Here is a 115,343-nt window from a genome sequence, read left to right as displayed (position 1 = left end):
TCGAGTCTGGCGTCTTAGATTTCGCGATGGTCGACAAAAGAAATGGGATGCCTCTTTCTCCGTTGGCACTTGAGTCCGCTGACGGGAGGAAGCTCAGTCCAAGAGATTTCAAGACCGTGAGGTTAGAGCGCTGAACGTCTCTGTTTCTTGCATCCGAGCGAAATCACGCCAGTTCGAGCTTGTGATAGCAGACTTCCGACTGTATCATCTCTAGATACAGTCGGTATTGCGTACTACGAGCTAGGAGCAGAGCATGACCACTTCTCGTCAAGTCGTTTTAGCGAAAAGACCCGCCGGCCCGCCCACGGTCGACGACCTTCGCTTTGAAGATCGCGCGCTGAGGCAACCAGACGACGGAGATGTCGTGCTCCGGGTGATTTACCTCTCTCTTGACCCCTATATGCGCGGTCGCATGAGTGATGCGAAATCTTACGCCGATCCGGTTCCGATCGGCGGTGTGATGGAAGGCGAGACGATCTCCGAGGTGATCTCTTCACGTCACCCGAACTTCAAGCAAGGCGATTTGGTCCGGGGGCGTACTGGATGGCAGACGCACGACGTATTGAACGGCGAGGTTCTCAAACACGTGGACACACGTGGTGCTCCTTTGGAAACTGCTTTGGGTATCTTGGGAATGCCAGGTTTCACGGCTTATAGCGGGATGAAGCTGATTGGTCGGCCAAAGCCAGGCGAAACCGTTGTAGTCGCCGCAGCGTCCGGCCCAGTGGGTTCCTTGGTCGGGCAGTTGGCCAAAATGGCTGGCGCACGAGCAGTGGGCATTGCAGGGGGCTCTGAAAAGTGCGCATATGTCGAAGAGGAGCTCGGCTTCGATGCAGCGATCGACCATACGACCTCGGCTTTTCCTGACCAGCTTCGCGCAGCTTGCCCGAATGGCATCGATGTCTATTTTGAAAATGTTGGGGGCCATGTTTGGGACGCCGTCCTGCCGCTCCTAAACAGGTTCTCTCGCGTCCCCGTCTGCGGTCTCATCGCAAATTACAACGGCTCGCAACACAGCACCGGTGATAAATTGGCTGCGACGATGAATTCCGTGCTAAGACTGAGCGTCACCATGAGAGGCTTCATCAATTACGAGTTTGAACGGGAACATTACGCCTCGTTCCTTGATGAACTCGCTCCTCTTGTCGAGGCCAAAAAGCTAAGACATCGAGAAGATATCGTCGACGGCTTGGAAAATGCCCCAGGCGCATTTATCGGCATGTTGAAAGGCAAAAATTTCGGCAAACTGTTGGTGCGCGTTGGAGCAGATGTTTAGGCGTTTGCGCACCGATCTTATAGCGCAGGCCTCAGCGTCACTCTACGGCCTGTCACCCCTTCCTCTTATGATCCAACAGCAAAACTTGTGTCGCCTCCTTCGCAGATCTGAATGGCTCGGAATTGCCGTAAGCCTGTGAGAGCAGAAGCGCTCCCTGAAAAAGAACAGTGATCTGTTTTCCCAACGCTTCCGGTGCGGCTAGCCCTGCTTGCTCGCACATGTGGATGAATTGACGTTCTACATAACTTCCGAGCTCGCGGCATATGCCAGTGAGGCGTTCGTTTTGTCCGACGAACTCTTGCGAGCCACGTATCGCGAGACATCCGCGTTTGTCGGTGTCCAGCATTTCCTTGCGGACATCAAAGCACTTCAGGATTTTTTCTTGCGGAGGCAGACCCGATGATCGCACCGGTTCAAATAGTGTGGCGTTGACATAGCGGGCGTACTCGCCGAGAACGGCTTCGATCAGATCGTCCTTAGATGGAAAGTATTTATAGAGCGTGCGCTTCGATATGCCGCTCTCAGCCATCACCTTGTCGACGCCTGTCGCCGTAAAGCCGGTCTTGTAAAATCGCTCGTATGCGAGCTTCAGGATGTCTGCTTTCTTCGTCGTTACAGAGGCGGCCATGACATTTCCCTTCGAACACAATTACTCCTTTAGCAAATTAGGTTGACTCAGTAAACAGATCGGTTTAATCCAGTGCGCGTGTAAACTGATCGGTTTACACGATGATAATCTCTTCATTATCTCCAAAACAGATGGGACTTCTATGTCACTCAAGGATCAAGTCGTACTCGTTTCAGGCGCAAATCGAGGCATCGGTGCAGCTACCGTCCGCGAACTGCTTAAAGCCGGTGTCAAAAAAGTCTACGCGACCGCAAGAACGCTGGAATCGCTACCAGATTTCGATGATCAGCGGGTCGTCCCGCTGCAGCTGGACGTAACAAACCAAGGTTCGGTCGACAAGGCGGCCGCAACTGCATCAGATATCGATGTGTTGCTGAATAATGCTGGCAGCCTTGCTTTCAACGACTTCATCTCGTCGGACCTCGACGCGCTCGACGGCGACATGCAGACGAATTACTATGGGACGCTTCGCGTCATTCGAGCATTCGCGCCGGCTCTCATTGCAAAAGGTTCGTCAACTATTGCAAACGTCGTCAGTGTGGTCGGTCTTGTGGCCGCTCCTCCTCTCGGCGGTTATTCGGCCTCAAAGGCAGCATTGCATTCACTGACTCAAACCCTTCGGGGCACGCTGAAAGCATCCGGCGTCACAGTCATTGGCATCTATCCTGGGCCTATCGATACTGATCTCGCCAAGGATGTGCCTCTCGCCAAGGTCACGCCGGAACATGCAGCGCAAAATATTGTCCGCGGCCTTGAAAATGGCGACAGCTACATTTTCCCGGATCCCACCGCCCAACAAATTGAATACCTCTGGGCCAACGATGGTCGCAAACTAGAGGGCGCAATGGCGGGGTAAACCTGCGCTAGCATGTGGTGAACTTAACCGGACGGCCTAGCTACCGTCCGGTTTGCCTTTGATCGTAATTTTCCAAGGACAAAAGTGATGGACATTGGATTCATTGGCGGCGGCGCTCTTGCACAGGCTCTTGGCTCGCTATTGGTAAACGCAGGTCACACAGTTCAAATCGGAGTAAGGAACCCGAAGGGGTACGACGATGCTCGTCTCCAGGTCAGTGATATCAATACTGCGATCCGCGCGTCGAAGTTGGTGATAATTGCGGTACCGTTCAGCGCGATTGATGAAGTGCTGTCGATTCATCGAGAAGCGCTGTCCAGCAAAATCGTGATCGACGCGACAAACCCTGTCGATCACAATTGGCAGCCGATTGTCCATCCAGATGGACTGTCGGCCGGAGAACGCGTCGCTCAATTGCTTCCTGAGGCAAGGGTGGTTAAAGCCTTCAATCCGATTTTTGCGGATGTGATGACGCCGAGCACGATAAACCGAGGCGGCCGGAAGATTACATTGTTTATCGCTAGCGACGATGGTCCCGCGAAGGTTGCTGTGTCGGAACTTGGTGCAGATCTCGGTTTTGATCCAATAGATGCTGGTCCGTTGCTTTCCGCGCGTTATACCGAGGCTATGGCACATCTCAACATAGTGCTGGCGGTAGCACAGGGTGGCGGAACCAAAGCCGCGTACATCTATGACCGCGACTTGCGGGAGCGAAAATAGGCGTTTCGTCACAAATAGTTTAGACTTGAGAAAAAGGGAATGTCGGCTCGTGCTTCACGTGCTGGCATTCCCTTTTTTGTTGAGCGCTGCCGCTCAGGCGGCAATACAGGCTGGTGTTCTTACTGCCGAACGCGAAAATGGGGGCCTAGCAAACGAAGCGGGAGGTTATCCCACTCTACCGCTTAAGCGTCTCAACGGAGATATCCTTCACTTTCTCTCTGTTTTGTCGAGGGGTGGGGCAGTTTTGTTGTTGGTGAACAAGTCGTCGGATTGTTGCTGCATCAACCAACGCTCGTTCGTTTCGCTCGTCGCGATCATTTTGGTTTTTCGTTCCCTTGATGGATGGCCGCTTGGCGCCAATTCTAACCAGTTGAAATGTACCGAGGTACCCATGGAACATCTGAAACCGGAACAAATAGGCGAAGATCCATTGATTAGGGTCTGGTCCCTGAGCGACTTTTGCACGCGCCATCGTCTCGATGCGAAAGAACAACAACGTTTGATGCAGCTCTTTGGACCGTTTGCCACAGCTAATGAGCTTCACAACGCCCGGCGTGAACCCAAGTTTCGTTGACGGATTAAAGTGGGCGGAATGCAACGAACACCGGTGGTCGATGATTCCGGAGATTTCGGCCTGTCTCATTACCAGCTGGCAGACGGAGAAGACCTCGAGATGTTCATTGGCGGTGATCCGATAGTGTTGAAGGGGGGTATCCCATGCTGCATATCGAAACCGCGAAGGTTCCTGTGGAGATAAAGTTGATGCTAAGTGCCCCAAAAGCAAGCTATTCTCATGTGTCCATAAGACATGTTGAACTCCGATGTGGGCAGCCCGCTCGGAAGGTTCATGAGAAGCTTCTTGCCAGTATCCCGCGCCTGTCGCCACGTCTTGTGCAGATGCTTCGCTCCGGGGACTTGGCATCTGTAGAAAAAGAGCGACGCGACGGGCCGCCTCTGTGGCTCTTCGAAGTGCGTGATATGGGGTCGCTTCTCGCCATGGAAGGAGTTTCGCCCACCGTATATCAGTACGAGATCGGCAATCCACTGACCGCTGAAAGCATGATACGTTATCAGCTTTCGGCGGCGCTATATGCTCCGCTGCGGGTTATCCTATACGATGATGCGAAGGGTTGCGTTTTCGCGTTTGACCAACCATCCGACTTTCTCGGGCAGTTTGGCGACGACGAAGTCACAGATATCGGTCATTCGCTTGATGGGGCCTTGGAGCATGCGTTGCAAAGTGCTATGAGCGCGGCGGCTCTTAACGGATGATGCTGAGCTTTTTGACTGAGAATTGCCGCAACATATTAGGCAGGTTTTGCGTAAGCGCCTGACCCGGATGCCACAAAGGCCCGCTGCGGCTTAAGTCTGCCAAACTGCCAAATGGCTATGTTTGATATCTGTTGTTGCGCAAACACTTTACTGAATTTGCGCACACGCGCTGGCACCCGATCCCCTTAGGGCTTCACCTCATGGCGTTACAAGGAACGTCTCGCGGACTGCGCTAAGAACTTCTTCCGAGAGCGCCTCGTCAGCTTTTAAGACTGCACGCGCCACCGCTATCGCTCCGATTTGGGCGGCGACAGCTGCTACTGATAGCCGGCGTTTTTCCGCTGCAGTGGTGTGGCCGGTTAGAGGTGCGGCGATTGTCGCCGCCAGCTCCTCGAAGGCGTCTTTAAAGCGGAGACTTAAGTCCAGGCTTTGACGAGAAATCTCGCTTGCGGAAGCGGTCATTGGGCACCCGTCATCAATCTTATCACGCATCCGGCGCGACATTAGTACCTTAACGAAATCATCGAATGATGCACCGTGTTCGTTCGCCCAAGCTTGTGTGTCTTCCATGCTTTTAGCGAAGCCAAATGAAAATGCCTCGGCCGCAAGCGCTTCCTTGGATGGGAAATGCGCGTAAATTGCGCCATGTGTTAGTCCAGCTTCGTTGGCAATTTCAGCAACGCCGACGCCGTCAATCCCGTCTTTGCGGAATTTCCGACTTGCGGCTTCCAGCAAAGCCTGACGGTTCTCAGCCGCCTTTTCCTTTGAAACACGCATCAAATTCACTCCATCGTATCCGAAAATATTAATTGCGCTCGCAAGGAAAGTCAATTACAGCTGCCGCTCCATTAATAATTGCGCTTGCAATCTTTAAGAGAGGCGGAGCTGATGCGATACAAACTGTTTGGTGAGCACTCGGGTTTGAGAGTGTCGGAGTTGTTGTTGGGCACGGGCAATTTCGGGACACGTTGGGGTCACGGCGCGGACCTGGAGGAGTCAAGGCGGATACTCGACAGCTATGCGGAGGCCGGAGGCAATTTTCTTGACACCGCTAATGGCTATCAGTTTGGCGAGGCTGAAGAAATCCTGGGGTCGCTGCTCGAAGGGCGGCGCGACGATTTTGTCCTAGCCACCAAATTCACTATGCGCACCAATCCAGAGTCTGGAATTCTCGCGACAGGGAACAGCCGCAGAGCGATGGTGGTGTCAGTCGAGGAGAGCCTCAAGCGCCTTAAGACCGATCGGATCGATCTTCTCTGGGCGCACGCATCTGATGGGGTTACGCCTGTTGAAGAAGTTGTACGAGGTTTCGATGATCTGGTCCGAGCTGGCAAAATTCTTTATGGAGGGCTTTCGGATTTTCCTGCTTGGCGCGTCTCTCGCGCTGCTACGATCTCAGAGATCCGAGGAATGGTCCCGATAGTCGGGCTTCAGGTTGAGTACAGCTTGGTTGAGCGCACTACCGAGCAAGAGCTTCTTCCCGCCGGATTTGGGCTCGGGCTTGGCGTTGTTGCCTGGTCGCCTCTCGGCGGCGGCATGTTGACCGGGAAGTACAGAAATGGCGAAAGTGGTCGTAGAGAAGGCTTTCGAGGCAACGTATTTCAGGAAGAGAACACGCCCCAGCGTTCTGCAATCCTCGATGCTGTTGTGAAGATTGCGGGAGAGGCTAACGTAACGCCATCAGAAGTCGCAATTGCTTGGGTTGCGTCAAAGGGTGTCCTCCCGATAATCGGGCCGAGAACCGTGGCACAATTGAAAAACAACTTGGCTGCTGCAAAGCTCCGGCTCACTGGCGAGCAAATTTCTCGCTTGGACCAAGTCAGCGCCATTCCGTTGGTCTTTCCCTACACCGTTCTGAACAATCATGGCACGCGCGAGCTCTATACGGGCGGCAAGGCGGAATTGTTCGACAGGCCAGTAAGACCTGTTGCTTGAAGAATTTTTGGCCACGACCGCCGCGAGTGAATGGTTTGGTCGGTTCAGCGACCGCTAAGACAATCGGCGACGCAATGCCGGTGCTTGATAGCACGAGCTTCGTCAACGGCGCCGATTTCTCAACCCATGGTGACGCTGAGGAAATGGACCCTCCCATGGGGTGCCGATCACAGCGCCCCGTTTTCTGATCAGGCGCTCCAGTTTCCTTGAGCTGAGAGACGGAAAAATCATCGATGGCGCGAGCTCCTGTTTACGGCCGCCACTCCTGATCGTTTCGGCGGTCGAGTTCGCGATCGAGATAGTAGGCCGCGCTGATCAGCGCCAGATGTGTGAAGGCCTGCGGGAAATTGCCGAGCAGCTCCGAGCGGACATCGAATTCCTCGGCGTAGAGACCGAGGTCGTTGGCATAGTTGAGCACCGCTTCGAAGACCCGGCGGGCCTTCTTCAGGTCGCCTGCCCGTGCAAGGCATTCCGCATACCAGAAAGAGCAGGCCGAGAAAGCCCCCTCGCGGCCGCGCAAGCCATCCGCGCTCTTATAGCGATAGACGACGCCATCGTCGGCAAGGGTATTGCCGATGGCATCCAGGGTTGCCAGCCAGCGCGGATCGGTGGCGCTGACAAATCGCACCAGCGGCATCAGTAGCAGGGATGCGTCGAGACTGTCGCCACTCTTGGTCTGGACGAAATGGCCCTTTTCCTCGTTCCAGAAATTGGCCCAGATATCTTCGTAGATATCGTTGCGGACGTCTATCCATTTGGCGAAGGGCGCGGCAAGAGAGCGTTTGCTTGCAAGCCGGATGGCGCGATCGACGGCCACCCAGCACATCAGCCGCGAGTGTAGGAAGTGCTGCGGTTCGCGGCGCATTTCCCAGATACCCGCATCCGCATCCTGCCAATGCTCGCACACATAGTCGATGACGTCTCGCACGCCCTGCCAGCCGTCATGAGAGATGGCGTGACCGTATTTGTTGCTGAGATAGATCGCATCCATCAGCTCGCCGTAGATGTCGAGCTGGAACTGTTCGGATGCCTTGTTGCCGACACGCACGGGACGCGCGCCGCCATAGCCCCGCAGGTGATCGAGGCTGATCTCGTCGGGCACAGGCCCGCCGTCGACGGCATAAATGATATCGAGCTTTCCGCCGGTATCGCATTTCGTCGCGCGCTTGCCGATCCAGGCGTTGAATGCCTGAGCTTCTTGCTGGTATCCAAGCCGCATCAGGGCATAGACCGTGAAAGAGGCATCACGGATCCAGGTGGCGCGATAATCCCAGTTGCGTGTACCGCCGGGCGCTTCCGGCAATCCGAATGTCCCCGCCGCAACGATCGAGCCATGGCGCCGAGATGTCATCAGCTTCAGCGTCAGGGCCGATCGGTTGACCATCTCCCGCCAGCGGCCGCGATAGGTCGATTGCGATGCCCAATCCTGCCAGTAGGCGATCGTTGCTTCCTCGAAGGCGTCAATCCCGGATATCTCGATCTGGTCGTCATCGACGCCAGCGAGAATGAAATCAGCGGTCTCGCCTGCTTTCAGGCGTCCATCGGCGCTGACGTCGCTGCCGGCAGCCGTCAGCTTCACATTGGACGACAGCCTGAAGCCATCGGCCTGCGCTGGCCGCCAGAGCGCGACATTCTTTCTGACCTCGGGCGCTGCAGTCTCCCGCGCGTAGTCGAAACGCGGCGCGCAGCGCATGGTGAACCGGACCTCGCCGCGCGTTACCCGCAGCCGGCGCGCGACCGTTGTCGGCGTGTCCGTTTCGCCGTCCTTGACGGCCATGAAATCGGTCAGTTCGGCGCTTGCTTCCGTGCCCATCCATCGTGTGAGCAGCACGTTGGTATCCGGCAGATATTGCTGCGTAACCCGCGCATTGGCGATGTCAGGGAAAAGCTCGAAGGCCCCGCCGCGTTCGGGGTCGAGAAGAGCGGCAAAGATGGTCGGGCTGTCGAAATTCGGCCAGCACATGAAATCGATGGCCCCATCCTTGGCGATCAACGCCATGGTGGCGAGGTCGCCGACGACACCGTGATCCGAGATCGGCCGCGGCAAAGGGAGCGCCATTTCATTGCTGCGTTTCGGCAAGTCTGCCATCATTATGCCCTCCTGCACTCAAAGCCGCTAAGAAACGCGTCAGATCGCGATCCGTTCAAAAGTAATGCCGGAGGTTACGCCAGCTGTAGATACCCATTGAGTTGAGGCGGGCGATGCGACGGTTGTTATGGTTTGGACTGGCATACCTGGCGCTTTCCTAGAAAAGAGCGTATCGCTTCTGATAAGATTTGCTCCGGGCAGCTCTCTCCATGATGCGATCTTCATTGAACGAGATGAGGTTAATGACTTAGCATCTCCCGATGGTGCTTTTGACGCAGATCGAGAGTCTTGAAGTGACCATTGCCGCACGATGCTGCACGTGAGATGACGTGGATCCGATGATCGTGCGGATCAGCATGTGGGCCATCGCATGGTCAACGCGACCATATAGAGACGAACCGGGAAAGTGATACGACATTGAAGGCAACACAGCAGTTATGGGATTGGCGCCAGACAGTCGCCGGCCTTTATCACGACATTCGTTCTAGTGAGGACGCCAGTGCATCGTGGAGGTTATGGTGCGAAACACGGGCTAGGTTGTTTCGATTACACCCACAGTCACCTATCGAGGCTGATAGCAGAGAAAACTATCATGGCCCGTCAACCTATCCTTATAATCCTTCCCTTCGCTTTTTCGTCGAACTGACATCAGTGCCAGAAGAGCGTTTTGCAGTCGCGACGGGTGATGACGGTGAAACCGTGATGCATGCCTTCGCGCGGACTCGGGGGCTGGAACGCGAGCTCAGCGGAGAACTTACGCTCTATTGGATAGAGGGATACGGCGGAGGCGTTTTTCTGCCCTTCGCGGATGCAACGTCTGGAACCGAGACCTACGGTGGAGGTCGCTATCTACTCGACACCATCAAAGGTGCTGATCTTGGATCAGTGCGATCCGATGGTACATTGCTGCTCGACTTCAATTTCTCGTATTTTCCTTCGTGTGCTTATTCTTCCCGCTATGTCTGCCCATTGGCGCCGCGGGCGAACCGGTTGGCAGGCGCTGTAAGAGCGGGGGAACGGATGTGACGCCGTCCAAGCAGCTGGTACGTGATCCGGGAGTTATTGGCGAAAACGGTATTTTTGATGCTTTATGTGGCGAAACACTCGAAAGTTTCCGACGAGGAAGGAACTTCAGCGCGTCGAAAAGTGCGCAGTTCAAGGCACGGATCGATAGCCCCGAAAATGAAGGTCCCCCAAGTAACGTCGGACGTCCGGAGCTAAAGACGGAGAAAGCTTCATCCTCGCTCAAGAATGCCATGCTTCTTAGAGCGTGAAACTAGCGAACTAAGGGAACAGCTTGTCCTGAAGCTGGAGATTTAAGATGAGATTTTGCGCAGCTTTTGGGACAGGTAAAAAGGCGGTTCCGGGGCTTGCGTGATTTGGCTCAGAGCACTCCATCCGACACTTTTCCTCCTACATTCTACAGAAGGTCCATGACTGAAGATACCGCCGATGTCGCCCGCCGCCGAAGAGCAGCAATGGAGAAGGCCTTGGGAAGAGCTGAAGCTCTGGGCATCAAGGTCGACGCTGATCCTCGTTACTCAGAACTGTTGCAGTCATGGATCAATGGTGAGATCACCATGAAGGAAGCTCGCAACGCATATTTGCGACACGTTCGCGAGCGTGATCAGGGACGAGCTGACTGGCGGGCTCTTGGCATTTCATCTGCGATAGCTAAAGCCAAAGCAGCCTTGCTCAAGGCGAAGAGCCGGGAGTAGTTTTTGGGCAGCAATAAACGGAGATGGGGCTTCGGCGTGTGGCTGACACAGCAGTCGAGGATACCATACAGCTACTTAGGCAGGTAGTTCGCGTCGATAAAGCAGCCGCCGCGAGCCCTAGAGGCGGTTCCTTTTCGATTGCACGTAACTCGAACTCTTAAATCACCCCAGTGACGCTGCACTAGCTACTCAACCGCCTCTGTTCCCTCGGCGAGAGACTTTATCAAACTGATGATGGCTTTCCGGGTGCCCGGATCGGTGATTTTCATAAATGCTTTGTTGAGAGCAACGTTCTCGTTAGAACCGAGGTGCCGCTCGATCAGGGAAAGCTCCGGGACCTCGGAGGCGGAAGGGTCCTCGCCAAACAGAGCGGCAGGCGTCGTTCCCAAGATGATCGCGATGCTTTGCAGCCGGCTTGACCCTACTCTGTTGCTGCCCTTTTCGTATTTCTGAACTTGCTGGAATGTGATGCCCAGCCGTTCAGCGAGAGCCCCCTGAGATAGGCCAAGTAGCTTTCTGCGTGCTCGGATTCTGGCCCCGACATTGGCGTCAATTTCTGATTTAGCTATCGGTTGACGTGACATCATTCATCCATTTCTTCTTTTTCCACGAATAGAGAGAACCCTATCAGTTGTCGACCTAAATGGGGGATTTTCCCCAGCTGCCTCATCCTCGCGTTAACCGAATAGCTGCAACTTGCGCCTGTGGTCGCCCAATCAGCTCGCGACCGATGGGGCACGATGACTTCGATCATGACGAACAATGCGGCAGCGACAGCGTTGAAGACGCTGAGGCATGTCGCAAATGCACTCAATTCGTCGCAAGACCATATCGCGAGCGGGTTGCGTGTCCAAAAGGCGTCTGACAACGCCGCGTACTGGTCGATTGCCACAACGATGCGCTCCGATAAGAAGGCGATGTCCGCCGTCTCCGACAGCATCGGTTTCGCGAAGGCGGTCCTCGATACCACCTACCAGGGGATGGACAAGATACGCGATGAGCTGGTGACCATCCGCAACCTCGTCATTACCGCGCAGGGTCTTCCCTCGCCCGCTACGAACGGATACTCCAACTGGACAGACTATCAGCCAGACCCGATCTACGACAACTCGATGGTCGCCAAGGTCGATGCTGAAATCTACCAGCACTGGCAGCAAATCAATTCAGTCGTGGAGTCCTCCAGCTTCGGCGGCATTAATCTTCTGAAGAACGACAAAAGCGAACCGGACCTTCCCGGCGCAACAACTGAATTCACGACCGGTTACGTCAACGGTCAGGTGCTGACAGTTTCCATCGACACCAAAGCAACGACGATGATCAACTACGGCCGCACGGTCGACAATCTCTGGAACCAACCGGGCTCCGAGAACATGGGCTACCTCGACGGCGTCATCTGGAACGCCAACATCATCTATCCGATCACCTGGGTCGACTACGACGGCAATGTTGTCAAAAACGAAAACACATACACCCTGCGCAACTCGGAAGTCCGCATCAACCAGGACGGCCTGGATCGAAACGAATATTACAACGGAATGGTCAACCAGCTCGATGAACGTATCCAGGCTGTTGTTGCCGGGATGTCCGTGGTCGGCTCCACCCAGAAACGGGTCGATCTCCAGGATGAGTTCAACAAATCGATGATGGACAATGTCGACAAGGGCGTTGGTCGTCTGGTCGATGCCGATATGGAAGAGCAATCAGCCAAGCTCGCGGCGCTTCAGACCCAGCAGCAGTTGGCGATCCAGTCCCTGAACATTGCCAACCAGGCTCCTCAGGGGCTGCTCACGCTATTCAAATAGTATCCGCTGCGGTCGGGAGTGTCGCGAGACACCTTCGAATTGTCCGAGGGTGAACGTTGAACTCTGCCGCAACTGTACTGATTGGCAAACGCTCCACCTCGCACAGACGCCGCACACGCCTTTTCTGATCCTGATCGAGGGCAGGTTTTCGACCGAGGATGCTACCCCGAGCTCTTGCCGCAGCGAGGCCGGCATTAACCCGTTCCCGTATCAGCGCTCTTTCAAATTGGGCAATGGCCCCGAGCACGTACACAATCATCAAACCAATGTCCGTGGTGGTATCCACCGCCTCAGTGAGTGAGATAAAGCCCACGCTTCTCTTTTGGAGGCTGGTGATGAGAGCCGCGAGATGCGGCACTGACCGTGCCAACCTGTCGAACCGCCAAACAACCAGTGTGTCTCCCGGTTTCAGATGGCGAAGTGCTGCCTTTAGGCCGGGCCGGGATCGCGCGGCTCCGGACGCGTGATCATCGAAAATCCGGTCGCAACCAGCAGCGGAAAGAGCGCTAGTCTGTAGATCAAGGTTTTGCCCATCAGTGGAGACACGCGCATATCCAATTCGCATTTTCACACAAGTTTCCTTACCTCTGCACCGGATTGACAAAACGGACTGTTTTAGTCGAAGGCCAAATGGGTGAAGATGCACTTTCGGTCTTTCAAAGATTGCTAGCAGCTTTCGCAAGTGACAAGCCGTCTGCCATGCTCGTGACAAAAACAGTTGTTTTCGCGCTGCGGCGGGAGCTGAATGCCGTGATCTCACAGATTGGCGGTTTCAGAATACTTTTCGATGAAGTCTTCGCGTCCGATCCTACGGCAGGTCCGAATCCCTTGTTCGATAAGCTTCGCCCGTGGCTAACAGATCGGCACGCGCTATTTTACAGCAAAGATGGCAATGTGAGTTCCATACATCGCTATGCTCTACTTCCAACGGTGGCTCAGGATGTCAACGAGCTGCTTGTCGACTGGGTAACGAAAAGATCGTTTGACTTGTCCGACACTTCAGGCCTGTCGAGTACATCAATCATTTCAGAGCGAATGCGGGTCTTTGCTTCGATAGGCTTTCGCCGAGCGCATACTGGACGGCGGCTCATCGCACTTTTCGATGTCCGCTTCGTCGCCCCTGTGACGAGTGAAGCTGCTCAGGATGATGTTGATAGGGCGATACTTGGAAATTTAGCGTGGGGATACTCTCTTAATGAGATCGGCGGGATTGTCAGGCTTTCAGGGCGTACCGTGGAGCACCGCCTTGAGCGGATGAAGGCTAGAGTAGGATGCCAGACGACGGCCGAACTCCTTTCGGGGTTCATCGTCTCCCAAGTTTCGGATTAGGCCGCAGCGTTGAGAGAGCTGTCTGCTCGCGTTTCAGGCGATTGCGGTATCACCAAAACCATGTTTGAACATGTCTTATTTGGTTGTTGGTGCTCGGTGTCTACCGTAAAACGAAGGCGTGCTGCTTCCGTGATGGAATTGATGGCACGAGCCCAGGAGGGGCTTTATAATGTCCCCGAATGATGATCGAAACCGCGAAATCACCCCACTTGCGACGCTAACCCATTCTGTAGCACGCCTTGCCGGAGTTCGAAATTCGCAGAGCGTCGTGGAAATCATTCGATCTACAGCTCGAAAGATGGTTGGCTGCCAAGGCATTGCCGTCATCCGGAAAGAGGGGGATCTTTGCCACTACATTGACGAGGACGCAATCGGTTCGCTGTGGAAGGGGCAGACGTTTCCGGCTACGGCTTGTGTCAGCGGATGGGCTATGACAGAGCGCCGCACGCTCATAATCCCCGATATATCCGCGGAGCCGCGGATACCAACAGAGTTCTACGAGGGCACCTTCGTCAAGGCGATCGCTATGACGCCCATCGGGGTGGATGATCCCATTGGGGCTATCGGAGCCTATTGGGCTTCGCCATACAATCCCACGGAGGGGGAAATTGCCATTCTCGAGGCGCTCGCAAGGGCAGCAGCGACTGCAATCGAGAACGTCCGCTTGATCGAAGCGTTGTCAAATGCTTTGGATAACGCCGAACTCGCCAGAGATGAGCTTCGGCATCGGGTAAAGAATGCATACATGGGAGTGCAGGGCCTCGTAAAGCTGTCCGTGAAGGGGGACGCCGGGGAGGAGCTTGTGAACAGGATTGGGGCGCTGGCTCGCTCGAACAGTTTGCTAGACGAACGGCTGCCAGCGAAAACCAGCGTGGACCTGCGAGAGCTTATCGAGATCGAGATCGAGGCCTATCGCTCAACCGCAGCCGGCCGGTTTGTTCTAAATGGGCCAGTGACTGAGATCAGTGGCGCAAGGGCCGTACCATTGGGGTTGGCGATCAATGAACTGGCGACGAACGCGCTGAAGCACGGTGCACTGTCCGTTGAGGAGGGCAGGGTGGAAATCTCGTGGTCACGAGATGGCGGCCACCTTTACTTATCTTGGACAGAAAGCCACGGCCCGCGGGTAGCAATCGCAAAAACGGGCGAAGGGTCAGGTCTTCTATCGCGGCTGGTCGAGCGGCAGCTCCGGGGAACGCTTAGCCATGTCTTTGAACCGGAAGGCGTACGATGCTCGATACAGTTCGATGAGAAGTCCTTTAGGGTCGCCGGCAATAGATCGCTGACGGGAAGTCCCGCGCTCTGAAGGCGCAGGGAGTATTTGTCCCGAACTTGTCGCCATTCAGTCAGCAATAATGGCTGCGAAGCGCTCGAATGGTGGTCACCCGGGGAAGCAATTGTCTTTCCGGTGCGACCCACCGCCCGATGTTTCACCGCTCATAAAGTATGCGGATGTCGTGCGGCGACCTGGTGCGCCGCGTCGCCACGCACACTCCGCGGGCCACCTTACTCGCCAAGTTGGCTGTGCTGAATCGCTTGGGTAGTGACCCAATCCATGGCATTCTTGTCCGCAAGTAGTCCGCGAAGGAACGCCGCACGCCAGCTGTTCAGGCCGTTGGTCACCGCTTCAACATCGTGATCAAGCTTCACGTGGGCCTCGAAGTCGACGTTCTCATTTAGACCACCTTCCCGCATAGATAAGGTTTTGGGATAGTTGGCCCATAGAACCTCCATGCTCCGTTTAAACTGCTTCCCTAAAACGTTCTGTAGATGGAAACGCGTCACTTCAACTACCTCGTTCAAAAGGCCATGAAGTGGCGCGGGCGAAAATGTAGCCGCAGCAAAAGGCTCGTGGAAAACTACGCGCCAAATCTCGTTGGATGCCCACGTATCAAAGTAAGGGTGTATGAAGCGTTCGCTTCCGCTCCCTCGGTATGTCCGGCCCTTGCCGTCGCTGTTGCAGTACTTGCACGCGGGTACCAAATTCAGGCTCAAAATAGAGAATTCGGCGAATGTCTCACGAGGAAGGTAGTGATCAAGATCCCCGGTGCCGCCAGAGCCACATACCGGACATGAGCCATACGGCTCATCGCGGATCTTCTGTAATGCATCGGAACTTCGGCGAGTGTCGTAGAGCTTTTTTAGCCGCGCTTGCACGGTCTTGGGGAAGTTCGTCGGATCTACAAGCCAAGGATTGCCATTGTGCTGGCGGTAATTCTCGTACGCTTTCTGCCATTTCGTACGGTGCTTGGTCCAAATGGGCTTCGAGCAAATCCGAGCTTGGAGGGCGTCGTCGTGGGCAGGGTCATTAGGTGGTGGTAGATGTCGCATCTTAGTCGGCTTGTTTAATGACGTCAGCAATGAAGGAAAGGCTCTCCGGGTTTAGTGCACCGCCGAAGTCTCGAACAACGGCGTCAATGCCTATGTCACGGCCTGTTTTTAGCGCCCATTTCTCCAATGAATCTTGATATCGATGATCTACCTCAAGGTCGCCGAACACAAATTGGGAAATGGCGTCGATACTCGCTCCGAAAGTCTGCATCCGAGGCTTTCTGATCTCGATATGCTCATCCTCGAGGTCGAATATCCGAACTTTGTCTCTCGGCACTTCCCGCACGACGTATGCGGAGTGAGTTGCGATAATGGCTATTGACCGAGTGGCTTCAAGGACGGTCTGCAAAAGTACCATAGCCTGCGAAATGTAATTGGGGTGAAGGTGGGTCTCCGGCTCATCCAGTAAGAGAAGGGAGCCCGGCTGGACAGATGCGGAGATCTGCGCGGCTAATCTAATCATTGCAACCTCTCCGCTACTCAGCCGTCTGACCTTCTGCGAGGCCGTAAGAACAACCGGCGATCCCTTCCAAGCGAGACGGTGAAGGAGCTTGAGGCCGTTTTGTTCGTTCATCCGATGCCGCTTGATCGGAAAAAACGCGAGGCCGTCAACTTGCACAACGTGAGGGAGGTCCTCTTCTTCTCCTTCTGTCGGCTCCAGAGGAAGATGCAGGCCCTCCCAGAGGCCGATCTCCCCAAGAGCTTCCTTCACGAGACCTATCCTCCTTGTCGCGCGTTCGTCGTCGTCGGGAAATATAGAGCTGGTGTCAGAAATGCAGATTGCCAGCGAGGACAAAGCTCCATCAATTCGTAGAGGGTCGTGCGAACTGATTGGAAAGTGCTCGTAGTCTATTCCCCTCCAGGCGCCTATCTCTCGGGGAAAAAGATCGTCAGGGACGGACGAGAACATGAGCACGCGCGAAAAGGCGGGCTTTTCGTCGAAAGATGCGAGTAAAGGCTCTTCGGGAGCATTGCCTAGAGAGCTAATCAGCGCATTTATAAATTGACTTTTTCCGCTTCCGTTCTTCCCGATCAGAACGGATGCTCGGTCGCCAAAGATTGGATCAGGCAGGAAGTCAAATGATACCTTGTACTCGTTCTCCGCGTTGGGAAGTTTAGCGGCGAACGCGAATTCTTTTGCCGAATCGTCGGTGGCGGCAATGGGATCTGGACGCAAGTGCCTCGCGCCCCGTAAGAGTGCTTCATAAGCGCCCGATTGCCGAATTATTCCTAAATAGAAGTCTTCGCTGCGGATGAGCCGGAGTCGATCTGGGTTGGTCTGTTCAATGTTCTCGACGACCGCATCACCCAGTGCTCGTAATGCGCTGACAGCAGGGCCGAAACCAATCTCACTAACCAAAACGCGGTAGTCATCGACGTTGGGAATGAGGGACACAAACGCTACAGAGACCTCTGAAATAGGCCTTATGTCCCGCTCGCCGAGGAACTGTTTCAAGGCTCTTTCTGTCGAGGTCTGCCCCTCGAACATTAGTCGTATGAAGCCCTTCTCCGGTGGGCCTTCAACTGCGAGGGTGTACATTGTCGCGAAATACTGGCGCCCATAGTCATTCCATTTGTCCGGGTCTGGCACGATGGCAATCACCGGACGTGGCAGTTCGCTTTCCAACACGGCGTTTATTGAAGATGCAGCGACAACTTGCACTTCGCCGTCAGCAGGTATTTTGGTAGCCATGGTAAAATCAACGCTGAATATGATGAACGTTCAAAGGGTGATAGTTTTAGCGCGTGCTCCGTTCGCGAAACTAGTTTAGCGCACCTAACGAAGTCTTATCGAACGGCTTAAGTTCGCTCACCCGCCCGTCTCGGATTTTGAGTGGCCAGTCTGGATCGCTGAGCAGTGCTCGGCCTATAGCGATCAGGTCGAACTCTTCGTAGCGCATACGACGCAGCAAATCTTCGATATTACCAACAGGAGCGCCTTGCGAAGCGCCTCGCAGCTGGTCGAGAAAATCACCTCCGGCCAGGCCTACCGATCCGACGCTTACAACAGGAAGCCCAGTCAGTTTCTTCGCCCAGCCGGCGAGGTTCAGGTCCGATCCAGGGAACTCCGGCTCCCAGAAGCGTCGCGTTGAGGCGTGGAGCGCGGTAACGCCCGCCAGTACAATCGGAGAGAGGAGGCGATCAAGCTGATCTGGGGTTTCCGACAACTTTGCAGAGTAGTCCTGAAGCTTCCATTGCGAGAAGCGGAAGAATACTGGAAAATTCGGACCAACCGCAGCCCGAACGCCCTTCACGATCTCGACAGCGAACCTGGTGCGTTCAATTGCGTCTCCGCCGAAAATATCGGTCCTGGTGTTGGTGCCCTGCCACAAGAACTGATCGAGGAGGTAGCCGTGTGCTCCATGCAACTCAACCCCATCGAAGCCGATTGACTGCGCGGCCCGTGCCGCAGTGGAGAACGCTTCAATTGTATCGGCAATGTCATTATCGGTCATCGATCGGCTCGATCCACCTATGCCGGTCGGACCCTCTGAGGGGGTGCTCGGGAAAGGCCCCGTACCCGCGTCGCGGGCCAGACCTTGATGCCAGAGCTGAGGAGCTATTCGACCGCCGGCAGCATGGACCTCGGACACCACGTTGGCCCAGCCTGCGAGGCTGCGCGGTTCATGGAAATTTGGTATCGACGCGTCGTTGGACGCAGCAGGACGACCTATCGTGGTTCCCTCGGTAATGATTAGGCCCACGCCTCCTTCAGCTCGTCGTCGATAATACTTTGCAACGTCGGCATCCGGTATCCCGTTGCGACTGAGGCGACGCGTCATCGGCGCCATCACAACGCGATTGGCGACCGTGAGGTTGCCTATGCTGAGTGGTCTAAAAAGAACAGTCGCATCCATCTGCAAAAATCCATTCTATTTTCGCGACCGCGAGGCCGAAAGCGAGTCGACGAAAGGGTTCCAAGCCATCTATTCTGCTTTAAGGGCATATGCACGCAAATAATCGCGAGCCCGCCAAGTCGGGAACAGTTCTCGCTGGCGCGCGAGAGTAACTAGCTATTGAACGCTGCCAGACGGGAACACAAGAGGTCCTCAGTAGCAATTCATTGTGGCTCCTGCAGAGCTGCACGGAGCGGCGAGAGGCTCATTGCTATAATAAATAGGATCTAAAGCCGAGATCGTCGGTGCCGCTCGGCGATGCTTCCTGCTATTGTGCGAGCTTGCTTTTCGGGTCTTCCCGATTACTAAAGCTGCGTTGACGGTCGCCTGCGACTGAACCGGACGCTTTTGATATGCGCTCCAACATGCGAGCCTTTGCGCTACTCCATTTACAAAGGCCGGTACACTAAGCTTCGAAGACTCGGCACAGAGACAGCGTGCGTCATCCACTATCGAAATTTTGGATCGCGCCGAGCGTTGTGGAGAAGTTCGCTGGCGCTCGCAAATGGTCCGAAAAGCTGGATCAGCCTCTCCATTTCCGTGGAGTTTATCCGATGACGTGCGCAAAAGTCAGCGACCGCCCATACCTTCGTGAGTGGGTTGTCGCTGATCCGCTCAGGCTCGATGTGTTCCATGATTTCCTCGCTGTGTTGTCTCGCAAGGATTTGCCCCTGAACTTGAAATCATCAAGAGAAGAGAAAACCAAAATAATGGTCCTGGATGAAAACAATTAGCGTTGGTTGGCAGGCGGACCAACTAACGTTGGCCCCTCCGATCGCATGGCTGCCGATGGCCGCGTCGGTTGCGATGTCACTGGTTAAGGACTCGATCCCGTACCGGCCTCAGCGTCAGAAAACTTGATGACGTAAATTCCTTTCCTTACTGACGAAAAGACCTCAAATAGTCGAGCGGCTAACTTCCCAACACCTTGTCCGTATGGCAAATCCTTGTTGGGTTAAGATTCATTTTTGAGGGCTTCTATGAAGATTTACTACTTTGCGCTCGCTTCGCTACTGGCCGTTTCATCCTGTGCCAAGCGTCCAGACGCGATTGTCCCGGCGGACATTCCGATGGCTGCCTACACCGGCTCCTCATGTTCAGATCTGGCAAGGGAGCTTGTTAAAGAGCAGGAAAACTTGGCAGCCTTATCAAAGGCACAAAACCAAGCTGCGACCGGTGATGCAGTTGGCGTCTTTTTGATCGGAGTTCCCACTTCAAGTACGTTTGGCGGTGATAAGGAAGGGCAGGTGGCGGTTGCCAAGGGTAAGGTACAGGCGATTCAGAACGCGATGCGCAGCAAGCGTTGTTCAGCCGGCTAGCAATTTCTCATTGCCCTGCGTATTTCGATTGAGATTCAAGCCATGTTAAGACTGAGCGGCATCTTCGCGCTCAAAAACTGCAAAGTTTAAGTTCAAAGCGTGGTTGAAAAGGAAAAGCTCGTGAATTGGGACTATTTTATAAGTCATGCTAGCGAAGATAAGCTGGCCATAGCCCAGCCCCTGGCGAGCTACTTGTCCTTGGCGGGGTTCCGGGTTTGGTACGACGAATTTTCGTTGAAAGTCGGAGACTCGCTCCTCCAAAGCATAGACGCGGGCTTGGCTGGATCAGCATTTGGAGTGACGATCCTAAGTCGAAGTTTTTTCGCAAAAAAATGGCCGAAAAGCGAATTATCTGGACTGTTTTCGCTCGAAGGCGAAGCAAAAAAGATATTGCCTGTCTGGCATGATGTCGATGCGGCGACAGTCGCTTCTTATTCTCCAGTAATTGCTGACCGCGTTGCGGTGTCCTCGGCTAAGGGTCTTCAGGCCGTTGCCGCGGCGATTGTGGGATCATCTTTTCCCGAGCGAAGCAATTGTCTCCCCCTCAAAAACTATGCTGAGATCTATTTTGATGGAGGGTACGATAGCTCAAAGGACGAGTTTCGAAGCTTACTAAATGAGGGAGCCTCGGACGCCGACCTTCGAGCGTTCCTCTCAGTGAACCACAAACTTGTGGTGGGGGATATTGGCCGGCGAGATGCCGTAATACCGGGATACTTGCTGCCACTGTCGCTAGGCATCGATTTCGCTGTCGTCACATCGGCAGGTGTCACAGGTCCCATGTCGGTCGAATTGATCTTCCTCGCATCTCGGGATCGAAGAGAAACACTTAGCGCAATGGATAAGATATCCCAACATTTTCGTTCTCGTGTATTGCCGCGACAGCGACCCCGAAATTACCATGGCGGAGCGGTTTTGTGCGAGTTTCCGTCAGTCGAACCCATCGGAGAAAGCATAAGAGGAATGGTGAATACGGAGAACATTCATCTTCAGCATCCGGGCTCATGGCTTGTGTCGTTAAGGATTTACGGCGGGCGGCGAGTAATTGAGGGATCGCCCTCTCTGCCTCTTCCAGCCGAGTTGCAGGGAATACAGGTTGACGTCGCGTCTTACGATCGTATCGCCGACCAATCGAGTGTTCGTCGCCGCTTTTGAGGCAAGATGGTCTGCGCCGAACGATGAGCAGACGCGCAATTCGTCAAGGTGAAGGCGGCTTTTGGTCCGCGCGTAGCTCTGTTGAGTGTAAGGCGGGAGCTCATCTGCAGATGGGAAAGCCGATTTAGCGGTGCATCAATCTTCCGCCGACTTGACAGCTTCAAAAAGCTGGCACACGAATTGGTGGAGGCCTAACCCTCTAATTTGTGCCGGTGAATCCACGGCAACTCGCTATAACGTCTGTACACAACCGCGCGGGCCGGTCGATTGTCCGAACGTTTCGCCCCGGGAGAGTAAAGAGCGAGGGTTAGGCCTTGAACATCGATGTGAGCGCTTTTGACGACCCAATTGCGCGGCTTAGGATGGCGCACTCTTTTCAAGATATATCATCTGCTTTGGGGCTCGACCCATCGCGCTTCTTTTACGTTGTTAAAAACGCAGACAACGGCCTCTACTACAAAGAATTTCAGATCCCGAAGAAAAGTGGCGGTGTTCGGGATATCGCTAAGCCTGTGCGCGGCTTGGCTCTCGCTCAGGACCGGCTAGCCACTGTGCTGCAGACCAGGTTCGATCCCAAGCCCTTTGTGAAAGGATACGTCAAGGGCGAGTCATTTCTGACCAACGCGCAATATCACGAGAGGCGAAAGTGGGTACTCAATATCGACGTTAAAGAGTTCTTTCCTTCCATAGGGTTTGCACGCGTCCGTGGCCTCTTCATGTCTGAATTTTTTGGTTTCAATGAGCGTGTCGCCACCATCCTGGCCCGAATTACCACCTTTAGAGACGGCCTTCCTCAAGGCGCTTCGACCTCTCCGTTGATCGCGAACATTATTGCTCACAATCTCGATAAGAGGCTTATGGCAATCGCCGTAAAAAATCGTCTCCGCTACACGAGATTTGCCGACGATATAACGTTTTCATCTAGCCAGAAGACAATTCCGCCCTCGGTAATCCGTGGCTGGGAGCCCATGTATGGCTCTAGAACGGTTCATCTTGCCGCGGAAATACAGGACGCTTTCAAGTCCGCGCGGTTCGAGATTAACGACGCGAAGACGCGGATCCTCCTTTCCAGCGAGCGGCAGGAGGTCACTGGACTGATCGTCAATCGTAAAGCCAATGTGTGGCGACGAGACATCGCCAAGCTTCGGATGAAGCTGCATTCGGCGCGAGTGCATGGAGCGGGGAAAGCAGCGAAGTTGTGGCTCAAGGACACCGAAAACCCCGCTCACTTCTGGCAACACATCGAAGGGTGGCTCTCCTACATTTCCCAGGTGAGGGGGAAAGATGATCCTGTCACTGCGAAGCTCTGCAAAATGGCGGTCTTGAGTGGTCTGAAGGGCGCTCCTTGGATTGAAGCGTACGCGGACATGGTTCGCGAGTTCGACGTTTTCTTATCGCACGCAAGCGAAGACAAGCCAAAGGTTCGCATCCTGAAGCAGAAGCTTGAAGACCTTGGCGGCAAGGTTTTCTTCGACGAGGACAGCATCAAGTGGGGTGATACTCTAGCAGAGAAAATTAATCATGGTCTTCTGAAATCGAAATACTTCGTCCCCTTCCTCTCAAACACTTTTGCAGCCAAGGGATGGACGAACAAGGAACTGAATTCCGCCATAGCGATGAACGTTAACCGAAAGGGACGCATCCTCCCAATCTGCGATGGCGACTTCTCGATTGCGAACAATTATCCGCTGCTTAATGACACTCTTTATAAGCAATGGCCTTTAGATGCCGCGGAAGAAGAGGTGTTCGTTGCCACGGCAGCAGATGAAATCATGAAGCGAATTCAAGAGTCGAATGCCCAAGCAAACGACCTGAGTGGTTAGCGGTATGCCGACCTGCTGAAGGTTCTAACCTGAGAGGCGGTGCCGACCTGACAGCCAAATTCTCGATAAATTTCGTTTCCCGCGAAAATTAAGATTGCCGCTTATTCTGGCCGTAAAAAGTGTTAAGAACGGTGAGCTTGTCGATCATCCATATCTGAGGCCGTCATCATCTTGCGAAAACAACAGCGCCAATTCGTCGTCGAGGTTAAATCGTCCCGCCGTAGAACATCAGCCGCGATCCCATCGATCTGGGGCAACATTGATCTGAAGGCGGCCGCCCGCGATCTCGACAATGACCTAAGTGGAACTGTCGAAATTCCGACGACAACAGATGCCCCGGATGGGCGTGCTGCTCAGCGTATCGGGGATGCTTTGGAGACGTTGGATAAGAATGAATTGTTGACAGTAGAGAATCAACAAACGAAAACGTCGGTGTCAACAGGGGAGAGCATACCAATGGCCGACGAAATCAATCCGGACTCCGCGCCCGAAAGTGCGGTTGCTGAACAAGTATCACCACCTAAGAAGAAGCGTGCACCGCGTGCGAGGAAGGCAGACGCTATTGTGGCGCCGGCTTCTTCGGAGCCAACTAAGAAAAACCGCGGAGGACGTCCGAAGCGTGCGGAAGCCTCTGCGCTAAGCGCAACGGCTGCGGTTGCCCCAAAAGGCCGTGGCAAACGCGCGGCTTCAGCAAGCCCGGCAGCTGCGAAGCGCGGTCAATACCGAATCTCGAAGGGAGCTTCACAGATCTCTCCGCTGGCAGACGATCTTGCCGATCTCCTTCAGCTTGAGGAGGAGAACAAACGCCTCCGCCAGTCACTGGCGGAAAAACTTCGTGCGGAGAATGCCAATCTTCGAAATCGGCTGGGCTTGAAGTAGCAAAGCTAGGTGGCGGGCGCTTCGCCTGCCGTCCGCCACCGTTCACTAAGAAGAGCGGAGCGTTTAGAACACTAGCGGTGCTGATGGAGCTGCGTATTCCTGCTTAGCATCAAGCGGATGACAGCAACCTGATGTGGTTCAATCCGCCTTGGTTAGCGTGCATCACGAGCAACTCCCGGAGCGAGCATCGCGTCAACGGCACTCCTTCAATGTCCACCGCTCGGCCCGCACAGGCTGAGAAAACAAATGAGACGGAATACGTTCCGGACGTGTTCAATTTTGATGACGCTTCGCGGGTCAGCGATATTTAAGGTGTCCTGGGTGGGGCGGGCTTGAGAAAATCGGTGCAGTGGTTGGAGCCCGGCGTTTAGGTGGCCGCGCTTTACTGGCCGGTGCGATTGGTAGTTCAATCCGATTTGTCACAATCGGTTAACCCAGTGCGCAGAGATTGCTTTTTTGGTAACCGGGAAAAAGCAAGTGTTTGCTATGGTTCCGCCATTGAACCACCAGGATTGTTACCGTGACCCGCCGTTTCACCGAATTTAAATTGGTTGGCCCTGCGCTCATACTTGTTGCTATTGTAATTGCAGGGTTGGCGGCTGTCCCATACTACGGCGTCGCTCGCCTCGATGCCAAAATCCGTGAACGTCAGGAGACGCTCGTTAAGCGAAATATCTCCATATGGACGAATGATGTCGAGTTTGCCCTTACCGCGTGGACGATTTGGGATGAATCGATCGCTAAGATCGACAATCAGTTTGACTTTGAATGGGTTGATCGGAACATCGGCCGTTCGTTGATTGGCACATCGAGAACGCGATTCGCCGCGATTTTGAACGCCGACGACGCGATGATCTACTCACGGACTGCAGATGAGGTGCAGGCTCGCCCATTTTTTATTCGTGGCGCTGCTACCATTGGCCTGGACGCGGCAGGGCTCGTCTCATCCGTTCGGCAACGCGAGGCCATCGCCAACCCTCCCGGCATTCCCGATCCGGTCGCGGTGAGTAAAATCGAGGTCGTCGGCACGGATGCAGTGCTGCTTACGGCGAGCCTTTTCCAACCCGACTTCAAGACCGCCAAGCCCAAAGGCAAGCGAGCGCCTATTCTCGTTTCTGCGGTTCCCATAGCTGGAAGTCTGCAGGAGTTCTTGGGCAATCGCTTTCTTCTGGACGACCCGGCAATCGGCCCGCTGAGCGACGTATCGGAGGATCGCGCTCGTGCCGTGATTGCAACTGGATCGGACGGGCGAGCGGAGGTCCTATCGTGGCGTCCCTTGACGCCTGCGCGTGACCTTCTCATTCAAGCGCTTCCCCTTGCGGGCGCCGTCAGCGTTGTTCTAGTTTTCGGCGGGGTGTTCGTGGCACGGCTATCGCGCCGTGCTGCGTCTTCCTTGATGGACGCAGAAAAGCATATGCGGCATGTCGCCACGCACGACTTTCTAACCGGCCTCCTTAATCGGTCGGTGATCGACTTCGAGTTCGCGCGTCTTGTGCGGTCCTCGGAAAGCGTCACCGTCGCTTGCCTTGATCTCGACGGCTTCAAGAACGTCAATGACAGCTGGGGACATGCTTCAGGAGACGAGCTTTTAAAAGAGGTGGCGCGACGCCTGCGCACGAGTGTCAGCGGTGACGACGTAGTCTTTCGGCTCGGGGGCGACGAGTTTGCTGTTCTAATGCCGTCGGTATCGGAAATGGAGGCAGCCGAACGCTGCCGCCAGCTTTGCCTAGAAATCTCGAAACCATACGTTCTCGACACCTGCGAAGCGATAATCGGCGTTTCCATTGGACTTTGCGAAGCGTCTTCTGCCAAGGGCGCCTCATGTGACCAAGCGCTAAGAAACGCAGACAATGCACTTTACGAAGCGAAGGCCAGGGGGCGCGGGTGTGTGGCTATCGCTTCCAAGATTACCGCTTCCAAAGTGCCATCGCGGAACGTTGCGTGAATGCGATCAGGTGTTACGGTAGAACGATCGGTTCACGTTGCGTGAAGGTGCTCGCGGGTTCTTTTGTTGCGGCAGCAGTGGCGTTTGTTTCGTCAGCCGCGTTTACGAGGAAGGAGACCAGCCCGTATCCTGCCATCTTTGGTTGGCTCGACCTCTAAGTCGACGCGTCCTTTCCGTGTTTTAACTTGCTTTTCGGGCTTGCCGTCGTGCGCCTCTTTTAGAGCAAAAAAGCTTCGCTGAGCCGCGAGCCTATCCTCCTCGCTCACTAAACCAACTGCCGCGCCATCGAGATCGTGTCTCAAGGCGTCCGGCTGGGCGCTGGCAACGTAGTACCGCTTTGAGTGTACGTAAGACGCCGTCGCGCGACGCAGCTTAGAGATGGAATGCTCCGGCTTGCGTAGCAACTTGATCTGCTCGAACAGGCCGATCGCGAAGGGCCGGATGCTGTCACCTGGCTTTTGTGCCAGGATGCCGATCCGGCGAGTGAGAAGGTCCTGTATGGCTTCTGCTCGCTGAACTTCCAATTCTGTCGCTTCGATAGGGCCGCGTGAAGCGGTCCACGGCTCGTTCATAATGTTGTCCTCGGCTTTTACGCTGCAGGTGCCCTCTACAAAACTAGCATTTCGTTTCCGCTGAGTGAGCCAAAGGACTTTGCCCCAAAAAGAAACCAGGGCCACAGCGGAGCTGGGGCCCTTTCAGGGTCACAATGACTTAATGTTCTCTGCTGCGGCCTTTCCAGAACGACGATCCTGGACCACGTCCCAACTGACTTTCTGACCTTCGCGAAGCGTTGTCAGGCCCGACCGCTCTACAGCAGAAATGTGCACGAAGCTGTCGGGTGAACCGTCTGCAGGCTGGAGAAAACCAAACCCTTTGTCGCTGTTAAAAAATTTTACGATACCTGTGGGCAAATCATGTCCTCATCTTTTGTCCGTAACGTAGTTTATCTATGCGCGGGTTGCGACAATGCCAAGGGGGCAAACGCATCGCTCATGGTGATCGTCGTAAGTGAACAGATTGATCTCCAGCAGATTGCCCTGAACCGGTTCGACTTGAGCGCGAGCGTCTGAACTCGATGTAGATCAGCTTACGAGCCGGACGAATGCACGGCATCCAATACAACCGATTCAAAATTTACCCTCATAGAAAGAAGCCAAATGCGGTACTTGCGACCTGAGCCCCCGTGTGGCTTTCTCTTGCTATAGCTAGGGCTGGCCGCATGTCTCCACATTTTATATTCGCGACGTTACTCTCATTTGTCGGCATGGCCGCTCAAGTTGAGGCGAAATTGAGCTACGACGTCCATCAAACGGATGGCGGTCGCAAATTCGTGATTATTAGCGGTGATTTCGATTTTTCCGACGACCTGTCGCAGTTTCGGGATCTCGCGACACGCGAGCATCTTTTCGCTGTCGGCTTCGACAGTCCTGGAGGGAATGTAGCGAAGGCAATGGAACTCGGCCGCATAGTCCGCGGCCTTAATCTCTCAACGGTTCAGACCCGCAAGCTCGAATGCGCCTCGGCGTGCTCGCTGGCCTTCCTCGGGGGTATCAGCCGTTTCGCCGAGCCGGGTTCGATCGGTGTTCATAAATCTTCCTTCCGCGACGACTCGGGCGTTGAGGTCGATGACGCGGTCTCCGCCGTACAGCAGACGACCGCCGAGATAATTGGCTACATGTCTGAGATGGGCGTTGATCCGGCGCTGCTGCAGCTTTCACTTTCGTATAACAGTGACGACATTCGCTATTTGTCGGGTAGCGAAATGGCTAAATACAAGGTCACGACGCCGAACGCCGCACCGCTGCCTTCCTCCGACGACGTACGCGAAGCGCCCGCGGCTGTCGCAGTTACACCCTCCGGTGTGCAGGCAAAAGAACCTTCGCTTGAGGTTCCGGTTGCCCGTAACGGAGTAGTACGACATCCTAAGGGGAGGGCCCCGATCAAGATAAGGGGTGACGGGGACGCGGAGACGATCGGGGAGGCTCGCAACGGCGCTCCTCTGCGGATCCTCGAAGTCCAAGGCGACTGGTATCGAGTGTCCGTGGGAGGCAATGTTGGTTTTATGCACTATTCCTGGGTGCACGTGACGCAGTTCGAGGAAGACGCGGGGGAACGCAGATACATCCAGGTGAAAAGTTTCAGCTCGCTTCCGGAGGCAGAAGTATTCGTCCGGAAGTCTCCTGTACCGCTTTCTGCCCATCTTGCGGCGAACGGCTGGTTTGCCGTAACACTGAAGGACGTCTACGCAGAAGATGAGGCCAAGGATATCTCGAACGCCCTAAAGGGTCACGGCCTGATCGCCAAGGATTCGATGGTGACCGTCGGCAACACTTACGTTCGGAAGGTCTGCTGTGAGTGAGCGCCGCCTGCCACGAATTGGCCACTCGCACCTTCGCCGTACAACATGTCTGCTGCTCGCAGCCCTCTTTGGCTTCCTAGTCGCGAGCGGAGCCTCAGCGGCAATAGCCTATGAAAGACTGGTGCTGAGAGAGGGCGCTCGGCTGCTCGTCATCAAAGGCGAGTTCGAACCTGCCGACGATCCGATGAAAATGGTGGCCGAGTACACGGAGTTTCAGCCCGGCTTTATTACGTTTGACTCGAATGGTGGAAGCGTTGTCGCGGCCATAAAATTCGGTCGGGCCATCCGCGCCCTGAACGCAAACACCCTCCAGATCCGGTCCACGCAATGCGTATCAGCCTGCGCACTGGCTTTCCTTGGCGGGGTGAAGCGCTCTGCCGAACCGGGCGCAATAGGGGTCCATCAAGCATTTTTCTCCGACAATGCGGGATTGGACAACAAGGCCGCTGTTACCACGATACAGATGCTGACTGGGGAAGTTATCGGCTATCTATCTGACATGGGGGTTAGCGCAAAACTTCTTCAACTCAGCCTCTCGATCGAGAGCTCGGATATGAGGTATTTAACCACGGCGGAAATGCGGGAATGGAACATCATCACGGAGGATCGCGGACCCGGAACGCAGGCTGGTTCCGAGACTACGATCGCAACACCGGCTTCGCCAACATCTGCTCCTCAGTTCAAGACTGAAGCCGCCAAGCCTTCGCCGCCAAGCGCCCCCGATCGGGCAATCGCATTTGTCAGGAGATATCACGCGGCATGGTCTGCGCCAAACTCTGTGGCGATGGCATTCATGCAGAACGCCTACGGCGACGAGGTTATGTTCTATGGTAAGACAGTCAGCCAAGATGCTGTTATGAAAGACAAGTCCACGTTTGCCCAACGCTGGCCAGAGCGGATCTACAGTGTCAGGCCCGGATCGGAGACGGCTCTCTGTGGCGACAAATGCAATGTTACGGGCATCGTCGAGTGGTTCGCTCGCAGCCGGGAGCGCGGAAAGACCTCCTCCGGCATGGCCGAGTTCTCGCTCGTCTGGGACCCTACCACTGAAAAGATCGAGACGGAGAGCAGCAATGTCCTCGCGACTGATAAGGGAGCCAGGGCGCCGGACCGTGTGATCGGCCAGTGGCAGACAGAGAACGGGAAATGTCGCGGCAGCACGGATGTGGCGACGATTGAACGGTCTTGTGCCTGGCGAGAGGAGATCGGATTGCTGCTGGACCGCTTCGGCTGGTGCTACGGTCATCAAAACGAATACGGATACCAGATGGCATGGCATCTTTGTGATGCGACTTCCAATCGGCCGCGATAGGACGAGTGGGAAAGCCATGTCAAAGAGATCGGTTCTGGGTATTGACGCCGCTTGGACGGCCACCCAGCCAAGCGGCGTTGCCTTGATTTCCGATGATGGGAACGGCTGGGGACTGGTGGATGTCCACTCTTCCTACGACGCCTTCCTGAATGAGGACTATGTCGGTCCGGTCTTTCGACACCGCGGATCGCTGCCGAACGCTGGTCTTCTTTTGGAAAGCGCGCGAAGAAAAGCGAAGCATGAAGTCGATCTTGTTGCGGTCGACATGCCGTTATCCTTGCAGCCAATTGTCGGTCGCAGAGCCTCGGATAACCTGATTTCCGCAGCATATGGTGCCCGCCACGCTAGCACCCACTCCCCAAGCCAAGAGCGTCCGGGAAGATTAAGCGACGATCTGCGAGCTGCATTCGCGGTCGCCGGATACCCGCTTGCCGTTACCAGCGCGACCGGACCAGCACTGATCGAGGTCTATCCACATCCGGCGCTCATCGAGCTTGCAAGCGCCGACCGGAGACTGCCTTACAAGCAAGCGAAGGCCCGGAAGTATTGGCCAGGTGACGGACCTGATGGTCGGCGAGCAAATTTACTTCGGACGTGGCGAGAAATCATCGACCTGATCGACGTCAAGGTCGCCGGAGTTGGCGACGGACTGATGCTGCCGTCAGCAGATGCCCCGGTGTATGCATTAAAGGCCTTCGAGGACGCGCTTGATGCGGTAGTTTGCGCTTGGGTCGGCGCCTGTGTCCTTGATGGTCGGGCGAGGCCCTACGGCGATGAAACATCCGCAATTTGGGTTCCTGATCTGGCCGCTTCGTAATGCGCACGATCCGGAACCATCGATGCCGAGCGGACCTCAGATTGACTAGCGGCCGTCCGCTGAAAAGGTGTCGAATGTTCTGCGAGTTCAGCTTCCATAAAATAATCGCGTGAGTTGCTTCGATGCTACTGGACCGCCGCTTAACGTTATGCATCACTGCACTTTCGGGAATGGAGCGCATTCATGCTGGACGACGAGACCCCTTCTGCAGAGACTTCCGAACAGTCGATCTTTCAAAGCAACCTCTCGGTTGAGGCAAAGATCGAACGGGCTCGTACCGAGTTGCTAGATCTCTCGGCAAGAAATCGTCTCCTGAACGTCCCACGCTTCTCAAAGAGCGCGAAGACCATCGACATCGTCGATGAGAAGTCTTCCGAGGTGTTCCGCCTCCTCGTCACCGAAGGAAAGTCGATGACATTCCTCGCTGGAGCCAAAGGCCGTGAGCCTGTAGAGGGGGAGGGCACAGAGGAACTAGTCGAGCTCGCTCTGCCAGACGACGACGAGAGAGATGAGAGTGGACGCCTCGCTCGGCACGGGGATACCAAGCTCCAGACGAAGATGACACCGAACGCGCTACAGAAGCGTCTGATGGACCTCTATTTCGATGCCCGGACCCTTGAGGAGGAGCAGGGCGTTAACATCCTCTTCCTCGGCCTCGGTACCCTCAGGTGGATTGATCCTCAGAACCCAGAGAACATCCGGTATGCACCGCTTTTGCTCATCCCTGTATCACTAACGCGAGCAAGCGCCGCGGAACGGTTCAAACTGAAAGCGCGACCCGAAGAGTTCGCATCCAATCTTTCCCTCGAAGCGTTTCTAGATCGCATTCATAAGATTCGGATGCCGGACTTCGAAGCCTCGGAAGATTTCTCGTTCGACAGCTATGTGGAAAAAGCCGCGGAAGCCATTTCGGTCAAACCGGATTGGTCAGTACAGCCTGACGACATCGTGCTGGGCTTCTTCTCGTTCGCCAAGTTCCTGATGTACAGGGATCTGGATGCTACGCTGTGGCCAGAAGGTGCGAAGTTCACCGAGCGACCGCTCGTCAAGGGGCTTGTTTCGGACGGCTTCGACCGCGGCGCGGAGCTTCTAGCTGAGAATGCGAAGATCGACGAGCACATCTTGCCTCAGCAGATGACGCACATCGTGGATGCCGACAGTTCCCAAGCAGTCGCCGTTCATGAAGCTCGACAAGGGCGCGACCTCGTCATACAGGGCCCACCCGGCACAGGGAAATCGCAGACTATCGCGAACATCATTGCCGCCGCGGTCGCCGACGGAAAGACTGTTCTTTTTGTCGCGGAGAAAATGGCTGCTCTGGAGGTGGTCAAACGGCGCCTCGATCAGGCGGGTGTCGGCGACGCGTGTCTTGAGCTTCATTCCAACAAGGCGAACAAACGTGCGCTTTTGGCAGAGCTGCAACACGTCTGGGAACTCGGTGCTCCCAAGGGTGAAAGCGGTGAGGCACTTGATCGACGGTTGCTAGAGACGCGAGATAGTCTCAACGCCCATCCGGAACGGATGCATCGGGTCTATCAGCCATACGGCCTCTCAGCCTATCAGGTCCTGGGACATCTCACACGTCTCCGAAAAATCGGCATGCCGCCGTCGGAGATCCAGCTTCCCGAGGCCGCCAACTGGGCGCCCGACGTGAAGGAGCGGATCGTTGCCGTTCTCGCAGAACTTGGTCAACGCATAGAAGACATCGGTCTGCCTTCGCAGCATCCATGGTGGGGCGTCGGCCTCACTGGCATCACGCCGCTTGATCTCGAGAGACTGACCAAGCGTCTCACGGACGCATTCGGCGACCTTACTCGTTTAGTGGCCTCGATGAGCGAAGTAACGGGTGCCCTGTATCGCGCACCTGTGGACACGATCTCGGATTTTGAGGCCGAGCGGATCATTGCCGAGCGGCTGGCTACTTGTCCCATCGCCATCTCGCCTGCGGCGTTGACTAACGCAGTATGGGAAAGCTCGGCTCAGCAAATCGCCCAGTTGATTCGGGCGGGGGCGGAGTACTTGCGTCTTTCTGCGCAAGTCCGGGATGACATGAACGAAACTGCTTGGGGCGTCGATCCGATGCCTCTGATCACCACGCTACGACGTTTGCCCGCTTCCTTTCCGCTATCTGGTTACGCATCAATTGCGCAGCTGGACGCTATCTTGCCACGCTTCCTCACTGCCGCCGCGTCCTTGAAGCAGATGCTGGGGGTCACTACTTCAGCGACTTTGGGATCGATTGGCAGACTTGTGACCATTGGCGAGCGCGTCGCCGATGCGCCCGACGCAAGCCCGGACGCGTTCGTTGCTGCAATATGGGAGCGTGGTCTCGATCAGGCGAGCGACCTCGCGGAGGCGGTGTCGACATTCCACCAAGTTAGCTCGGAGTTGTCGGGAAAGATCGCAGATCAGGCCTGGGATATGGATCTGATGGCCGCTCGGACAGCGGTGGCGATGCACGGGCGCCGCACATTCAAGTTCCTGAGCGGCGACTGGCGCAAGGCGAGGGCGCTTGTCCGAACAATTACAACTGAAACCAATCCGGACGAAATTGTTCGCCTGCTCGATCTACTTCAGAAGGGCAAAGTCGCAAGATCTACTATCAAAGACGGCGATGGTCTTGGCCGAGGTGCGTTCGGCGCTGATTGGCGTGGTGACAAATCTGATCCGAGGCCGCTGGAAAGCTTGGTTCTCTGGATGCGCAGCCTCAGAGGGGTTAGCGCCGAGGCAAGGCAAATCGCAGGGCGCTTAACCGACAAAGCATCGGTCGCAGCTCGCTGTGAGCAGGTTAGGGGTTTGCTCGATGAAACCCGCAAGCTCATGCTTGCTCTCTGGAGCGAACTTGGAGAGGGAGCAGGCGGCCTTTTCCCAGACGTCATCGGTGCAGATGAGGTCGTCCTTACGCAGGCTGCGAGCGTGTTGAAAGAGGTCGCTGCTGCGGACAAGTCAAGCTCTGTTCTTCTGAAAGCAGTGCCCGAAGACAATGGCACCCGTATCGCACGCTTGGAGGTCCTGGCGACCGCTCAGGAACGCCGCCGCTCGCTCGACATCGCCGAAGAAACTGGAAAAGCGGCGTTCGATACTCTGTGGAAAGGACCAAGCTCCGATTGGATGCAACTAGCGGCGGCCTACGACTGGATAACGCATAACAGCGACATCCGTATCCTTGCTTCCCGCGTGGAAAACAAAATCGAAATTGCAGAAAAAGCTCGCTCCATCGGTGTCGACGGGGAACGGTTTTCTCTCGAATTCAATGACATATTGAAGTTCCTTCAGGCGGACACAGAGGCTCTTCTCAAAACGGACGAACTTGCGACGGCATCGCTTGCCCAGATTGGGGAAAAGCTAAGAAGGTGGATAGCGAGTGAAGAGCAGCTCTCAAAATATGCTGCTTACAACGGCCGCGCGGCCGATGCCGGAAGTCTCGGTGTTGATCAGGTGGTCGACCATCTAGCCGATGGCAGGATCCCGCCAAGTGAGGTCATCCCGCATTTCGAGATGGCATACTATGAAGCGCTCCTTCGCCATCAGCACTCGCAGGACCCAAACCTCGCACGGTTCGACGGTGAGGTCCACACGAGGCTCGTGAACGAGTTCGCCAATTTGGACAGAAACCGCATGCGTCTGTCGCGGCTGGAGGTCGTCAAGGCTCACCATCGAAAGATCCCGGCGGTCAGTGGTCTTGGTCCCGTCGGCATCCTTCGCGGGGAGATGGCACGGCGCCGCAATCATATGCCGATCCGACAACTCATGCAGAAGGCATCGCCGGCTATCCAAGCATTGAAGCCTGTCTTCATGATGAGCCCCCTGTCCATCGCCCAGTTCCTGCCGCCGGGAGTACTGGAATTCGACTTGCTCGTGATGGATGAGGCCAGTCAGATCCAGCCTGTCGATGCATTGGGAGCAGTGGCGCGAGCCAAACAGGTCGTTGTGGTCGGCGACGAGCGACAGCTTCCGCCTACAAAGTTCTTCTCGAAGATGACCTCTGGATCGTCCGACGATGATGATGATGGTGGCGCTCAAGTCTCCGACATCGAGAGTATTCTCGGCCTCTTCTCGGCGCGCGGTCTGCCCGAGCGGATGCTGAGGTGGCATTATCGCAGCCGCCACCAGTCCTTGATCGCAGTATCGAATTCCCAGTTCTACGACAGCAAGCTCTTCATCGTCCCGAGTCCTTACACGGCAGAGGCGGGCATGGGGCTTCGCTTCAATCATGTCCCAGGCGGAACTTTTGAAGATGGCGTAAACAAGATCGAAGCCAAGGTCGTCGCGGAAGCGGTCATCCGGCACGCGTTGAACACGCCCGATCAATCGCTGGGAGTCGCCGCTTTCTCGATTAAGCAGCGCCGTGAAATTCAGGATCAGGTAGAACTGCTCCGACGACTGAACCCGCAGACGGAAGAGTTCTTCCATTCGCATCCCCACGAGCCTTTCTTCATAAAGAACCTGGAAAACGTCCAGGGTGATGAGCGCGACACGATCCTGATCTCGGTCGCCTATGCTCGCAGCCCGAGCGGAGCGCCGTTGAGTATGCGCTTTGGGCCTCTTGGTGCCGAAGGGGGAGAACGTCGCCTGAACGTGCTGATATCGCGAGCGAAGCGGCGCTGCGAAGTCTATGCGTCGATTACCGACGAGGACATCGATCTGGAGCGGGCAAAGGGCAAAGGCGTTTTCGCTTTCAAGCTGTTCCTGCATTTCGCCAGGACCGGTCGTCTATCCATGAACCAGCGAACCGAACGCCAAATGGACAGCGTCTTTGAAGAGCAGGTCATGGCAGCTCTCCAGGAGCGGGGATATCAAGTCCATCCACAGGTTGGCATCGCCGGGTTCTTCATCGATCTGGCCGTTGCGGATGAAGGCGTTGCGGGCCGATACCTGCTGGGCATCGAGTGCGATGGAGCGGCGTATCACGAGTCCCGCTCAGCAAGAGATCGGGACAGGCTCCGGCAGGCTGTCCTGGAAGATCACGGCTGGAACATTCATCGCATCTGGAGCGCGGACTGGTTCCAGCGCCCGAAAGCGGAACTGGAACGCGTCATCGCCGCCATAGAGCAGGCAAAGGCGGTTGCCCTCTCCGGCGGAGCTGCAGACAGCTCGTCCGCTACCAGAGCGGTTCCGGTCGAAGTCGTTACCATCGATCGGGCGGATGTCACTGAGATTGGATTGCAGCCCCCGTCCTTTGATAGTTCGACGCCCTTGTACGAGGAGGTCTCCCTATCGCCAAACACGATGACCGAACTTCACGAGGCGCCGATTGGCACTCTCGTCACCTTGATCAAGCGAACTGTCGAAGTTGAGGGCCCTGTCCACAGGGACGAGGTTATTACGCGCATTCGTACGGCGTGGGGCTTGCAGCGAGCGGGAAACCGGATTGACGGCCATGTTGGCAATGCAATCGCAGCGGCCGTTAGCGCGGGACACGTATATCGTTCGGGAGATTTCCTGCTTTGGCCGGATTCCGAGACCAGGCTACGCGATCGCAGCGCTGTATCTTCACAGAGCCTCCGAAGGATTGAGCTGATCCCGCCAATGGAAATAGATCAAGGGCTGGCATCTCTCGTTGGAGCCAGCCTGGGTGCCACGGAGAGCGAGGCAGTTAACGCTGTCGCGCGGGGCTTGGGCTTCAAGGCGACCAGCAGTCAGCTGCGTGACGTGATCATTGGGCGGATCGAGGCGCTCAAGGCCAACGGAGAGCTATCAGTCCGCGACGGCATGCTGATCTCGGGGAATAATGGAGTATCAGCCCGGTGATCGGCTCGCTTGTTCAAGAATGGTCTCCCGGACGAGACTCGGCCAGGCGCTGGGTTAGTTCCGCGGCTATGGCGCTAGCGATCATTTTGGTCTCAATAATGGCAGCTAAGGCTACGAACACCCCGTGCAGCGGCGCGAAGGGTGGGATCTCCGGCTGCCAAGGCGAGACATTCATCTGCAACGACGGATCGGTTTCAGCGAGCAAGAAGTCATGCTCCGCGTACATGGAAGGCGCCGTCGGGCTTCTTGGTTCTCCTGCACCTGAAATGACGCCGACTGTGAGCGGCGACTGCTCCTGCCGCTCTGGGGCTTACTGCACTGGGCCGCGCGGTGGGCGCTACTGCATCTCCGATAACGGGAAGAAAAGCTACCTGCGGAAATGGTAGCGTTGTGTTCGTTGGTCCGTTGCTGGCGTGATGCCCCATCATCATCTTGACAGAGCTGCTTGTTCTGTCCAAAGAGAAACTTCTGCCGCGGAAATAATGTGCCCTTGTAGCTCAGTTGGTAGAGCACCTGATTTGTAATCAGGGGGTCGTGGGTTCGAACCCTGCCGGGGGCACCATCCTGCGATTACTTAGCAGAATTCGTTTATGCGACTTCTTACCTGCAACCTGGCTCTGGGTAACGCTGGGATAACGATTTTCTTAGCAATTTGGTTACATTTGTCCCGGGTCGTCCACGGGCTTTAACGCTTCTGCACACTGAAAGGCCGCCATCCCCTTGTGGACCGGAGACGGCGGTTTCAAGTTGGCTCCGGTTGGATGAGCGGAGCACCAATTGGGTACAAGAAGAACATTCCCTACGCTTTCAAGAATTTGATGTTTTTTCAAATTTTTGATGTGTTCTTTGACGAAAAGCCGGCTGGTTTATTCAACCTGCTCCAAGCATGGCGATGTTGCTTGGCAGCGTGCTGTCGGCACACTGTGGGATTGGATCGGGCGGGAAGGCAACTTTCCCGCGGCGTCATCTATGCTCTTGAGTCGACGCGACGGCGCTGCGGCCGCATCTCGTGCTGTGAGTGGTGATGTCCTACTGCTTCACTCGAAATAACGCGCCGGAAAGGTATGCCGGATCAGCCGCGATCGCTTATTGTCTGGTATATCCACGAGTGAGATTGACGGCGCTGAACCAGGCTGACCACGCAAGTGAAGTGCTGGTAGTCCAGACTGCCGCCGACAGCCCCACCATAGTTCCAAGATCGTTCCAAGCCATTTCCGAGTACGAACGCCCAATCGGATCACCCGACTTGCCGGTGACATCCGTCTCGTCTCGTTCCCGTTCGGGCATTGATGAGTGATCCTCGGTCTTTTCGCCTGGCGATACATCATTCCTCACAACGACAAGGGGAGGAGTTCTCTTTCGCATCTCTGTTTCCTGCCTATCGCTTACCATCAATGCTTGCTGCGGCGACCGCTCTAGCGAAAGCTGCGTGTCAATGAGCCGTCACGTCAGGCAAAGACAGCTCGAGCGCTAGCGTGGCGACAGCCATTTCTTCAATGTCTCTAAGCCTGTCATGGACGTTTTCAGGGCCGGCGATCATCGACGCGATGGCCGTCGCTTTTTCGCGATCACCGTAACTGGCGACGTATCCCTCCAACAGAACTCTTCTGCCGATTACGCTAACCGAGATGGACGAGCTTTTGAGATCGTGCTCAGCGGACATTGCCGCCTGCACGCTTTCAAGTTGATCTCGGGCGAGGTTTTCTGGCTGGAAAGTCATTTAACGCCTCCTTTCGATGCGAGGGAAACATTAAAGCGACGATTTCGTTCAGCTCCCGGGACTTAGGTCCTAATGGGGCGGGAGCGTAATCTCCCTCACTTCATCGTCCGACAGTCGTTCGACGCTGACCATGATGCGCGGGTTTACATCAATCCTGTACTAAACCATGGACCTTAGTCCGACACGTGGAACAGAAGCGATCGCGGCGTGCTTATTACGCATTCACCCGTGGCTTTTCCAAAAGGAGTGGCGTCATGAAATTCGGTTTAGACAGTTTCAGTCACGAAGACTGCTGTTCGCAAGGTCACAGCTCCGCCTCGACGATTGCCACCATCAAGGCCGCGCTCGCGGGAGACCCGACTTTCGATAGCAGTGCGATCACGATCAACATGCTCGGGCCCGTCGCTGTTCTTGAAGGGTACATTTCAAATACGGTGGACCGCGAAAAGGCGATATCGATTGCCGCCATAATTGTAGGCTTCGAGAACGTACACGATCGGATGTTGAGCCGCGCGATGCCCCATTAAGTTAGGCGGGCTCCACTAAGGTGTGGCTTGCGACATAGCCTACGTCCGCTTGGGAAACTGACCATCGATCAGTTTGATCGCGCGCTCCAGGCAGACATCAGGACCTTCGACGATCGTTGACAGTGCCTGGGCGTCGCCGAACTCGATCACCCGATTGTCGCCCGGCGGCGTTATGACAGCCAGGTGGCCACTCGGGCTGTAGATCGCGATGCGGTAGCCGCGATGATGGTGAAGCTGGCTGGGCAGCTTGCGCCTTCTTAGTGTGCGTGACTTAGCCGTTGGGAGGGTGCCGCCGTACAGCGGTCTGGGGATGATCGGGCCGCTAGTACATCTGCTTTCTGTACCCTGACCTTGCCATCTTCGTCATCGCCCCGGCTGATCGCTGCTGAGGCGAGGTCCCTGTAGAACTCCGCGTAGCGAACGAGTTGTCTATGGGACGGTTCCGTCGAGCCGGACGTTGCAGTCATGGCATCGTGCTCGACGATGACCATCCAGACATTGTTGCCGTCCGTTATCGCCACATGCCCATTATCCGAAAACAGGAATGCCGCTGGCTCGCAAAGTTCGAAATCGCGGAAGTCATCCATCAGCTTGCCTTTTTCCCTTTGAGTTCCGACGCCAATGACTTCTTCAAAACGTCCATGATATTCACGACATTAGACGGCGGGGCCGAGCCCGGCTTGTCCTTGGCGGCTTTCTTGGGCTTCAAAAGCTTCTTCTTCTCGGCGATGAGTTTCAAGAGGCTGGCTTGGATGGGATCGCTCGCCATGTCGGGTGACCAGTGCGCCGTCTTCGACTTTATCAGCTGCTGAACCAGAGGAATAAGGTCTGGGTCTGCCGCATCGTCGATGTTCTCAAAGTAGTTATCTTCCGGTCGGACCTCGTCGCCGAATCGGAGCGACCACAGGATTATCCCTTCGTCGCGCGGCTCAAGGATGACGGCTCGCTCGCGGCGGCCCATGACAAGTTTGGATACGCCGACGACCTTGTCGGCTTTCATGGCGTCCCGGATGACTGCGAAAGCCTCATTGCCGACAGCGTCGTCAGGCGTCAGATAGTGCGGCTTTTCGAGATAAATCCAGTCGATACTGTCGGCCGGTACAAACTTCTCGATGTCGATTGTTTTCACCGTATCGAGAGCCACATGATCGAGATCATCGTCTGTCAGGATGACATAATCATTCTCGCCGCGAGCATAGCCCCTGGCTTCGTGTTCATCTTTGACGGGCTTCCCGGTGACAGAATCAACATATTGGGAAACAACCCGGTTGCCTGTATCGCGGTTCAAGGTATGGAAGCGAACTTTCTCGCTTTCGCTCGTGGCCGGGGTCATGGCGACGGGGCAGGTGACCAGTGAGAGTTTGAGGTAGCCCTTCCAGTAGTATCGCGGTGCCATTGCTTAGCTCCCTCAGCTTGCCTTGCGACGCGGAGCAGCTCCGGAGGAGGCGGCCTTCGATGCCACCGCGCGTGCGGCGCTCTGTCTGCCTGTGCCTTTGTTGGCATTGGCAGCAGTGCGCTTCGGTTTGTTCTTCGCAGCCCGCATCATGCCGGCGCTTTCGCGTAGCGCGGCCAGGAGATCATTCGGCTTCGAGACTTCCACTTTCTTGGTCTTAGGCAAGGATTTGCCCTCGATCTTTGCCTTCACCAGGTCGGCGAGTGCAGCCTCGTAGCGGTCTTCAAAGGTGGCCGGGTCGAAGGACCCCTTTTTTGTCCCGATGATGTGCTTGGCGAGATCGAGCATTTCTCCTTCGATTTTGAGTTTAGGGATTTCCTCGAAAGCCTTCTTCGAAGACCGGACTTCGTAATCGTAGCTCAGTGTGGTGGCGATCAGGCCCTTGCCGTGCGGGCGCACGAGAACGGTGCGCATCCGGCGAAAAAGGACAGCTCGGGCGACCGCGGCGACCTTAGACTTCTTCATGCCGTCCCGCAGAGCAACGAAAGCGTCCGCTCCCATCTTGTCGGGCGTCAGGTAGTAGGGTTTGTCGAAATAAACGTCGTCGATCTCGGTGCAGGGGATGAAAGCGTTGATCTCGAGCGTCTTGTTGCTTTCGGGGATCGTAGCGGCAACTTCTTCGGGATCGATCATGATGTACTGTCCGTTTTCGATCTCGAAGCCCTTGGTCTGCTGATCCTTCGGGACCAGGTCCTCGGTCTCGCTGTCCACGAACACTCGGTTGACGCGGTTCCCCGTCGATGTGTTGATTGTGTTGAAGGTGATGCGCTCCGACGTGCTGGCCGCCGTGTAGAGCGCGACGCCGCAGCTCACTTCACCAAATTTGAGGAAGCCCTTCCATTGGGCCCGCTGTCCCGATGCCATACGCTTTACTCCGAATCAGTGGTTGTGATTCAAAGACGTACGAAGGTGATTCGTTCCGACACGAAACGAATCATTTTTCAAAGGCTTAGGGAATCTTCCTGCGAAATTGATTCAGCAACTGGTTTTCAACCCGGTTGGGTCGTCGTGGATTGCCGGGCAGGAGTCATTGGGCTGAGGTACTCGCCGTCGTTACCGGGTCGACGAGATGGCGGCCAAACGGGTTGATCGCTACCAACAAACCCATCACAACCACGGCTACGGAAATCGAAAGTAGACCCCTGCGCACAACAGCCCCCCGAGAAAACACCACCCGAATACTCACTTTGTAGGTTTTCTAGCGTCAAGCGGTCAATATTCAGTGAAAGACCGGCGAGCCTCCGTGCCGCGCTCCGTTTCCCCCGTTCATCCGCTTCTGCGCTTGCGGATGAGGGTCGATAGGGTAGTTTTGGACATCCGAGGAGCCCAGATTCTTGATGCAGAAGTTACCCTTATTGTTGTTCGCGGCCGTGACCCTGTTTCAAGTTGGGATCGCCGGGCGGAGCGTTGCAAACGATGTCGATCACGAGAGCCGAGACAGGCCAAAACTCCTTGACCGTACATGCGAAAGCCTGAACCACGCATACAAGCGGATGCGGGAGCAATCTCTTTATCGGGAGACGGTTTCCGAACTTATGGCTGATGGGAGCCTTCGCGAGTATATGACCCTCATTGTGCACGGCGACTACGTCTACTCCAAGACATCGGACTCCCAGACTTGGGACAGGCAAAATAACGATGCCGCATACTGGCAGAGGTTTACATCCTGCACGGTGAAAAACGTTCGGGGCGCTGCCCTTTACTACGCCACCTATCACTACAATGGCCGCGTCCTTGGTGTGGAAGTCTGGACAACAACGGATGGCGGGACGTTGATCAAGATTGTTCGGCGCTACCCAACGGGCGAATGGTTTTTTCCATTCGCGACGGTGGTGTCAGTGATCGACTACAGACAAAAGTCGATCACGGTGCCCTCAGCCTACACCTGTGGCGGGAACCCTTGTAGCCTCTGACGGACGCCGTTTGTTCGTCACTTCGTGAAGCCATTGGCTGCCGGCGGGCCAACTGCTAGGGCAAATAGGCTTCGCCAACCGAGTGGTGAGATCCATAATAACAGATGAAACTTAGAACGACGTCTCCACTCGACGGCGGGCCGTGATTGCGAAGGCATTGGACCGAGCGTAGTCGCTCGGCATTCAGGTCGACACGGATGCTTGATTTGCAAAGTTGCTGGAAGATTGGGCGAAAGGCTTGATGACGATGAAGCAGGCTCGCGACGCTGACCTTCATGACATTCGAAACCGGGACCAAGACCGCGCGGACTGGCGTTCTCTCGGTATGGCGTCCACTACCGCCAAAGCCAAGGGGGCTCTAGCAAGAAAACAAGAAGAAGGGTAGTTGTGGCCGAGACAATCGTTGGTCGCGCGAGCGCGGCAATCGGCTGCTGATGACGTCTTGCCATTGCTCAATGAAGCCTAGTGGGAACGTCCTCGAACGCGCCCATACCTTCCTGCTCAACAGTAGCTAAAAACTCTGACCATGCCGCGTCCTCGGTCTCGAACGGGTTGTCCCACACCGTCGATGTGTTGCGTTCGTTAATCACCTCAAGGTGCCAGGTATCTTCAGTCTCGATCCTAAAAATGCGGACTTCCACAACAACACCATCCTTCGAAAAGCTGGTGCAAAACTTAGAGAAGACAATTTTTGGATCTTGTTCCATTAGCGTACTCCATGAAAGCTGTCGGGGACAGTCGAGCCGCTGTCGCGTTCCTTTGTAAAGCCATGGTCGCACTTATCAACAGCTGCTGACCTATTAGAGGCTGATACGTTTGCCCGAATAACTCCCTACACCATTGACACTGGCCATCATATGGAACATACCAAGAACAAAGGAAAGAGGTCAGCGATGATACGATACGCGAGGCAAACCGAAGCAACCCCGACAGTGGAGGTTTCCAAGGCTCGAGTAGGCGCCGCCAACGTCACTGCAGCTGCCGGCAAAAGTGTTACGGAGGCGCCACCCACGGAGCCAGAACCGGATTGCACCCACATCAGCACCTTGGTGCTGAGAGCGGATGTCCCGCCACCTAAAAAGAGGGCTGGCAGACCAAAGGTTGTTAGATCCGATAAAGTCGAAAAACAAGCGTCCGCGAAGGGTGAAACCGGTGACCTGCTCAGCGAGTTGGCGGCAGGGACTTAAATCGTCTCTCCACAGCACTGGTGTACCGATGCAGAGGCCTCGTTCGCGCGAGCGGTCGTCGCCCTGAAAGCCGACCGCTGAACGCGGTGGCGGCCAGTATTCGGCGAAGGCGGCGATGGATCTGACAACTGTTTCTTAGCTGACTGCGCTCGTCGCAGGTGAACCAGTCCCGAACCGGCCATATACCTTCCGGGGACGTTCCCTCTCTGGCGGATGAGGCCAGAAGTATGCATCATTCTGCTGCTCAGCAGCAGGCCGGACGGGACTCGCCATTATCCCTAAACAGGAGCAGAGCAGGTCGGAGATCTTGGCCGCTTATCAAAGAACACCCGATCTATAGGCGGCACCTAACCAAAAACTTGGCTACAGAACTGCGATTTGTCTTATGCATGTAAGAAGCGCAGCCGCTTCTGCTGACCGCGAAAAGTAATAGAACGTCTGTCTCCCGCGCCGCGTTTCCGCGATACCCGCTTCTTTCAGCACGCGCAGATGCTGCATCGCGGCACCTTCATTAATGCCAATGATCTCCTGAAAGTCGACAGCCGTCCGCTCGCAGTCGAGCATTAGCTGAGTCATTCGGTACCGGATCGGATGGGCAAGCGTTCGCAACAGGCGATCCGCCTGTTGTAAATCGAACGGCGCGGAAACGTCGGATACGTCGTTCATCGTCTCTTCCATTGACTGCATCTGCAAATTCCGAGGTAATCCGCCCCCTGATTCCGAAATGATGTCGCCCCCTGATTCCGAGAAATAGTCGCCCCCTCGTTCCGAGATGATGCCGCCCCCTTTTGAGGCATCTTTCAAGGGTGGTCTGCAGGTGTGAAGTTTCTTCCCTTGAGGTCGAGGAGGAAGGAACGCAATGCCTGCGGAGAGAGGTGGAGATGCGGCGTGTCCGCGAGATACTGAGATATCGGTTTGAGCAAGGACTTGGGCACAAGTCGATTGCGGTGCGGGTTGGGACTGCGCCGTCGACGGTGCGCGAGACGCTACGGCGTGCAGCGGTTGCTGGCCTGTCGTGGCCCCTTGGTGACGACGTCAGCGATGCAGTCCTGGAGGCGGCGCTCTACAGGGGGGCCGGGACGAAGATAGGACACCGCCGCGCGCCGGAACCAGATTGGGCGCAGGTCCACCGCGAGCTGAAGCGCAAGCATGTGACGCTGCAGATCCTATGGGACGAATACATCGGTCTTCATCCGGATGGTTATCGCTATAGTCGATACTGCGACCTTTATCGCGGCTGGGCGTTGAAGCTACCGGTCACGATGCGGCAGGATCATGCAGCCGGCGACAAGCTGTTCGTCGATTATGCCGGCGACACCGTTAGCGTCGTAGTCGACCGATTGTCTGGCATGACACGACAGGCCCACCTGTTCGTTGCGGTCATGGGTGCATCGAGCCTCTCCTACGCCCAGGCGCGCTGGAGCGAAACGCTTCCCGACTGGATTGAATGCCATATCCAGGCGCTGGGGTTCTTCGGCGGCGCGCCGGCGTTGCTTGTTCCGGACAATGCCAAGGTGGCGATCATCAAGGCGTGCCACTTCGATCCTCAGGTCAACCGGACGTATAGCGCGATGGCGACGCATTATGGTAGCGCCGTCCTGCCGACGCGGCCGAGACGCCCTCGTGACAAGGCGAAAGTCGAGGCCGCGGTTCGTATCGTCGAACGCTGGCTGTTGGGCCGCCTTCGCCATCGCACCTTCTACAATCTCGCCGAGGTCAACGCCGCGATCGCCGACTTGCTGCATGATCTCAACGACAGGCGGGCCCTCCGTCGGGTCGGCGTCACGCGCCGCCAATTATTCGAAGAGCTTGACCGGCCTGCTCTAAGGCCATTGCCTGTGGAACGCTATGTCTTTGCGGAATGGCGTATCCGGCGTGCCGGATTGGATTACCACGTCGAGATCGAGCGGCATTATTACTCCGTCCCTTATCGCTTCGCTCGCGAGCAAGTCGAGGCGCGCATCACCGCCAATACGATCGAGATTTTCCACAAAGGCGAACGGATAGCCGCTCATCGCCGCTCCAGCGGCAACGGCAAGCACACGACGACCCCCGATCACATGCCCTCGGCCCACCGCCGTTTTGCCGACTGGACGATCGAACGCATTCAACGCGAGGCCACGTCCATCGGGCCGGAGGTTGCGTTGCTATGCGAAAAGATCCTCTCCGACCGGCCGCACCCGGAGCAGGGCTTTCGAGCCTGCATGGGAATTATCCGTCTGAACAAGGGCTTTGGGCGCGACAGAGTGAATGCTGCTTGCAGCCGTGCGCTGGAGATCGGAGCCCGGACCTACGGTTCGGTGCGCTCCATCCTCGACAATCATCTCGATCGAGCCGCCACCACCAATGGACCAGCCTCGCATGAGCCTATCCACCACGAAAACATCCGCGGACCTCGCTACTACCACTAAGGAGAAAGAAGAATGCTTGCTCATCCAACACTCGACAAACTCAACGCCATGGGCTTGGCCGGCATGGCAAAGGCCTTTGGGGAGCTCATCTCCAACGGTGAAGCCGAACAGCTCTCGCACGCTGAGTGGCTGGGATTGCTGCTCGAACGGGAATGGAGTTCCCGCTACGATCGCAAGCTTGCTGCCCGGCTCAGGTTCGCCAAGCTGCGCCACCAGGCGACCCCCGAAGATGTCGACTATCGCAGTGCACGCGGCCTCGATCGAGCACTCTTCATGAAGCTTCTCGGGGGCGACTGGATTAATGCTCACGACAATCTGGCAATCTGCGGCCCCTCAGGTGTCGGAAAAAGCTGGCTAGCTTGCGCACTCGGTCACAAGGCGTGCCGTGACGATCGCTCTGTTCTTTATCAGCGTGTCCCAAGGCTGTTTGCCCAGCTCGCGCTTGCTCGCGGCGACGGCAGGTATGTCCGGCTGCAACGGACACTGGGTCATGTCCAGGTCTTGATCCTGGATGATTGGGGTCTCGAACCGCTCAACGAACAGGCGCGACACGATCTGTTGGAAATACTCGAGGACCGCTATGGCCGCCGCTCAACGATCATCACGAGCCAGCTCCCCGTATCCGCCTGGCATGGCGTCATTGGAGACCCGACCTATGCCGATGCCATCCTGGATCGCCTCGTCCACAATGCCCACCGAGTGGAATTAAGCGGCGATAGTATGCGCCGAAACCTGCCGCGCAGCGCTTGACACCAAGCCTGAACGAACTGACAACAATAACTGCCTGCGGACCTCCTCAGAAGGGGGCGAGATCATCCCGGAATCACGGGGCGCAATCATCTCGGAACAAAGGGGCGGCTTCATCGGAATCGGCACTGCATCCTCCCAGGCACAAGGCCAAACGAGTTTTAATCATCACGAAGTCTAAGAAGTGGAAGGTTTTCATTCTGCTAGAAATTTCTTTGGTCTGGGGAAGGTGCCTGAGGTTTTTACATTCGGCCTCAAGACCATTTTAAAATACCAGAAATAGTCCGGCGGCACCGTCCTAAAAATGAGCATTAAATCGGGGTTTAATCAACTACTAATACGCGAATAGCACGCGTTGGTTGTGCTCGGGGCCTTCGCCGTATGTTGCTAATCATAAATCGTTAGCGGCTACCTTACAGCCTATTGCAAATTTTGAATTTGCGGCGCTTATTTACTGCAACCACTGCGGTTGGGAACCGCACTGGTAATGCTGCCAAACCAAACGTAATGCAGCCTCTGGGGGAAAATTCGCTCGATGGATGGCGTTGTGACGCAACACGCGGACTCTGGTCTGCGTGCGCTGTGCGGTATTGCCGCATTTTTCCGGATTGCATCTGATCCGGCACAGTTGAACCACGATCTCGCGCTAAAAAGCCGGGAGGCTAGCGCGACGGACATTCAACGCGCAGCGAAGATGATCGGTCTCAAGGCGAGGCTGGTTGTGGGATTCGACGAAGCGCGTCTTCGGCGCATGCCCGTACCATCGATCGTTCAGGTGAAGAACGGTGCCTATCAAATTCTCGGTGGACTAAACCCGAGCGGCAAGTATCGGCTGGTTGATCCAATAACGCGTGCAGACCGGGAAGTTGCGCCAGCAGAAATATTGGATGAGATCTCCAGGTCAGTTATCCTTGTCGGCCGTCGCATCGGGGGGCAAGGATCTGATCCACGCGAGTTCGGGTTCAAGTGGTTTGTTCCGTCGATATGGCGGTACAGAAAGGCGCTCGGCCATGTGCTCCTCGCATCTCTGTTCGTCCAGATCTTTGCTCTAGTTACGCCACTGTTTTTCCAGGTAGTCGTCGACAAGGTCCTGACGCACAAGGGCTATTCAACGCTATTTGTCCTTGTCGCGGGCATCGCTTTGATCGGCCTTTTCGATGTCGTCTTGCAATATCTCAGAACCTACGCGTTGGCGCACACGGCCAATCGTATCGACGTCGAACTTGGGCAACGGCTGTTTCACCATCTTCTTCGCCTCCCCCTTGGATATTTCGAGACTCGATCAGCTGGCCAGACAGTGGCACGGGTGCGCGAGCTTGAAACCATCCGAAGTTTTATCACGGGGCAGGGATTGTTTTCGGCCCTGGACGTCCTCTTTACGTTCGTCTTCATCGCGGTTCTTTTCGCCTATTCCTGGAGTTTGACGCTAATCGTCATTGCCGCAATACCGGTCTATATCCTGATCGGCATTGTCGTGCGTCCACCACTCAGAGACTTCGTCAAGGAAAAATTCAATCGCGGCGCGGCAAGCCAGCAATTCCTGGTGGAGGCGATAGTCGGCGTTCATACCGTCAAGGCGGCCGCCGTAGAACCTGTGATGCAGTCTCAGTGGGAGGAGAAGCTCGCCGCATACGTAAGGACAGCATTCGACACGACCATGCTGAGCGCTGGCGGACAAAATGCGATTCAGTATGTGAGCAAGCTTTCTACCGCCGCCCTGCTTCTCTTCGGCGCTAAGGCCGTTATCGACGGCCAGTTATCAGTAGGGTCACTCGTGGCGTTCAACATGATCGCCGGCCAGGTTACTCAGCCAGTTCTGAGGTTGTCTCAGCTCTGGCAGGACTTTCAGCAGGTGCAGATCTCGGTAGATCGACTGGGCGACATCCTCAACACCCCCGTCGAGAGGCCGCCTGCTGCTCGTCTCGCGCTGCCGCCGCCGAAGGGCAACATTGAGTTCAAAAACGTCACCTTCCGCTATCGGCCAGGGGCACCCGAAGTGCTCAAAGGGGTTTCATTGAGTATCCGAGGTGGCGAGGTCATCGGAATTGTCGGTGCTTCCGGCTCGGGAAAGTCGACCCTGACGAAACTTGTTCAGAGGCTTTACATTCCGGAAGAGGGGCAAGTGTTGCTAGACGGCGCTGATCTTTCACAAATGGATCCAGCTTGGCTTCGGAGCCACATCGGCGTGGTTCTACAAGAGAACCTGCTCTTCAACCGGACGATCCATGACAACATCGCGTTTGCGAACCCGGCCATGCACCGTAGTCAAGTCGCATCGGTGGCTCGGCTCGCTGGTGCTGATGAGTTCATCGCCAAGCTGCCACAGGGCTATGATACGATGATCGAGGAGCGGGGCGCAAACCTTTCTGGCGGCCAGCGTCAGCGGATCGCGATTGCGCGAGCACTTGCCACCAACCCGCCCATCTTAATTTTCGACGAAGCGACGAGTGCGTTGGATTACGAAAGCGAACGCGTGGTACAAACAAACATGCGCCAGATTGCGGCCGGCCGAACGGTCGTCATCATCGCGCACCGTTTGGCCGCGGTGCGTCTCTGCAATCGTATTGTCGGAATGACTGATGGCCGCATTGTCGAGATCGGTAGCCAGGACGAGCTTTTGCAGAGATCAGACGGCTTGTTTGCCCGGCTGTGGGCGCTGCAGAATGACAGAGGTGCTGCATGAACGCGCCGTTGAAAGTTTCCCGCTATTCCGTAATGCCGCTTCGCCCAGCGACGCGATCTGACCACGAATTCTTGGCACCTGCGTTGGAAGTCTTGGAAACACCGCCGTCGCCGATCAAAATGGCACTGATCACGGTTATCTGTGCATTCACCGCCACGGCGCTCATCTGGTCTTATCTCGGCAAGATCGACATAATCGCCACCGGACAAGGCAAGATTCAACCAACGGGTCGCGTAAAGGTCGTCCAGCCTCTTCTGACAGGTAAAGTGACGTCGCTGCCTCCTCAGAACGGCACCTTGGTTCACGCTGGGGAGGTCCTTCTCAAGATCGATCCAACCGACGCGCTGGCTGACGAACGGGAAGCATCGAAGAGCCTCGCGTCTCTTGAAGGGGAGATACAGCGCCGGCACACAGTTATAAGCTATGTAAGAGCCCACGCCACGCTCGATCACCTTCCGTCGATCGCTTGGGCCGCGGACGCAGACCACGAGGTTGAACAGCGTGAAGATGCGGCTCTGCAAGGCGACCTAGATCAGCATTACGCAACGATGGCCTCTCTCCTTGCCCAGATGCATCAGAAAGAGGTGGAGCGCGACCGGTTAAGGATTACCTTGGACGCACAGCAGTCTCTGGTCGATACGCTAAAATCGCGTGTGGAGATGCGTTCCTCTTTGGTATCGAAGAGGGCTGGCACTTTGGCCAGCGTCATGGATGCGACCGAAGCGCTCAAGGAACAGGCAACCCAGTTCGCGGTTCAGCAAGGTCAACTTGCCGAAGCTGAAGCGGCAATAGACGTACTAGCCCGCGAGCGAGATCGAACGCATAGCGCTTTCATCAATGACCAATTGTCCCAAGTTTCAGATGCCGAGAGAAAGGCTGACGAAGTCGAGCAGAGGCTCGCGAAAGCCAAGAACATTCTCGATCAAATGACGCTCCGAAGCCCAGTCGACGGGATTGCTCAAATGTCGACTGTCACCAGCCTTGGCCAGGTCGTCACTGGAGGTCAGGAGGTCTTGCGGATCGTTCCTGAGGACGGTGATCTGGAGCTGGAAGTCTATATGCCTAACAAGGACATCGGATTCATCAAGGTCGGCCAGGAAGCCGTAGTTAAGCTGGAGGCATTTCCCTTCACCCGCTACGGAACACTATCCGCCCAAGTCATGAAAGTTGCGCGTGACGCGATACCGGAACCGGACGCAGCGCGTCGCGAAGGTGACGGCGGAGTGAGCCGTTCGTCGGAAGCTGTTTTCGGCGGTGCTGAGAGAATCCAGAACCTAGTGTTTCCCGTCACCCTCCGGCTAGCGGATAAGCAGGTCCACGCAGATGGGGCGTCGGTTGATCTTTCGCCTGGTATGGCGGCCACCGCAGAAGTTCGCACTGGGCAGCGACGCATTCTGGAATACGTGTTCTCGCCGCTTGTAGAGGTGGCGGAGGAGGCAATGCATGAGCGTTAAAAGGTGCTTCGTCTACTCGCGCAAAGCGGGGCCGGGAGGAGAACGGTGATAACAAACTCGATCTATATATTACCTATCGCGCTCGTGCTTTCGATGCCCTTTATCATAAGCACAGTCCGACGGCGCATGTACCGTGGTTGGCTGCCTGAACAAGCGCGAGTCCGGAGAAGCTATGTCAAACCTATCGTAGACGTCGATAGTCTATTCGTCGATGTGGAATATGAGTATGGCGGCCGACAGTATGTTGGGTTCGAACTGAGCACCATGCAGCTAGCAACAATCGGATACAGCGAGGAACACTCTGTAAAGCTGCTATTTGGCACTCTGTTCGGTTGGGCAATTTTTGAGAATATGCGCGAGCTAAAAGCTCGTTTCGATCACCGTCACGAATCAGGGGAGACAAGATGACGGACATTGCTTTTTGCTTGCTTCGCCATCGGTCGCCTAACAAAGACCGCGAAAGCTGGCGCGATAGCTTTTCTCCGGTGTGGGCAAAGCATCAGGAAGTATTGGGGGCCTAATGAGCGAAATATCCTTGATGAACCTGAGTTGGTCCAATCTTTACCATGCTATTGGCTTTCTCCCGGTAATAGGAGGAATAATTTCAGTCGGCTTTCTCATTCGTGCGACAGCGCTCCGTACAGGCGTGACGCCAGGTAATTATCCTGCGATATTCGTCACCGCGATCTCAGTGGGATCGTTGCTAATCTCTTGGCTTGTACAAACAAAGTCCGTTGGAATTCTTTGGCTCTCAGAGCTAGTTTCGGCAACTTGTTGCGTACTGTTGATGATAGGGCTGAACCTCGCAGCTCGATCCACAAAAAGAGGTCACAAGCCCGCAAACACGGTCGGGCGCTTTGCTATGACAGCCGCCGTATTTCTCGGGTTTTCGTTTCTATTCAATTTTTTATTCGGCAATTTCGTTCCGCTGTCGGCTTGCCAACGTGACATCTGCGAAGAGTACGACACGATATTTGGTAATTCCGGCTTCCTGTTCGCTCACCTATACATCGCAAACATCCTTACCGCATCGTGTCTGATTTTCCCGATCATTTCTGCGTGGAACCTGCTCTCTAATCGAAGATAAATTCTCAACCGGAGAATATTCCAATGGCTGATACGAGAAACAAGTATGGAATGCCCTCTTCTAGTTTGGTCTCTGACGGGGCCAACTACGCCGGCCACTTCCTTGAAGCTGCCCAGGCCTTCGAAGGATACAGGGTCACCTACGTTTGGGTTGGGCCTACGATGAATTTGCCACAGCTTGCGGCACGGTTCCCGACAGTGGATGACTACATTAGAAAAGGGGACTTTCGCGCCTTGGCAATGTCCGTCACTGACGAATCCCTAACATACAGATATGCAAATTCCGCCGCGAAATTGGGTCTATTGGGTACTGGTCTTGCGATCGGTGAGGGCATCTACGATGTGGTAACCTACGATGGACCGAGTAAGTATACGAGGGCAGGGGGGGTACTAGCAGATGACGCTGCGGGTCTCGCCGCCACAGGTGTCGCCACGTGGGCCATTACTGCAGGCTATACTGCGGCTGTTGGAACTCCGCTCGGGGTGGTGGTCCTTGGGTTCGCGCTCGGCGCGGGGCTAGCCTACACCTATGCCTCTAAGAAGCTAGAAAACGATTACGGATTTAATCTGCGTAATTACGTGACTTCGGGTCTCGACAATGCCCTAGCCCGCATTAACAGTTGGAACGTTTCACCCTTGACGCCGTCGACGGATCTCAACCCGTATCAAAAGTGGGACTCGGATTACGGCTGGGTGTCGAGCGGTTACACTGGAGCGAATACTGGCTTCGATACCCCTTCGGAAACCAGGTTAACACGTGGTCAGAATTGGACCGCCGGCGGCGCGGACCCCGCAAATCCCTACTATAAAGGCGGCGAGACCAGTGGGTACACCGGCAAAAACACAGGCTACGATTCGCCGGTCGAGACACGCAATACAAGGAACACGCAGAGTTGGAGCGCGACTGGCAAAGATTTGGCAAATCCATACACAAAGGGCGGAAGCTCAAGCGGATACACTGGTGTAGGCAAGGGTTACGATACGCCGAAGGAAACCAACGCCAAGAGCCGAACATCCACATCAAACTTCACTAACCCCTCGAGTTACGGTTACTCGAAACCAGCGCCAACCAGCACAGGAAATCCGAAATACTCACATTCGAGCGGTATTCTCGCCGGATCCCGAACCGGCGGTGGCAGCAGTGGGAGTGGAAGCAGCGGGAGCGGGAAAAGTGGCTCGAGCAGCATTGGCTCTAGCTACAATTCCAGCGGTACCAAATCCGCTATTGATCACTCCTCCCCCAAAAACTCGTCCAGTTTCTCTGGCAGCAGTTCTGGGAAATCGGGTTCCGGCAAATCAACCAGCTCTGGAAAAACGTCGACAAGTTCAGGGAAATCTTCAAACGGCAGCTATCACAGCGACGGACTCTCCTCAAAGACCTCGAGCGGCTCAATGTTTGCTCCGGTGGTGCTTGATCTCAATGATGACGGCTTCTCCCTTTCGGAGAAGGATTCCGGAAACACCTATTTCGACATGGCCGGGGACGGCAAGCAACATCTGACGGCATGGGCCGGCGCAGGTGACGGCGTCCTTGTTTGCGACGTTGACAACGATGGCATCATCGACCGTCAAAATGAAGTTGTCTTCACTGAATGGGATCCTACGGCGCAGACGGATATGCAGGCGATCCGCGCGGTCTTCGATAGCAACCACAATGGGAAGCTCGACGCGGGAGACGCCAACTTCAGCAAGTTCAAGGTTCTCGTGACAAAGGATGATGGCACGAAGGAGCTAAAGACACTTACGGAGCTTGGGATCACATCCATCAACCTGATATCGAATAATCAGACGATAGTGCAGGCAGACGGATCGAAGATCTCGGGATCAACGACGTTCACTCGCACTGACGGAACGACTGGCAAAGCAGGTGACGCCGAGTTCGCCTTCGATGACGATGGATACCTCGTCCAGACGGTCGTTACGACGAATCCAGATGGCTCTACTCAGATTGCGACGAAATCACTAAATACTGATGGCTCGGTGGAGAGCGAACGGAAGCTGACGACCAGTGCCGACGGGTTTACGCGTAGCCTGTGGCTCGATCTGGACGGGGATGGTGTCGGAGATCGCATCCAAAGCGACGTGACCGTTGTCAACGCCGACAGTTCAACGACGCGAACAGTTTCGAACTTCGATGGTGGAGGCATCCTGAAGGATCGCACGATCACAGTGACGTCTGCTGATCGTAAGACCGTCACTATCTCTCGCGACCTTTCAGGCGGCGGAATTACAGAGCAAGAAGAAATCAGAACTACAGGGACGGATGGCAGCCTTACCGTGACGGTTAGGGAGGTAAACACCAATGGCAGTACGAACGAACGCACTGTGACTGTGACAGGTTCCGACGGTCTTTCGAAGTCTGAGCAACACGATCTTACGGGGACGGGAACTATCAATTCGACAACGGTCACGTCGATTGTCGTCGGCGGCGATGGCAGCCGTGATGAAACCGTCACGAACTACTCCGGCGCGGCCACTTCCTCTGAGAGCAAGGTTGACTCGACTGAAACGGTCACAAGCGCTGACGGCCGGTCGAAGAGCGTCTCTATAGATGAAGATGGCGACGGTGTAGTTGACACCATTTGGAGCAGACAGATCGTCGTTGCTGCGGATAGCTCATCGGTCACAACAGAGGTCGAAACCAATCATGACGGAAGCCTGAGATCCAAAATCATCACGGACCTCAGCGGCGACGCCCTTTCACGTACCGAGAAGCAGGATGAGGATGGCGACGGCGACTTTGACACCATCACCAGCGACGTGACGACGCTCGGTGCGCTAGGTGCTAGAACTCAGACAGTGAGGATTACGAACGGCGATCTTTCATTGCGCAGCCAGACGACGACATCCTGGAGCGCCGACGGTCGCACTCGGACAATCACGACCGACAGCAACGGTGACGCCGGGGCGGATGTCGTAGAAACCATTTCCGTCAATAGCAGTGGGGTGACCACGGACACGGTGTCTGCCTATAGTCCGAACGGGTTGACGCTCATCGGGAAAACCACCAGCACCATCAGCGCGGACGGCTTGTCCCGGCTGAACGTGGAAGACTTCAACGGAGACGGGGTCGCCGAGGCACGTACACAATCGACCGTAAGTAAAAATGCTGACGGTTCGTCGACATCGACAAATACCAGCTACAATGGCGCAGGAACCGTCGTTACTCAGAAGACGACCGTGGATGTCAGCGCGAACGGGCTTACGACCACGACCAGGAAGTTTTTCGGTTCGGACAATGTTGCGGACTCAACTGTCATCGATGCAACGCTTCTAAATGGTGACGGTTCGACCACGCGGACCATCACCTCACTCGTGGGCATCACAGAAATCCTGCGGACGGTCGTCGTGACAAGTGCGGACCGCAATACCGAAACGTCCAGCACTTACCTGAATGGAAGCGCGTCGGCATCCCAGATCACGACGAATGTCATCAACGCTGACGGAAGCCGTTCGCAGTCCCTCGCGACTTTCACGCCTGATGGCTCTCGGTTGGTCTCGCGTGCTGACACAATGGTTAGCGCGGATGGCCTGATAACAACTGGTACCGTAGATCGGGATGGCGATGGTCTGATCGATATCCGTAATGTAGACGCGATCTCGCTTAATGTAGACGGTACGAAGACTGAGGTGGAAACGGGATATCGAGGTAGCGGGATTTCCGCGGACAATCAGATTTCCCAGGTCGTCACCACCACTAGCGCTAACGGGCAAAACGTTGTCACCACCACGGATCGGGACGGCGATGGCGACCTCGATCGGCAAATGGTCGATCAGACGACGATTGGTCCCGACGGGGCCACGACCAGGACAGTCGCCCAGTTCAATGGAGTCGGCAATGTTCTGATCGACCGAACCACACGTACGACGAGCGGCAACGGACTCTCGACCATAACACAGACCGATCTTGATGGAGATGGGATTGTCGATGTGACAGTGAACGATCAGACCTTGCTCCAGTCGAACGGCACAGTTGTGCATACCGTCGCCATGCTCGGGGCATCCGGCGCCTTGAAAGCCAAAACCGTTACCACAACTCTTCCCGACGGCAGGAGCGGCTCAGTCCAGACCGATCTGAATGGAGATGGCGGGTTCGATATTGTTGATTCCGTCTCGATAGCGGCAAACGGTGATCGGGTCGAAACCGTTTCGCAGTATGGGCCTGACGGTACTCAGCTTGTGTCACGCACAGTTACGACCGTGGCGGCGAACGGACTTGAGACACGTGTCGCCAAAGACCTAGACGGTGATGGTGATTTCGACGAAATGACGAAAACCACCACCATCATCAATGCCGACGGCTCAAAGACTGTTACGACCGCGAAATACAACGGGGACGGCACAATTCGGATTGCCAAGTCAGTGGTGACGACCAGCGCCGACGGGCTTACATCAACGCGCACGGATTTCATCGATGGCGACGAGAACCCTGAGTACACCACTGTCACCGGACACGTGATCAACGCCGACGGCACGTCGAGAGACGTCACCGACATCTTCGGTGGGGCCAATGGCAACAAGCTCAGGCATACGAGCACCGACTCGAGCGCCGACGGAAGAAGTTGGGATCAAACTAATTTCGAGGTTTTCCCCCTTTACCCCGCGATTGATTCATCTCACGTGATAACGGCAGATGGCTCTGAGGTGACCACGCAACGGTTGGACGACGACTCATCTGCAATCTTCGAATACGAAACCAAAATCACCACGATAAGCGCTGACAAACTTACGAAAACCGTTCTGAATGATTATACGGACGATGACGACTCGTTCTTCATGGAGACGATTTCCTCCGTCACAAAGCTGAATTCGGACGGATCGATGGTTGTCACAGAGAAGGACGTCGTGCAGACGACCGTAGGTGTGGACACGTTAATCGATCAGTCTGTGAAGACGATTTCCGCGGACGGGCTTGTGAGCCAGCAGGTCTGGACCGGGGCGCTAGTCGGGGCGGCAACGTCGCAGACTGTGTTGAACAATGATGGCACCAAGAATACGACGACGGTATTCGGTACCGGGCTGTCGAACAACGCAGTGACCGGGGCAATCGACTCCGTCACAACGACGGAGACCGCGAACGGCCTTGATGAGAGCGTCACGGTCACGCTCGGCACGAAAGTCGTTCGTACAGATATATCAAGCAAGCATACTGACGGAAGTACCGTCGATGCGACGTCCTTGTTCAATTCAACGAGCGGAGCTCTCGCCTATAAGGAAACGGTCACCGGCTCCGCTGATGGATTGACAGACACGTTGGAAAGGGACTCCGACGGCATTGCCGGCACGGATCATCGTGAAGTCATCTCTGTCGCCGCCGATGGCACCAAGACGACCGTCGTCGCTAACTATAACAATGATGGAACGCTGAAAGACAAGGTGACGACGACCGTAAGCGCCAACGGATTTTCGATCACTCAGGCGTTTGACTTCAATGGCGATGGCGTGAACGACCGGTCATCTTCGGAAATAACTGTTCTCAACGCCGACGGTAGCCGTACCGAAACAGTGTCCCAGTTCGACGGCGATAGTTCGGCGCTGCTAAGCCGAACGATCACCAACACGAGCGCAGATGGATTGCTGGAGACCATCTACACGCAGCTGAGCGGAAGCGGGGTCACCGACGAGATCCAAGTGAACTCGATATCGGTTGATACCAATGGCGAGAAGCTCGAACGAAGCAATACTTATTATAGTGACGGCACGAAGCGAAGCGGCTACGTCCAGACCACCCGCATCAAGGGCAGGGTCGTGACAGAGTTCGACCACGACGGTGATGGTGCCGTCGACGAGTATCAGGGGAGCTTCATCGACAAACTCGGGAATGCACGGGATTATTACGAATCTCCGCTGGGCAAATCTTGGAGAACGGGTGCTGCCGACGACTCGGCCAACACCATCTATATCGACGTAACCGACGATGGAAACTCGATCTATATCGACCGCTACAAGCCGGTCGACCCGGCAAATCCCACCGCATCTCCGGCATATGTAGGCAGCGAGAGCATTGACAAATCCTTCATAAACGAAGGCTCCTACCGCTGGCGCTCCTACGACGCAACCGATACCCTTGTCTCCAGCTCGATCCATTCGGTCGACGTCAACGATGTCGATACGATCACCTGGACAGGCATTCGGGGGACCTCTGGAACCACCCGCATCGAAGTCTCGCATGAGAACATCATGTTCGAACGGATGCAGCGTGTATATGACGTCGTGTTCGATCGGGACATGCAAAACGACGAGAAGGAGCAACTAGCTTCCTACATTGTGAACGGCGACTTGAACGTCAAGCAGCTCGCGACTGATCTCATGGCCAGGAGCACATTCAGCTCCTACTATGGAACCCTTTCAAACGTCGCCTTCATCGGCGTCCTGTATCAAAACGCCTATGATCGGGCCCCGTCAATTGCTGAAACGCAGACTTGGCTTGGAAAGTTGAACGCAGGTACGATCACAAAGCCGGATCTCGTGCTCGCTATCGCCGAAAGCGCGGAACATCAGGTTCTTGGCAATGAGCATATCACCACGAATGTTACCGCGGGCGGCGTGCTGCATTCGACAGACAAAGCCGTAGCGGGTTGCACGGTGGACCGCCTTTACGAGGTGATGCTCAACAGAAACCCGTCAGATGCCGAGCGAGCGCCCCGCGTCTTGTCCATCGTAGGCGGCACCAAGACGCAGTTCCAGGTCGCATCCGAGGTGCTGGCGTCGACTACTTTCACCGCATTGTACGGGAGCCCGGCCAATGGAGACTTCGTAGCATTGATGTTCCAGAACGCTCTTGGCCGCGCACCGACGGCGTCCGAGGCGCAGTTTTGGACCGCCGCGCTTGGGGCGGGCACCACTCGCGCGGATCTGGTCGTCGCGCTCTCCACCAACCAGGGTTACCTTGTCACCAATCCGTCTGCAGGGCTGACTACGCTCGGGACTACAGGCGTCGACACGATGATAGGGAGCTACGGAAACGATACTCTCGACGGTGCTGGCGGGGATGACCGACTATTTGGATCGGCAGGGAACGACCTACTTATCGGCAGTGCTGGCAATGATCTTCTTGCGGGTGGGCTCGGTGACGACACCTTCGATGTAGACGTTGCTACAGACATGGTCGTGGAGAACGCAGGGGACGGCACGGACACGATCCGAACCGCACTCGCGAGCTTCACGCTTGGGCAAAATGTCGAGAACCTCACCTACGCCGGCTCAGGAGCATTCGTCGGATCAGGCAATGCGGCAGCCAATGTCATAGGCGGTGGTATCGGAAACGATACGCTAGACGGTAAGCTGGGAGCCGACACACTGATCGGTGGCGCAGGCAACGACGTCTACGTTGTCGACACGCAAGGCGACGTGCTTGTTGAGCTGGCGAACGGTGGGACCGACGTCGTGCAAACAGCGCTCAACACCTACTCGATGGCCGCGGCGGCCAACGTCGAAAATCTCACATTCACTGGAACCGGCGGATTTACAGCCGTCGGTAACGGCTCAAACAACGTGATCACGGGAGGATCTGGGGCCGACAATCTCTCCGGCGACGCCGGCGACGATACGCTCATTGGAGGATCTGGCGCGGACACACTTTCGGGTGGCGCTGGAAATGACGTCTTCGTCGTCGATAACGCTGGTGATATGGTTATTGAAGCCGCCGCAGAGGGTAACGACACCGTCCAAACTAACTTGGCGACGTACACGCTTGGAAGCGACGTGGAAAACCTGACCTACACGGGGACAGCTGCCTTCACAGGCAACGGCAACTCCTTGAATAACGTGTTAACGGGAGGAGCCGGCGTCGACACCTTGAAGGGCTTCGCGGGCGACGACACCTACGTTATCAGCACCGGAGACATTGTCGTCGAGAACGCTGGCGAAGGCATCGACACCGTCCAGACAAACTTGGCGACCTACACCCTTGGGTCAAATATTGAGAACCTGACCTACACCGGCACTGCCGCATTCACCGGGACCGGCACTTCAGCGGATAACATCTTGAAAGGTAGCACGGCCGCAGACAAACTCACGGGTGGGGCCGGAAATGACACTCTGGACGGCGGCGTGGGTGCCGACACCTTGATCGGTGGCCTCGGCGACGACCTCTATTTCGTGGATAACGCAAGCGAGGTTGTTACGGAAGCCGCAGGTGAGGGCACTGATACGGTTAAAACGGCGCTCGCCGCCCTCACGCTGGCGGCCAACGTCGAGAACCTCACCTATATTGGTTCAGCGAATTTCGCCGGCACAGGCAATGCGCTGGCCAACACGATCACCGGCGGGAACGGCAACGACACCTTAAACGGTGGATCTGGTTCGGATACGCTCATTGGCGGTCTGGGAGATGATATCTACGTTGTCGACGTCTCTTCCGACATCGTTATCGAGGCTGCCGGCGAGGGTGTCGATACCGTTCAGACTAACTTGACGAGTTTCACGCTTGGAGCAAACCTCGAAAATCTGACGTCAACCGGGACCATCGCGTTCAGCGGGGTCGGAAACGCCCTCAACAATGTTCTGACGGGCGGAAGTGCGGTAGACACCTTGTCGGGAGGGTCGGGAGATGACACGCTCGACGGCAAGGCTGGCGCCGACACCATGGTCGGTGGCTTGGGTGATGACACCTACATCGTCGACAACGCTGCGGATGTAACCACTGAGGCGGGTGACGAAGGCACTGATACGGTAAAGACAGCGCTCACAACTTATACTCTGGCAGCGAACATTGAAAACCTGACTTCTACGGGCACGGCAGCCTTTACCGGCAACGGCAATGCTCTCGCAAACACGCTACGCGGCGGGATCGGTGCGGACACGCTGGATGGTAAGGCAGGCGCTGATACGCTGATCGGTGGGGCAGGCAACGATATCTACATCGTTGACAGCTTGAGTGACACGATCGTCGAGTCTGCTGGTGAAGGTACGGACACAGTCAAGACTGCTCTCAGTGCGTACTCCCTCGCGGGCTCGGCGAACGTTGAAAGCCTGACTTTCATTGGTACTGGAGACTTTGTCGGCTCCGGGAATGATCTGGCGAATACGATCAATGGGAGCACTGGCAACGACATACTCGATGGCGGCCTGGGAATCGATATTCTGGTCGGCGGCACTGGCAACGATGTCTATATCGTCGATAACGCTTCTGAGGTGATCACAGAGGGGGCCAGCGCCGGGACTGATGAAATCAGAACCGCGCTCGCGACCTACTCAATGGCAACGATCACGAACGTGGAGAACCTTAGCTACATCGGGTCGGCGAATTTCACAGGCAGCGGCAACAGTCTCGCCAATCGTATCGTTGGCGGTGCCGGGAACGATGTTCTCGATGGTGGCGCAGGTATTGATACGCTTCTTGGCGGCACCGGAAATGACACCTATGTCGTAGATGTCGTCAGCGACGTCGTCACTGAGTTGACGAATGAGGGCATAGATACAATCAAGACTGTGCTCGCGAGTTTTTCGATCGCCGCGATCGCCAACCTAGAAAATCTAACATACACAGGTTCGGCTTCGTTCACGGGTACCGGAAACGCCCTCGACAACGTCATCACCGGCGGTGCTGTTGCTGACAATCTCAGTGGCGGAGGAGGTAACGATACGCTGATTGGCGGTGGCGGCGTTGACACGATGGCGGGTGGCCTGGGTGACGACACCTACGTTGTGGACGTGGCGACGGATGTAGTTAATGAAGCCGTCGGAGAGGGAACAGACACCGTTCAGACCGCGCTCGCAACATACACCTTAGGCACCAACGTCGAAAACCTAACCTACACGGGTACGGCAAACTTTACGGGTAACGGGAACGCATCCGCCAATGTGATCACTGGCGGGATTGGCAATGACATCCTCGATGGAAGAGCCGGTGCGGACACGCTGGTCGGCGGGTCTGGCAACGACACCTACATCGTCGATAACGTGGCAGATGTCCTCGTGGAGGCTGCCGGGAGTGGGACGGACACCGCGCAGACCGCGCTCGCCGTTTATTCGCTTGCGTCCTCGGCAAATGTCGAAAACCTGACCTTCACCGGCACCGGAAATTTCGCGGGGACAGGAAACTCTTCAAATAACGTGATTACTGGTGGAAGCGGCAGCGATACGCTCTCGGGCGGAGCTGGTGACGATACGCTGATCGGCGGAATAGGTGCGGATTCGCTCTCAGGCGGTCTCGGAGATGACCTCTACATCGTTGAGAATGGTGGCGACGTTGTGATTGAGTATTCCGGTGAGGGCGTGGACACCGTCCAGACCAACCTCGCTGCCTACACTCTCAGCGCAAATGTCGAGAACTTGGTCAACACTGGGAGTGCAGCCTTCACAGGCAACGGCAATGCTTTGAATAACACAATGACAGGCGGCAGCGGCGTCGACACCTTCAGCGGCGGTGCCGGCGATGATACCTATGTCATTGGTACAGGCGACGTTGTCATCGAGAGCGCTTCAGAGGGCGTCGACACGGTTCGCACGAACATGGCAACTTATACGCTGACAGCGAACGTCGAAAACCTCGTTTCAACAGGCACGGCTGCTTTCACTGGCACCGGAAACGAGCTTGATAACGTCATCAAGGGCGGCGCGGCTGTCGACAAGCTGACCGGAGGCGCAGGCAACGACACGCTGGATGGCGGTGTGGGAGCCGATACACTTATAGGAGGAAGCGGCAACGACCTCTATATCGTCGACAACGCTGGCGAGATCATCACCGAACTCACTGGAGAAGGCAACGACACGGTCAAAACGGCTATAAGCAGCTTCACGCTTGCCGCCAATGTCGAAAACCTGACCTACACCGGCACTGGAATGTTCACCGGGATCGGGAATGCCCTTGCGAACACGATCACTGGTGGGGTCGATGACGACTGGCTGAACGGTGGCGTGGGAGCAGATTTGCTTATCGGCTATACGGGCGACGACGTCTATGTCGTCGATAACGGCAACGACGTCATCGTAGAAAAGGCGGGTGAGGGCGTCGACGCCGTCCGTACCACACTCACCTACTATACGCTCGGAGCTTACCTCGAAAACGTTTACTTCGTCGGGTCCGGCAACTTCACGGGCATCGGCAACGGGCTCAACAACTGGATGGAAGGCGATGCTGGTACCGATCAACTCTACGGCGGCGACGGGGACGACACCCTCGATGGATATGGTGGAGCCGACCTGCTAGTCGGCGGTAAAGGCAATGACATCTACTACGTGGACGATCTCGGCGACGTCGTGACCGAGGAGGCGGACGAGGGTGCGGATACAATCAGCACGTCCCTTGCCATCTACTCGATCGCTGGCATCGCCAACATTGAAACGCTCTCTTACTATGGGACTGTGGCATTCACGGGAACGGGCAACGCTCTCAACAACATAATACTTGGCGCTGACGACGCTGCGAACGTCCTTGACGGCGGGCTTGGAGCAGACACGATGTGGGGAGGAAGCAAGAACGACGTCTACATCGTCGACGACATCAATGACAACGTGATGGAGGAGGCCGCCTACGGCACCGACCTGATCAAGACAACGCTCAACACTTACTCCCTCGAGCGTTTCACCAATGTGGAAAATCTGACCTTTATCGGTTCAGGCAACTTTGTTGGGAAGGGCAATGGACTGGCGAATACCGTTACAGGTAGCTCCGGCGACGATGTCCTGGACGGCGCGACCGGCGCTGACACGCTCATCGGCGGACTTGGTAATGATGTCTATATGGTCGACAACACCGGCGATGTAGTCACGGAAGCGGTGGGCGCAGGCATCGATGAGATCAGGACGACGCTAACTACCTATGCAATTGCGACCCTGACCAATGTCGAGAACCTCGCGTATAGCGGTTCCTCTTCGTTCAACGGAACTGGTAACGCGGGATCGAATACAATCACCGGCGGCGTCGGCAACGATGTCCTCAACGGCGGAGCTGGGACGGACGTCCTGATCGGCGGCCTTGGCAATGATACTTATATCGTCGATGTTGCCGGAGACATCGTAACCGAAGGATCGAGCGAAGGTGTCGACACGGTCCAGACGGCACTGACAAACTACTCGCTTGGGTCTAACGTGGAGAACCTGGTCTTTACCGGGACCGGAGCGTTCGCTGGCACCGGCAACAATCTCGACAATCTCATCGTTGGAGGAGCCGGTGCGAACACTCTCAATGGTGGGACCGGGAACGATATTCTAATCGGAGGCGCGGCCGCGGACATTTTCGTATACGCGGCCAACTCGGGCCATGACTCCATCGTAAATTTCGTGGCTGCCGGCACCACGCATGACTTCATCAGGGTAGATCACACGATCTTTGCCGACTGGGCATCCGTGCTGGCTGCATCGAGCCAATCCGGCAATGACACTGTCATCACCGCGGACAGCAACAATACTATCACTCTGAAGAACGTGGCAGTCTCAAGTCTCCAGGCGGCAGATTTCCAGTTCGCGTGATCGCATTTGGAATAAGGAGGTGCGGGCCGTGAGGTCCGCGCTTGGGGACACCGGACAGCGTTGCCAAGACTGGCTCCTACCGCGTCCGCTCAATAACGGAGGGTTAGAATGAACTTTTACTTGAAGACTATCTGTGTCGCAGGCGCGATGGCGATTTTATCGTTCGCATCTGCCATTGCGGCTCCAATGCCCGAGTTCTGGAAGAAATCGATGACTGACGATCCTGCCACGAACTACTATGTTTCTCAGGCCATGAAGCCGCTGCCGACACAAGATGCGCAGACGTTACGCGTCGTATATCTCGCTGATCTACTGGGCCACGCATGCCGTGGGGCGAACGTCAACAAAAAGGCTCTCAACACGTTCGAGAAATCGTCAGGCTATTCGGCCATCACTGGCAAGGCCTACAACGACGCGGCGTTTCTAGTGGACGATAGTGTGAAGTATGTCGACTATCGAGCTCTCGCACACCTATGCGCCGGAACGGGTTACCTTTTTGGTCCTCAAGGTCATTTAGCCGCTGGACTCGTAAAGCCGGGAGTTGGACGTCCAGTCATGTCGTATGATCCGAATAATCCCTACATTCGCCTGAAATCGGTCCGAAAGAAGGGCTGATAGGTCAAGGAATGTTGACGACAAGGGCAGTATTCCTCCACTTCCTCAGCGTTTGTGAATGAACCGGGAACATAAAGGATGAAGCTCTGAAGCGAACCCTTCAGGCTGAAAGGGCCGGTCTCATCAGGTGTTTGCCGGAAACGCACTTCAGGGAACAGCAATTGACCTTGCGCGGAAACGCTCCGTCCGCTAATAGCCGGCCTTTCGCCAGCCTGCTGAGCGCGCTTCTTTTTCTGTGCAAAACCAACGTTCGCCATACTCGGGGCGTATGACTGTATCGGAGTAATAGTGCTGACCCGGCAAATGATAAATTCGCTCACCGGATCCAATACTGATGTTCCCCTTGATCACGCAAGATTTGCCACTTGTCGCGCTTGCCATGACGGTGGGAAACAGCGTGTAACCACCGGCCCCGGCAGCAAAAGCTGCGGCAGAACTCAGTACGACGATCGTTATGAACTTCATGGTGCCCCCTGATGCTCCGCAAATGTATCAGACATTTCGTTCTATGCCGGTTGATCCGAAGGATAGAATTTTAGCGTTCGCGGCGCTCATTGTCGGCAAACACCGCTGCGGCGGTACTTGCAGCGCCGTAGTGTTTGACGCACAACAGCAACGAAGCAGCTTTAGAGAGGGTTCGTTCTGAAACGTTTCGCAGCCGTCCAAGCAATTCTGATTGTGTTGCTATCGACTGGCTATGCCCGAGATGACACCTCTCCTTACCCTCCAAAGTTGACCGAGGATAGGCGGTCGTATGAGCTCAACGAGCCACTCGCAGAGGAGGACCGATCCTGCAGCGCCGTCAATCGACCGTTACAACGCGGCTACAACAGCAGTCGTTACACGGTGCAAGAATGGGAGGTCTGGCCGGACGGGCACACAACCCTCGCATTTGAACAAAGATCGAATGGCCGGTACATGTATATTTTCGATACGGTGATGGGCTGGTCGATTCGTCAACGTTGGGAGCTCTACACGGTGGAGGATGGACGGCCGGTGTTCACGAGTTGCAAGCCGGCAATTGTGTCTACCTATCGAGGTGTGCCAGCGATGTACATCGAAGCAGACTGGCGGCGCGGAAATCTTCATGCTCTTGCGACCGTCATCCTATCCTCCGGCGCTAGCCAGATTCTCAGGGTTGATCGCCATTTCATCGGACATTCGCCGTTTCGGACGGACGAGACGTTTGGAATTTGGGAAAACCGCCGCGATTGGGTAGAAAAACCTAATGCAAAGCCAGACCTTCCTTGGTGAGATGTCTATGAAAGCGGGGCCAGCGACTTTGTGGCAGTTCAGCATTCTCCTCGCGGCCTTCGGGACGCTGTCGTTTGCTATCGGTCGTGCACAAGCCACGGAAGGGGGCAGATTGGATTCGACTTGCGATGCCCTGAACCGAGCCTACGTAAACTCTCGTACTACGCCATATTACTCCAGCGATGCCTATCGCATAGAGCCGAACGGAACTCGAAGGCGTGCATTTGAGGTCAGAGTTGCATCGGCATCCTCCTACCAGATAGAGCCGCCCAAAACGGTATGGTTTGGGGTCAACCGGCCACCTTCGTCTCTTCTAACAGCATCCGGTGGTCCAAAGTTCACGTCGTGCAGGCCTTTAGAGGATCAAGTACTGTCCGTGGGCGACACCACTCACTATTCGTTCGACTGGCATGGGCCAGGAACCTCCGCATCCGGAGAGGTCTGGATCGAAAAATCGACGGATCGCATAACCTATCTGCTACGGCACTTCGCACCTCAGTCAGACGGCAGGGCAGCAAACATGCTAGAGGTTTTTGACTACGATCCAACCCGCGCCATCACGGTCTCACCAGTGGAGGGGTCGGCCGCCCCAAGTTCGCCGCCTCTGTCCAAATCACCGACTACGGATCCAGCCTGTCTTGAGGTCGATAAAGCGTATCTGATGACCAGGAGCGCCCCGAGCTATACGGAAACTTGGTACCGCGTGGAGACGAACGGTCGCTCGAAGCTGCACAGCGAGTTTAGGGCAAACTACATGGGGGGCGTCTACAAGCTAGCGGTCGCCGACAAATGGATCGATAGTGATCGGCCACCGCCGACCCTCTTGGATCGCTATGCGCCGATTTTTGAGCGATGCAAACCGCTTTCTCGGAAGTCTGAGGACGGCGTCAACTATCGGCGCTATTCAGCAAAATGGCACGAATTTCCCTACGAAGCGACGGTCGAAGTTTTCATCCGGCCCGACGGCAAGGTATCCAAGGTTTCTTATAAGTATTTGGATGGGCGCTGGGAGTTGCCGACCGAGAGAGCTCAAGCTGTTTTCACTTACCCGGAGCCCTGATCTGAATGAGAAACGCGATGCGCAAAATGTTGATCTAGACGGCCGGTCGCCTGGTTTCGTTGCGGTGCCGATACCTGCTGTCCGTGAGCGATGGGATCGACTCAGCATTTTTGATCCCACATGTATCGAACTCAATGCGGCTTACGGGGCGTTGAATGCGCGAGGGCGATATCGACATACCGTCTTCGAGGTGAAGGCGGAGAGCCTTAGCACAGGACTGCAGAGACGCCTATTCGCGACGCCCTCCTGAGTGCCAACTTCGAGCTGATATGCAGCATTTTATTCGCCGCGGCGGTCGCACTACCGGGCGGTGGCAAAGGACGGGGTTTGTTCGCGGCTGGCCTTCCGGCAGCAATAGAATCAGCCGTAAACAACTGCTGCGTGCTCCCTTCACTAAATGTTATCTCCAGAACATGTATGAGTGAACCGCTTGGTAGGGGATACTCATGTTTCGCCGTTTTTTATCAGCACGTCAGGGCAACGTGCCAATCATGACTGCCGCGCTGTTCGTGCCTATGGCATTGATGGCCGGCGGAGCAATCGACTTGGTGGAGCAGGAGCGTCTGCGTGTCGCGCTTCAAAACGCTCTTGATCGTGGTGTCCTTGCGGCGGCCTCGCTCAATCAAACGCAAGATCCAACTCCGCTGGTGAAAAGCTTTTTGGCTGAAGCTCCATATGCCTCGGCTGCGACAGTCACCGTGACCGAGGAGAAGAAAACCAACTACCGCAAGGTCACTGCTAGTGCTTCGTTCAATTACAACACCGTGTTCATGCGCCTGGCCAACATCAACGCGCTCCCAGTGAAGGCGACAGCGACGGCACAAGAGTCTCGCCAGAACATCGAGCTCTCTATGGTTCTCGACATCTCGGGTTCAATGCTGGACAACGGCGGCATGGCGCAGTTGAAACCAGCTGCGAAGAACTTCCTTGCTACGGTCCTCAGGGACGATTCCAAAGACTTTACGTCGGTGAACTTCATCCCGTTCGCTGGGGGAGTTAACATCGGTGATAAGGTCTTCGATTACCTTGGCGGGGCTTCCTACCAGCGGCGTCATACGAAGTCTTCCTGTTTCGAAATGCTCTCGACGGACTTTGTCTCAGGGACTCCTGTCTGGGCTTCCCGGGATCAGTTTCCGCATTTCACGTACTATAACTACAATGTCTCCGGAAAGCAGCCGTGGTGGTGCCCTACTGCGAGCGCCTCCGTCGCCTACATGTCGAACAACCTCAAGGATCTGCAAGCCCGCGTTGACGCGTTGCTGCCATTCGATGGCACTGGCACCGCATATGGCATGAAATGGGCCGAGCTTCTGCTGAACCCGTCTATGAAGACTACCTTCAAAGCCATCGCGGACAAAGGGCTGGCTAATGCGATCCCAAGCACTTTTTCAGACCGCCCTGCGGCCTTCACGGACGGTGCGACTCTCAAGTTCATCGTCTTGATGACAGACGGTCAGATCGGCTTTCAGCCACGACCGCTCGACCCGGCGACCAATGAAGTAACCAACAAAAACATCCAAAAGGAATCTCGGACGCTGTTTGAAGCGAACGTTGCAAGTGGATTTTACGACAAGGTGTGCGCCTACGCGAAAGCTGAAGGCATCACCATTTTCACCATTGCATTCAAGGTCGACACCCCGACTGCCAATAATATCGCCAAATGTGCGACCGACGCGTCTTACGCCTACAAAGTCGACGGATTGGACATGGGTCAGGCTTTTCAGTCGGTCGCGACAACGCTCCAGAAGATCCGGATAACCCAATGATCCTGAACCGCTTTAAATCTACCGTCCGAGATCGATCCGGAGCGACCGCGGTGGAGTTCGCTCTCATCGCTCCGCTGTTTTTCGCCATCATATTCTCGACGTTTGAGGCCGGCTGGATGGTCATCGAAGCGACGATGCTCGATCGCGCAGTCGACCTGGCAATACGTGACATTCGTGTCGGCGCTACCGCTGCGGCCAAAACCCAGGACCAGATCAAGGCAGCAGTCTGCAATCAGGCGATCATGCTTCCCGGCTGCGCATCGTCTATTGTCGTTGAGATGACAGACATATCATCGGGCGCACTCCCATCAAGCAATACGCCCTGCGTTGATCGCGGCAGCAACGTTTCACCCGTTGTGGCTTTCTCTCCGGGACAACGCGGCTCGATTATGTACGTGAGAGCGTGTTTCACCACCGACCCAATCACTCCGCTGCTTGGATTGGCGTTGAGCATGCCAAAGGACGGGAAGGGCGGGTATTTCCTCTCGTCTTCCTCAGCCTTTGTGAATGAGCCTGGTGCATGACGATGAAGCTGCTGAAGCGATTCCTGAGGGCTGATGATGGTGTGGCAGCAATCGAGTTCGCGCTCGTCGCGCCGCTTATCCTGACCCTTTTTCTCGGCAGCGTCATCCTGGCCCTGCTCTTTCGCGATGCCAAGACCGCAGAACGTGCCACCTCTGTCATCTCGGATGTGATCTCTCGGAAAACAACGGTGGACAGCACCTACCTGAACCAATGCTACACTCTGTTTCAGAGCATGGTGAACCGACCTGCGAGTGCGATTAGATTCCGGATAAGCAGCGTCAAGAAAAGTGCTTCGGGCTTGAAGGTCGATTGGTCCTATGCAGTCACGTGGCAACAGTTGACCGACGGGGACGTCACAAAGCGTACATTTCCGATGATCTCCGACAACGATTCCTTTGTCGTGGTTGAGAGCTCCGTTCAGCCGTCCCCTTTGTCCGGATTTCTCAGTCTTCCGATCGGAAACTACGAGAACGCGGTTACGGAGCGTCCCCGGTTCACTGCGGCGATTACTAAAACAAACTGAACCCTCGCACCGCACTTCAAAAGGTGCCCCGGCGGAACGACCTGAGGTCAATCAAACCCACCGCCTACGGTGCCGATCTCCCTTCCCGAGAGGATCATTTGCTAACTCTCAAGTTGGACAGCGAGTCGCCAATCGCCTTGAACGCTGCCTGAAGGTCCGCTGTCGTTGGGGAGTTAAAATAAAAGGCGTTCTGGGAGGCACATCCGCGAAGCAGGTTCTTGCGCGACGCACTGGCTGGTGTAGAGCCCGCCCGGTCGCCCGCTTCCGAGATTGTCAGCGGTCTTCGGGAGTCTAACGCTTAATTTTACCGCAATATCTGCAACCAAAAGATGCTTTAGCGAATGCTAACGAGGCTGTCGTCAAGCGGTTGACTTTCGTCATCCACATATTCCATGTGTTTATGCACAGGTTTGCCTTCACGATGGTTTTTAATCACGATTTAAGCGCTTCGGCGTGTCGAAAGTGCCACGCCTTACTCACCAGCGTTGGTGAACTACCAAAAAAGTAAAATAGTTACACATACGCAAGTGAGGATGCATGTCGTCAAGCATCCGTGACGCCCCGTTGCGAGGAGGGCGTTTTGGCCTTGCTTAAGGGCCTCGTCAGACGGGAAAACTTGAGGTAAGCGTGACAATAATCATGCATGTGGAGCCGGTCGGAAAGATGACGTCAGAGCAGCTATTCAACACCTGGGCGTATTGCGCCATTCCGATTGCTGCCGTCATGCTTCTGCTGCAGGTGAGCGCAACGCGGGCTTTACGTCGGCGCGGCTGGACCATCAAGTCTCGGCGCTGACTATGAAGAACCAGAGGAACCTCTCCAACAAGAGCAAGGTGCTCGGCGCGGCGATCTTCGTCGGCACATGCGCCATATTGATGGTAGTTTTCTTTGGCGATCCGTTCGTGCTTAACGATAGGCATGGCGGCATGTGGCTCAGGAATGTGCTTTACGACTTCCAGACGCTATTTGCGGGCATCGCGGCAGTCGTGGCCGCTTGGTGGACAGTCAACACCATGGAGGAAACGGATGACGCGGCTGAAGGGAGACACCGAGAGCAGCTTGCCTTAGGGAACCAACAGCTAGAAGTGGCTATGCGCGGCGATAAGATTGCGGTCGAGCGCGCCATCCATCCACAGCTCGAAGGCCTGAAGGGTAGGCTACTCCATGCAGAGAAACTGCATAAGGATATGCTAGAGGTGCCGACCATTCAGGAGCAGATCGAGTTCATGGTCGACAACGCGTATATGCTGCGCCATCTAGCCTCGCACACTCTGGCTCTCTTGGAGCGCCCTCAGCTTGTCGAGGGAAGCCGCTTGTTCGACGGATTGCTCGCCTACAAGCTTCTTTACCTTCGCGATGCCGCGCAAAGCCTTCTGGAAGGCCTTAGCGATATCCCGGACGAGGTCGGCTCCAGTCGCCCCCATACCTTCCTCAAGAAGACAGCAGCGCGCATAAAAGTTCAGATGTCACACTCTGCCCTGTTCCAAATGATCACGGTGATCCCCGAAATAGTCGGTCTGATGGAGGAGACTGCTGACATCTATCAGGTGCGTGAAGCGACCACGACGCCAGCGTGAAGCCAGCGTAAGTAAGCGGCAGGCACGCAGTTCTTATTTCGCGAAGGCAAAGCACTGCAGCGTTTTCTATTGTCTCAAGCTTTCGAAAAAGGCCGTGTCGGGACAACCAGGGGGAGCAACGTGTATCATTCGCGTACGCTGCTTCTATCTCAGAAGCAGCAGCGATACGACTTCCTGGATATGGTGCTTCACCTGAACTCACACGACGCAAGGTGAGCGAACCGGTCTCAGAGTCATAAAAATTTGCAGGAACCTAGTATCTATGCTCCGGGATACTCGCTGCACCTTTTTCTTCACTGCAGGCACTTATCGTTTCAAGGGAGCGGCTCATAGTCCAACAACGTCGTTCGTCCCTGGATCAACCTGACATACACACGAAACGACTTGCCTGCGCTGTCCTCTAATATCAACGATTGATCTAGTTTGAATTCAGTAGGCTGACGTTTGCCGCCATTGATTGCGATGTTATCAGCATAGAGGTACGTACGATCTAGAGTGTCGAGTATCGGATTGAGCCTGCCCTGCAATCCGGGAATAAAGCCGATCGACTGAACAATCACGGACCCCGTGTGCTTGAACCGCCGCAGCCTCACTCGCTGGGTGCGTCCCAACTCGAAATCGGCAATAATCGTTGAGAGAAAATCGGGATGAGCTATCAGGAACTGATATGATCTTCCCGGCGCCAATTTCAATTGAGCGCGGCTGGCGTGGTCGGTTCTTGTTTCGACCGTAGTGCCATTGTCTGCCAACGCGCAAATTTGGGCATCTTCGACAGGCGTGTCGCCATCCGAACTCACCGAAAAATATAGAAGATCTGTGTCGGCCGGCTTACCGCTGTCTATCCTTATGCGCCGCAATACCTCCTCGGCCAGGGCCTCCGGCTGATCGAAATCTCTATACAAGAATTGTCGGACCAATGGTGGAATTTCCGACGGCGGAACGTCTACTGAAACGAAAGGAAGGAAAATTCTCTCCTTCTCGTCAATAGCTGCTTGCCTTAAAAAGGTTCTTGCATCCTCAGACACCGAGCGTGTGTGCGGGCCGGTTCGTCCCACTATCATAACAAAGTGGGTTGCTCGACTAATTGATTCTCGCAGGGCGTCCTGCAGGCTAACGCCCATAGGTGCACTGTCAGGTGTCAAGACTGCGATACCATTCGATAGCAGCCGTTTCTCGACCACACGAGCAGTATGCTCACTTCCCTTTGTATAACTGATGAATACTGCGGGTCCTTCAAAGCCAACTAGCCGACGTGCAGAACCAACATACTCGTCTCTGGAATCAATAAGCAGCCTTGTTTGCCCCAGTTTGTGAGCGATTAGCGCAGCGATGTTCTCCAGATTGTAGTTGATGCTGGAGGTATCGTAGTTACTGTCCTCGATCGCAGATATGCGCTCACCGAAGCTCCAGTAGGGAACATATGGGATTGTGCTGGCCAGCACCAACTTTTCTGTGGAGATGTCCCTGCTCGCCCAGCCATCATAAAATTCTGGTAGTGCGGCAGCGAATTTCGTCCGCCATTTTGACGAAATATCGTGTTCGACTTGGTTTTCAAAACGAGCGGGGATTGGCAGCGTAAGTAGGCGAGAGCGATCAGTAGCAATATCGTTTCGAATTGCCGCTGCTCGTCGCGCTACCGAAGTCGCACCCTCAAGGCTTTGCTCGTTGGCTGTGAACAGAAAGGCAAGAATGTCGGGGAGCTGAGCCGTCACGATTCCCGAAAAATCTGTGACACCTGTCCGAGCGTCAATGAGGATGAAATCATACTCCATCCTCATTTCATCAAACATCGTCTCGAGGGCTTCTCCGAGGCCTTTTTTGTAAAGGGCGCTCCAATTTAAGCTCTGCACCCGCCGCATGTAGTCTGGAGTGGCCCTGCCTGCCTTGATGAGGTCCACACCGCGAATGCCTTGTCCGGCGAGCGTGAGAAGGTATGGACGCCACTCGAGGGGCACTTGGCGCGTCCTAGCGAATCTCGCAAGCAACTCGACCAGGCCGGGCGCTTGCTTATTTTCGTTTGCATCGAGATACGGTCTGAAAAAATCCTCCAGGCCAGGAGCCTCGATGTCCCAATCGACACATAGCACGCGAAATCCCCAGCGGCCGAGCAAAGTTGCAACGTTCGCCAGGGCAAATGATCTGCCCACCCCGCCCTTGTAGGAATAAAACGTTACAACGGTGCCCATGATCTATAATCTCGGCAGCTTCATGGGCGCATCCTGTAATACCACCGTATCAGGATTGGCAATCGGGAAGTCCGGATGCCAGTCCGGGGAGTTATCAAGCCGCGCCTCAATGTCTTCCGCGATGCTTCGCACCCGATCATCAAGATCAAGGTACTTTCCATTCTCGCGAAAGGCATCATAAGGGTAGGTGAGACTGCTCAGATTTATTGCTTGTGTGTTCTTGGCCCGTGGATCAAAGTTTTTCCCATCAGAAAATACAATGGGCAAGACCAAGCCCTGGGCTTGCACGATACCGTGGTTGGCTAGGAAAACCTGCCGCTGCAACATGCTTTCCCACTCCGCCATACACCAGCGAGAGGAAAAGTAAGGCGGGGTCCAGACAGCAATCATTACGCGGCTGCGGGCAAGCGCGTTACGAATGTTGCGGCATTATGGAGCAAGTGCCACAAGATTCCGATGAAGGCGGATGCTATCTCCTGAGGGTGCCTTGGGAGTGTTGAGTATGGTAGAAATTGTCGACGGATTGAAAGCGAAGCTGGTCGAAATCGACACTCAGATCGAGCTGCTGCGGCGGCAGATCGGTAATCTCGAAGATCAGAGCGCCGCCTTCGTGAAAGTCATCAGGGCCTATGATCCAGATTTCATGACGACTGGCGCTGCGTTAAAGAGATCACGCTCAACACCACGGGAAACGGCCAGTAGCCGTGTCACCGGACTTCTGAAGGGCAAGAACAACCGCCACGTCGTTCTCGATATTCTGAGACGCTCGGATCGACCGACCTCCAGCTCCGAGATCGCGAGACAGTTCTCTACAGATGTCGATCTGGGTGAGGAAGCGGAACGACTGGAAACAGCGTTGGCGAGCAGGTTCTCGGCAACGCTCCATGGCCTGCAGAAGCAGGGGCTGGTCAGGCATGCTGGTACTGTCGATGGCCGTCGCCATCTGTGGGAGATCAGCCGCTAGTCCGGTGGCTCACCTTGGAGCCAGACTTGGTCGTTGATGTTCTGGGCAGCACCTTGCCAGTAGCCGCAGAGATTTCGCGACGTTGGCCGAGCAGTGATCGTCTTCAGGAGATCGGCAAACTGCCACCGCAGCCCCATGTAGCGGGTGTCCTCCTTCCACGAAAGCATCGCCATGTACCAATCAAGGTACTTCGTTGAGAAGCGGTGGTTGACGCCTTGGTAGGCCTTCTCGACGCGGCTAAAGAAGCTCTCGATCACGTTTGAGTTCGTGCCGTCATCCTCCTGATACTGAAGGCTGTGATTCACGCGGTGAATGGAAACAAGGCCGACAAGATCGTCATAGGCTTTATGCTCGTCGGCGATCAGAAGCGCCTTCGGATCGACATGCTTTGCGACGGCTGCCCAAGCGTCTCTGCCGTTCTCATCCATGATGACCCGCGTCAGCGTCCTGTTCGGGGCGTGCTTGTTAGCCTCCCTCAGTGCCAAGACGCACATGCGCTTGCCGTTCTGGTTTTCCTTCTTGCGGCCGTCCTTGCGCTCTTCCTTCTTGTTCGCCTTGCGGAGAACGCCACCGACGTATTTCCCGTCGATCTGGACCAGTCCCTGAAGCGTGATGGCACTGCGGCGCAGGCCAACAGCTTCACGCAGCTTCTGCAGCAGGACGTAGGCCGTCTTGTACTGGACATTGAGCTTTCGGCTGAGATGGAGCGCCGCCATACCCTTGGCGGCAGTGATTTCCTCCCAGATCGCCATGATGATCTTTTTGAAAGACAGCTTTCGGTTGGCGAACACCGTTCCGGATGTCACCGAGAACTCGGCACGGCATTCAGGCTCGGAGCATCGGAAGCGCCGACGGCGGACGCTGTAAGGCTCCAAGCACCCGCAGCGCGGGCAGTATGGTTTGCCACCGTTGTCTGCCCAGCGGAAGTCAACAAACAGGCCGTAGGCGTTGTCCTCGGAGAGCGACCAGACCTTTTCGGGATCGAGATTGCGGCCATCTGGGCGCAATAGCGGATGCTGTCCGAAGCCTTCTTTCGGGTCAGGCCAGGCGCAACGGTCGTATTTCGAACCTCCGGTCTCCAGCGGAGAAGGGGTCGTAGGAATTCGGCCTCAGGATGGGAATTCGCTTCTTGAGCATGTTCAGATTTCCGTTCAATACGCGGGACATAGGCGGACGGCTCCGTCGGAAGGACGAAAGCAGAGGTCAGCGTTCTATTCGTATCGATCTAAACATGAAGGACCCATACCAGGCCCTCAAACGAGAGTCGAATGTTTTGCGTCAACAGGACTTGCCCATCTCGGAAATCCGAAACATGCTAAAACGCATAGATGGTGTTCGCGGCAGTTACGTGTCGCGTTGTAAAAGGAACGAACATGACGAAATCTTTCTCATCACCTGTGAACAAAGCCACGAGTTATCTTTTAGCGGCCGCAGCGACCTTATTCGTGCCTTTCCTTATTGCCCACGCTCTATTCGCGGTTCCCGCGCTCGTTTCGTTCGTAATGAAGTTCAACGCGTTGGTTCTCGCATTCGTGTTAGTTCTTGTTTCCTGCTACGAGACCTTCGTCGCAACAACCGAAATCGAAGTGCGCACGATGGTTATGTCTGCACTATTCACACTCGGTGCTGCAGCGGCCGCAGTAACTTACGCTGCCTTGTGCTTAAATGGCTTCGTGTTCTGATAGATGTTTGAAAAATGATCCTGAACAGGCGGCTTTAAGGCTTGAACTACCTCATTGGCCTTTCTCTTTAGCGCTATCTGATCATTTTGTGGCACTTGCTCCATAATGCCGGAATGTTGTCAGGCCACTGAACGCCAGTTGGCTGCTTCGTATCAACGAAAATCTTTGGCTCGTGTGCAAGCAGACCCTCAAGGTGCCTTTGCAGCATGGGTAGGAAGTGCATCTCAATCCAAGCCTGCACCCCTTCCTTACGGGGATAGCTCAAAAATACGTCCCACTCGTACGACAATCAAATATCTCGCCAACCGTCATGCAACTTAAGATCCATCCTTTCGTGACAAAAACCTGGTCGGAGCGCAATCGGAAAATGCGTCGCGCGGTTCTTGTCGGGACATCCGCTGCATTGTTTCCAGCGGGGAGGGCACGGTAATTATAAGGGCGTGAACAAAGTGGGGAGAGTAGCGATCTGAATAATCTGTCGCAAATCGCCCGGAATTCGATTTCTTATGCTCGGAAACGGGCGGGGAAACGCCTTCGGTAGCATTTACGAAGCCAACCTTCCCAGCAGCAGGTCAAACGAAGTCCTGTTTGGATCGCCTGAAGCGCCGAGCCTCACTTCAGATGTGCAGCTCCTGCTTCAGGATGGTTAGATCTTCCAGAAGCTGGTCGCCCATTTCCATTGTGTAAATTTTTGTGATTTTTCCTTGGTTCTGCCTGTGAATAATTTTCTTGAGGTCAGAAAGTCTTGCTTTCCAGGTCAACCCATCTGTGATGAACAAAAATGGACAGTCGTGGCGTTTGGCATCAATAATAGCGTCGAGGTCACCGATGATGTCCGTCATCTTCGAGCCTGTCGCGCCATATCCCTTGGATTCAATAACGATCCGTGGGGTGGCTCGATCAGGAATTGCAACGTCGCATTTTGCGATCTTTCCATCTACCCCAGAAAAACTACAGCGAGTTTCGTAAGCCGCCGCGCCAAAAACCTGCTGAACAATCTTCTCAGCGAAATCTTCCAAACCCCGGCCACGCTTCTGTCCTTGAATGGCCGATCCGCGTCCAGATCGGAGACGCTCGGCAAGGATGTCACTCCAAACAGGCTTATAATTGATCGTGTTAGCCATTGCGTCCAAAACGCCAAGAGACAGCAGGGCCCTTACGAAAACGTCTGGCTCCTTGGCATATCGCTTAGCACCGATTCCATCATTGCCGAGAATCGACCGCAGACGCTCAGTCATGCTGTCTTTTGATAAGGCAAGAAAAAGGCGTACGCACAGAATTCCTTGTTCAAAATCCTCGTTGAGTAGCGTTTCGAGATCGGTGGCATCATAGGACGATTTCGCGGGGATCGCCTTCAGTCGCGCGATTGCAGAGGCGGCCACGTCATCCATCCAATCGACGTCCAGTGGGCTCAGAGTGGCGACCAGATCATCTAAATTTTGTTGAACTACCTGCATCACTGACCTACGACGAGATATTCGAGCACCGACGCCCTCTCGACATTCTTATGTGTCCCGAAGTGGTATCGGTGCGGCTTCTCAAATACCCGGACGTCTCGCTTGTACTTTCGCATTAGTCGCTCAAGCTCCGCGAGATCAGGGAAGCCATTGGAGCTGTAGGAGAGCACAATAATGCTCTTCTGGAATTTCGAGAACATTCGATCGAATGCATCAACAGCCGTCTTCCGATAGCTGAATGGGGTGTATTTCTTCGCGATCTTTTTGACTTTGGTCGACTCATCTATCGGCATGCCCTCCCAGTAGGCCGAAAGCCCCTCCAAGAAATGGTAGCGCTTCACATAGCAATTATCATCCGATCGGGGGACGTACGGCGGATCGAGGTACACGAGGTCGATCTTTCGATCGCTCGCATCGAATACATCGCCCTGCGAGGCAGCGTTGCGGCGACCGTTGTCAAATACGGCGTTGTTATAAACTTCTATCTGCTCAAGAAAATGTTCTTCGAGGGATAGTCGCAGATCGCGCCTACCGTCGTCATAGTGGTCGAGATTCCCGGAAATGGTGAAGACGCCTCTGGGCTGCCTTTTTAGACACGATCGGAACAGAGCCGCGTATGCCAACGCTTTCTCGTGGCGGCCTTCGAGCCGTCTGATGTTTCCCGAAATTCTGTCCAAAAACTGGAGATCGTCCCTAGTATAGAAGACGTCAGCGAACGTGGTCTCAATAAAGCTGGCGTCTGGCGGCGTTGGGTCAATCAGCCGCTTTATGGCCTTCCCGTCGAGCCGGACATTGTTGTTTTCGATGGTTGCAGTGGCAACCAAGCTGGTGAAGTTGAGGAAGTCAGACGCGACGACCCGCTTTCCCATTGATTTCAACAAATATCCTACGCTGCCCGTCCCGGAAAACGGGTCCATCGCGCTGTCAAAATCGAGAGTATTGAATATCTCAAAAATCCACGGCAACAAACGCTTCTTCGATCCCATGTACCGTAGTTCCGGATAAAGCCCTGCCTGCGCCGGCAACCCCGCTCCCTTGACGGGAACGAGGGGTACAACGTTGTCGAAATCAGAAGTAGCTGGTACGGCAGATTCTCTCATAGGGATATGGTAGCTTCGCGGCGGAGCAAGTGTAAAGACCTCGTAATCTCGCGTCTCTGAGATGCCCAATTCGCACCGCCCAAGTTTGTCACATAGTCTAAGCACAACTACCAACGATACGATCGGGGCGTCTGCAATTGACGACAGGCATATCGGCCTTAGCCGCGTGGACAGCGATCTCGCGATACCGAGGCCTCTCCTGCGGCGATCGCAAGCTCAGGTTGGGAATTCCGTTGCGCAGTTCGTAATCAACCAGGCTCATCTCAGGAAAGTGAGGTTACTGGTACGGCAAGATGCAGTTTTGACAAATGAACAAAAAGGGAACATAGTTGTGTCGGGCGTGCTATGAGCTGACGGTACCTCGTGCTGGCGCACAATTTCTTGTTTATCGTGCCCCGGTAACGTGTCGGAATGTGCGTGGCTTATGATAGCGTCTGGCGCGGAACTGGGTTGAAGAAGATTCGTTCATCTTCATTCGTGAAACCGTTAGGGCGATCGCGAAACGGGCGATATAGGGTGCATTGGATGATGAAAGCGGGGCTATAGAATGCAGATTGTTAGTGCAGAGCAATTTGTGAGAGGCTTGTTGGCAGCGCTCAGCCTAGAAGGTAAGACGACCATCCACCTGGATGACCCTCGGTTAGACGAGCAGTTTGCGAAGGCATATGACGAGTTACTGGACAATGCCGAAGCGCTTGGAGTTGTCCCAGACTTCGTGATCGCGCCCGATCCCCATCACGGTGACAGCACAGCACTGCGCGATGCTCTTTTGGCGGTCAGGGATTTGAAGGACATCGAACTGCACAATCCGAAATTCGTTCGTGCAACCATTCCTGATGATAAGGCAAGAGCTCTCAGGACTTTGAAGGAAAGCCGCATCCCCGACGATGCACTCACCCGGATGGCTCGGAAATATCTTTCTGAGGTGGCGCATTAATACATGAGCGCCTTGGAGGAGGTCGCCAGAGCGGTCGCGGCGAAATATCTCGGGCCGTACATATCCAGGGTGGCAGAGAGTGCGAAGCACAACATCTCCCCCAAGCAAATTCACGACCGCGTGTGGGGCACTATTGTCCTCACCCCGTTAGAGATCTCTCTGGTGGATAGTCCACTCATTCAGCGACTGCGGTATCTGAGGCAGTTGGGAGTTGCTCAATGGGTATATCCCTCCGCAGGTCATACGAGATTCGAGCACTCTCTTGGGGTGCTTCACCAGACGCATCAGCTGATTACAGCGATTAATCAGGCCTCCGTCACCAAGCATAACAGGGCGATCATCTCCAACGAACTTACCGTGGTTTTGCGCACGGCTGCGCTGATGCATGACGTGGGTCATCCAGTGCTGTCTCACGTTTCTGAGTATGCCTTGGAGGTAAATCCTCAGGCTTATCTTGAGCTCACCCGGCAGCGGAAAACCTTTGGAGCGGGCGCAAAGCTGAGCGAAATTGTCGCTGCGCTAGTCGTGCGATCGCCGGAGTTCACAGAGGTTCTAACAAGGATTTTCGACGCTCACTCTGCAGCGTCGTTACCAACACATCCGTGGCGGGGCAAGGTTGATGAGTTTGTCGACAAGGTCGCAAAATGCATACTAGGTCAGTCGATCTCGAATGAGATACCGCTACTCCATGAACTTATCTCCGGGCCATTCGACGCCGATAAGCTAGACTATATGGTCAGAGATGCGTCGATGGCGGGAATTCCAGGGATTATTGATATTTCTCGTCTGGTTCAAAAGGTGACGGTACGACGGGTTCAGCCAGTTGAACTTCCCAATAGGCTGGCTAAGACGATCGCTGCTGGCGTCCACGAGGTATTTTTGATCGGCTTTCCTTGGAGCGGACTGTCGGTTGTCGACGAGCTCCTGCTTACAAAGATGATTTTGTTTTCGAAACTCTATCAGCATCCCAAAGTGGTAGCGATCGAGGCGATGATTTGGGCGATTGTAAACAGCCTCTCAAAGGTTATCGGTCACGAAAAGCTAATCTCGTTCGTTTACGACATTTTAGATGACGAGCTGGTGCTGTCGAACGACGACGCCCTCCGCCAACGCCTGTCTTTGCCAGCAAGGGGTGAAAATCATGCGGCAGATGTGGCTGTCTCACAGTCCATTGACATTCTTTCCCGTCTAAGGGAGCGAAACCTATTTGTGAGGTCGTTCGCGTTCTCGCCGCATAATCCGTCGGGAATTGCTGACGTCAATTCACCCGCAATGGACGCGATGGTCGATCTTGTCAAACGCCTTAACGACCGTGATGCGTCAGCACATATGCACGGCCGCGTGGTTGAAGAGACGATCGCGGTGTGCCGGTATCTCGGGGTGAACGTATCGGACGATTACGTCCGATCAATGATCGTAATACGCAAGAAGATGGTGCCGTCACAGGAAGAGCTTCGCCGCGCCTATATTTTCCCGTCACAAGGAGCCCCAAAGACCTTTGGTGAAACGGGGATCCATAAGGATGCGTGGAGCAGCTCGTTCGAGTCTGCAGCGCCCAAGGGTTATATTTTTTCACCAAGGGAGATATCGCCGTACGTGTTCGTGGCAACCGAGGCTGTCATTGCGGAAGAGTTCGGAATTGCGGTTCCCGAGTGGCTCATGGAAGAGGCGAAGCAGTCAATTGGAGGAATCCGCGAGGTCAAATTGAAACTCCGCGAACTTGGCTATTATAAAGGAAGGCCTAGCGCCATCCGCCCAGTGCAGGAGCGGGTGCGGCGGGCGGACGTGGAAAAGGTCGTCGGTGAATTTGCTGATCGTTTCTCGAGCATCCAAGCAAAAATGGAGAAGCTCACCGGGGAGATTGAATCGCATGGCGGTTCAGCCGTAATGCGACGACGGGCCCAGGCTTGGCTTGATCAGTTTGCGCCGGAGTATATTGAGCCGGCACTGGACCTGCTGTCGCGGGCACGACTGCTAGGTCGCGATGACGTGGCAGCGGCATTGCGAGATTTTCTCGATAATTACCCAGCGTTCAAAAGTGCTTCAGTTGTTGGCTTGAGCCAAGGCAATGAAAGCTCGCAAATCGTTCAATACTATGCGGCCGATGTGTCGACAGATCTTCAATTTTTCCCTTCCTTGCAAGACGCCGCGCGTGCTAATCGAGATCAGCCAATCCTGTTTTTAGACGATTTTTGCGCTTCGGGAGGACAGATAAGTAATCTCCTTGGAGCGTGGTTTGATAACGCTAAGCTTAAGAAGTCATCGATTAAGGAGCAGCGACGATTGGCGCTGGAACCCGAGCGAGATTATCTCCGGAAGCACGAAGTTGGGTTTTGCTTCGTGGCGGCGTGGCGTGATGGTTTGGAAAGCGTGCAGTTCGCTCTCAAGGAAATCGGCCTGCAAGGGATCGTCTACTCCCACCTCCACGACGAGGACATACCAGTCGCCTTCGACGACCGTTACATCGAGCCAGAGGTTCTAGGACCGTTTCGCGAATATTGTCAGAAAGTCGGCCTTCAGCTTCTAAAGAATGAGCCCGATTGGGACGACAAGAAGCGGAAGGACAGGGCGTGCGGTTACGGAAACCGGGGGCTTTTACTGTTTTTCCCTTATAATTCGCCAGCGCAAAGCTTGACCTGTATATGGAGTTCTGGCGAGGTTGAGGGGGAGACGTGGCAGGCACTGATTCCGCGCCGAAAAAAGGTCACGTCTTGAGTTTTGGTGACCACTATGGCGGCATTTGCAATGCCGCCACCTTCGCACAGAGTTTTGGCCTCCTACCGAGGGATTACGTGCAGCATCCCTTCATGAGGGAAATGTCACTTATTAGATCACGGCATCTGTAGCCACTATCGTTCCCCCAGTCACGGATGCGAACTTACCGTTTGCGGAGATGACAAAGCGTAAGGCCCACACTCGATCCAACGGCAGTTGACTGAGCAGCGAAGGTCCAGCCTCCTCGTCAGGCCGGACCCTCCTGATGCCGCCTTGCAACAGAAGCGCGGCGGCAAGCTGTTAGAGAAATGCGCGGGCGTGGTCAACTCACTCGGTTTCATTTCCATGTGAGCAAAGGAGGCGGTAGCTGCATGAGCTATTGCATGAAGCTCAGGTCCAGAAACTGCCTTGTAATGTTCGTGAGCACCGACACCAATCCCCAAGAGAGAAAGGTTGCGGAAATGGCGGCGACATATGAAAACACAGTATGGTTTCGCAGGATCTCAAACTTTTCATTTGTCGCATTTATCACATAGCGCCCGAAGAAAAGCAGGTACCAAAATAACGCGATCCAGGCCGCACAATAAATGACCCAAAGCGCTAAGCTGCCGGTCTTTTCGGCCACCTTCTCAAGTGCCGCTAGAATAACCACTCCCTCGACGGTGGAGAAAACAACTTCGCGAAATCGCGCCGCGTTCTCGAACCCTTCTTTGAAGTGCTCAGCGGTCTCATGTGGTGCTTGCTTATAAAGACGACGGAAAACCTGTAGTACGCCCATCTGGTCCTCCACGGCCATAATATCGAAACCTGGCGCGAAAGCGTTGCGGTCACTAGCGACAGATTTAGCGTGCAAGATCCTCGGTGAAGGCTCTGCGCCCACTAAGGCTCTTCTTCTTATTGGAAACGGGCGCTCAACCCTAAGGGAGCGCCCGTTTGTTGCGGCTCGCGGCAAAAGCCAAATCATGACAGGCCGCTTGCTTGAAGCCGCAGCTAAAGTACGCTGACCGAGTCGGCAACTAATGTTTCGTCATTGCAGCTATGCAAAAAGCGGGACCGATACTGCAATGCGTGGGCGCTCCTTTTCGACATCTTACGACACGGTCGCATGACGCGCGGAGGCAGCAATTTTGTCGCTGTTAACGCCCGCCTGGTAAAGGATCGGCCGCGTATTTGAAAGCGGACTCTGCTCATGACGACACGGTATACGATTGCGATCGGTGACATTCACGGAATGTGCGGTCTAATGAACTCCCTGCTGTCAGAACTAACAAGACGCTTCTCAGCTACCAAAGCGCGTTTCATTTTCCTGGGAGACCTAGTCGATCGAGGCATGGCAGGCAGCAAAACAATGGACGCTCTCGTAGAATTTTTCGAATATCGGCCGGCATCAGCGCTCATTTTAGGAAACCATGACGAATATCTACTCAAATGTTTCCAAGGCACGCTCGACGTTAACGAGGGCCGCAAGTGGCTTTGGAATGGTGGTGACACAACCCTCGCATCGTACGGCTTTCATGATCGGTTCACGATTACAGAACTGAAAAGCACCTTGAACAAGAGCGATCCAAGTCATCGGCTGTTGTTGGAAAGGGCTGTGCCAATGGTACTCACTGACCGGTACTGCTTCGTCCACGCAGGTATCGATCCGAATGTCCCACTTGACCAGCAGGATGGACGCACAACCCGATGGATACGGGATGGGTTTCTCGATTATCCCGATCTGTTTGAAAAAGTGGTGGTCCATGGTCATTCGATTACCCAGACGGGTCTACCCGAAGTGCGGCCTAATCGGATAGCGATCGACACTGGATCATATCAGACCGGCAGAATAAGCGCCGCAGTATTTGAAGAAGACGACCTTGCTGGTTTCATCTGTGCCGAACAGATCGGGACCGAGATTCGATTGCGTTCCTTCAATGCATCTGTGCGCGAAGCAGAGCTTGAGCTTTGAAATGCAGGCTCGTGCGTCGGGAGCCCTACGGAACTAGGAACAGCAACGTAACTTTCTGGCACGTTGCCCGCACTGATGCAGTGACGAAAGCGCAAGGAATCAGAACTGAGCCATCCGTATAAGCTGCCGGATGAATGGAATTGTTCAGATTGCCGGACTGGCAAGCATTCATTTTGGCTTTATGCGTCTGCGGGGTAGCGCTCCCTCCGGCATCTCTTCTTAGAGTGGGGTGTCCCCGCTCTCTTCTGAAATAGCGATACTCTCGACCAATTCGACAACCGCTATGCGGACTCTCGGATCCCTTATCCTGACGAATGCTCGGTTGAGCGCAATACCGTCGCTCATGCCCATGAGGTGCTGTATTCCTTCGATCACGCCAATCACGCCTGGCTCAATTGTTTCCTCGCCGAAGAAGGTGGCAGGCGTTGTTCCCAGGATTTTGGCTATGCCTTGTAAACGAGCTGGTCCGACGCGGTTGCTCCCGTTCTCGTACTTTTGGACCTGCTGAAAGGAAATCCCGAGACCGTCTGCGAGCGCCGATAAGGTCACCCCCAGAACTGTCCGACGAGCACGTATCCTCGCGCCGACAGCGATGTCTAGTGGTGATGGAATCCGCTGTCTTGGCGTCATTGCAGAGTCTTTCGGTGGCGGCAAACGACACACTCAAGCACGCAACGACACCGACGGCGATCCGCTTCAATTAGGGGATTTAAAAAGCATAATTTTTGTTGGCGTCATATGTTGTTTGGTTCCGGAGTCGATCCGATGCTTACGAATCTCAATGATGAAGCCGATCTCGGAGGCGCTGTGTGCGCTGCTAAGAATCGAGGGTCCTTGGAAGACACTCAAATGTCGTCCGGCGATCGTAAGGCATTTTTTGGTAGGTTTGCTGCATGGTTCACTTGTGACATCGAGTAAGTTGCCCGGTGGTCTGATACCCGCCATTATCGATCTTGGTGCGCGGATGGGTGTGAGCACTGGAATTGCGTGGATGTTGTCGTCGTGAGGATGTATCTCATTGCCATTTCAACGCCCACAGTCTGCGCAGGCCAGTCGTCGCTTCTCGGAGGGTGCGTGATGCGAGCAAGCGTGCCACCTTCGCCGTGAATTCTTTGCTGGCAAGCGCGGGAGGATAGAGCGGCGGCCTTGTGAGGTTCTTGACTTCCAAGACTTACGGAACTGAAGCACTGTTTGTATCGGAGGGCGATATGAGATTTACAATTGCTATTGGGGACATTCACGGGATGTGGCGTATTGCCAAGGGTCTTCTGGCCGATTTGACGGCCCGCTATCCCGAGAACGACAGTCGCTTTATTTTTCTCGGTGATCTCGTTGATCGTGGGGGTGCGAATGCGCGTGCCATCACTGATTTGTGCGAGTTCTTCAAAGCCAGGCCGGAGTCTGTGTTGATCCTTGGCAATCACGACGAATACCTATTGAAATGCCTTCAGGGGACTCTAACCTACGTCGAGCTTAAGCAATGGATCTCGAATGGCGGTTACGACACATTGGCATCGTACGGGTATCATGGCGAGTACGATCTCAAGGGAATGCAAAGAGATATCAACCGCGCCGTTCCGGACCATAAGCCGTTTCTTGAGCGAGCTGTCTCGATGTTCCATACCGAGCGCCACTGCTTTGTGCACGCGGGCGTCGATCCCGGCCAGCCTCTAAATCAACAGGACGACCGCTCCTTAAGGTGGATCCGAGAAAGGTTTTTGGATTATCCGGGACCTTTTGAGAAGGTGATCGTCCACGGCCATTCGATCACGAAGTCCGGATGGCCAGAAGTTCACCCCCACCGCGTTGCTATTGATACGGGCTCGTATCGTACGGGGCGTATCAGCGCGGCCGTTTTCGATAACGACGTATTGGCAGACTTTGTGTGTGCTGAACAGGTGGCATCTCAGGTCGTGTGCAGGTACTTCGATGCCGCGATGGTCGAAATTGCGCCAATGGATAATACAGAGAGGCCTACCATCGAAAGCCTTTCCACAAGCGCTGGGTAGAGAACTGAGCCGCCGTCGAAAGCGCCGCATTAAATGCTCGCCCCTGCCTAAAAACAGGGTCGCACGCAAACTTCTCGACGACTTTCTCGGCCGAAATCTCTTCTTGGAGCGGTATGACGCCGATGCTTATCCGAGCGCCAACCTTCACCGCTTCGCCGAAATAGCACTTGTTCATATCGGCCCAACCCTGCTCGTCGCACACGAAGGTAAGCTCGATGGATGGCTTGCCGTCCGAGGCGATCTCTCGCATGTACACACCTTCGATACGTCCGCCGCGAACATCATCGAGTTGCAAGATTGGATCTCGATCGAAAAAGATGTAGGAAACTGATGGCGGCACGTCTTCGAACCCCAGGGTCGCGTTGCCACGGCTATCAAAGTTGACGTGAGTCGAGTAGGTCGTCTCGCCGTCGATGCGCCAGTCCGCTATCAAGCGTTCCAAGTGGCGCAAGCGCTGGTTCTGCGTCGCGAAGTCAGCTGGGGCGGCGCCCTGCAACTCCCGTTCAAGAAAATCGTTGCTGGCGTTAGCGTTGACCGCGCGGTCAGTTATTCCTGGGACCAGGTTCTCCAGTCGGTCGAACTGGCGGCGAAATGCGATTGGGTATCGGTAGGGGTGGGCGATTGTCACGGCTGTTACTCCTGATGGCTGCTAGGAGTCTCGACGGCGGCGTTGCAAGGAAGAAGAGGGCGTGGCGGCTTAGAGCACGGTGACTGCGATGATGTGTCAAATCTTCTGGACGACGGAAGTTCCGGGTATCAAAAGTTTTTCGTGTAGATCCCGACGTAGTGTTCCAATCGTTGGACTTCGCGCCGACAGTGGTGGAGATGAGCCTGCGGCTCTGGGGTCGGTATCAGTCCGATCTTGCCTAAGACGCAAATTTGCGCACGCTGCATCGTGATCGAGACCAGTCATCTTTTATGAAAATGGCCGCCCATTGGTGTGGGCGGCCATAGGAGTCTCGATGGCGCGTCTTGTAAAGCCCAGCCGTCCACCATAGTCCGCACCCGTCAAACTTGGCTTGATGGCTTCCGAGGATTAGCCCTCATTTGACGGGGGCGCGTAACGACGAAGGGGCCGCCGCAGCAGCGGCCCCTTCGTCGGATTACTGGATGACCTGCACGACCTTACGGGTCTGCGGCTCGACGATTACGCGCTGCTGACCCATCACGACGTAACCGTAGCGCGGATTTTCCGGGACCGGCGTCACGACCACGTCCGCAGGCAAGGCCGCTCCTACCGCGACCGGTTGCTGGACAACGACCGTCTGCTGTGGGATCGGTGCCTGCTGAACGTAGGTAACAACCTCACGCGGCGGGGGATCAATAACCGCGCCGGTGATCGCACCAGCGACACCGCCGACGGCCGCGCCTACCGGGCCGCCGACGATCGCACCCGTGGCGGCGCCGCCGACCAATCCGGTGACCGCGCCGTCGGCATATGCGGAAGCCGCGAACGAACAGGCGATAGCGGCGGTTGCAATTATGATCTTCTTTATGTCTGTCTCCTCATTTTGATGGACAGGAGAAATCGCCGGTGCGAATTTTGTTCCACTCAGATGTCGGCGCCCGAGCCGACATCCAGGAAGCGTACACCGATCTATCGCGGGGTTTCACGGCGTCGGAACGGTCGTATCGGTCGGCCACTTCGATGCAGAACGAGTACATCGGAATTGAGAAGCTCGACGAGCAGCACCTTCACGAGCCGATTGCGTCGAGCAGATCCCTTCGCTAGGGCAGACATTGAGCGCCTTGCCGGATTTGCTCAAAGAAGAGCATCGAGGCATTGGCAGGCATTTGAAAATCGGTCTCTTGGTCGAGACAGGCCACCTCCACCGCATCGCGAATGCGCCAAGAATTAGGCTCCGTAGCGACGACTGTCGCGGATAGGCTTTGGCATAGTCAGCCAAGCCAACCAGCCGGAGATCGTGGCTCGTTCGATCCCTTCGCTCCGCTTTACACATTCTCGGGGAGGCTTTGTCATGTCTAGCAATGTCGCGGGAATTATTTTCTACAGCTCCGCGCGGCAAACGACACCCCTTAGATGCGCCATCGACACTGCCGCGCTAACCTTCGGACATTCCCGCAAACAAAAGAGGCACCTCGCTCGAAGGTGCTTTTCTTAGTCAGTTCGCCATAGGAATGATTCCGTTCAGCCATCCGAGTCAAGTTCGCTGGCCGACTTGCTTTTGTCGTTCAGTCCGTCGAAGCGATGATCGAACTCATCCTCGGCGTTCAGCGTCTTTCCCTTGAAGCTACCGGCCGCCTGCAGAATATCGATCGTCTCCTGCTGACGCGGAATGATGTCGCCTTTCCATGCAGGAATATACGATCTCTTTTCCGACTTGGTTACCGCCTCGGCGTCTTCGGGGCTCAGCCTCTGGTCCTTGATGAGATATTGAGACTTCCAGACGTCCTTATGATCGTTCTTCCAAAGCGAGGCGCGGTACCAGTGAACCACAAAGTCCCTGATGGCAGCCGCCTGCGCCGGATCGTCGAGCGCGACCTTACTGGCGTAGATGATCTTCAGGTTCTTGTTGGCATCCCCGCCATTGTCGAGTTCCTTCGCACCCGACCCGGCTACTGACTTCAGGTAGCGGGCGCGGTCCGGCTGCTTGAGGACCGCGGCGTCGATCTGCCCTGCACGCAGCGCGTCCGCGAATTCGGCGAGGCCGAGGTTGACCGGCGTGATGTCCTCCGGCTTCAGGCCGGCAGCCTTCAGATCGCGGAAGACGATCGCCTGCTGGGCGGTGCCCGGATTGATACCGACCTTCTTTCCCTTGAGGTCCTTGAGCTCGCCAATGCCGGAGTCCGGTGCGGTGGCGACGATGGTGGTTGGCCCCTCGGTTACCACCACGCCGACGATGACGACGTTTGCGTCGGAGAAGTGGGCAAGAATCGGAGGAACGTCGCCAACGGCGCCGATCTGCGCGGCGCCTGCCCGGATCGCTTCGAGCCGCAAAGGGCCGCTCGTGAAGTTCGCAAAGCTGACGTCGGCGGCGAGCTTGTCATACTCTCCGGAAAGCTTCAGGAGGCTTGCTGCGTTGTTCGCGTCATCGGCCAGCACGATCTTTGTGCCGGGCGGCACCTTAGTCGGCAGAGACCCGTCCTCTCCAAAAGCGACGGTGGCGGCGAAAAGGGAGACGAGGGCGGCGACGCCTGCTGTATGTGTCTTGCGCATTGTGGTGCCTCTCAGTGGTTTTGATTGGGATCTTCGGTCACGCCGAGCTGTCCCAGGATTTCGGTTCGAAGCTCGTCGAAGCGCGTGGGAGACGACCTGGCGTCGCCGACCTGCTCTTCGTAAGAGACGAGGCCGTCGGTAATGATCACCACGCGGTCGGCCAGTCGGAGCGCTTCCTCCACGTCGTGCGTGACGAAGAGCACGGCGGGCTGACGGCGCCGAACCAGATCGAGGAGCAGTCGCTGCATGCGGATGCGGGTGAGGGCGTCCAATGCGCTGAACGGCTCGTCCGCAAGGATGAGGTCGGGGTTTCGCACCAGCGACCGGGCGAGGGCAACCCTCTGCTGCTCGCCGCCGGAAAGCGTTTTCGGCCAGACGCCCGTCCTATGTTGCAGCTCGACTTCCTCGAGAGCCTTCAGGGCTTTGGCCTTCGCATCCGTGCCTTCGAGACCCAGGGTCACGTTGTCGACCACCTTCTTCCAAGGCAACAGTCGCGAGTCCTGGAAGAGAACGGACCGCCTGTCCGGTACGGTGATCCGACCCAAGCCGTCGGCGTCCTCGTCCAGGCCGGCGACGGCTCGCAGGATCGTGCTTTTTCCCGATCCGCTCTTGCCGAGCAGGGCAACGAACTCGCCTTGCCGGACCTGGAGATCGACGCCACGGAGGACTTCGTTGCCGCCGAAGCGTCGGACCAACCGCTCGACGCGAACGGTGACGTCGCGCTTGAGCGCCGGGCTACCTGGGACACGCGCCGTTACCGCCATGACAGAACCTTCCGTTCGACGTAGCGGACGATGGCGTCCGAGGTGAAGCCGAGCACGCCGTAGATGACGAGGCCTAGGAGCACAAGCTCGGTCTGTCCGTAGGTGCGGGCCTGCGTGATCATGAAGCCGACTCCGCTCGTGGCGTTGACGGTCTCCACCACGACCAGTGCCGTCCACGCAGCCGTGACGCCCAGACGCAGACCTGTGAAGAAGCCGGGAAGGGACGCCGGGACGACGATGTCGCGCAGGAACTTGGACCTCGACAGAGACACGGTCTGTCCAAGCTCCACAAACCGGCGGTCGATGCTGGTGAGCGCCGCATGCATGTTGATGTAGATCGGGATCATGACGCCAAGTGCGATAATGACGATCTTCATGGACTCGCCGATGCCGAGCCAGATGATGAACAGTGGGATCAATGCCAGGTTAGGGATCGCCCGCTTTACCTGGACGTTGCCGTCGATAATGGAGTCTCCCAGCCGAGACAGGCCCGACAGCACCGCAAGGAGGGAACCCGCAGCAATACCAATAGCGATCCCAAGTCCCGTTCTTTGGAGTGAGATCGCCAGATCAGTCGCTAGCGTTCCGTCGTTGATCGTTCCAAGGAACGCCTCGTAGACCGCGATTGGTCCTGGCAGCTTGCCGGGCGATATCCATCCCAGCGAGGTGGAGATCCACCACGCCGCCAGAACGAGCACAGGCCCCAGGGCGCGTTGGCCGAAGATGTTCTGACGAGGCAGCAGTCTCCTGGTACGAGACTTCGCCGCCGCCTTTTGCCGCCCCGACTCTCGGCTAGGGCTCAAATACGAAACGAGTGTCATTCGGAGGCTCCGTCATTCGGCCGCAGCGACGAACCCGCGCGTCGCGCGGGTGACGTTGGGGCGGTCGAGACCGAGATGGTCGCGAAGCGTCGTTCCCTCGTAGTCCGTCCTGAAAATCCCGCGCTTCTGAAGGATTGGAACGACGTTCTCGACGAACGCCTCTAGCGATGTTGGGAGGGCGGGCGGAATGAGATTGAAGCCGTCGGCGGCGCCATTCTCGAACCAGTGCACGATCGTGTCGGCGATTTGCTCCGGAGTACCGGTCGCAATACGGTGACCGCGGCCGGCGCTGAGGCGACGCAGGAGCTGCCGGAGCGTGATGGTCTCGGTCGACGTAAGGTGGTGCACGAGGTCATGTCGGCTTCTCATGTCGCTAGCCACTTCGCTTCGAGCAGGGATACGCACCACGTCGTCGAGGCCATGCGACGAGTAGTCGATTCCGGTAACGCGCTGAAGCTGGGCAAGGCCATATGTGGGAAGCGTCAGGTTTTCGAATGTCTCCTGCAGCTTCTTCGCCTCTTCTTCCGTTCCGCCGATAAACGTGGATAGGCCAGGGAGGATGTGGACCTTGTCGGGATCGCGGCCGAAGCCCCGTACCCGCGCTTTGACATCGGCATAAAAGGCTTGCGCCTCGTCCAGGACTGGCTGTGCTGTAAAGATGGCTTCGGCGTAGCGGGCGGCCAGGTCTTTGCCCGGCTCGGACGAGCCGGCCTGGAAGACCACCGGACGCCCCTGTGGGGAGCGTGGCACTTCGAGAGGACCGGCGACGTCAAAATGCTTTCCGTGGTGGTCCAGACGATGGATGCCGTCTGGGTCGACGAACGTGCCGCCTTCCTTGTCACCGACGATTGCGTCGTCGTCCCAGCTATCCCAGAGCCGGTTCACCACGTCGAGAAACTCTGCCGCTCTCTCGTAGCGGGCGTCTGGATCGGGATGATAACCAAGACTGAAGTTCGCAGCGGCGGCGGCATTCGCAGTCGTCACCGCGTTCCAGGCAGCGCGTCCTTTGCTGACATGGTCGAGCGTGGCGAAACGCCGGGCGAGGCCGTAGGGATCGTTGTAGGTCGTCGACGCCGTCGCAACGAGACCGATCCGCTGCGTCACGCCGGAGAGGGCCGCGATCAGGGTGAAGGGATCTAGCGAGTCCCATGGACGATCCTGGGCGCGGTCCTTCAGAACCGGATGGTCAGCGAAGAAGATGGCGTCGAGCTTGCCCTTCTCGGCGATCCTTGCGAGGTTCTGATAGTGGGCGATGTCGGTGACTGCGGAGATCCGTGTCTCGGGGAGCCGCCAAGCGGCTTCGTGCTGACCGACATTGCGAAGGAATGCATTGAGGTGAAGCTGACGGCTCTTTGACATATTTGCCTCCTATCGATCATTTATTGTCTATAGATTTAATCGGCTAATCGAGGTGCATATTTTTCGAAATGACGCGGCATGATAGTAAAATCGTCTCAAGGAGCCTCCCAACGGGAACTTAGAGGCTTTCGGGCTTATACCGCATATGGCGGTCACGGAGGGGACATCAGGTGGTTCGCGATGCCGACGTTGTTGGCGAGGACGATAGCGCTTCCGGATTCGTACGCCATGATCGCTGCCATTGCCGCGAGTCGTGTTCCGGCTGTCTTGCCTCGAAAAGAGTCTTTGTGCGACGCCAAGGCAATCACACTAAAAAGGGAAATCCACGTGGACCCGCAGATCTGGACTTAGAACGAGATAACCCTTGCGGTTATAGCCACCGGCGTGTTGTGGCCATTTTTCGCGAAATCAACGAGGCGGCCAGGGGAAGTTGGCGGAAGCAACGGGAGGTTCAGTATCTCTGTGTTAGCGCGGCGGTGGCGCTTGAGGCGTTTGTCCTGGAATGTGGCAAGCGGACTGAGATGATGGAGGCAGGCTATCGCCAGCGGGGAGCCGTGGGCTCAATATCAGTGCAATCGGTCCATCGACGTCGATGTCCTCGACCCACTCCTGCATAGATCGGCGACCGTCGATGGGGATCCGACGAAGACTGGACCGAATCCGCCGACGCCGACCCAATAAGCCATTTGGCGGACAGTCGATTCTTTGTTGGGACCTGCCGCCAGTGGTCAAGGGACACATTCCCTTGAAGCGGAGTTGGAAGGAACCTTTGGCGGCATGGCATGAAGTCGAATCGCCGCTATCCCTCGGTTTCGCGAACAGCGCTCGCCCGAGCCTGATCGTGGCTGGGGTCACAGTTCGGCGTCATAAGCTCGCTCTGGCTCCGTGGGCCTATTAAGCGTTCGCCTTTCAACTTTGGGCTTCCATTTCCGAAATGGCCCGATTTAGGTCAGACTGGAGGACTTTGGGTCAAATTGATTGGCTCCCAACACCTCTTCCGGGATATCGTCGAAGGAAGCGTAATTGAGATTGTAGAGCCGTGAATAGAGCTTGCCGTTCTTCATCAGCTGATTGTGATTGCCGCTCTCGATGAGTTCGCCGTTCTGCAGCACGATGATGCGGTCGGCTTCGCGGATGGTGGCAAGGCGGTGGGCGATGACGAGGCCGGTGCGGTTTTCGAGAAGCTTTACCAGCGCTTTCTGGATCAGCATCTCGGTGTAGCTGTCGATATTGGCGGTGGCTTCGTCGAGAACGAGGATCTTTGCGTCGGCCACCAGCGCGCGGGCGAAGGAGAGCAGTTGGCGCTGCCCAAGCGACAGGTTGCCGCCGCGCTCGCCGAGCATGCTGTCATAGCCCTGCGGCAGCCGCATGATGAAATCATGGGCGCCGACGGCCTTGGCCGCCTCGATCACCTGTTCGCGGGTGGCCTTGGTCTTGTGATAGCGGATGTTTTCGAAGACGGTGCCGGTGAAGAGGAACGGCTCCTGCAGCACCATGGCGATCTGGTCGCCGAGCGAATCCTGCGTCAGCGCGCGCACGTCATGGCCGCCGACGACGACCTGGCCTTGCTGCACATCGTAGAAACGGTGGATCAGCGACATGCAGCTGGATTTGCCGGAGCCGGTCGGCCCGACCAGCGCGACTGTTTCCCCCGGATTGACCCGGAAGCTGACATGCTTCAGCACCGGATGCTTCGGATTGTAGCCGAAGACGACGTCGCGGAATTCCACCGAACCGTCCATGTCCTTCGACAGCGCCTTGGCGTCAGGCGCATCCTTGATATCGACAGGCACGTCGAGCACTTCGGTCAGCCGCTGGCCCGATGCCATGGCGCGCTGCATGACCGAATATTGCAGCGTCAGCGAGCGGATCGGGTCGAAGAAGCGCTGGATGTAGAAGAGGAAGGCGACGAGCACGCCGACATCGAGCGCCTGGTTGAGCACCCGCGCGCCGCCGACGACGATGACCAGCGCCATGGCCACGCCCGTCAGGCTGTCGACGATCGGCACCATGACCTGCGCGTAACGCGCTGCCGTCAGGTGGGTCAGCAGGTTAGCATGCGCCTTGTCGTCATAGAGGGTGAAGTTGACGCCCTGGCGGTCCATGCTCTGGACGGCGCGGACACCATGAATGGCCTCGGCGAGCGCACCGGCCGCCACCGAATTCGTCTCATGCGCTGCCATGAAGGATTTGCGGGCGAGCGGCAGCCAGAACAGGCGCACGACAAAGAGCACGGGGAGGACGGAGAGCGTCAGCAGACCGAGCTTGAAGTCGAGATAGAGCATCACGAAGACGATGCCGAAGAGCAGGGCGATGTCGCCGACCGAGAGAACCGAGGTTTCCAGGAATTCCTGCATCGAGTTGACGTCGCCCTGCAGGCGCGACATCAGGCGGCCGACTTCGGTCTTGTCCATGAAGGAGAGCGAGACGCGCTGCAGATGTGAGAACATCGCCTTGCGCATGTCGAAGAGCACATTCTCCGCGACGCCGCCGACCAGCGTCTCCTGCGCATAGCTTGCGGCATAGTTGACGAGGATGGCGCAGAGGAAGGCGACGATCGCCCAGGTCAGCGCCGAGGAATTGCTGCCCGGCTGCATGCCGTGGTCGATGGCATAGCGGATGATCAGCGGGATTGTCAGCTGCATTGCCGTGAAGGTGAGCACGGCGACGACAGACCAGACGATCTTGTCGCGATAAGGATGGACGAACGCCCAGATGCGCTTGACGATATTGCCGTCGAAGGCCTTGCCGAACATCTCCTCCTCGACACGATGCGACCCGACCACCGCCCGCGGCGGCCGCCTGCCGTCTTCGCGCGGATCCGGACGCTCGGTTTCCATCTCCTCGGCCATGTCATTCCTCCCACGGCCATTTAGGCCCCGTATTTGTTTTATTTGGCCGCCGCCAACGCAGTGGTGCCTGTGGCCCCTTCATCCGACCCTTCGGGCCACCTTCTCCCCAACGGGGAGAAGGTGGCGGCAGCCGGATGAGGGGGCTGCACGGCACGCCCTCAATCGTTAAGCACTCAGCGCCTCATCACCCGGCCGGATCTGCAGGTCGTAAAGCGCCTTGTAGCGCCCTCCGAGGGCCAGCAGCTCCGCATGCGTGCCGCGCTCGACGATCCGGCCTTCCTCGACGAAGAGAATCTGGTCGGCATGCATCAGCGAGCTCAGGCGGTGGGCGACGATGAGGGTGACGCGATCGGCGGCATATTTGCGCATGGCGGCGCGGATGCGCTGCTCGGTCGCCGCATCGATTGCCGCGGTCGAATCGTCGAAGACCATCACGGCCGGCCGCAGCATCAGGGCGCGGGCGATCGACAGGCGCTGGCGCTGGCCGCCGGAGAGCGACACGCCGCGTTCGCCGACGACGGTGTCATAGCCGGTCGGCAGGCCCAGCACGTAATTGTGCAGCTGGGCGCTTTCGGCGGCGCGCTCGATGCGCTGTTCCTTCGCCCAGGGGTCGCCATAGGCGATGTTGTTCTCGATCGAGGTGGTGAACAGGAAGGAATCCTGCTGGACGACGGCGACGGAACGGCGCAGCGACTGCAACGTCGCCTGGCGGATATCCTGTCCGTCGATGGTGATCTTGCCGCGGGTCACGTCGTAGAAGCGCGGGATCAGATGCGCGATCGTCGACTTGCCGCTGCCGGGCGGGCCGACGATGCCGACAGTCTCGCCGCGCTTCGCCTCAAAGCTGATATCGTAGAGCACCTGATGCATCTCGGAGCTCGGATAGGCGAACTCGACATGCTCGAAGCGCAGCGTGCCCTCGGTGACCTTCAGCTCTTTCGCGTCAGGCGCGTCGCGCACCGCGATCTCGAGATCGAGCAGGTTGAACAGTCGGGTTCCGCAGGTGGAGGCGCGGGCGAAGGCATTGACCATCAGACCGAGCTGGCGCACCGGCATCTGCAGGATGGTCATGAAGGTGAGGAACGAGGCGAGCGTCCCGACGGTGATCTCGCCGGACATGACCTTGCCGCCGCCGACCCAGAGCACCAGGCCCATCGAGGCGAAGAAGGAGAAGGTCATGGCGCTGGTATTGGCAACGCGGATGCCGACGCGCTCATGGGCAAGCTCGACGGCATTGGTCGAGGCAGCCTCGAACTTCGCCATCTCGTGATCCTGTGCCGCGAAGGCGCGCACGACGCGGATGCCGCCGAGATTTTCTTCCATGATGCGGGTCAGGACCGAGAGCCGTTCCTGCAGTTCCAGCCAGGTGGCACGCAGCTTCAGCTGCGTCACCGAGGATCGCCAGCCGACGAAGGGCACGAAGGACAGCGCCAGAAGCCCGAGCACCACATCCGTCGAGATCAGCATATAGGCGCCAATGCCGATCAGCATCGACAGCAGGAAGACACGCACGAGCGCCGTCGAGAAATACATGCGCACGCCTTCGAGATCGAGAAGGCCGACAGTGATCAGATCGCCGGAATGGACGGTGTCGTGAAAGCTGAAGGAAAGGCGCTGGATCTTCTCGTAGCAGGCGAGCCGCAGCTCGTAGCCCATATGGTGGCCGACGCTCTCGGAATAGTAGTTCTGGATCATCGTGAAGATGCCGCGCAACACGCTGGCACCGAGCAGCATGAGTGCGGTCGTCAACAGCGCATCCTGCGCCATCTGCCCGGCCGTGCCGCCACTCAATGCAACCTGTGTATGGTCCACGGCCTGGCCGAGAAGCCGGGGAATCAGCAGCTGAAACGTCGATGCGACAAGCGTCGCACCGATCGCAAAACCTGACTGCCAGGGATGACGGAAGGCCATGACGGTAATGCGGACCAGCGTAAACAGGCCCTTACCCCAGCCCGCCGCAGTCGCTTTCGCCAGCGAAGCCGAAGGCTTCGTGACGCTCATAGACGCATCGCTGCTCACGGTAATGATTCCAAATAGATGTGTGTGTCCGGACGGTGGCCCGAAAAGACGGCAATTCCATGAAGGGATTGATAGTACGCTTACTTTTGCCGATTCCATCCGGCCGTTCAAGTAAAGAATTCACCAACTGGTTATTTTATCGTGAGGGGAAAATCCGGCGGCGGGCGCGCGTGAAAGACAGCCGGCTTCCTGTTCGCCTTCTGGTGGAAATCACTGTTGTCTTGGCGGTGTGCCGGAAAAAGGGAAAGTCCGCATCGGGATCAACGGGTTAGCATGCCGCGTGAGGGCTTCGTGGGCGAGGGGGTTGCCAGCCGCATCATTTTCCGCTCTCATACACGACCAGTTTGATAGACTATGGACGGCAGCGATTGCTCCCCTAGTTCTTCCTCCGGCGCGTGCCGGACAACCGCTTGTATGGCGGCGCGAACCCTGGCCGACGCGGCGCGTTTTTCTGCGTCGATACCCTGATCGAGACACGGATGCGGCGATGACCGCGAGGAGTTGAGATGACGGTTCAAGGACTTTTTTCTGCGAAGGCCGCGGCGGCGGCGAAGCCTTCCGCCATTCCGCGCATCGCCATTGTCGGGCGCGGCTTTTCCGGGATGATGACGGCGATTGCGCTGATGAAGACGGTTCGCACGCCGTTCCATCTGCAGCTCTTCGATCCCAATTCCTCCGTCAGCGGCGGGCAGGCGCTGTCTTCTGCCCGGCGCTCGGCGATCCTCAACACCCGCGTTCGCGATCTCTCGGTTTCGACAGGGGATGCCGATGATTTCAACGACTGGCTCTGTAGCAACGCGGAGTTCCGCGCTGCGGTGCCCGCGGCGATCCCGGGATTCCGCCAGATCTTCGTGCCCAAGGAAATTTTCAGCGACTACGTTTACCAGCGCTTTTCCGAAGCGCTCGCCACCCGCAAGGACATCACCGTCCAGGTCAGCCACGAACCCGTCTTGGCGATCCGCAGGAGCCACGGCCACCGCTTCCTTCTCGAACATGCCGGTCCTGCCAATCCACTCTTCGATACCGTTTTCCTGGCAACCGGCTACGGGCTCCCGCAGGCCGATCTGCTCTCCGGCGAAGGTGCACCGGTGCGTGCCCAACGTCTCGTTGGTCGCCCGCATACCATTCTTCTTGGCAGTGGCATCCGGGTCGTCGACCAATTGCTGCAGCTGCGCGATGAAGGCTATGGCGGCCAGATCACCATCGTCTCCAAGCACGGATTCCTGCCGCAGAGCCATACGCCGAACTCCGCCGAGCCGGTTTTCCCTGCAGAAGAACTGCCGAAGGATCTGCCTGACATCCTGCGCTTTATCCGCAATGCCTGCCGCGAGGCGGAGGAGGCGGGGCGCAGCTGGCAGTCGGTGATGAACGGATTACGCAAACATGCCCGCTCGCTCTGGCGGCCGCTGCCGGCGCGCCAGAAGCAGCAGTTCAACCGGCATCTGCGCGCCATCTATGACAGCCATCGCAACCGTCTGCCCGAGGCGATGTATCTGCGTCTGAAGCGCGAGCTCGACGGTGGCAATACCGTGCTTCGCCGCGGCGTTGCCGGGCGGCAAGGCCTGAGCGGCATCTTCTTTACGCCGGCGGGATCGGCCGCTGAGGAAGTGATCCATGCAGAGCGGGTCATCGACTGCCGCTGCCGCGCTGCCGATCTTGAGGCGCCCCTGCTGCAGAGCCTCTTTGCTGCCGGATTGGCGATGCCGGATGAGCTTGGTCTCGGCATTGCGGTGAATCAGCGGGGTGAGCCATATCTTGAGGATGGTTCGGCGGTGGATGGCATCTTTGCGATCGGTCCGCTCGGGCTCGGCAGCCTGCCGGATATCGATCTGGTGCCGGAGATTGTCAGCCAGGCCTATGCCGCGGCGGAAGAGGTCGCGGCCCGCGCCTTCCCGCAATGCCGGGCGATGTGATTAGCGGCGGCGCAGCTCACTGCGGATGACGACCACAAGCAGCCCGGCCATCATGATCGCCATGGCGAACCAGGTGATCGCGTAGCTTAGGTGACTGTTCGGGAAGACGACGCGGGTCAGCCCGCCGACCGGCGAACCGCCGGGATTGGGCGTCGCATCGGCATCGATGAAATAGGGCTCTGCCTTCGCGACGCTCTTGTCGGCGGTGATCGCCGCGACGTCGCGCGAATACCACCATCCCGTCGCGGGATCGTTGGATTGCAGCAGCGAGCCTTTCGGCTCGGTCGGCCGCAGCAGGCCGGTGATGGTCACCGTGCCGGAGAGTTGCCCTTCGGCGCGGGTCTTGGGATCGCGCTTTTCGGAGGGTACGAAGCCGCGGTTGATCAGGATGGCATTGCCATCCGCCAGCATCAGCGGCGTCATCACCCAATAGCCGGGGCCGAGTTCCGTCGAGGTATAGACGAAGGTTTCCTTGCTGTTATCCAGCGTGCCGGTTGCCTTGACGCGCAGATATTCGTCTTCGGCGGGATTGATGTTGCGCCCTTCTGGTGCCGCGACCGGTTCGGCATGGATGCGCTGGTCGACGCGGGCGATCAGGTCGAGCTTCCAGGAAAGCCGCTCGATCTGCCAGATGCCGAGGGCTACAAATGCGGCCATGGCAAAGAGTATCAGGCCGCAGAGCGCAAAAAGCTTCACGGGCGAACGGCGGCTGTCGGGCTTGGTGTCGGAAAGATCGGTCATGGCAAAAAAGAGCGGGCGGCTCATCGCCGCCCGCGTCATGCTCAGGGCATGTTCTTCATCATTTCGGGACTCATCGGCATCATGTTGGTGTTCAGATGATGCATGACCCAGAAGGTACCGGCGAGGGCAATGGCGACGATGACGATCGTGAAGATCAGCGCCATGATGGTCCAACCGCCTTCAGAACGCGTGTTCATATGCAGGAAGTAGATCATGTGGACAACGATCTGGATCGCGCCGAGGATCATCACGGCGGTTGCCGTGACAAGCGGGTTTTCGAAGACGCCGGCCATGACGAGCCAGAAGGGGATTGCCGTCAGGATGACCGACAGGACGAACCCGATCATGTAGCTCTTGAACGAGCCGTGATCGGCCTCGTGACCGCCGTGACCGTGGCCGCCATGGCCATGGTCGTGATGTGCGTCGTGGGCGTGAGTGTTCGAGCTCATCCGAGAACTCCCAGCAGATAGACCAAGGAAAAGACGCCGATCCAGACGACATCGAGGAAGTGCCAGAACATCGACAGGCACATCAGGCGGCGCTTGTTGGCTTCGATCAGTCCGTGCATCGAGACCTGGATCATCAGCGTGATCAGCCAGATGATGCCGAAGGTGACGTGCAGACCGTGGGTGCCGACCAGCGTGAAGAAGGCCGACAGGAAGGCACTGCGCGTCGGGCCTGCGCCCTCGTGGATCAGATGCGCGAACTCATAGAGTTCGAGGCCGATGAAGGCTGCGCCGAACAGGCCGGTGACGGCCAGCCAGAACAGCACGCCGGCCTTGTAGCCACGCATCATCTGCAGCATCGCAAAGCCGTAGGTGATCGAGGACAGCAGCAGCATGGAGGTGTTGATCGCCACCAACGGCAGATCGAACAGATCCTTCGGCGACGGACCGGCCGCATAGTTGCGGCCGAGCACGCCATAGGTGGCGAAGAGCACTGCGAACATCAGGCAGTCGCTCATCAGGTAGAGCCAGAAACCGAGATTGGTGCTGCTCTCCGGATGATGCTCCTCGGTGAGGTAGAAAACGGGCTTCTCGGCCGTGTCGATGGTGTGATCGGTCATGGTCGTCATCCCTGCGCCGCGGCAAGCTGCTGCGTGCGCTTGTCTTCCGTCTTGGTGACTTCTTCCACGGGAATGTAGAAGTCACGCTTGTAGTTGAAGGTGTGGACGATCGACACGAGGACGATCGCGGCGAAGGACAGGATCGCCAGCCACCACATGTACCAGATCAGGCCGAAGGCAAGGCCGATGCTGAGCGCCGAGAGGATCGCGCCGGTGCCGGTGTTCTTCGGCATGTGGATCGGCTTGAAGCCTTCGAGCGGACGGACATAGCCGCGCTTCTTCATGTCGTACCAGCTGTCGTGATCGTGGACGACCGGCGTGAAGGCGAAGTTGTAATCCGGCGGCGGCGAAGAGGTCGCCCATTCCAGTGTACGGCCATCCCACGGGTCGCCGGTCTCGTCCTTGAGAGCTTCGCGCTTGCGGAAGCTGACGAAGATCTGGATGAGGAACGAGGCGATGCCGATGGCGATCAGGCCGGCGCCGAAGGCGGCGATGATGAACCAGATCTGCAGCGACGGATCTTCGAACTGCGAGACGCGGCGCGTGACACCCATTAGGCCGAGCACGTAGAGCGGCATGAAGGCGAAGAAGAAGCCGATCTGCCAGAACCAGAAGCTCATCTTGCCCCAGAACGGGTCGAGCTTGAAGCCGAAGGCCTTCGGGAACCAGTAGTTGACGCCTGCGAAGAGGCCGAACAGCACGCCGCCGATGATCACGTTATGGAAGTGGGCGATCAGGAACAGCGAGTTGTGCAGCACGAAGTCGGCCGGCGGGATGGCGAGCATGACGCCGGTCATACCACCGATGACGAAGGTCACCATGAAGCCGACGGTCCAGAGCATCGGCACTTCGTAGCGGATGCGGCCGCGATACATCGTGAACAGCCAGTTGAACATCTTCGCCCCTGTCGGGATCGAGATGATCATCGTGGTGATGCCGAAGAACGAGTTGACGCTGGCGCCCGAACCCATCGTGAAGAAGTGGTGCAGCCACACGAGGTAGGAGAGGATCATGATGACGCAGGTGGCGTAAACCATCGAGGCGTAGCCGAAGAGGCGCTTGCCGGAGAAGGTCGCGACCACTTCGGAGAAGATGCCGAAGGCCGGCAGTACGAGGATGTAGACTTCCGGGTGGCCCCAGATCCAGATGAGGTTCACATACATCATCGGATTGCCGCCGAGATCGTTCGTGAAGAAGTTCGTGCCGGCATAGCGGTCGAGCGACAGCAGAACGAGGGTCGCGGTCAGGATCGGGAAGGAGGCGACGATCAGCACGTTGGTGCAGAGCGAGGTCCAGGTGAAGACCGGCATCTTCATGAAGGTCATGCCGGGAGCGCGCATCTTGACGATCGTCGCGATCAGGTTGATCCCCGACAGCGTCGTGCCGACACCGGCGACCTGCAGGCCCCAGATATAATAGTCGACACCGACGCCAGGACTGTAGTCCGCGCCCGAAAGCGGCGGATAGGCAAGCCAGCCGGTCCGTGCGAATTCACCGATGAAGAGCGAGATCATGATGATGATCGCGCCGGCGGTGGTCATCCAGAACGAGAAGTTGTTGAGGAACGGGAACGAGACGTCGCGGGCGCCGATCTGCAGCGGCACGACGAAGTTCATCAGGCCGGTGACGAAGGGCATCGCCACGAAGAAGATCATGATGACGCCATGCGCCGTGAAGATCTGGTCGTAGTGATGTGGCGGCAGATAGCCTTCGGATCCATTGAAGGCGATCGCCTGCTGGATACGCATCAGGATGGCGTCGGAAAAGCCGCGCAGCAGCATGATGACGGCGAGGATCACATACATGATGCCGATCTTCTTGTGATCGACGCTGGTGATCCAGTCGCGCCAGAGCGGCCCCCAGAACTTGAAATAGGTAATGAGACCCAGCACGGCGATGCCGCCGATCGCCACGCCGATGAAGGTGAAGACCAGGATCGGCTCGTGATAGGGGATCGAATCGAGGGTCAACCGGCCGAAGATGAACTTCAGGAGGTCAGGATTGGAAAACATGGAATAACCCGTTCATTGGTGTCTTAGCGACGCAAAGCGCCAGGTTTAATTGTTGCTCGGCTGGGCCGGTGCCGGATCGCCGCTGCCGTGGTTCATGCCTGGCATCGAATGGCCGTCGTGGCCGCTGCCGCTCATGTCCATACCGGGCATGTTCTGCATGTCCTGCTGACTGCCGTTCGCAGCATCTGCCGGCTTCTGATCGCCGGAAGCAGGGGTCGCGGCCGCGGGGACTGCTTCGGCTTCTGCGCCATGGCCTTCGCCGACGTGGCGGTTGTCATATTCCAGCTTTTCGCGGTTCTCGGCGCTTTCCTTGCCGCCGCCGCCCATCATGTCGATATGCATCATATCGCTCATGCACATCTTGCCCGGCGTGGCGCAGAGGTTGAGGATCGCCTGGTAGAGGTCCTTGTCGGCGGTCGCGTAGTAGCGGACCGGTTCGCGCTCGGACGGCTTTTCAAGCTTGAGATAGGCGTCACGGTTCAGCGCCGTGCCCTGGCTCTTCACCTTGGCGACCCAATCGTCGAAGCCCTGCTGGTTCAGGCCATGGAACTTGAAGCGCATGTGCGAGAAGCCTTCGCCGCTGTAATTGGCGGAAAAGCCCTCATACTCGCCTTCCTTGTTGATGACGGCATGAAGCTGCGTCTGCATGCCGGGCATCGCGTAGATCTGGCCGGCAAGTGCGGGAATGTAGAAGGAGTTCATGACCGAGGATGCGGTGATCCTGAAATTGATCGGCACATCGACCGGCGCCGCCAGCTCATTGACCGTCGCAATGCCGAGCTCCGGATAGAAGAACAGCCACTTCCAATCGAGCGCCACGACTTCGACAGTCATCGGCTTGACGTTTTCGGGGATGCTGCGCTCGGCATCAATGCGATCGAGCGGACGGTAGGGATCAAGCTTGTGAGTCGAAATCCAGGTGATGGCGCCAAGGGCGATGATGATGGCCAGCGGTGCCGACCAGATAACCACTTCCAGCCGTGTCGAGTGATGCCATTCCGGATCATAGGTCGCTGCCGTATTCGAACGCCGGTAACGCCAGGCGAAGAAGAACGTCAGGAACAGGACCGGCACGATGATCAGCAGCATCAGGAAGGTGGAGACCAGAATGAGGTCTGCCTGCTGACTTGCGATATCGCCCGACGGCGACATCACGACCATATTGCATCCTGCCAGCATCATCAGCGGCAACACGGATAGAAGGCGGGAAAACTTCACGAGTTTTTGCACGTCTCTAAGCTCTTGTTGTTTCGTCCAAACCGCGACTAAAGCACTGAACCTGATGGCGACATGAGGTGTTTGGTCGCACTGCAGCAAACATGCCGCAGCGCGGCAAAGAATGTAAGGCGCTACGGCGTTGAAATCCTGATAAGTTTCGGAAGGATTTGGCCCCAGCGCATGCTTTTGTGCGGCATAATATATCCGCGAAAACGAAAACGGCCACTTGAAAGGCCGCGAATCGGGCGATCACGCCCAATTTCTCATCCACATCTAATTTTGAGAATGGATGATGAACTATTTACGTCCGTCAGACTTGATAACCTTGCAGGTTTGATCAAGATCGTCTTGAGGCGCTTTGCCGCAAGCGTCTCGACGAGGGAGGCGTTTAATGACTGCAGCACACTATGGACCATCGTCCACGACACTCGAACGTGACGCAAGACAGATTCATGCCGGCGAAAAGGTTTCGCCTGGAAGTATTGCCCTTGGCGTCATCATCGGGCGAATGTCCGAATTCTTCGATTTCTTTGTTTATGGCCTGGCCTCTGTCCTGGTCTTCCCGCAGCTGATCTTTCCCTTTGCACCGGACAGGCTGACGGGAACGCTCTATTCGTTCGCGATCTTTTCGCTGGCCTTCCTGGCGCGTCCGGTCGGCTCCGTCGTCTTCATGACGATCGACCGATTCTATGGCCGCGGCACGAAGCTGACGATCGCGCTGTTCCTGCTCGGCGGCTCGACCGCTTCGATCGCGTTCCTGCCCGGCTATAACGAGATCGGCTATTGGGCGATCGCGCTTCTGGCGCTCTTCCGGCTCGGCCAGGGCTTCGCGCTCGGTGGCGCCTGGGATGGTCTCGCCTCGCTTCTGGCGCTGAACGCGCCGCAGAACAAGCGCGGCTGGTACGCGATGATCCCGCAGCTCGGTGCGCCGATCGGCTTTGCGCTGGCGAGCACTATCTTCGGCTTCTTCATCGCCAATCTCTCCGATGAGGATTTCCTCTCCTGGGGCTGGCGCTATCCGTTCTTCGTCGCCTTCGCGATCAATGTCGTGGCGCTCTTTGCGCGCCTGCGTCTGGTCATGACGCAGGAGTTCGGCACGCTTCTGGAACAGCATGAACTTGAAGCCGCGCCGATCGGCAAGGTTCTGAAAATCCACGGCCGCGATATCCTGATCGGTGCCTTCGTGCCGCTCGCGAGCTTCGCGATGTTCCACCTCGTCACGATCTTCCCGCTCGGCTGGATGAGCCTCTACGGCACGCAGCCGCTCGACACCTTCATGGTGGTGCAGATCATCGGGGCGCTTGTCGGTATCGTCGCGATCATCGCGTCGGGCCTGATCGCCGACCGAATCGGCCGCCGTGCTCAGCTGGCCGTCTGTGCAGTGCTGATCGCGATCTTCTCCTTTGTCGGTCCGATGCTGATCGCTTCGGGCGATGCCGGCCAGGACGCCTTCGTCATCATCGGCTTCGGCGTGCTCGGCCTGTCCTTCGGCCAGGCAACCGGCTCGATCTCCTCGCGCTTCGGCCGCGGCTACCGCTACACAGGCGCCGCCTTCACCTCCGACCTCGCCTGGCTGGTCGGCGCCGGCTTTGCGCCGTTGGTGGCGCTCAGCCTCTCCAGCAGCTTCGGCCTGACCTTCGTTGGCTACTACCTGCTCTCAGGTGCCATCTGCACGTTGGCAGCGCTCGCCTTCAGCAGGGCGCTGGAGCAGCGGGAATAGATTAGGGACCGCGCCAGGTCGATTCGAAAAGCCCGGTTTCGACCGGGCTTTTTATTGATCGATGCGTTGCAAATTATAATTGATTGCATATCCTTCTCTACGAAGGAGATGCCGCCATGACCCGTTCCACGATCGACCATGCGACGCTCGCCCAACTGGCGGGCGCCGGTGCCATCGACAGGACGCTTGTCGTCGGCCAGACAGGCGGCTGGTCCATCGTCGTGCGCTACGGAAAGAGCGAGCATCCGCTTGCGGCGCAGCGCAGCCGTCAGGTCAGGCTCTTCAAGAAGATGGAGACGCTGGTGTCTTATCTCCGGGACGTCGGCATCTCGCAGTTCGACGTCGATGCCAGCGATTATGCCGCCGAGCCCGCCAAGCGTCCCGACCGCGCCGACGCTCTGAAGCGCGCGCATGAGGCGGCCGAGCATGACCGTTGGTTTCGCGAGCAGGTCCAGATCGGTCTTCGCGAAGCGGACGATCCGAATACGGTCTGGATCAGCAATGAAGAGGCCAACAATGAAATGGACGAGTTGCTGGCTAGCCTGAGGTCGCGCTTGCCAGGTGATCAGCAGTGATCGTCAGATGGCTGCCGCGCGCTCTGAACGATCGCCGAAACCAGGTGTCCTATACATTCCAGCGAAACCCTCAGGCCGCTGCCCGCCTGGAAACGCTTGTACGCAGCCAGAGCGAGCTCCTGCACAGTTACCCTCTCGCTGGCCGAATTGGTCGCCATAAAGGCACGCGGGAGCTCGTTGTGCCCAACAGCTCTTACGTCATCATCTATCGCATCGATGAAAAGGCCCAGCAGGTACACATCCTGCGCCTGCTTCACGGCGCCCAGCAATGGCCGCCGGAAGAGGAGTGAGGCTGGTTAGCGAGCGACGGCTTCCGGTTGCTTGGCGCGGGCGGCGGTCAGTTCGGCGGTCGTGTGGTTAAGGCGGTCGGCCAGCACGCGCATGATCTCGACGGCCATTTCAGGGAAGTCGCTTAGGAGCTTCAGGAAGTGTTCCTTGCTGATGCGCAGGACTTCGAGGCCCGAGGTGGCGCGCACGGTCGCGGTACGCGAGACGTCGCAGAGAATGGCGATTTCGCCGACGATCGAATTCAGTTCGACATCGGCGACCTTGATGTCGCCGGCGGGCGAGTGGACGAGAATATCGGCGGTGCCGGAAAGAATGACATAGGCGGCGTCGCCCGGGTCGCCCTGATGGAAAAGGTTCTGACCGGCCTTGTAGGTCATCCGGTCGGAGGTGAATGCCAAAAGCTTGAGTTTCGCCGGAGCGATCCTGGAAAAGATCGGCACCCGCCGCAGCATTTCGACTTCATCTCTCAACAGCATGAGCGTCTTACCCCCTGCCGCGCACCTCGTTGAAGGAGGTCGCGTTTCTAAAACTCTACAAGGCATTCCCTCGCAAGAACGCCGTCTCAGCCGCCCCAGTAGATTATTACGATAACAGTTCCTTGAACATAGTATTTTTCTCCGAAAGTTCCGGATAGCCCCCGGCTTCGGCGAGGCCGCCGCGCTCGAACAGCAGAATCCGGTCGAAGATCTCGGCGAGCCGGGCGTTCGACAGCACGAAGATGATCGCCGGCCGTTTGCCCTCCTCGTGCAGCCCCGTCACCACATTGCGGATGATCTGGTCCTGGACGCGCTGATCGAGCGCCAGCAGCGGCCGGTTGAAGATGAAATAGTCGGAGCGTTTCAGCAGCGTGCGGGCCAGATTGACCTTCTGGCGCTGGACCATCGTCAGCCGCTTGCCACCGGAACCGACGTCGAATTCCATGCCGATCGACAGCACGTCGTCATAGAGATCGAGCTGGTCGAACAGCTCGCCCATGATCAGTCGGATCTGATCGGAGGCGTCGGCCTGCTGATAGGCGATGCGGCCGAACAGAACGTTGTCCATCAGTGTTGCCGAAGCGGTAAAGCGTTCAGGGTCGTAGCGCTCGATGAGCTCAGCCAGATCGCTCGGAATGCGCTCGTGGAACTGCTTGCGGGCAGAAACGATCTTCGCCATCAGCTCGTCGGTCAGCAGACCGAAACGGTGCCTCGGTTCGATATAGGCGAAGCTCAGGCGGATGATGCTCGATCGTTCCTCGGGCGTCGCATCCTCGAACTTCCGGCTCTGCAGCTTTTGCAGCAGCGCCTGATAGGTCGGAATGTCGTCCGCCGTCATGAAGGTCAACTGCTGGAAGAACGGGTGATCCGGCGGCAGGTCGTGGAAGAGTTCGACGGTGTTTTCGGCGATCTCGAGACCCATGGCATAGAGGTCGGTGCTGAGCCCGCTGTCGCGGAACAGCTGCTGGAAATACGGATGCGCGGCCAGCCGCCGATTGTTCATCATCGGCCGCTTCATCGTGCCGAACAGCAGGTTTTCGCCAACGGTCGCCTGCGTGTTGTAGGCGTCGAAGTCGAAGGGCACGACGATTGCGTCGAGATCTTCCTCCTTCAATCGCTCGCGCAGCGCAACGCGCAGATCGACGATACGTTCGGCGAGGACGATGTGCACCGATGTGTCGACCGGCGAGCGCAGTGCCAGATCGAGGATATCCTGCGATATCATCACGGCGTCGAGAACCGGCCGGATGGCCTTCAGCAGGTCTTCGGGGCCGGTGGCGCCCGCGGCGTTGTAATCCACCCAGTCGCTGTTGAGGTCGAAGGTCGGATTGCCTGCGCGCAGCGCTTCGGCATTGCGCCATTTCAGCTCCAGCGCCTTTTGTCCGTCATATCCGGGGTCGGTCAGCGGCGCATGCTTCAAGCCATAGAGCAGATTGTCGCGCAGCGTGCCGTGGAAGAAATAGGTGTCCGACGAGGCATAGGAAAGCCGCCGCCCGGTGACCGACTCAGGCAGATCGAGCAGGTCGCGTCCGGCGATGCTGATGCGGCCGGAGTCGGGCCATACGATCCGGCCGAGCGCTTCGGCGAAGGCTTCCGCACCGCTGCCGTTCGGCCCGACGATGGCGACCGTTTCGTTCGGCTTGATCTCGACCGAGACGTGATCGACCAGACGCGCGCCGCTGTCGTCGCTGACGGAGAGATTAGTGACGACGAGGGCCGCGGTCAGCGGGCCAACGACGTCGCCCGGAATTTCCTGGATCTTGCTGTCGATCAGCGGCTCGACGTTGAACTGTTCGTAGACCTGCTGGTACTTGACCTGCACGTCCTGGCGCATCTGGTCCCAGTCGATCAGTTCCTTCAGCGGGCCGGGAAGGTCCTTGTAGGCCGAGATGACGGCGACGAGCTGACCGATATCGAGCCGTCCCTGCAGCGCCAGATAACCGCCGATCGCGTAGAACAGGAAAGGCGTGACCTGGGCCAGGAAGTTGTTCAGGAATTTGACCAGAAACTTCCACTGATAGAGGTCGTAGCGGATCTTGAAGATCAGCCCGAGGCGCGACGCGATGTCGGCGCGCTCGAGATTCGACGTATCGTTGCCATGGATCGTGCCGATGCCATCGACGATTTCGCCGACGCGGCCGGAGAGTTCGCGGGCGGTCAGCTGGCGCTGGCGGCCGAGATCCAGAAGCCGCTTTCTCATCCGCGGAATAACGATGGCCTGCACGCCGACGATACCGGCGGCGATCATGCCGAGCCAGAAATTCTGGACGATGATGAAGGCGAGCGCCGTCAGCGCCTGGCCGCCGAGCAGCGCCGGGGAAACGAAGGCGTCGCCGGTAAAGCCGCCCATCGGCTCCACCTCGTCCTTGATCATCGTCGCGATTTCGGCCGACTTCACCTTCTTGAAGTGCGACGGCGGGAAACGCAGGACGCGGTCGATCAGCTGGAAGCGGATACGGCGCAGCATGCGCTCGCCGAGGCGGCCCTTGTAGGTGTTGATATAGAACTTGAAGAGGCCGTTCAGCACCACCAGCGCCAGGAATACCAGGCTCAGCGCCATCAGCATCTGTAGGCGGTTCAGCTGGATGCCCTGGAAGAGCTCGACATGCCCGATCAGCGGCAGGTCGTAGGACAGGTGCATGAAGGTCTGCGTTGCATTGGCATTGTCGAAGCCGTCACCCTGGATCGGTCCGTTGACGATCTGCTTCGGCAGATCGAAGGACAGGAAGTAGGGGATCATCGACGCCGCAACGACCGCCAGAATCCAGAGCTGCTGGAGGCGGGTGTTCGACCAGATATAGCGGGCGAGGCTCTTTTCCATTGCTAACCGTCAGCCTGATGGGAGGGTCCGGAGACGTTCGAGGAGGGAGATTCGGGAAACAGGATCATGCCGCCGGACCGCCGGATATCGTAACGAAAACAAGGCGAAGCGGACTGCCGTCGAAAAGCCGATTCTGCCGGAAATTCGTTTATATCACAGGACTTTCATAAAGTGCGAGCAATTCAGCCGAGCATCGTGCGAATGATCGCAGCTGTGGTCTCCGCGCCAGCCAAATCCAGCGTGGCCGCTTTGCGGGGCGGCGCATCCATCGCTTCGGTAACGGCTGCGGCGACATGCGCTGCGGTCAATCCGGTTTCCGGCAAGATGCCTGCGAGCCCCATCGCCTTCAGCCGCTCGGCCCTTACCGTCTGTTCGGTTTCTCCACCGGCGACGAAGGGGATGAGGATCGCCCGGCAATCGGTGCGCAGGAGGTCGCCGACGGTGTTATAGCCGGCCTGCGAGATCGAGACCTTGGCGCCCTTCAGCAGCGAAGGGAAATCCTTGCGGAAGCGTACGAGGGTGACATTGGCGGGCGCATCGTCCTGCAGAGACTGAAAATCGGCCTCCGGCAGGTTGGGTCCCGATATCAGCAGCCAGCGGTATTCTGCGGGCAGGGAGCGCGCCGCATCCCGGGCCGCGCGGATCAGCTCCAGCCCGACGGCGCCGCCGCCTGCTGAGGCGATGATGTCGAAACGTTCGGCCGGGTCGGCCGCCGGTGGCGGCGCGACCATGCCCGTATAGCGGACCTTGCCGGCGATCTCCGGTGTCAGCGGAAACGTGTCTTCCAGGCGAACGAAATCGGGATCGCCGTGAACGAGGACGGCATCGAAATGCTCCTGCACCAGCTTCACGGTTTCCGCATCGCGGCCGGCCTTGCGGTTTTCCTGCAGGATGTCGCGGACCGAGCTGAAGAGCTTCGGGCGCGGATTGGCTGCGGCAATCGCATCGAGCAGCGGCAGGAGTTCGAAGCGCATCTGGCGGCGGCCGAAGGGGAAGGCCTCGATGATGACGGCGTCGGGCTTGGCGTTCGCGAATGCGGCGAGCAGCTGGTCGCGGCGCGCATTGAGGAAATCTTCCGTTGCCGGATTGCCATTGGCATCCGCGAGGCCGGAGAAACCGGCATTGCTGGCAACGACCGCCGGCAAGGCGATGGTCTTCAGGCCCTCGGCCGGGAAGCCGGGCACCGGCAGACCGCCGGTCACGACGGTGACGTCGAAACCATCCTTCGCCATCGCATTGGCGATGCGGCTGGCACGAGCGATATGGCCGATGCCGAGCAGATGCTGGACATAGAAGAAAACGCGTTTGGCGCTCATGAGTCTTTCCGCCATTCGTCTTCGAAAAGCTGTGTCAGCTGCGCGATGCTGGAGTGATAGTCAAATTGGGTCCGCACCCGCTGCTCGGCGGCATCGCCGAGTCGCTTGCGCAGCACTGGATCGCGGATCGCCTTCTCAAGTGCTGCGGCAAGCGCCTGCGGGTCTTCAGGCGGAACGACGAGGCCGTTCTCGCCATCCGTCAGCAGCTCGGGCACGCCGGAAATATTGGTGGAGAGGCAGGCGAGCCGCTGGCTTGATGCCTCGACGAGGACATTCGGCAGGCCATCGCGGTCGCCATTGGCGGCGATGCGGCAGGCGAGCACGAAGAGATCGGCGCGGCGGTAGTGGTCCAGCACGTCTTCCTGGGCGAGCGCGCCTTTCCAGACGATACGCTTGCCGAGACCGAGCTCATTGGCGAGGGCCTTCAGCTTCGACAGCTCCTCGCCGCCGCCAATATGATCCAGCCGCCAGTTTAGCTCCGGTGGCAGAAGCGCAAGCGCCCGTAGCAGGATGTCGTAGCCCTTCTTCTCGACAGCGCGGCCGACGCTGAGCAGGAAAACCGGATCATCGGTCGACGAGCCGTCCCGCAGCGAACGTTCGCCGGAGAAATGGCCGAAGCGGGCGAGGTCGAGGCCGTGATAGCTGAGATGCACCGCATCCGGGCGGCTGGTCAGCGTGCGCATATGCTCGTAGCCGGTGCGCGTGCACGTCACCGCCCAGCGGGCGCTCGAGAGCTTCTCGTTCAACTCCCAATCCGGCGAGGTCCAGATGTCCTTGGCATGCGCCGAAACCGTCCAGGGCGTGCCTGTCAGGATGCTTGCATATTCCGTGACGGATGCTGGAGTGTGGATGAAATGGGCATGCAGCCAGCGGCCGTTGTCGGGCCATTCGCGGGCGAGCACTAGTGCCTGGCCGAGACGGCGGAAGCGGTTGCGGGAGATATCGCGCGGCAGGTCGGCCATGAAGCGCTTCATCAACGCGCCGAAACCCGTCTTGCCGAAACCGGCAAACAGGCCCTTCAGAACACGAAGTGGCTCTTCATGCAGATATTCCGGCAAATAGACGACGCGCGCCTTGATCTCGTCATGAACGGGATGGCGCTTCTTGTCGGTCGGCCGGCGCATGGAAATCAGCGTCAGGTCGAAGCCGGCCTTCTCGAGGCCGAGCAATTCCTGCGCGATGAAGGTTTCCGAAAGGCGTGGATAGCCCTTCAGCACGACGAGGATCTTCCGGCGTTCTGGCAAGGCTGTTGTCTTCACTCTGCGCCGACGAGGGAAAGGTGGCCGCCGCGGTTGTCGAGCCAGTGGCCGACCGTCTCCGAGATGTGATCAAGGCCTTCGAGGCGCATGTTGCAGCCGCTTTTCGACGGCGGCAGGCGGCTCGGAAGGCGCTTCAGCGCCTCAGCCATCACAGCCGGATTGGCTGACTGGTCCGGCAGCAGCATATCGACGAGGCCGAGTTCGCTGGCGCGCTGGGCGCGCAGAAGCTGCTCTTCGCGCGGCTTGACGCGCGGCACGATCAGCGCCGGCTTGTCGAACGAGAGAATCTCGCAATAGGTGTTGTAGCCGCCCATGGCGACGACAGCGGTCGCCCCTGCGATCAGCTCTTCCATGTGGTTGTCGAATTCGATGACCTCGATCGCCGCGATCTTCTCGCCCTTCTTGACGAGCTTGGTCCGCTCCGCCGCGGGCATATAGGGGCCGAGGACGACGAGAGCCTTCTGCTGCAGTGTTTGTTCCTGTTCGTAGGCGTTCATCACGTCGTGGACGAGATCTGAACCATCGCCGCCGCCGCCGGTGGTCACCAGGATATAGTTGTCCTTCGGCGTGTTCAGCGACTTCTTGCTCTTGGAGACGCTGCGCTGCAGGAAGCCGACGAAATCCATCTTGCGGCGGACATTGGCTGGAACATCGAGGCCGACGAGCGGATCGTAGAAATCCGGCGGGCCATAGACCCAGACGCTGTCGTAATATTGGTCGATCTTTTGCATGATGCCGTTTCGCTTCCACTCGGCGTCGAGCAGATGCGGGGCGTCCATGATTTCGCGCAGGCCAAGCACCAGCGTCGTGCCGCGGGCCTTGAGATAGGCGAGCGTATCCTCGACTTCGCCCTTCAGGCCCATGGGCTCCTTGTCGACGATGAAGATATCCGGCTGAAAGGTTTCCGCCGTGTGGCGGATGCTCGATTCGCGCATCTTCAGCGTATCCTGAAGATCGATATGGCTCGCCATCGACGTATATTCGCCGTTGCGAAGCTTGATGACGCTCGGGATCTTCACAAAATCGACGCGGGCGCGGTAATCGAAGGCGCCGGCGATCGTGGCGCCGGAGATGATCAGGATGTTCAGGCCGCGATAATCCTCGACCAGCGCATGGGCGATGGTCCGGCAGCGGCGCAGGTGGCCGAGACCGAACGTATCGTGGCTGTACATCAGGATGCGCGCGTCTTCGACACGTCTGGCCATGGGCAATACCTCTGGGGCGAACGACATTATCGCCCCCGCTTTCCGGAGGCCGCGCGACAGCGGATCAGACAGCCGCCGGGCGCCCTGTTATTTGTAGGGGTCTGCTGCATCGCGCAAGCCGTCTCCCAGAAAGTTGAAGGCTAAAATGACGAGAACCACCGGAATAATCGGAAAAAGCAGCCAAGGGTAGAAGGCAATCACACTTACGCTTTTTGCTTCCGTGAGCAAGATGCCCCAGCTGGTGATCGGCGGGCGCAGGCCGAGGCCGAGGAAGGACAGGGCCGTCTCGCCGAGGATCATGCCGGGAATGGAAATGGTAGCCGACGCAATGAGATGCGACATGAAACCGGGCACCAGATGGCGGCCAATGATGCGCGGGGTGCTGGCGCCCATCAGCTGCGCCGCCTGCACATAATCTTCCTCGCGCAGCGCCAAAAGCTTGGACCGGACGGCGCGCGCCAGTCCCGTCCAGTCGATGATACCGAGAATGACCGTGATGCCAAAATAGATGACGATCGGGCTCCAGGTCACCGGCATGATGGCGGCGAGCGCCATCCAGAGCGGCAGGCTCGGCAGCGATTGCAGCACCTCGATCATGCGCTGGACGATGAGATCGAAGACACCGCCGCGATAGCCGGCGAGACCACCGATGATGATGCCCAGCGTGAAGCTGATGGAGATCCCGATAAGACCGATCGTCAGAGAAATGCGGGCGCCATAAAGAATGCGCGAGAGCACGTCGCGGCCGAGGCGGTCGGTGCCGAGCAGATACATCTGGCCGCCTTCGGCCGGGCAGACGAGATGCAGGTTGGAATCCACCAGGCCCCAGAAACGATAGGCATCGCCGCGGCAGAAGAAGCGGATCGGCTGAATATCGTTGGGCTTCTCGGTATAGATGCGGCGCAGCGTATCGATATCGAGCTGCATCGAGCGGCCATAGACGAACGGGCCGACGAATTCGCCCTTGTCGAAGAAATGTACCCGCTGCGGCGGCGAGTGGATGTAATCGACATTGCGGCTGTGAAGGCCATAGGGCGCCAGGAATTCAACGATCAGGATCGCGAAATAGACGAATGCGAGGAAGATGCCGGAGACCAGCGCCAGCCGGTGCTGCTTGAACTTCCACCACATCAGCTGCTTCTGTGAAGCAAGATGAATGCGCGACTGCGCAGAGGTCATCGTCTCCTGCGCATGCGGATCGAACGGCGTGGTCGAGACAAAATGCTCCAGGGGCGCACCGGGCGGCGGCAAGGGCGACATTATTTGGTGCTCCTGCCTTGCAAGCGGATGCGGGGATCGAGGAAGCCGAGCGCGATATCGGAGATCAGCACGCCGATGACGTTCAGGAACGCGAGGAACATCAGGAACGAACCGGCGAGATACATGTCCTGGCTTTGCAGCGCCTTGACCAGCATCGGCCCGGTCGTCTCGAGCGAAAGAACGATCGCGACGATTTCGGCACCCGAGATGATCGATGGCAGGATCGAGCCGATATCGGCGACGAAGAAGTTCAGCGCCATGCGCAGCGGATATTTGATCAGCGCGCGGGTCGGGTGCAGACCCTTGGCGCGCGCGGTCGTCACATATTGCTTCTGCATCTCGTCGAGCAGA

90 protein-coding genes, 1 tRNA gene and 1 pseudogene (2 of these 92 cut by a window edge) are annotated in these 115,343 nt (G+C 56.8%); 47 read left to right on the top strand and 45 right to left on the bottom strand.

Annotation, left to right across the window (positions count from 1 at the left end; all coding sequences use genetic code 11):
* Positions 1 to 134, top strand: the 3' portion of a protein-coding gene (locus ACEN84_RS30580) for a winged helix-turn-helix transcriptional regulator (RefSeq protein WP_413711695.1). The gene continues 238 nt to the left of window position 1, outside the view; only the last 134 of its 372 coding nucleotides appear in the window; its start codon lies off the left edge, out of view; its stop codon occupies positions 132 to 134.
* 119 nt (positions 135 to 253) lie between these two features.
* A complete protein-coding gene (locus ACEN84_RS30575) occupies positions 254 to 1,276 on the top strand; it encodes an NADP-dependent oxidoreductase (RefSeq protein WP_413711694.1) in 1,023 nt (340 codons plus the stop codon).
* Between the two features lie 52 nt (positions 1,277 to 1,328).
* Here ACEN84_RS30575 and ACEN84_RS30570 read toward each other — a convergent pair whose 3' ends face one another.
* Positions 1,329 to 1,904 (bottom strand): TetR/AcrR family transcriptional regulator, encoded by a 576-nt coding sequence (locus tag ACEN84_RS30570; RefSeq protein ID WP_413711693.1) that lies wholly within the window; start codon positions 1,902 to 1,904, stop codon positions 1,329 to 1,331.
* 142 nt (positions 1,905 to 2,046) lie between these two features.
* Between ACEN84_RS30570 and ACEN84_RS30565 the strand changes: the two genes are divergently transcribed.
* From ACEN84_RS30565 to ACEN84_RS30550, 4 genes are all read left to right on the top strand, one after another.
* A complete protein-coding gene (locus tag ACEN84_RS30565) occupies positions 2,047 to 2,760 on the top strand; it encodes an SDR family oxidoreductase (RefSeq protein ID WP_413711692.1) in 714 nt (237 codons plus the stop codon).
* Between the two features lie 87 nt (positions 2,761 to 2,847).
* Positions 2,848 to 3,480 (top strand): NADPH-dependent F420 reductase, encoded by a 633-nt coding sequence (locus ACEN84_RS30560; protein ID WP_413711691.1) that lies wholly within the window; start codon positions 2,848 to 2,850, stop codon positions 3,478 to 3,480.
* A gap of 49 nt (positions 3,481 to 3,529) precedes the next feature.
* Positions 3,530 to 4,054, top strand: a complete 525-nt coding sequence (locus ACEN84_RS30555) for a hypothetical protein (protein ID WP_413711690.1) — start codon at positions 3,530 to 3,532, stop codon at positions 4,052 to 4,054.
* Between the two features lie 143 nt (positions 4,055 to 4,197).
* Positions 4,198 to 4,752, top strand: coding sequence for a DUF302 domain-containing protein (locus ACEN84_RS30550; protein WP_413711689.1), 555 nt, complete (start codon positions 4,198 to 4,200; stop codon positions 4,750 to 4,752).
* A gap of 198 nt (positions 4,753 to 4,950) precedes the next feature.
* On the opposite strand, the gene ACEN84_RS30545 is transcribed toward ACEN84_RS30550, so the two are convergent.
* Positions 4,951 to 5,583 (bottom strand): TetR/AcrR family transcriptional regulator, encoded by a 633-nt coding sequence (locus ACEN84_RS30545; RefSeq protein ID WP_413711688.1) that lies wholly within the window; start codon positions 5,581 to 5,583, stop codon positions 4,951 to 4,953.
* 57 nt (positions 5,584 to 5,640) lie between these two features.
* On the opposite strand from ACEN84_RS30545, the gene ACEN84_RS30540 reads away from it, so the two are divergent.
* Positions 5,641 to 6,687 carry an aldo/keto reductase gene (locus ACEN84_RS30540; RefSeq protein ID WP_413711687.1) on the top strand — a complete coding sequence of 349 codons (1,047 nt, stop codon included), beginning with the start codon at positions 5,641 to 5,643 and terminating at the stop codon, positions 6,685 to 6,687.
* Positions 6,688 to 6,937: 250 nt separating this feature from the next.
* Here ACEN84_RS30540 and ACEN84_RS30535 read toward each other — a convergent pair whose 3' ends face one another.
* Positions 6,938 to 8,779 (bottom strand): glycoside hydrolase family 15 protein, encoded by a 1,842-nt coding sequence (locus ACEN84_RS30535; protein WP_413711686.1) that lies wholly within the window; start codon positions 8,777 to 8,779, stop codon positions 6,938 to 6,940.
* Positions 8,780 to 9,193: 414 nt separating this feature from the next.
* Between ACEN84_RS30535 and ACEN84_RS30530 the strand changes: the two genes are divergently transcribed.
* Together ACEN84_RS30530 and ACEN84_RS30525 are read left to right on the top strand one after the other, a co-directional pair.
* Positions 9,194 to 9,802 (top strand): DUF1684 domain-containing protein, encoded by a 609-nt coding sequence (locus ACEN84_RS30530; RefSeq protein WP_413711685.1) that lies wholly within the window; start codon positions 9,194 to 9,196, stop codon positions 9,800 to 9,802.
* Between the two features lie 407 nt (positions 9,803 to 10,209).
* Positions 10,210 to 10,494 (top strand): hypothetical protein, encoded by a 285-nt coding sequence (locus ACEN84_RS30525; protein ID WP_413711684.1) that lies wholly within the window; start codon positions 10,210 to 10,212, stop codon positions 10,492 to 10,494.
* A gap of 185 nt (positions 10,495 to 10,679) precedes the next feature.
* Here the strand turns inward: ACEN84_RS30525 and ACEN84_RS30520 are convergent, their stop codons facing one another.
* Positions 10,680 to 11,081, bottom strand: a complete 402-nt coding sequence (locus ACEN84_RS30520) for a helix-turn-helix domain-containing protein (protein ID WP_413711683.1) — start codon at positions 11,079 to 11,081, stop codon at positions 10,680 to 10,682.
* A gap of 165 nt (positions 11,082 to 11,246) precedes the next feature.
* Here ACEN84_RS30520 and ACEN84_RS30515 point away from each other — a divergent pair, with 165 nt between their 5' ends.
* Positions 11,247 to 12,296 (top strand): flagellin, encoded by a 1,050-nt coding sequence (locus tag ACEN84_RS30515; RefSeq protein WP_413711682.1) that lies wholly within the window; start codon positions 11,247 to 11,249, stop codon positions 12,294 to 12,296.
* Here ACEN84_RS30515 and ACEN84_RS30510 read toward each other — a convergent pair.
* The gene (locus tag ACEN84_RS30510; protein WP_413712526.1) at positions 12,289 to 12,861 is read right to left on the bottom strand and encodes a recombinase family protein; all 573 of its coding nucleotides are present in this window, start codon (positions 12,859 to 12,861) and stop codon (positions 12,289 to 12,291) included. The genes ACEN84_RS30515 and ACEN84_RS30510 overlap by 8 nt on opposite strands.
* Before the next feature lie 65 nt (positions 12,862 to 12,926).
* On the opposite strand from ACEN84_RS30510, the gene ACEN84_RS30505 reads away from it, so the two are divergent.
* Complete coding sequence (locus ACEN84_RS30505) at positions 12,927 to 13,625, top strand: helix-turn-helix transcriptional regulator (RefSeq protein WP_413711681.1); 699 nt, start codon at positions 12,927 to 12,929, stop codon at positions 13,623 to 13,625.
* A 169-nt stretch (positions 13,626 to 13,794) separates the two neighbouring features.
* On the top strand, positions 13,795 to 14,931 hold the full coding sequence (locus ACEN84_RS30500; protein ID WP_413711680.1) for a sensor histidine kinase: 1,137 nt from the start codon (positions 13,795 to 13,797) through the stop codon (positions 14,929 to 14,931).
* 200 nt (positions 14,932 to 15,131) lie between these two features.
* Here the strand turns inward: ACEN84_RS30500 and ACEN84_RS30495 are convergent, their stop codons facing one another.
* From ACEN84_RS30495 to ACEN84_RS30480, 4 genes are all read right to left on the bottom strand, one after another.
* Positions 15,132 to 15,986 (bottom strand): hypothetical protein, encoded by an 855-nt coding sequence (locus ACEN84_RS30495; protein ID WP_413711679.1) that lies wholly within the window; start codon positions 15,984 to 15,986, stop codon positions 15,132 to 15,134.
* The gene (locus ACEN84_RS30490) at positions 15,958 to 17,649 is read right to left on the bottom strand and encodes an AAA family ATPase (protein WP_413711678.1); all 1,692 of its coding nucleotides are present in this window, start codon (positions 17,647 to 17,649) and stop codon (positions 15,958 to 15,960) included. Before ACEN84_RS30490 ends, ACEN84_RS30495 begins: the two co-directional genes overlap by 29 nt.
* Before the next feature lie 70 nt (positions 17,650 to 17,719).
* Positions 17,720 to 18,739 (bottom strand): NADH:flavin oxidoreductase, encoded by a 1,020-nt coding sequence (locus tag ACEN84_RS30485; RefSeq protein ID WP_413712525.1) that lies wholly within the window; start codon positions 18,737 to 18,739, stop codon positions 17,720 to 17,722.
* Positions 18,740 to 19,302: 563 nt separating this feature from the next.
* Positions 19,303 to 19,491 carry a hypothetical protein gene (locus ACEN84_RS30480; RefSeq protein ID WP_413712524.1) on the bottom strand — a complete coding sequence of 63 codons (189 nt, stop codon included), beginning with the start codon at positions 19,489 to 19,491 and terminating at the stop codon, positions 19,303 to 19,305.
* A 342-nt stretch (positions 19,492 to 19,833) separates the two neighbouring features.
* On the opposite strand from ACEN84_RS30480, the gene ACEN84_RS30475 reads away from it, so the two are divergent.
* The 5 genes from ACEN84_RS30475 (at position 19,834) to ACEN84_RS30455 (ending at position 25,974) form a co-directional block, all read left to right on the top strand.
* The gene (locus ACEN84_RS30475; protein WP_413711677.1) at positions 19,834 to 20,172 is read left to right on the top strand and encodes a hypothetical protein; all 339 of its coding nucleotides are present in this window, start codon (positions 19,834 to 19,836) and stop codon (positions 20,170 to 20,172) included.
* Positions 20,173 to 20,292: 120 nt separating this feature from the next.
* Entirely contained in the window at positions 20,293 to 21,327 is a 1,035-nt protein-coding gene (locus ACEN84_RS30470) for a toll/interleukin-1 receptor domain-containing protein (RefSeq protein ID WP_413711676.1), read from the top strand.
* Between the two features lie 314 nt (positions 21,328 to 21,641).
* Positions 21,642 to 23,150: a TIR domain-containing anti-phage reverse transcriptase gene (locus ACEN84_RS30465; protein WP_413711675.1), complete on the top strand. Its 1,509-nt coding sequence runs from the start codon at positions 21,642 to 21,644 to the stop codon at positions 23,148 to 23,150.
* A gap of 171 nt (positions 23,151 to 23,321) precedes the next feature.
* Positions 23,322 to 24,029 carry a transcriptional regulator gene (locus tag ACEN84_RS30460; RefSeq protein ID WP_413711674.1) on the top strand — a complete coding sequence of 236 codons (708 nt, stop codon included), beginning with the start codon at positions 23,322 to 23,324 and terminating at the stop codon, positions 24,027 to 24,029.
* A gap of 520 nt (positions 24,030 to 24,549) precedes the next feature.
* The gene (locus tag ACEN84_RS30455; protein ID WP_413711673.1) at positions 24,550 to 25,974 is read left to right on the top strand and encodes a diguanylate cyclase domain-containing protein; all 1,425 of its coding nucleotides are present in this window, start codon (positions 24,550 to 24,552) and stop codon (positions 25,972 to 25,974) included.
* 92 nt (positions 25,975 to 26,066) lie between these two features.
* Here the strand turns inward: ACEN84_RS30455 and ACEN84_RS30450 are convergent, their stop codons facing one another.
* Both ACEN84_RS30450 and ACEN84_RS30445 read right to left on the bottom strand, forming a co-directional pair.
* Entirely contained in the window at positions 26,067 to 26,546 is a 480-nt protein-coding gene (locus tag ACEN84_RS30450; protein WP_413711672.1) for a ProQ/FINO family protein, read from the bottom strand.
* Positions 26,547 to 26,675: 129 nt separating this feature from the next.
* Positions 26,676 to 26,885 (bottom strand): cold-shock protein, encoded by a 210-nt coding sequence (locus ACEN84_RS30445; RefSeq protein ID WP_413711671.1) that lies wholly within the window; start codon positions 26,883 to 26,885, stop codon positions 26,676 to 26,678.
* Between the two features lie 377 nt (positions 26,886 to 27,262).
* Between ACEN84_RS30445 and ACEN84_RS30440 the strand changes: the two genes are divergently transcribed.
* The 6 genes from ACEN84_RS30440 to ACEN84_RS30415 all read left to right on the top strand — a co-directional run bounded on the left by ACEN84_RS30440 (position 27,263) and on the right by ACEN84_RS30415 (position 36,775).
* Positions 27,263 to 28,333, top strand: a complete 1,071-nt coding sequence (locus ACEN84_RS30440) for an SH3 domain-containing protein (RefSeq protein ID WP_413711670.1) — start codon at positions 27,263 to 27,265, stop codon at positions 28,331 to 28,333.
* Positions 28,334 to 28,454: 121 nt separating this feature from the next.
* Entirely contained in the window at positions 28,455 to 29,645 is a 1,191-nt protein-coding gene (locus ACEN84_RS30435; protein ID WP_413711669.1) for a hypothetical protein, read from the top strand.
* A gap of 16 nt (positions 29,646 to 29,661) precedes the next feature.
* The gene (locus ACEN84_RS30430; protein WP_413711668.1) at positions 29,662 to 30,462 is read left to right on the top strand and encodes a DUF429 domain-containing protein; all 801 of its coding nucleotides are present in this window, start codon (positions 29,662 to 29,664) and stop codon (positions 30,460 to 30,462) included.
* Between the two features lie 183 nt (positions 30,463 to 30,645).
* A complete protein-coding gene (locus ACEN84_RS30425) occupies positions 30,646 to 36,213 on the top strand; it encodes a DUF3320 domain-containing protein (protein WP_413711667.1) in 5,568 nt (1,855 codons plus the stop codon).
* 68 nt (positions 36,214 to 36,281) lie between these two features.
* Positions 36,282 to 36,599, top strand: coding sequence for a hypothetical protein (locus ACEN84_RS30420; RefSeq protein ID WP_413711666.1), 318 nt, complete (start codon positions 36,282 to 36,284; stop codon positions 36,597 to 36,599).
* Positions 36,600 to 36,699: 100 nt separating this feature from the next.
* Positions 36,700 to 36,775, top strand: a tRNA-Thr gene (locus ACEN84_RS30415).
* An 870-nt stretch (positions 36,776 to 37,645) separates the two neighbouring features.
* Here ACEN84_RS30415 and ACEN84_RS30410 read toward each other — a convergent pair.
* Complete coding sequence (locus ACEN84_RS30410; RefSeq protein WP_413711665.1) at positions 37,646 to 37,933, bottom strand: BON domain-containing protein; 288 nt, start codon at positions 37,931 to 37,933, stop codon at positions 37,646 to 37,648.
* 254 nt (positions 37,934 to 38,187) lie between these two features.
* On the opposite strand from ACEN84_RS30410, the gene ACEN84_RS30405 reads away from it, so the two are divergent.
* Positions 38,188 to 38,460, top strand: a complete 273-nt coding sequence (locus tag ACEN84_RS30405) for a BON domain-containing protein (protein ID WP_413711664.1) — start codon at positions 38,188 to 38,190, stop codon at positions 38,458 to 38,460.
* Between the two features lie 586 nt (positions 38,461 to 39,046).
* On the opposite strand, the gene ACEN84_RS30400 is transcribed toward ACEN84_RS30405, so the two are convergent.
* A complete protein-coding gene (locus ACEN84_RS30400; protein WP_413711663.1) occupies positions 39,047 to 39,856 on the bottom strand; it encodes a Ku protein in 810 nt (269 codons plus the stop codon).
* Positions 39,857 to 39,868: 12 nt separating this feature from the next.
* On the bottom strand, positions 39,869 to 40,777 hold the full coding sequence (locus tag ACEN84_RS30395; RefSeq protein ID WP_413711662.1) for a Ku protein: 909 nt from the start codon (positions 40,775 to 40,777) through the stop codon (positions 39,869 to 39,871).
* Positions 40,778 to 41,250: 473 nt separating this feature from the next.
* Here ACEN84_RS30395 and ACEN84_RS30390 point away from each other — a divergent pair, with 473 nt between their 5' ends.
* Positions 41,251 to 41,826: a hypothetical protein gene (locus ACEN84_RS30390; RefSeq protein ID WP_413711661.1), complete on the top strand. Its 576-nt coding sequence runs from the start codon at positions 41,251 to 41,253 to the stop codon at positions 41,824 to 41,826.
* 452 nt (positions 41,827 to 42,278) lie between these two features.
* On the opposite strand, the gene ACEN84_RS30385 is transcribed toward ACEN84_RS30390, so the two are convergent.
* Positions 42,279 to 42,533 carry a hypothetical protein gene (locus tag ACEN84_RS30385; RefSeq protein WP_413711660.1) on the bottom strand — a complete coding sequence of 85 codons (255 nt, stop codon included), beginning with the start codon at positions 42,531 to 42,533 and terminating at the stop codon, positions 42,279 to 42,281.
* A gap of 843 nt (positions 42,534 to 43,376) precedes the next feature.
* Positions 43,377 to 43,817, bottom strand: coding sequence for an ArsR/SmtB family transcription factor (locus ACEN84_RS30380; RefSeq protein WP_413711659.1), 441 nt, complete (start codon positions 43,815 to 43,817; stop codon positions 43,377 to 43,379).
* A 77-nt stretch (positions 43,818 to 43,894) separates the two neighbouring features.
* Between ACEN84_RS30380 and istA the strand changes: the two genes are divergently transcribed.
* The 6 genes from istA (at position 43,895) to ACEN84_RS30350 (ending at position 64,423) form a co-directional block, all read left to right on the top strand.
* Complete coding sequence (gene istA, locus ACEN84_RS30375; protein WP_413711658.1) at positions 43,895 to 45,424, top strand: IS21 family transposase; 1,530 nt, start codon at positions 43,895 to 43,897, stop codon at positions 45,422 to 45,424.
* Positions 45,425 to 45,436: 12 nt separating this feature from the next.
* A complete protein-coding gene (istB, locus tag ACEN84_RS30370; protein ID WP_413711657.1) occupies positions 45,437 to 46,174 on the top strand; it encodes an IS21-like element helper ATPase IstB in 738 nt (245 codons plus the stop codon).
* A 532-nt stretch (positions 46,175 to 46,706) separates the two neighbouring features.
* Positions 46,707 to 48,854: a type I secretion system permease/ATPase gene (locus ACEN84_RS30365; protein WP_413711656.1), complete on the top strand. Its 2,148-nt coding sequence runs from the start codon at positions 46,707 to 46,709 to the stop codon at positions 48,852 to 48,854.
* Positions 48,851 to 50,308 carry an HlyD family type I secretion periplasmic adaptor subunit gene (locus ACEN84_RS30360; RefSeq protein WP_413711655.1) on the top strand — a complete coding sequence of 486 codons (1,458 nt, stop codon included), beginning with the start codon at positions 48,851 to 48,853 and terminating at the stop codon, positions 50,306 to 50,308. The genes ACEN84_RS30365 and ACEN84_RS30360 overlap by 4 nt, the downstream gene beginning before the upstream one ends.
* A 1,110-nt stretch (positions 50,309 to 51,418) precedes the next feature.
* Positions 51,419 to 63,808: a DUF4214 domain-containing protein gene (locus ACEN84_RS30355; RefSeq protein ID WP_413711654.1), complete on the top strand. Its 12,390-nt coding sequence runs from the start codon at positions 51,419 to 51,421 to the stop codon at positions 63,806 to 63,808.
* Positions 63,809 to 63,916: 108 nt separating this feature from the next.
* The gene (locus ACEN84_RS30350; RefSeq protein ID WP_413711653.1) at positions 63,917 to 64,423 is read left to right on the top strand and encodes a hypothetical protein; all 507 of its coding nucleotides are present in this window, start codon (positions 63,917 to 63,919) and stop codon (positions 64,421 to 64,423) included.
* Positions 64,424 to 64,612: 189 nt separating this feature from the next.
* Here the strand turns inward: ACEN84_RS30350 and ACEN84_RS30345 are convergent, their stop codons facing one another.
* A complete protein-coding gene (locus ACEN84_RS30345) occupies positions 64,613 to 64,888 on the bottom strand; it encodes a hypothetical protein (RefSeq protein WP_413711652.1) in 276 nt (91 codons plus the stop codon).
* 453 nt (positions 64,889 to 65,341) lie between these two features.
* Here ACEN84_RS30345 and ACEN84_RS30340 point away from each other — a divergent pair, with 453 nt between their 5' ends.
* From ACEN84_RS30340 to ACEN84_RS30315, 6 genes are all read left to right on the top strand, one after another.
* Positions 65,342 to 65,677, top strand: a complete 336-nt coding sequence (locus ACEN84_RS30340) for a hypothetical protein (RefSeq protein ID WP_413711651.1) — start codon at positions 65,342 to 65,344, stop codon at positions 65,675 to 65,677.
* A gap of 376 nt (positions 65,678 to 66,053) precedes the next feature.
* Positions 66,054 to 66,737 (top strand): hypothetical protein, encoded by a 684-nt coding sequence (locus tag ACEN84_RS30335; RefSeq protein ID WP_413711650.1) that lies wholly within the window; start codon positions 66,054 to 66,056, stop codon positions 66,735 to 66,737.
* 446 nt (positions 66,738 to 67,183) lie between these two features.
* Positions 67,184 to 68,503 (top strand): pilus assembly protein TadG-related protein, encoded by a 1,320-nt coding sequence (locus tag ACEN84_RS30330; RefSeq protein WP_413711649.1) that lies wholly within the window; start codon positions 67,184 to 67,186, stop codon positions 68,501 to 68,503.
* Positions 68,500 to 69,027 (top strand): TadE/TadG family type IV pilus assembly protein, encoded by a 528-nt coding sequence (locus tag ACEN84_RS30325; protein ID WP_413711648.1) that lies wholly within the window; start codon positions 68,500 to 68,502, stop codon positions 69,025 to 69,027. Before ACEN84_RS30330 ends, ACEN84_RS30325 begins: the two co-directional genes overlap by 4 nt.
* Positions 69,024 to 69,551 (top strand): TadE/TadG family type IV pilus assembly protein, encoded by a 528-nt coding sequence (locus ACEN84_RS30320; RefSeq protein ID WP_413711647.1) that lies wholly within the window; start codon positions 69,024 to 69,026, stop codon positions 69,549 to 69,551. The genes ACEN84_RS30325 and ACEN84_RS30320 overlap by 4 nt, the downstream gene beginning before the upstream one ends.
* Positions 69,552 to 70,348: 797 nt before the next feature.
* On the top strand, positions 70,349 to 71,128 hold the full coding sequence (locus ACEN84_RS30315) for a hypothetical protein (protein ID WP_413711646.1): 780 nt from the start codon (positions 70,349 to 70,351) through the stop codon (positions 71,126 to 71,128).
* Positions 71,129 to 71,442: 314 nt separating this feature from the next.
* Here the strand turns inward: ACEN84_RS30315 and ACEN84_RS30310 are convergent, their stop codons facing one another.
* Together ACEN84_RS30310 and ACEN84_RS30305 are read right to left on the bottom strand one after the other, a co-directional pair.
* Positions 71,443 to 73,314: a KGGVGR-motif variant AAA ATPase gene (locus ACEN84_RS30310; RefSeq protein ID WP_413711645.1), complete on the bottom strand. Its 1,872-nt coding sequence runs from the start codon at positions 73,312 to 73,314 to the stop codon at positions 71,443 to 71,445.
* A 3-nt stretch (positions 73,315 to 73,317) separates the two neighbouring features.
* On the bottom strand, positions 73,318 to 73,704 hold the full coding sequence (locus ACEN84_RS30305; protein ID WP_413711644.1) for a hypothetical protein: 387 nt from the start codon (positions 73,702 to 73,704) through the stop codon (positions 73,318 to 73,320).
* A 112-nt stretch (positions 73,705 to 73,816) separates the two neighbouring features.
* Between ACEN84_RS30305 and ACEN84_RS30300 the strand changes: the two genes are divergently transcribed.
* Positions 73,817 to 74,278 carry a hypothetical protein gene (locus ACEN84_RS30300; protein WP_413711643.1) on the top strand — a complete coding sequence of 154 codons (462 nt, stop codon included), beginning with the start codon at positions 73,817 to 73,819 and terminating at the stop codon, positions 74,276 to 74,278.
* Here the strand turns inward: ACEN84_RS30300 and ACEN84_RS30295 are convergent.
* Both ACEN84_RS30295 and ACEN84_RS30290 read right to left on the bottom strand, forming a co-directional pair.
* Positions 74,275 to 75,030: an IS1595 family transposase gene (locus ACEN84_RS30295; RefSeq protein WP_413712523.1), complete on the bottom strand. Its 756-nt coding sequence runs from the start codon at positions 75,028 to 75,030 to the stop codon at positions 74,275 to 74,277. The genes ACEN84_RS30300 and ACEN84_RS30295 overlap by 4 nt on opposite strands.
* A 123-nt stretch (positions 75,031 to 75,153) precedes the next feature.
* A pseudogene (locus ACEN84_RS30290) lies at positions 75,154 to 75,285 on the bottom strand (hypothetical protein); the annotation flags it as partial.
* Between the two features lie 366 nt (positions 75,286 to 75,651).
* On the opposite strand from ACEN84_RS30290, the gene ACEN84_RS30285 reads away from it, so the two are divergent.
* Positions 75,652 to 75,960, top strand: a complete 309-nt coding sequence (locus ACEN84_RS30285; protein ID WP_413711642.1) for a hypothetical protein — start codon at positions 75,652 to 75,654, stop codon at positions 75,958 to 75,960.
* 617 nt (positions 75,961 to 76,577) lie between these two features.
* Here ACEN84_RS30285 and ACEN84_RS30280 read toward each other — a convergent pair.
* Both ACEN84_RS30280 and ACEN84_RS30275 read right to left on the bottom strand, forming a co-directional pair.
* A complete protein-coding gene (locus ACEN84_RS30280; RefSeq protein WP_413711641.1) occupies positions 76,578 to 77,417 on the bottom strand; it encodes a DpnII family type II restriction endonuclease in 840 nt (279 codons plus the stop codon).
* Positions 77,417 to 78,586, bottom strand: a complete 1,170-nt coding sequence (locus tag ACEN84_RS30275; protein ID WP_413711640.1) for a DNA adenine methylase — start codon at positions 78,584 to 78,586, stop codon at positions 77,417 to 77,419. Before ACEN84_RS30275 ends, ACEN84_RS30280 begins: the two co-directional genes overlap by 1 nt.
* A 478-nt stretch (positions 78,587 to 79,064) precedes the next feature.
* Here ACEN84_RS30275 and ACEN84_RS30270 point away from each other — a divergent pair, with 478 nt between their 5' ends.
* Together ACEN84_RS30270 and ACEN84_RS30265 are read left to right on the top strand one after the other, a co-directional pair.
* Positions 79,065 to 79,454, top strand: a complete 390-nt coding sequence (locus ACEN84_RS30270; protein ID WP_413711639.1) for a hypothetical protein — start codon at positions 79,065 to 79,067, stop codon at positions 79,452 to 79,454.
* A gap of 3 nt (positions 79,455 to 79,457) precedes the next feature.
* Positions 79,458 to 82,169 carry an HD domain-containing protein gene (locus tag ACEN84_RS30265; RefSeq protein WP_413711638.1) on the top strand — a complete coding sequence of 904 codons (2,712 nt, stop codon included), beginning with the start codon at positions 79,458 to 79,460 and terminating at the stop codon, positions 82,167 to 82,169.
* A gap of 376 nt (positions 82,170 to 82,545) precedes the next feature.
* Here the strand turns inward: ACEN84_RS30265 and ACEN84_RS30260 are convergent, their stop codons facing one another.
* Complete coding sequence (locus ACEN84_RS30260; RefSeq protein ID WP_413711637.1) at positions 82,546 to 82,947, bottom strand: hypothetical protein; 402 nt, start codon at positions 82,945 to 82,947, stop codon at positions 82,546 to 82,548.
* Positions 82,948 to 83,412: 465 nt separating this feature from the next.
* Between ACEN84_RS30260 and ACEN84_RS30255 the strand changes: the two genes are divergently transcribed.
* Complete coding sequence (locus tag ACEN84_RS30255) at positions 83,413 to 84,120, top strand: metallophosphoesterase (RefSeq protein ID WP_413711636.1); 708 nt, start codon at positions 83,413 to 83,415, stop codon at positions 84,118 to 84,120.
* Between the two features lie 219 nt (positions 84,121 to 84,339).
* Here ACEN84_RS30255 and ACEN84_RS30250 read toward each other — a convergent pair whose 3' ends face one another.
* On the bottom strand, positions 84,340 to 84,750 hold the full coding sequence (locus ACEN84_RS30250) for a helix-turn-helix domain-containing protein (RefSeq protein ID WP_413711635.1): 411 nt from the start codon (positions 84,748 to 84,750) through the stop codon (positions 84,340 to 84,342).
* 578 nt (positions 84,751 to 85,328) lie between these two features.
* Between ACEN84_RS30250 and ACEN84_RS30245 the strand changes: the two genes are divergently transcribed.
* Positions 85,329 to 86,129 carry a metallophosphoesterase gene (locus ACEN84_RS30245; RefSeq protein ID WP_413711634.1) on the top strand — a complete coding sequence of 267 codons (801 nt, stop codon included), beginning with the start codon at positions 85,329 to 85,331 and terminating at the stop codon, positions 86,127 to 86,129.
* On the opposite strand, the gene ACEN84_RS30240 is transcribed toward ACEN84_RS30245, so the two are convergent.
* The 8 genes from ACEN84_RS30240 to ACEN84_RS30205 form a co-directional block, all read right to left on the bottom strand.
* Entirely contained in the window at positions 86,095 to 86,757 is a 663-nt protein-coding gene (locus ACEN84_RS30240; protein ID WP_413711633.1) for a hypothetical protein, read from the bottom strand. The two genes, ACEN84_RS30245 and ACEN84_RS30240, sit on opposite strands and share 35 nt — an antisense overlap.
* 475 nt (positions 86,758 to 87,232) lie before the next feature.
* Positions 87,233 to 87,625, bottom strand: coding sequence for a DUF1236 domain-containing protein (locus tag ACEN84_RS30235; RefSeq protein WP_413712522.1), 393 nt, complete (start codon positions 87,623 to 87,625; stop codon positions 87,233 to 87,235).
* Between the two features lie 653 nt (positions 87,626 to 88,278).
* Positions 88,279 to 89,307, bottom strand: coding sequence for an ABC transporter substrate-binding protein (locus ACEN84_RS30230; RefSeq protein WP_413711632.1), 1,029 nt, complete (start codon positions 89,305 to 89,307; stop codon positions 88,279 to 88,281).
* An 11-nt stretch (positions 89,308 to 89,318) separates the two neighbouring features.
* Positions 89,319 to 90,071 (bottom strand): ABC transporter ATP-binding protein, encoded by a 753-nt coding sequence (locus tag ACEN84_RS30225; RefSeq protein ID WP_413711631.1) that lies wholly within the window; start codon positions 90,069 to 90,071, stop codon positions 89,319 to 89,321.
* Positions 90,062 to 90,892, bottom strand: coding sequence for an ABC transporter permease (locus ACEN84_RS30220; RefSeq protein WP_413711630.1), 831 nt, complete (start codon positions 90,890 to 90,892; stop codon positions 90,062 to 90,064). The genes ACEN84_RS30225 and ACEN84_RS30220 overlap by 10 nt, the downstream gene beginning before the upstream one ends.
* Positions 90,893 to 90,904: 12 nt before the next feature.
* The gene (locus ACEN84_RS30215; RefSeq protein ID WP_413711629.1) at positions 90,905 to 92,251 is read right to left on the bottom strand and encodes an LLM class flavin-dependent oxidoreductase; all 1,347 of its coding nucleotides are present in this window, start codon (positions 92,249 to 92,251) and stop codon (positions 90,905 to 90,907) included.
* Between the two features lie 944 nt (positions 92,252 to 93,195).
* Positions 93,196 to 95,103 carry an ABC transporter ATP-binding protein gene (locus ACEN84_RS30210; protein WP_413711628.1) on the bottom strand — a complete coding sequence of 636 codons (1,908 nt, stop codon included), beginning with the start codon at positions 95,101 to 95,103 and terminating at the stop codon, positions 93,196 to 93,198.
* 165 nt (positions 95,104 to 95,268) lie between these two features.
* Positions 95,269 to 97,233 (bottom strand): ABC transporter ATP-binding protein, encoded by a 1,965-nt coding sequence (locus ACEN84_RS30205; protein WP_413711627.1) that lies wholly within the window; start codon positions 97,231 to 97,233, stop codon positions 95,269 to 95,271.
* Between the two features lie 395 nt (positions 97,234 to 97,628).
* Between ACEN84_RS30205 and ACEN84_RS30200 the strand changes: the two genes are divergently transcribed.
* Positions 97,629 to 99,035: an FAD/NAD(P)-binding protein gene (locus ACEN84_RS30200; protein WP_413711626.1), complete on the top strand. Its 1,407-nt coding sequence runs from the start codon at positions 97,629 to 97,631 to the stop codon at positions 99,033 to 99,035.
* On the opposite strand, the gene ACEN84_RS30195 is transcribed toward ACEN84_RS30200, so the two are convergent.
* The 5 genes from ACEN84_RS30195 to cyoA are packed head-to-tail and all read right to left on the bottom strand — an operon-like array spanning position 99,036 to position 104,084.
* Positions 99,036 to 99,776, bottom strand: a complete 741-nt coding sequence (locus ACEN84_RS30195) for an SURF1 family protein (protein WP_413712521.1) — start codon at positions 99,774 to 99,776, stop codon at positions 99,036 to 99,038.
* A gap of 41 nt (positions 99,777 to 99,817) precedes the next feature.
* Entirely contained in the window at positions 99,818 to 100,225 is a 408-nt protein-coding gene (gene cyoD, locus ACEN84_RS30190) for a cytochrome o ubiquinol oxidase subunit IV (protein WP_112712356.1), read from the bottom strand.
* The gene (gene cyoC / locus ACEN84_RS30185) at positions 100,222 to 100,842 is read right to left on the bottom strand and encodes a cytochrome o ubiquinol oxidase subunit III (protein ID WP_112712657.1); all 621 of its coding nucleotides are present in this window, start codon (positions 100,840 to 100,842) and stop codon (positions 100,222 to 100,224) included. Before cyoC ends, cyoD begins: the two co-directional genes overlap by 4 nt.
* 5 nt (positions 100,843 to 100,847) lie before the next feature.
* Complete coding sequence (cyoB, locus tag ACEN84_RS30180; protein ID WP_413711625.1) at positions 100,848 to 102,854, bottom strand: cytochrome o ubiquinol oxidase subunit I; 2,007 nt, start codon at positions 102,852 to 102,854, stop codon at positions 100,848 to 100,850.
* Positions 102,855 to 102,899: 45 nt separating this feature from the next.
* Positions 102,900 to 104,084 (bottom strand): ubiquinol oxidase subunit II, encoded by a 1,185-nt coding sequence (cyoA, locus tag ACEN84_RS30175; protein ID WP_413711624.1) that lies wholly within the window; start codon positions 104,082 to 104,084, stop codon positions 102,900 to 102,902.
* Between the two features lie 379 nt (positions 104,085 to 104,463).
* Between cyoA and ACEN84_RS30170 the strand changes: the two genes are divergently transcribed.
* The 3 genes from ACEN84_RS30170 to ACEN84_RS30160 all read left to right on the top strand — a co-directional run bounded on the left by ACEN84_RS30170 (position 104,464) and on the right by ACEN84_RS30160 (position 106,657).
* The gene (locus ACEN84_RS30170; RefSeq protein ID WP_413711623.1) at positions 104,464 to 105,792 is read left to right on the top strand and encodes an MFS transporter; all 1,329 of its coding nucleotides are present in this window, start codon (positions 104,464 to 104,466) and stop codon (positions 105,790 to 105,792) included.
* Between the two features lie 116 nt (positions 105,793 to 105,908).
* Positions 105,909 to 106,367: a hypothetical protein gene (locus ACEN84_RS30165; protein WP_413711622.1), complete on the top strand. Its 459-nt coding sequence runs from the start codon at positions 105,909 to 105,911 to the stop codon at positions 106,365 to 106,367.
* A complete protein-coding gene (locus tag ACEN84_RS30160) occupies positions 106,364 to 106,657 on the top strand; it encodes a type II toxin-antitoxin system RelE/ParE family toxin (protein ID WP_413711621.1) in 294 nt (97 codons plus the stop codon). The genes ACEN84_RS30165 and ACEN84_RS30160 overlap by 4 nt, the downstream gene beginning before the upstream one ends.
* Before the next feature lie 6 nt (positions 106,658 to 106,663).
* Here the strand turns inward: ACEN84_RS30160 and ACEN84_RS30155 are convergent, their stop codons facing one another.
* The 7 genes from ACEN84_RS30155 to ACEN84_RS30125 all read right to left on the bottom strand — a co-directional run.
* Complete coding sequence (locus ACEN84_RS30155; protein WP_112712346.1) at positions 106,664 to 107,131, bottom strand: cyclic nucleotide-binding domain-containing protein; 468 nt, start codon at positions 107,129 to 107,131, stop codon at positions 106,664 to 106,666.
* A 106-nt stretch (positions 107,132 to 107,237) separates the two neighbouring features.
* The gene (locus ACEN84_RS30150; protein ID WP_413711620.1) at positions 107,238 to 109,952 is read right to left on the bottom strand and encodes an ABC transporter transmembrane domain-containing protein; all 2,715 of its coding nucleotides are present in this window, start codon (positions 109,950 to 109,952) and stop codon (positions 107,238 to 107,240) included.
* A gap of 182 nt (positions 109,953 to 110,134) precedes the next feature.
* Positions 110,135 to 111,268 carry a glycosyltransferase gene (locus ACEN84_RS30145; protein ID WP_130283513.1) on the bottom strand — a complete coding sequence of 378 codons (1,134 nt, stop codon included), beginning with the start codon at positions 111,266 to 111,268 and terminating at the stop codon, positions 110,135 to 110,137.
* Positions 111,265 to 112,512 carry a glycosyltransferase gene (locus ACEN84_RS30140; protein ID WP_130283515.1) on the bottom strand — a complete coding sequence of 416 codons (1,248 nt, stop codon included), beginning with the start codon at positions 112,510 to 112,512 and terminating at the stop codon, positions 111,265 to 111,267. The genes ACEN84_RS30145 and ACEN84_RS30140 overlap by 4 nt, the downstream gene beginning before the upstream one ends.
* 11 nt (positions 112,513 to 112,523) lie before the next feature.
* A complete protein-coding gene (locus tag ACEN84_RS30135; protein ID WP_413711619.1) occupies positions 112,524 to 113,732 on the bottom strand; it encodes a glycosyltransferase family protein in 1,209 nt (402 codons plus the stop codon).
* A gap of 87 nt (positions 113,733 to 113,819) precedes the next feature.
* Positions 113,820 to 114,992 (bottom strand): ABC transporter permease, encoded by a 1,173-nt coding sequence (locus tag ACEN84_RS30130; RefSeq protein ID WP_413711618.1) that lies wholly within the window; start codon positions 114,990 to 114,992, stop codon positions 113,820 to 113,822.
* Positions 114,992 to 115,343, bottom strand: the 3' portion of a protein-coding gene (locus tag ACEN84_RS30125; RefSeq protein WP_199625425.1) for an ABC transporter permease. The gene runs 647 nt beyond the window's last position; the window shows 352 of its 999 coding nt (coding positions 648–999); the start codon falls outside the window, past its right edge — the gene reads right to left on this strand; it ends in the stop codon at positions 114,992 to 114,994. Before ACEN84_RS30125 ends, ACEN84_RS30130 begins: the two co-directional genes overlap by 1 nt.

It is taken from the genome of Rhizobium sp. Rhizsp82 (genome assembly GCF_047325115.1).
Taxonomy (GTDB): domain Bacteria; phylum Pseudomonadota; class Alphaproteobacteria; order Rhizobiales; family Rhizobiaceae; genus Rhizobium.
This window is presented reverse-complemented; position numbering and strand designations above follow the sequence as displayed.

What these genes read in the sequence shown, in the direction of transcription:
- ACEN84_RS30575 (WP_413711694.1), top strand. Translation starts at nt 254, where the DNA reads ATGACCACTTCTCGTCAAGTCGTTTTAGCGAAAAGACCCGCCGGCCCG.
- ACEN84_RS30570 (WP_413711693.1), bottom strand. Translation starts at nt 1,904, where the DNA reads ATGGCCGCCTCTGTAACGACGAAGAAAGCAGACATCCTGAAGCTCGCA.
- ACEN84_RS30565 (WP_413711692.1), top strand. Translation starts at nt 2,047, where the DNA reads ATGTCACTCAAGGATCAAGTCGTACTCGTTTCAGGCGCAAATCGAGGC.
- ACEN84_RS30560 (WP_413711691.1), top strand. Translation starts at nt 2,848, where the DNA reads ATGGACATTGGATTCATTGGCGGCGGCGCTCTTGCACAGGCTCTTGGC.
- ACEN84_RS30550 (WP_413711689.1), top strand. Translation starts at nt 4,198, where the DNA reads ATGCTGCATATCGAAACCGCGAAGGTTCCTGTGGAGATAAAGTTGATG.
- ACEN84_RS30540 (WP_413711687.1), top strand. Translation starts at nt 5,641, where the DNA reads ATGCGATACAAACTGTTTGGTGAGCACTCGGGTTTGAGAGTGTCGGAG.
- ACEN84_RS30535 (WP_413711686.1), bottom strand. Translation starts at nt 8,779, where the DNA reads ATGATGGCAGACTTGCCGAAACGCAGCAATGAAATGGCGCTCCCTTTG.
- ACEN84_RS30525 (WP_413711684.1), top strand. Translation starts at nt 10,210, where the DNA reads ATGACTGAAGATACCGCCGATGTCGCCCGCCGCCGAAGAGCAGCAATG.
- ACEN84_RS30520 (WP_413711683.1), bottom strand. Translation starts at nt 11,081, where the DNA reads ATGATGTCACGTCAACCGATAGCTAAATCAGAAATTGACGCCAATGTC.
- ACEN84_RS30515 (WP_413711682.1), top strand. Translation starts at nt 11,247, where the DNA reads ATGACGAACAATGCGGCAGCGACAGCGTTGAAGACGCTGAGGCATGTC.
- ACEN84_RS30510 (WP_413712526.1), bottom strand. Translation starts at nt 12,861, where the DNA reads ATGCGAATTGGATATGCGCGTGTCTCCACTGATGGGCAAAACCTTGAT.
- ACEN84_RS30505 (WP_413711681.1), top strand. Translation starts at nt 12,927, where the DNA reads ATGGGTGAAGATGCACTTTCGGTCTTTCAAAGATTGCTAGCAGCTTTC.
- ACEN84_RS30500 (WP_413711680.1), top strand. Translation starts at nt 13,795, where the DNA reads ATGTCCCCGAATGATGATCGAAACCGCGAAATCACCCCACTTGCGACG.
- ACEN84_RS30490 (WP_413711678.1), bottom strand. Translation starts at nt 17,649, where the DNA reads ATGGCTACCAAAATACCTGCTGACGGCGAAGTGCAAGTTGTCGCTGCA.
- ACEN84_RS30485 (WP_413712525.1), bottom strand. Translation starts at nt 18,739, where the DNA reads ATGACGCGTCGCCTCAGTCGCAACGGGATACCGGATGCCGACGTTGCA.
- ACEN84_RS30475 (WP_413711677.1), top strand. Translation starts at nt 19,834, where the DNA reads ATGAAGATTTACTACTTTGCGCTCGCTTCGCTACTGGCCGTTTCATCC.
- ACEN84_RS30450 (WP_413711672.1), bottom strand. Translation starts at nt 26,546, where the DNA reads ATGAACGAGCCGTGGACCGCTTCACGCGGCCCTATCGAAGCGACAGAA.
- ACEN84_RS30430 (WP_413711668.1), top strand. Translation starts at nt 29,662, where the DNA reads ATGTCAAAGAGATCGGTTCTGGGTATTGACGCCGCTTGGACGGCCACC.
- ACEN84_RS30425 (WP_413711667.1), top strand. Translation starts at nt 30,646, where the DNA reads ATGCTGGACGACGAGACCCCTTCTGCAGAGACTTCCGAACAGTCGATC.
- ACEN84_RS30420 (WP_413711666.1), top strand. Translation starts at nt 36,282, where the DNA reads ATGGCGCTAGCGATCATTTTGGTCTCAATAATGGCAGCTAAGGCTACG.
- ACEN84_RS30410 (WP_413711665.1), bottom strand. Translation starts at nt 37,933, where the DNA reads ATGACTTTCCAGCCAGAAAACCTCGCCCGAGATCAACTTGAAAGCGTG.
- ACEN84_RS30405 (WP_413711664.1), top strand. Translation starts at nt 38,188, where the DNA reads ATGAAATTCGGTTTAGACAGTTTCAGTCACGAAGACTGCTGTTCGCAA.
- ACEN84_RS30400 (WP_413711663.1), bottom strand. Translation starts at nt 39,856, where the DNA reads ATGGCACCGCGATACTACTGGAAGGGCTACCTCAAACTCTCACTGGTC.
- ACEN84_RS30395 (WP_413711662.1), bottom strand. Translation starts at nt 40,777, where the DNA reads ATGGCATCGGGACAGCGGGCCCAATGGAAGGGCTTCCTCAAATTTGGT.
- ACEN84_RS30390 (WP_413711661.1), top strand. Translation starts at nt 41,251, where the DNA reads ATGCAGAAGTTACCCTTATTGTTGTTCGCGGCCGTGACCCTGTTTCAA.
- ACEN84_RS30385 (WP_413711660.1), bottom strand. Translation starts at nt 42,533, where the DNA reads ATGGAACAAGATCCAAAAATTGTCTTCTCTAAGTTTTGCACCAGCTTT.
- istA (WP_413711658.1), top strand. Translation starts at nt 43,895, where the DNA reads ATGCGGCGTGTCCGCGAGATACTGAGATATCGGTTTGAGCAAGGACTT.
- istB (WP_413711657.1), top strand. Translation starts at nt 45,437, where the DNA reads ATGCTTGCTCATCCAACACTCGACAAACTCAACGCCATGGGCTTGGCC.
- ACEN84_RS30365 (WP_413711656.1), top strand. Translation starts at nt 46,707, where the DNA reads ATGGATGGCGTTGTGACGCAACACGCGGACTCTGGTCTGCGTGCGCTG.
- ACEN84_RS30360 (WP_413711655.1), top strand. Translation starts at nt 48,851, where the DNA reads ATGAACGCGCCGTTGAAAGTTTCCCGCTATTCCGTAATGCCGCTTCGC.
- ACEN84_RS30355 (WP_413711654.1), top strand. Translation starts at nt 51,419, where the DNA reads ATGGCTGATACGAGAAACAAGTATGGAATGCCCTCTTCTAGTTTGGTC.
- ACEN84_RS30350 (WP_413711653.1), top strand. Translation starts at nt 63,917, where the DNA reads ATGAACTTTTACTTGAAGACTATCTGTGTCGCAGGCGCGATGGCGATT.
- ACEN84_RS30345 (WP_413711652.1), bottom strand. Translation starts at nt 64,888, where the DNA reads ATGAAGTTCATAACGATCGTCGTACTGAGTTCTGCCGCAGCTTTTGCT.
- ACEN84_RS30340 (WP_413711651.1), top strand. Translation starts at nt 65,342, where the DNA reads ATGTATATTTTCGATACGGTGATGGGCTGGTCGATTCGTCAACGTTGG.
- ACEN84_RS30330 (WP_413711649.1), top strand. Translation starts at nt 67,184, where the DNA reads ATGTTTCGCCGTTTTTTATCAGCACGTCAGGGCAACGTGCCAATCATG.
- ACEN84_RS30325 (WP_413711648.1), top strand. Translation starts at nt 68,500, where the DNA reads ATGATCCTGAACCGCTTTAAATCTACCGTCCGAGATCGATCCGGAGCG.
- ACEN84_RS30320 (WP_413711647.1), top strand. Translation starts at nt 69,024, where the DNA reads ATGACGATGAAGCTGCTGAAGCGATTCCTGAGGGCTGATGATGGTGTG.
- ACEN84_RS30315 (WP_413711646.1), top strand. Translation starts at nt 70,349, where the DNA reads ATGAAGAACCAGAGGAACCTCTCCAACAAGAGCAAGGTGCTCGGCGCG.
- ACEN84_RS30310 (WP_413711645.1), bottom strand. Translation starts at nt 73,314, where the DNA reads ATGGGCACCGTTGTAACGTTTTATTCCTACAAGGGCGGGGTGGGCAGA.
- ACEN84_RS30305 (WP_413711644.1), bottom strand. Translation starts at nt 73,704, where the DNA reads ATGATTGCTGTCTGGACCCCGCCTTACTTTTCCTCTCGCTGGTGTATG.
- ACEN84_RS30300 (WP_413711643.1), top strand. Translation starts at nt 73,817, where the DNA reads ATGGTAGAAATTGTCGACGGATTGAAAGCGAAGCTGGTCGAAATCGAC.
- ACEN84_RS30295 (WP_413712523.1), bottom strand. Translation starts at nt 75,030, where the DNA reads ATGGCGATCTGGGAGGAAATCACTGCCGCCAAGGGTATGGCGGCGCTC.
- ACEN84_RS30285 (WP_413711642.1), top strand. Translation starts at nt 75,652, where the DNA reads ATGACGAAATCTTTCTCATCACCTGTGAACAAAGCCACGAGTTATCTT.
- ACEN84_RS30280 (WP_413711641.1), bottom strand. Translation starts at nt 77,417, where the DNA reads ATGCAGGTAGTTCAACAAAATTTAGATGATCTGGTCGCCACTCTGAGC.
- ACEN84_RS30270 (WP_413711639.1), top strand. Translation starts at nt 79,065, where the DNA reads ATGCAGATTGTTAGTGCAGAGCAATTTGTGAGAGGCTTGTTGGCAGCG.
- ACEN84_RS30265 (WP_413711638.1), top strand. Translation starts at nt 79,458, where the DNA reads ATGAGCGCCTTGGAGGAGGTCGCCAGAGCGGTCGCGGCGAAATATCTC.
- ACEN84_RS30260 (WP_413711637.1), bottom strand. Translation starts at nt 82,947, where the DNA reads ATGGGCGTACTACAGGTTTTCCGTCGTCTTTATAAGCAAGCACCACAT.
- ACEN84_RS30255 (WP_413711636.1), top strand. Translation starts at nt 83,413, where the DNA reads ATGAACTCCCTGCTGTCAGAACTAACAAGACGCTTCTCAGCTACCAAA.
- ACEN84_RS30250 (WP_413711635.1), bottom strand. Translation starts at nt 84,750, where the DNA reads ATGACGCCAAGACAGCGGATTCCATCACCACTAGACATCGCTGTCGGC.
- ACEN84_RS30245 (WP_413711634.1), top strand. Translation starts at nt 85,329, where the DNA reads ATGAGATTTACAATTGCTATTGGGGACATTCACGGGATGTGGCGTATT.
- ACEN84_RS30230 (WP_413711632.1), bottom strand. Translation starts at nt 89,307, where the DNA reads ATGCGCAAGACACATACAGCAGGCGTCGCCGCCCTCGTCTCCCTTTTC.
- ACEN84_RS30225 (WP_413711631.1), bottom strand. Translation starts at nt 90,071, where the DNA reads ATGGCGGTAACGGCGCGTGTCCCAGGTAGCCCGGCGCTCAAGCGCGAC.
- ACEN84_RS30220 (WP_413711630.1), bottom strand. Translation starts at nt 90,892, where the DNA reads ATGACACTCGTTTCGTATTTGAGCCCTAGCCGAGAGTCGGGGCGGCAA.
- ACEN84_RS30215 (WP_413711629.1), bottom strand. Translation starts at nt 92,251, where the DNA reads ATGTCAAAGAGCCGTCAGCTTCACCTCAATGCATTCCTTCGCAATGTC.
- ACEN84_RS30210 (WP_413711628.1), bottom strand. Translation starts at nt 95,103, where the DNA reads ATGGCCGAGGAGATGGAAACCGAGCGTCCGGATCCGCGCGAAGACGGC.
- ACEN84_RS30200 (WP_413711626.1), top strand. Translation starts at nt 97,629, where the DNA reads ATGACGGTTCAAGGACTTTTTTCTGCGAAGGCCGCGGCGGCGGCGAAG.
- ACEN84_RS30195 (WP_413712521.1), bottom strand. Translation starts at nt 99,776, where the DNA reads ATGACCGATCTTTCCGACACCAAGCCCGACAGCCGCCGTTCGCCCGTG.
- cyoD (WP_112712356.1), bottom strand. Translation starts at nt 100,225, where the DNA reads ATGAGCTCGAACACTCACGCCCACGACGCACATCACGACCATGGCCAT.
- cyoC (WP_112712657.1), bottom strand. Translation starts at nt 100,842, where the DNA reads ATGACCGATCACACCATCGACACGGCCGAGAAGCCCGTTTTCTACCTC.
- cyoB (WP_413711625.1), bottom strand. Translation starts at nt 102,854, where the DNA reads ATGTTTTCCAATCCTGACCTCCTGAAGTTCATCTTCGGCCGGTTGACC.
- ACEN84_RS30170 (WP_413711623.1), top strand. Translation starts at nt 104,464, where the DNA reads ATGACTGCAGCACACTATGGACCATCGTCCACGACACTCGAACGTGAC.
- ACEN84_RS30165 (WP_413711622.1), top strand. Translation starts at nt 105,909, where the DNA reads ATGACCCGTTCCACGATCGACCATGCGACGCTCGCCCAACTGGCGGGC.
- ACEN84_RS30155 (WP_112712346.1), bottom strand. Translation starts at nt 107,131, where the DNA reads ATGCTGTTGAGAGATGAAGTCGAAATGCTGCGGCGGGTGCCGATCTTT.
- ACEN84_RS30150 (WP_413711620.1), bottom strand. Translation starts at nt 109,952, where the DNA reads ATGGAAAAGAGCCTCGCCCGCTATATCTGGTCGAACACCCGCCTCCAG.
- ACEN84_RS30145 (WP_130283513.1), bottom strand. Translation starts at nt 111,268, where the DNA reads ATGAGCGCCAAACGCGTTTTCTTCTATGTCCAGCATCTGCTCGGCATC.
- ACEN84_RS30135 (WP_413711619.1), bottom strand. Translation starts at nt 113,732, where the DNA reads ATGGCCAGACGTGTCGAAGACGCGCGCATCCTGATGTACAGCCACGAT.
- ACEN84_RS30130 (WP_413711618.1), bottom strand. Translation starts at nt 114,992, where the DNA reads ATGTCGCCCTTGCCGCCGCCCGGTGCGCCCCTGGAGCATTTTGTCTCG.